Origin of the sequence: Sphingopyxis italica (genome assembly GCF_011926545.1) — a bacterium.
Lineage (GTDB): Bacteria > Pseudomonadota > Alphaproteobacteria > Sphingomonadales > Sphingomonadaceae > Sphingopyxis > Sphingopyxis italica.
The window spans coordinates 55662-138212 of record NZ_JAATIT010000005.1; the positions used below are offsets into that span (position 1 = coordinate 55662).

The 82551-nt window shown below is 64.3% G+C and carries 82 protein-coding genes, 1 tRNA gene and 1 other RNA gene; 41 read left to right on the plus strand and 43 right to left on the minus strand.

All coding sequences use genetic code 11. The features are described 5' to 3' along the window. Positions 1–9: 9 nt before the first annotated feature. Positions 10–1146: a GGDEF domain-containing protein gene (locus GGR90_RS17290; protein WP_167922655.1), complete on the minus strand. Its 1137-nt coding sequence runs from the start codon at positions 1144–1146 to the stop codon at positions 10–12. A 135-nt stretch (positions 1147–1281) separates the two neighbouring features. Beyond that, positions 1282–3417, minus strand: a complete 2136-nt coding sequence (locus tag GGR90_RS17295; RefSeq protein WP_209023856.1) for a S9 family peptidase — start codon at positions 3415–3417, stop codon at positions 1282–1284. 293 nt (positions 3418–3710) lie between these two features. Here GGR90_RS17295 and GGR90_RS17300 point away from each other — a divergent pair, with 293 nt between their 5' ends. Then, positions 3711–5903, plus strand: a complete 2193-nt coding sequence (locus GGR90_RS17300) for a TonB-dependent receptor (protein WP_167922656.1) — start codon at positions 3711–3713, stop codon at positions 5901–5903. Between the two features lie 88 nt (positions 5904–5991). On the opposite strand, the gene GGR90_RS17305 is transcribed toward GGR90_RS17300, so the two are convergent. The 3 genes from GGR90_RS17305 to GGR90_RS17315 are packed head-to-tail and all read right to left on the minus strand — an operon-like array spanning position 5992 to position 8500. Then, positions 5992–7005: an arginase family protein gene (locus tag GGR90_RS17305; protein WP_167922657.1), complete on the minus strand. Its 1014-nt coding sequence runs from the start codon at positions 7003–7005 to the stop codon at positions 5992–5994. Continuing rightward, positions 7002–7580 carry an FMN-binding negative transcriptional regulator gene (locus GGR90_RS17310; RefSeq protein ID WP_167922658.1) on the minus strand — a complete coding sequence of 193 codons (579 nt, stop codon included), beginning with the start codon at positions 7578–7580 and terminating at the stop codon, positions 7002–7004. The genes GGR90_RS17305 and GGR90_RS17310 overlap by 4 nt, the downstream gene beginning before the upstream one ends. After that, a complete protein-coding gene (locus tag GGR90_RS17315) occupies positions 7577–8500 on the minus strand; it encodes an alpha/beta hydrolase (protein ID WP_245198793.1) in 924 nt (307 codons plus the stop codon). Before GGR90_RS17315 ends, GGR90_RS17310 begins: the two co-directional genes overlap by 4 nt. A 209-nt stretch (positions 8501–8709) precedes the next feature. Here GGR90_RS17315 and GGR90_RS17320 point away from each other — a divergent pair, with 209 nt between their 5' ends. Beyond that, entirely contained in the window at positions 8710–9468 is a 759-nt protein-coding gene (locus GGR90_RS17320) for an AraC family transcriptional regulator (protein ID WP_167922660.1), read from the plus strand. Between the two features lie 19 nt (positions 9469–9487). Here the strand turns inward: GGR90_RS17320 and GGR90_RS17325 are convergent, their stop codons facing one another. After that, entirely contained in the window at positions 9488–9901 is a 414-nt protein-coding gene (locus GGR90_RS17325) for a DUF2147 domain-containing protein (protein WP_167922661.1), read from the minus strand. Further along, positions 9898–10755: a metal-dependent hydrolase gene (locus GGR90_RS17330; RefSeq protein ID WP_167922662.1), complete on the minus strand. Its 858-nt coding sequence runs from the start codon at positions 10753–10755 to the stop codon at positions 9898–9900. Before GGR90_RS17330 ends, GGR90_RS17325 begins: the two co-directional genes overlap by 4 nt. 160 nt (positions 10756–10915) lie before the next feature. Between GGR90_RS17330 and GGR90_RS17335 the strand changes: the two genes are divergently transcribed. Next, positions 10916–11542: a TetR/AcrR family transcriptional regulator gene (locus GGR90_RS17335; RefSeq protein WP_167922663.1), complete on the plus strand. Its 627-nt coding sequence runs from the start codon at positions 10916–10918 to the stop codon at positions 11540–11542. A gap of 6 nt (positions 11543–11548) precedes the next feature. Here GGR90_RS17335 and GGR90_RS17340 read toward each other — a convergent pair whose 3' ends face one another. Next, positions 11549–12544, minus strand: coding sequence for a FecR domain-containing protein (locus GGR90_RS17340; protein ID WP_167922664.1), 996 nt, complete (start codon positions 12542–12544; stop codon positions 11549–11551). Next, positions 12541–13053, minus strand: coding sequence for an RNA polymerase sigma factor (locus GGR90_RS17345; protein ID WP_167922665.1), 513 nt, complete (start codon positions 13051–13053; stop codon positions 12541–12543). The genes GGR90_RS17340 and GGR90_RS17345 overlap by 4 nt, the downstream gene beginning before the upstream one ends. Before the next feature lie 335 nt (positions 13054–13388). Between GGR90_RS17345 and GGR90_RS17350 the strand changes: the two genes are divergently transcribed. Beyond that, positions 13389–16613: a TonB-dependent receptor gene (locus GGR90_RS17350; RefSeq protein ID WP_167922666.1), complete on the plus strand. Its 3225-nt coding sequence runs from the start codon at positions 13389–13391 to the stop codon at positions 16611–16613. Between the two features lie 118 nt (positions 16614–16731). On the opposite strand, the gene GGR90_RS17355 is transcribed toward GGR90_RS17350, so the two are convergent. Then, positions 16732–17211 (minus strand): Lrp/AsnC family transcriptional regulator, encoded by a 480-nt coding sequence (locus GGR90_RS17355; RefSeq protein ID WP_167922667.1) that lies wholly within the window; start codon positions 17209–17211, stop codon positions 16732–16734. A gap of 188 nt (positions 17212–17399) precedes the next feature. Between GGR90_RS17355 and phhA the strand changes: the two genes are divergently transcribed. From phhA to GGR90_RS17400, 9 genes are all read left to right on the plus strand, one after another. Then, positions 17400–18272 carry a phenylalanine 4-monooxygenase gene (gene phhA / locus GGR90_RS17360; protein WP_167922668.1) on the plus strand — a complete coding sequence of 291 codons (873 nt, stop codon included), beginning with the start codon at positions 17400–17402 and terminating at the stop codon, positions 18270–18272. Then, on the plus strand, positions 18269–19189 hold the full coding sequence (locus GGR90_RS17365) for a tryptophan 2,3-dioxygenase (RefSeq protein WP_167922669.1): 921 nt from the start codon (positions 18269–18271) through the stop codon (positions 19187–19189). The genes phhA and GGR90_RS17365 overlap by 4 nt, the downstream gene beginning before the upstream one ends. Next, complete coding sequence (gene kynB / locus GGR90_RS17370) at positions 19186–19815, plus strand: arylformamidase (protein WP_167922670.1); 630 nt, start codon at positions 19186–19188, stop codon at positions 19813–19815. Before GGR90_RS17365 ends, kynB begins: the two co-directional genes overlap by 4 nt. After that, a complete protein-coding gene (kynU, locus tag GGR90_RS17375; RefSeq protein WP_167922671.1) occupies positions 19812–21053 on the plus strand; it encodes a kynureninase in 1242 nt (413 codons plus the stop codon). Before kynB ends, kynU begins: the two co-directional genes overlap by 4 nt. After that, positions 21050–22063 (plus strand): carbon-nitrogen hydrolase family protein, encoded by a 1014-nt coding sequence (locus GGR90_RS17380; protein WP_167922672.1) that lies wholly within the window; start codon positions 21050–21052, stop codon positions 22061–22063. The genes kynU and GGR90_RS17380 overlap by 4 nt, the downstream gene beginning before the upstream one ends. Beyond that, positions 22063–23202, plus strand: a complete 1140-nt coding sequence (locus tag GGR90_RS17385; RefSeq protein WP_167922673.1) for a cupin domain-containing protein — start codon at positions 22063–22065, stop codon at positions 23200–23202. Before GGR90_RS17380 ends, GGR90_RS17385 begins: the two co-directional genes overlap by 1 nt. Beyond that, on the plus strand, positions 23190–24098 hold the full coding sequence (locus GGR90_RS17390; protein WP_167922674.1) for a fumarylacetoacetate hydrolase family protein: 909 nt from the start codon (positions 23190–23192) through the stop codon (positions 24096–24098). The genes GGR90_RS17385 and GGR90_RS17390 overlap by 13 nt, the downstream gene beginning before the upstream one ends. 10 nt (positions 24099–24108) lie before the next feature. Then, positions 24109–24861 carry a maleate cis-trans isomerase family protein gene (locus GGR90_RS17395; RefSeq protein WP_280740933.1) on the plus strand — a complete coding sequence of 251 codons (753 nt, stop codon included), beginning with the start codon at positions 24109–24111 and terminating at the stop codon, positions 24859–24861. Between the two features lie 267 nt (positions 24862–25128). Beyond that, positions 25129–25752: a PilZ domain-containing protein gene (locus tag GGR90_RS17400; RefSeq protein WP_209023858.1), complete on the plus strand. Its 624-nt coding sequence runs from the start codon at positions 25129–25131 to the stop codon at positions 25750–25752. A 7-nt stretch (positions 25753–25759) separates the two neighbouring features. On the opposite strand, the gene aguB is transcribed toward GGR90_RS17400, so the two are convergent. The 3 genes from aguB to GGR90_RS17415 form a co-directional block, all read right to left on the minus strand. Next, positions 25760–26611 carry an N-carbamoylputrescine amidase gene (aguB, locus tag GGR90_RS17405; RefSeq protein ID WP_167922675.1) on the minus strand — a complete coding sequence of 284 codons (852 nt, stop codon included), beginning with the start codon at positions 26609–26611 and terminating at the stop codon, positions 25760–25762. A 55-nt stretch (positions 26612–26666) separates the two neighbouring features. After that, positions 26667–27650 carry an agmatine deiminase family protein gene (locus GGR90_RS17410; protein ID WP_167922676.1) on the minus strand — a complete coding sequence of 328 codons (984 nt, stop codon included), beginning with the start codon at positions 27648–27650 and terminating at the stop codon, positions 26667–26669. A gap of 104 nt (positions 27651–27754) precedes the next feature. Next, positions 27755–29440: a M28 family metallopeptidase gene (locus GGR90_RS17415; protein WP_209023859.1), complete on the minus strand. Its 1686-nt coding sequence runs from the start codon at positions 29438–29440 to the stop codon at positions 27755–27757. A gap of 186 nt (positions 29441–29626) precedes the next feature. Here GGR90_RS17415 and GGR90_RS17420 point away from each other — a divergent pair, with 186 nt between their 5' ends. Further along, positions 29627–31561 carry a S9 family peptidase gene (locus tag GGR90_RS17420; protein ID WP_245198796.1) on the plus strand — a complete coding sequence of 645 codons (1935 nt, stop codon included), beginning with the start codon at positions 29627–29629 and terminating at the stop codon, positions 31559–31561. 14 nt (positions 31562–31575) lie between these two features. Next, positions 31576–33477, plus strand: coding sequence for an alpha/beta hydrolase family protein (locus tag GGR90_RS17425; RefSeq protein WP_167922678.1), 1902 nt, complete (start codon positions 31576–31578; stop codon positions 33475–33477). Between the two features lie 63 nt (positions 33478–33540). Here the strand turns inward: GGR90_RS17425 and rpsD are convergent, their stop codons facing one another. Further along, entirely contained in the window at positions 33541–34152 is a 612-nt protein-coding gene (gene rpsD / locus GGR90_RS17430; protein ID WP_167922679.1) for a 30S ribosomal protein S4, read from the minus strand. Between the two features lie 201 nt (positions 34153–34353). Between rpsD and GGR90_RS17435 the strand changes: the two genes are divergently transcribed. Beyond that, on the plus strand, positions 34354–34683 hold the full coding sequence (locus GGR90_RS17435) for a chorismate mutase (RefSeq protein WP_167922680.1): 330 nt from the start codon (positions 34354–34356) through the stop codon (positions 34681–34683). A 35-nt stretch (positions 34684–34718) separates the two neighbouring features. Here GGR90_RS17435 and GGR90_RS17440 read toward each other — a convergent pair whose 3' ends face one another. The 6 genes from GGR90_RS17440 to rpiB all read right to left on the minus strand — a co-directional run bounded on the left by GGR90_RS17440 (position 34719) and on the right by rpiB (position 38295). Then, complete coding sequence (locus tag GGR90_RS17440; RefSeq protein WP_167922681.1) at positions 34719–35447, minus strand: RNA methyltransferase; 729 nt, start codon at positions 35445–35447, stop codon at positions 34719–34721. Further along, on the minus strand, positions 35444–35911 hold the full coding sequence (gene nrdR / locus GGR90_RS17445; protein WP_167922682.1) for a transcriptional regulator NrdR: 468 nt from the start codon (positions 35909–35911) through the stop codon (positions 35444–35446). The genes GGR90_RS17440 and nrdR overlap by 4 nt, the downstream gene beginning before the upstream one ends. A gap of 3 nt (positions 35912–35914) precedes the next feature. After that, positions 35915–36133: a hypothetical protein gene (locus GGR90_RS17450; protein WP_167922732.1), complete on the minus strand. Its 219-nt coding sequence runs from the start codon at positions 36131–36133 to the stop codon at positions 35915–35917. A 77-nt stretch (positions 36134–36210) separates the two neighbouring features. After that, the gene (locus GGR90_RS17455; RefSeq protein ID WP_167922683.1) at positions 36211–36537 is read right to left on the minus strand and encodes a zinc ribbon domain-containing protein; all 327 of its coding nucleotides are present in this window, start codon (positions 36535–36537) and stop codon (positions 36211–36213) included. 1 nt (position 36538) lies between these two features. Beyond that, positions 36539–37846 carry a serine hydroxymethyltransferase gene (gene glyA / locus GGR90_RS17460; protein ID WP_167922684.1) on the minus strand — a complete coding sequence of 436 codons (1308 nt, stop codon included), beginning with the start codon at positions 37844–37846 and terminating at the stop codon, positions 36539–36541. Beyond that, entirely contained in the window at positions 37843–38295 is a 453-nt protein-coding gene (rpiB, locus tag GGR90_RS17465) for a ribose 5-phosphate isomerase B (RefSeq protein WP_167922685.1), read from the minus strand. The genes glyA and rpiB overlap by 4 nt, the downstream gene beginning before the upstream one ends. Positions 38296–38407: 112 nt before the next feature. On the opposite strand from rpiB, the gene GGR90_RS17470 reads away from it, so the two are divergent. Further along, the gene (locus tag GGR90_RS17470; protein WP_167922686.1) at positions 38408–38572 is read left to right on the plus strand and encodes a hypothetical protein; all 165 of its coding nucleotides are present in this window, start codon (positions 38408–38410) and stop codon (positions 38570–38572) included. Positions 38573–38676: 104 nt separating this feature from the next. Here GGR90_RS17470 and GGR90_RS17475 read toward each other — a convergent pair whose 3' ends face one another. Beyond that, the gene (locus GGR90_RS17475; RefSeq protein WP_054588059.1) at positions 38677–39333 is read right to left on the minus strand and encodes an alpha/beta hydrolase; all 657 of its coding nucleotides are present in this window, start codon (positions 39331–39333) and stop codon (positions 38677–38679) included. Between the two features lie 138 nt (positions 39334–39471). Here GGR90_RS17475 and GGR90_RS17480 point away from each other — a divergent pair, with 138 nt between their 5' ends. The 11 genes from GGR90_RS17480 to GGR90_RS17530 all read left to right on the plus strand — a co-directional run bounded on the left by GGR90_RS17480 (position 39472) and on the right by GGR90_RS17530 (position 49030). Further along, entirely contained in the window at positions 39472–40563 is a 1092-nt protein-coding gene (locus GGR90_RS17480; RefSeq protein ID WP_167922687.1) for a cysteine desulfurase family protein, read from the plus strand. After that, positions 40560–40898, plus strand: coding sequence for a 2Fe-2S iron-sulfur cluster-binding protein (locus GGR90_RS17485; protein ID WP_167922733.1), 339 nt, complete (start codon positions 40560–40562; stop codon positions 40896–40898). The genes GGR90_RS17480 and GGR90_RS17485 overlap by 4 nt, the downstream gene beginning before the upstream one ends. 140 nt (positions 40899–41038) lie before the next feature. After that, positions 41039–41136: signal recognition particle sRNA small type (ffs, locus tag GGR90_RS17490), an RNA gene on the plus strand. A gap of 43 nt (positions 41137–41179) precedes the next feature. Next, positions 41180–42883, plus strand: coding sequence for a DNA polymerase III subunit gamma/tau (locus GGR90_RS17495; protein WP_167922688.1), 1704 nt, complete (start codon positions 41180–41182; stop codon positions 42881–42883). Next, the gene (locus tag GGR90_RS17500) at positions 42880–43215 is read left to right on the plus strand and encodes a YbaB/EbfC family nucleoid-associated protein (protein ID WP_167922689.1); all 336 of its coding nucleotides are present in this window, start codon (positions 42880–42882) and stop codon (positions 43213–43215) included. The genes GGR90_RS17495 and GGR90_RS17500 overlap by 4 nt, the downstream gene beginning before the upstream one ends. Before the next feature lie 136 nt (positions 43216–43351). Further along, complete coding sequence (gene lon / locus GGR90_RS17505) at positions 43352–45748, plus strand: endopeptidase La (protein WP_167922690.1); 2397 nt, start codon at positions 43352–43354, stop codon at positions 45746–45748. Positions 45749–45916: 168 nt separating this feature from the next. Further along, positions 45917–46189, plus strand: coding sequence for an HU family DNA-binding protein (locus GGR90_RS17510; RefSeq protein WP_037510426.1), 273 nt, complete (start codon positions 45917–45919; stop codon positions 46187–46189). A 171-nt stretch (positions 46190–46360) separates the two neighbouring features. Then, positions 46361–46435: transfer RNA gene (locus GGR90_RS17515), tRNA-Val, on the plus strand. Positions 46436–46525: 90 nt separating this feature from the next. Then, the gene (locus tag GGR90_RS17520) at positions 46526–46840 is read left to right on the plus strand and encodes a hypothetical protein (protein WP_167922691.1); all 315 of its coding nucleotides are present in this window, start codon (positions 46526–46528) and stop codon (positions 46838–46840) included. A gap of 117 nt (positions 46841–46957) precedes the next feature. Next, the gene (locus GGR90_RS17525; RefSeq protein ID WP_037557905.1) at positions 46958–47620 is read left to right on the plus strand and encodes a response regulator transcription factor; all 663 of its coding nucleotides are present in this window, start codon (positions 46958–46960) and stop codon (positions 47618–47620) included. A 105-nt stretch (positions 47621–47725) separates the two neighbouring features. After that, a complete protein-coding gene (locus tag GGR90_RS17530; protein WP_167922734.1) occupies positions 47726–49030 on the plus strand; it encodes an ATP-binding protein in 1305 nt (434 codons plus the stop codon). Between the two features lie 194 nt (positions 49031–49224). Here the strand turns inward: GGR90_RS17530 and GGR90_RS17535 are convergent, their stop codons facing one another. Both GGR90_RS17535 and GGR90_RS17540 read right to left on the minus strand, forming a co-directional pair. Beyond that, positions 49225–49920, minus strand: coding sequence for a glutathione S-transferase N-terminal domain-containing protein (locus tag GGR90_RS17535; RefSeq protein ID WP_167922692.1), 696 nt, complete (start codon positions 49918–49920; stop codon positions 49225–49227). Next, positions 49917–50204 carry a chorismate mutase gene (locus GGR90_RS17540; RefSeq protein WP_167922693.1) on the minus strand — a complete coding sequence of 96 codons (288 nt, stop codon included), beginning with the start codon at positions 50202–50204 and terminating at the stop codon, positions 49917–49919. Before GGR90_RS17540 ends, GGR90_RS17535 begins: the two co-directional genes overlap by 4 nt. Positions 50205–50312: 108 nt before the next feature. Between GGR90_RS17540 and GGR90_RS17545 the strand changes: the two genes are divergently transcribed. The 3 genes from GGR90_RS17545 (at position 50313) to GGR90_RS17555 (ending at position 54165) form a co-directional block, all read left to right on the plus strand. Continuing rightward, on the plus strand, positions 50313–51326 hold the full coding sequence (locus tag GGR90_RS17545) for a polyprenyl synthetase family protein (protein ID WP_167922694.1): 1014 nt from the start codon (positions 50313–50315) through the stop codon (positions 51324–51326). A gap of 25 nt (positions 51327–51351) precedes the next feature. Further along, positions 51352–53817 (plus strand): ATP-dependent helicase HrpB, encoded by a 2466-nt coding sequence (gene hrpB, locus GGR90_RS17550; RefSeq protein WP_167922695.1) that lies wholly within the window; start codon positions 51352–51354, stop codon positions 53815–53817. A 69-nt stretch (positions 53818–53886) separates the two neighbouring features. Then, positions 53887–54165: an ETC complex I subunit gene (locus tag GGR90_RS17555; protein ID WP_167922696.1), complete on the plus strand. Its 279-nt coding sequence runs from the start codon at positions 53887–53889 to the stop codon at positions 54163–54165. 83 nt (positions 54166–54248) lie between these two features. On the opposite strand, the gene GGR90_RS17560 is transcribed toward GGR90_RS17555, so the two are convergent. From GGR90_RS17560 to GGR90_RS17580, 5 genes are all read right to left on the minus strand, one after another. Next, positions 54249–54467 carry a DUF4170 domain-containing protein gene (locus GGR90_RS17560; protein ID WP_167922697.1) on the minus strand — a complete coding sequence of 73 codons (219 nt, stop codon included), beginning with the start codon at positions 54465–54467 and terminating at the stop codon, positions 54249–54251. A gap of 83 nt (positions 54468–54550) precedes the next feature. Beyond that, on the minus strand, positions 54551–54910 hold the full coding sequence (locus GGR90_RS17565) for a hypothetical protein (RefSeq protein ID WP_167922698.1): 360 nt from the start codon (positions 54908–54910) through the stop codon (positions 54551–54553). Further along, on the minus strand, positions 54894–55286 hold the full coding sequence (locus GGR90_RS17570) for a hypothetical protein (RefSeq protein WP_167922699.1): 393 nt from the start codon (positions 55284–55286) through the stop codon (positions 54894–54896). Before GGR90_RS17570 ends, GGR90_RS17565 begins: the two co-directional genes overlap by 17 nt. Beyond that, on the minus strand, positions 55270–55734 hold the full coding sequence (locus GGR90_RS17575) for a phage holin family protein (protein ID WP_167922700.1): 465 nt from the start codon (positions 55732–55734) through the stop codon (positions 55270–55272). Before GGR90_RS17575 ends, GGR90_RS17570 begins: the two co-directional genes overlap by 17 nt. 7 nt (positions 55735–55741) lie before the next feature. Next, positions 55742–56287, minus strand: a complete 546-nt coding sequence (locus GGR90_RS17580; protein WP_167922701.1) for a hypothetical protein — start codon at positions 56285–56287, stop codon at positions 55742–55744. Between the two features lie 204 nt (positions 56288–56491). Here GGR90_RS17580 and eno point away from each other — a divergent pair, with 204 nt between their 5' ends. The 7 genes from eno (at position 56492) to GGR90_RS17615 (ending at position 62527) form a co-directional block, all read left to right on the plus strand. After that, on the plus strand, positions 56492–57766 hold the full coding sequence (eno, locus tag GGR90_RS17585) for a phosphopyruvate hydratase (RefSeq protein WP_167922702.1): 1275 nt from the start codon (positions 56492–56494) through the stop codon (positions 57764–57766). 69 nt (positions 57767–57835) lie between these two features. Then, complete coding sequence (locus tag GGR90_RS17590; RefSeq protein ID WP_167922703.1) at positions 57836–58162, plus strand: FtsB family cell division protein; 327 nt, start codon at positions 57836–57838, stop codon at positions 58160–58162. Between the two features lie 141 nt (positions 58163–58303). After that, entirely contained in the window at positions 58304–59374 is a 1071-nt protein-coding gene (gene pdhA, locus GGR90_RS17595) for a pyruvate dehydrogenase (acetyl-transferring) E1 component subunit alpha (protein ID WP_167922704.1), read from the plus strand. Between the two features lies 1 nt (position 59375). After that, the gene (locus tag GGR90_RS17600; RefSeq protein ID WP_167922705.1) at positions 59376–60749 is read left to right on the plus strand and encodes a pyruvate dehydrogenase complex E1 component subunit beta; all 1374 of its coding nucleotides are present in this window, start codon (positions 59376–59378) and stop codon (positions 60747–60749) included. Positions 60750–60777: 28 nt separating this feature from the next. Beyond that, complete coding sequence (locus GGR90_RS17605) at positions 60778–61377, plus strand: hypothetical protein (protein WP_245198798.1); 600 nt, start codon at positions 60778–60780, stop codon at positions 61375–61377. A gap of 83 nt (positions 61378–61460) precedes the next feature. Beyond that, positions 61461–62180 (plus strand): serine O-acetyltransferase EpsC, encoded by a 720-nt coding sequence (epsC, locus tag GGR90_RS17610; RefSeq protein WP_167922706.1) that lies wholly within the window; start codon positions 61461–61463, stop codon positions 62178–62180. After that, positions 62180–62527 carry a DUF2794 domain-containing protein gene (locus GGR90_RS17615; RefSeq protein ID WP_167922707.1) on the plus strand — a complete coding sequence of 116 codons (348 nt, stop codon included), beginning with the start codon at positions 62180–62182 and terminating at the stop codon, positions 62525–62527. The genes epsC and GGR90_RS17615 overlap by 1 nt, the downstream gene beginning before the upstream one ends. Positions 62528–62725: 198 nt before the next feature. Here the strand turns inward: GGR90_RS17615 and GGR90_RS17620 are convergent, their stop codons facing one another. The 5 genes from GGR90_RS17620 to GGR90_RS17640 all read right to left on the minus strand — a co-directional run bounded on the left by GGR90_RS17620 (position 62726) and on the right by GGR90_RS17640 (position 68412). Beyond that, complete coding sequence (locus GGR90_RS17620) at positions 62726–64240, minus strand: SulP family inorganic anion transporter (RefSeq protein ID WP_167922708.1); 1515 nt, start codon at positions 64238–64240, stop codon at positions 62726–62728. 2 nt (positions 64241–64242) lie between these two features. After that, a complete protein-coding gene (locus GGR90_RS17625) occupies positions 64243–64935 on the minus strand; it encodes a carbonic anhydrase (RefSeq protein ID WP_167922709.1) in 693 nt (230 codons plus the stop codon). A gap of 82 nt (positions 64936–65017) precedes the next feature. Continuing rightward, complete coding sequence (locus tag GGR90_RS17630; protein ID WP_167922710.1) at positions 65018–66337, minus strand: ATP-binding protein; 1320 nt, start codon at positions 66335–66337, stop codon at positions 65018–65020. Next, positions 66334–67044 (minus strand): response regulator, encoded by a 711-nt coding sequence (locus GGR90_RS17635; protein WP_167922711.1) that lies wholly within the window; start codon positions 67042–67044, stop codon positions 66334–66336. Before GGR90_RS17635 ends, GGR90_RS17630 begins: the two co-directional genes overlap by 4 nt. Before the next feature lie 294 nt (positions 67045–67338). Beyond that, positions 67339–68412 carry a hypothetical protein gene (locus tag GGR90_RS17640; protein WP_167922712.1) on the minus strand — a complete coding sequence of 358 codons (1074 nt, stop codon included), beginning with the start codon at positions 68410–68412 and terminating at the stop codon, positions 67339–67341. Between the two features lie 502 nt (positions 68413–68914). Between GGR90_RS17640 and GGR90_RS17645 the strand changes: the two genes are divergently transcribed. After that, positions 68915–69811 (plus strand): mechanosensitive ion channel family protein, encoded by an 897-nt coding sequence (locus GGR90_RS17645; protein WP_167922713.1) that lies wholly within the window; start codon positions 68915–68917, stop codon positions 69809–69811. A gap of 51 nt (positions 69812–69862) precedes the next feature. Here GGR90_RS17645 and GGR90_RS17650 read toward each other — a convergent pair whose 3' ends face one another. After that, a complete protein-coding gene (locus tag GGR90_RS17650) occupies positions 69863–70765 on the minus strand; it encodes an SDR family oxidoreductase (protein WP_167922714.1) in 903 nt (300 codons plus the stop codon). A 202-nt stretch (positions 70766–70967) separates the two neighbouring features. On the opposite strand from GGR90_RS17650, the gene GGR90_RS17655 reads away from it, so the two are divergent. Beyond that, positions 70968–72302, plus strand: coding sequence for an OprO/OprP family phosphate-selective porin (locus GGR90_RS17655; RefSeq protein WP_167922715.1), 1335 nt, complete (start codon positions 70968–70970; stop codon positions 72300–72302). 185 nt (positions 72303–72487) lie between these two features. After that, positions 72488–73384 carry an IS1595 family transposase gene (locus GGR90_RS17660; RefSeq protein WP_167922716.1) on the plus strand — a complete coding sequence of 299 codons (897 nt, stop codon included), beginning with the start codon at positions 72488–72490 and terminating at the stop codon, positions 73382–73384. Positions 73385–73476: 92 nt separating this feature from the next. Here GGR90_RS17660 and GGR90_RS17665 read toward each other — a convergent pair whose 3' ends face one another. The 9 genes from GGR90_RS17665 to GGR90_RS17705 form a co-directional block, all read right to left on the minus strand. Further along, the gene (locus GGR90_RS17665; protein WP_167922717.1) at positions 73477–73962 is read right to left on the minus strand and encodes a hypothetical protein; all 486 of its coding nucleotides are present in this window, start codon (positions 73960–73962) and stop codon (positions 73477–73479) included. Continuing rightward, on the minus strand, positions 73950–74780 hold the full coding sequence (locus tag GGR90_RS17670; RefSeq protein WP_167922718.1) for a hypothetical protein: 831 nt from the start codon (positions 74778–74780) through the stop codon (positions 73950–73952). Before GGR90_RS17670 ends, GGR90_RS17665 begins: the two co-directional genes overlap by 13 nt. Before the next feature lie 142 nt (positions 74781–74922). Next, positions 74923–75621, minus strand: a complete 699-nt coding sequence (phoB, locus tag GGR90_RS17675; RefSeq protein ID WP_167922719.1) for a phosphate regulon transcriptional regulator PhoB — start codon at positions 75619–75621, stop codon at positions 74923–74925. Next, positions 75621–76340 (minus strand): phosphate signaling complex protein PhoU, encoded by a 720-nt coding sequence (phoU, locus tag GGR90_RS17680; protein WP_167922720.1) that lies wholly within the window; start codon positions 76338–76340, stop codon positions 75621–75623. The genes phoB and phoU overlap by 1 nt, the downstream gene beginning before the upstream one ends. 25 nt (positions 76341–76365) lie before the next feature. Continuing rightward, positions 76366–77148, minus strand: coding sequence for a phosphate ABC transporter ATP-binding protein PstB (pstB, locus tag GGR90_RS17685; RefSeq protein ID WP_245198800.1), 783 nt, complete (start codon positions 77146–77148; stop codon positions 76366–76368). A gap of 17 nt (positions 77149–77165) precedes the next feature. Further along, on the minus strand, positions 77166–78422 hold the full coding sequence (pstA, locus tag GGR90_RS17690) for a phosphate ABC transporter permease PstA (protein ID WP_167922721.1): 1257 nt from the start codon (positions 78420–78422) through the stop codon (positions 77166–77168). Beyond that, positions 78415–79791 (minus strand): phosphate ABC transporter permease subunit PstC, encoded by a 1377-nt coding sequence (pstC, locus tag GGR90_RS17695; RefSeq protein ID WP_167922737.1) that lies wholly within the window; start codon positions 79789–79791, stop codon positions 78415–78417. The genes pstA and pstC overlap by 8 nt, the downstream gene beginning before the upstream one ends. A gap of 174 nt (positions 79792–79965) precedes the next feature. After that, entirely contained in the window at positions 79966–81015 is a 1050-nt protein-coding gene (locus GGR90_RS17700) for a substrate-binding domain-containing protein (protein WP_167922722.1), read from the minus strand. 133 nt (positions 81016–81148) lie between these two features. Continuing rightward, the gene (locus tag GGR90_RS17705; protein ID WP_167922723.1) at positions 81149–82291 is read right to left on the minus strand and encodes a hypothetical protein; all 1143 of its coding nucleotides are present in this window, start codon (positions 82289–82291) and stop codon (positions 81149–81151) included. Between the last annotated feature and the right edge of the window lie 260 nt (positions 82292–82551).

Sequence of the window (82551 nt, forward strand, 5' to 3'; positions counted from 1 at the left end):
ATGGGTGTCTTAGGCCGGGTCGGCGATGCGGATGCAGTTCCGGCCCGCGGCCTTGGCCTTGTAGAGCGCCTCGTCTGCCGCCTTGAGCGCGGCGCGCGGGTCGCCATAACCAAAGACGTCGGCGACCCCGCCCGAGAAGGTGATCTGGCCGAAGGGCTCGTCGGTCTTGCGGTTGATCAGCCGCCGGTCGGCGAGCGCCTCGCGCGCATCGTCGAGCTTCGCGGCGGCTTCGGTCGGGGTCAGACCGCGGAACAGCATGACGAATTCCTCGCCGCCGTGGCGCGCGACATGGCAATGGTCGTTCGAAATCCGCGCCAGCGTGTCGGCGATCGCCTTGATCACACGGTCGCCCGCCTCGTGCCCGTGGAGGTCGTTGACCTTCTTGAACTCGTCGATGTCGCAGAAGGCGACGCTGAGCGGTTCGAGAGCGGCGCGCGCTTCCTTGTGATGCCGGTCGAGCAGAAGCTCGAAGGCGCGGCGATTGGGCAGGCCGGTCAGATAGTCGAGTTCGGCGTCGCGCTTGGCGCGTTCGAGGCTCCGGCGCAGTGCTTTCGCCTCGTCCTCGCTCTTGCGCATGTCGTCTTCGGCCTGGCGTGTGCGGTCGAGCATCACTTTGGCGAGGTCGGCGAGGCTGGAAACGATGCGGCCGGTCTTCTCGAGCTGTTCGAGATCGGTGACATGCTGTTCGAGCTCGATCCCATAGTCGCTCGTGACCGTCCGGGCCTCTTTGGTATTCGCCTGAAACGCTTCGATATTGGTTTCGAGCCGCGTCATCAGCCGGTCGAGTTCGACGCGGTCGGGCTGACTCGCTTCCTGGTCGTCGAGTTCGTTGAGCCATTTCTGGCTGATGCCTTCGGCGGTCTGCGCCTGCGCGAGGATCTGGCGCGCGAGCCGCGGATTGCGTCCCGAAAAGGCGCCGTGCGCGAGCAGGAGGTTCGTCGGCGACACGTCGAGATCATTGTCGACGAGGAAAGAGGTGATCGAGGCGGCGAGCTCGTAGCGCGCCTCGCGCGCCAGAAGGCGCGGGCCGCCGGGGCCGGGCGGCGCGGGACCTTCGTCGGGGGCTCTGCCGCGTGCGCGGCGACGCCCCAGCCAACCCAGGAGCCGCCCTACCGGCTCGTTCGATGCTGTCGCTTTGGTGGTCATGCGACATTTAACGAGCGCGCGCGGCCGGATTTAAGCATGGTTTGCACCGTTTCGGCGGGAATTGGCGGCGGCAAATCTTGCGGGAAGCGATAGACCCCCTAATCCATTCATCAAATCATGGAGTTAGCTTCCCGCCTATGCGACGCAGCGCATGGCGAAGGCCCAGAAGAGCGCCTTTTCCCTATATTCGCTCGCGAGGTCGGCACTGCCCTGATGGCCGCTGTCCATGTCGGTCATCAGCATCGCGGGATTGCCGCTCGTCGATCGCCGCCGCACTTCGGCAACGAGCTTCGCCGGCTCCCAATAGGCGACGCGGTCGTCCTTCAGCCCCGCGGTGCAGAGCAGCGGCGGATAGGGGGCCGCGCGGACATTCTCATAGGGCGAGATCGAGGCGATATAGTCATAGGCCTTCGGATCGGCGAGCGGATCGCCCCAATCGGGGCGGAACAGCGGGACGAGCGGGTGCGCAGCGTCGCTCATCGTGTTGAGCATGTCGACGAACGGCACTTTCGCGATGACGCCGCCCCACAGTGTGGGCGCGATATTCATGCTCGCGCCCACCAGCAGGCCGCCCGCGGAGAGGCCATAGGCGACGATTTTGCCTTTCGCCGTATAGCCTTCGCTCGCGAGATATTCGGCGCAGGCGATGAAATCGGTGAAGCTGTTGCGCTTGGTGAATTTGCGGCCGCCGAGGAACCATTGGCGCCCCTTCTCGGACCCGCCGCGGACATGCGCGATCGCATAGCGCCAGCCGCGATCGACGAGCGCGAGCGCGGGGATCGAGAACTCGGGATCGCTCGAGACGCCGTAGGAGCCATAGCCATATTGGAGGAGCGGCGCCTTGCCGTCCTGGAGCGCGCCGCGGCGCGAGAGCAGGGTGATCGGCACCATTTCGCCATCGGGCGCGGGGGCGAACAGGCGTTCGACCTGATAGTCGTCGGGGTCGAAGTTTTCGACCTTCTGTTGCCGGACGACCGTCTGTTCGCCGCTCGCGAGGTCGACGCGGATCCAGCGGCGCGGCGATTTGGGCGACTGGTGCGCGATCATCACCGATGCGGCGTCATAGCTTTGTTCGAGCGGGAGTTCGATCGCATAGGCGGGATCGTCGAACGCGATCGCCTGTTCCGATCCGTCGGCGCGGAGGATGACGAGGCGGTGCAGGCCCTCGGCGCGTTCGAGCCGCACGAGCGCGCGCTTGAACGGCAGGATCGACAGGATCGGCGTGCCGGCGCGGTGCGGGACGAGCGCCCCGAGCGTGCGGAAGTCCTTTGGGTCGAGGCGCAACAACTGCATGTCGAAGGCGTCGCCGAGGTCGGTCAGCGCGACGAGGCTGCCGTCCCATTCGTCGATCTCGTAGCGCACGCCGGCCTTGCGCGGCCAGACGGGGGCGGGAGCGGCGGCTTCGTCGCGCGCGGGCACGAGGCGAACCTCGGCGGTCTCGGGACCGGCGAGCGTCAGCGCGACGAAGCCGTCCGCCGCGGTTCGCTTGACCGACATGAAGATCGCCGGGTCCTTCTCCTCATAGACGAGGTCGGTGACCTTGCCGTCGAGTGAAGTGCGATAGAGCCGCGTCGGGCGATTGCGCGCGTCGCGCCAGATCCAGAACAGCCAGCGCGACGAGGGCGAGAAGACCAGCCCGCCATAACCATAGGCGTCCTTGTCGACGATCGTGCGGATCGCGCCGCTGGCGTTGTCGCGGATGCAGATGCGGTGGCGGTCGTTGCCGATCACATCCTCGGCCCAGGCGAACCAGCGGTGATCGGGGCTCGGCTGGTGGCCGGTGCTGCGGAAATAGGGCTGGCCTTCGGCGCGCACGCTTTCGTCGACGAGCAGTTCGGCTTTTCCGCCGCCCTGCTGGCGGGTGTAGCGCGCGTGCGTGGCGCCGGCTGGGATCGCCGACGAATAGGTCCAGCCGTCCTTTTCGAGCGCGGGCGCCGCGGCGGCATCCGAACCGCGCGCCAGCATCGCGCGCACCAGCTCAGCCTGCTCGTCCGCGGTCGGCTCCAGCATCGCATCGGCATAGGCGTTTTCGTCGGCGAGCATTTTCGCGACGGCGGGGGGCAGATTGGTGCGGTTGCGTTCGCCGCTTTCCGGGATGAATTTCATCCAGCTATAGGCGTCGTCGCGCGTGCGGCCGAGTTGTTCGATGACGTTCGAAATGCGCGGCGATTGCGGCGGCGGGACTGCGGGCCAGTGTCCGGCGGCGACCCGCTCAAGCGCCCATGCGGCGCGGTTGCCGAGCAGGAGTGCCGCCATCGCGGCGCTGCCCATAAAGGCTCTTCGGCCCCTGTTTTCGATGACTTTCATGCCGACCCTCTCCGACCGATGACGATGCCGCGTTCAGTCTATGGCAGAGCAAATGGCTTACTGCGCCGATCAGGCCGCCCAATCCATCGATCGGGCAATTTGACCGCAAGTCCCCACGAAACCACGCTTTCCTGCGCGCCGGCGCTGGCCCGATCCGGCTCGATAATGGCCCGACCATCGCCGTCACGCCAATTTCGCATGTTAGCTTGAGGATCGGAATTTCCTACCAATAGGCAATATCAAAAAGGGAGGCAGAAATGGGCTTTGCATCGATCAGGCGGATCGCCGCGTGCGGCATCTCGGTCCTGGCGCTGGGCTATGCGACGGGGGCGGCGGCACAGGAGGTCGACGATACCGAGATCGTCGTTACCGCCGCCAAGCGCGAACAGTCGGTGCGCGACGTCAGCGGATCGGTGAGCGCGGTCAGCGAAGCGACGCTCCAGAAACTCAACGCCCAGAGCCTCTCCGACTATATCACCCGCGTGCCCGGCGTCATATTCAACGACTATCAGCCCGGCGTGTCCGAAGTCGTGATCCGCGGGGTCGCGTCGTCGACCTATCACGAAGCCAATCAGGCGACGACGGGCTATTACCTCAACGAAGTGCCGCTGATCGAGCCCGGCTTCCCCCTCGTCATCCCTGACGTCGACAGCTTCGACGTGGCGCGTGTCGAGGTGCTGCGCGGACCGCAGGGGACGCTGTTCGGGTCGTCCTCGCTCGGCGGCGCGATCAACTATGTGGTGAACGAGGCCGACCCCTCGCGGTTCGACGTCGGGTTCGAGGGGAATCTGGCGACGACCAAGGGCGCGGGCGAAGCGAGCTATGCGGCCAAGGCGATGGTCAACCTGCCGATCGTCACCGACAAGCTGGCGGTCCGCCTCGTCGCGCTGCAGCGTTACGACGCGGGCTATCTCGACAACACGCTGCTCGGCGAAGACGGCAGCAACGACCTTCGGGTCAGGGGCCTGCGCGGCTCGATCGTCTTTACCCCGACCGAGACGACGCGCATCTCGGCGCTGAGCATGTATCAGGAATATGATCTCGACGATCAGACCTATGTGATTTTCGGCCCGCCCAAGACGTTCGAGCGCGCGACCAACGTCGCGGAATATCAAGACACGAGCTTTATGATGCACAGCCTCAGGATCGAGCAGGATCTGGGCTTTGCGACGCTGACCGCGGTCGGCAGCTATACCGAGAAGAAGGCCGATCTGGCGTTCGACAATTCGATCTTCAACGGCAACGACCCGCGCACCGACACGCCCGAACTCGCGAGCAGCGACGGCAAGTCGAAGACCGAATATGGCGAACTGCGCCTCGCGTCGCCCGACGGCGGGCGGTTTCGCTGGCTGCTCGGCGCCAATTACACGCGGCTGCGCTCGAACAACACCGACGGCACCTTTATCGAGGGCATCGCCGATTATATCGACGCGAACCCGGGTGAATTCGACGGCCAGCCGGGCAGCGAGCTTGCCCCCGGCGACCTCGCGACGCGGACGATCAGCAGCAACCGGGTCACCGAAAAGGCGATCTTCGGCGAAGCGTCGTTCGACATCGTCGATACGCTGACGCTGACCGTCGGCGGCCGCCTGTTCGAATATCGTTCGCGCCCGCGCCTGCAATATCTGCCGAACGCCAATCTGGTCGACCCGTTCGATTTCGCGCCGGCGGCGGACAAGGATTCGGATTTCATTCCGAAGGCCTCGCTGACGTACAAACCGTCGGACGATTTCATGGTCTATGCGCTTTATTCGGAGGGCTTCCGCATTGGCGGCGTCAACGTCTATTCGGCCGCGGTCCCCGGCCTGCCGCTGACCTTTGAAAGCGATACGACGAAAAACTTCGAGATCGGCACGCGCTTCGACCTGATCGACAAGACGCTGAGCGTCGATGTCACCGCCTATCATATCGACTGGGGCAATATTCAGGCGCGCCTGTTCACGCCGGTCGACTTCGACGCCTATACGATCAACGGCGGCGGCGCCGATATCGACGGGGTCGAGATCAGCCTGAACCTGCGTCCGACGCGCAACCTCAGCTTCTCGTCGAACATCGCCTATAATGATGCGCGGCTGTCGACCCTGCTCCCCGACAGCTTCGCGCCGGGCGGCGGCTATGCGAAGGGAACGCGTCTGCCGGGCGCGTCCGAATGGACGCTGTCGAACTCGCTCGACCTCAGCTTCGCCGATGCGCCGCTCAAGCCGCGCTTCGGCATCGCGCATCGCTATCTGTCGAGCGCGCCCGTCGATTTCGCGGGGACGCTGGAGAAGGGCGATTTCCACCTCGTCGACCTCAATGCGTCGATCACGGTGAACGAGCGGATCGAACTGGGTGTGTTCGCGAAGAATCTGTTCAACCAATATGGCATTTTGAACGCGCCCTTCGCCTTCGCGGGATCGGTCGCGCGGCCGCGAACCGTGGGTGCGACGGTGCGGTTCAGCCTGGACTGACGATGAAACGGCTGCCCCGCCGGAAGGGCGGGGCGGTCATTTTTTGGGAGCGACCGGTTCCGGCCGCTTCCTACCCCAAATACGAGCTTTACGCCTGAAACCCCGAAAGGAAAGCGGCGACGTTTTTCCCGAGGTCGCCGACGGCGTAGCCGCCCTCCATCACGATCAGCGTCGGGACGCCGAGCGACGCGATGCGCCCAGCCAGCTCGACATAATCGGCGCGTTCGAGCGCGAAGCTCGAAATCGGGTCGCTGCTGTGCGTGTCGGCGCCGAACGAGAGGATCAGGAACTTCGCGCCCCAATCCGAGATCGCGGCCAGCGCGGTGTCGAGCGCGGGCGCATAGCTTTGCCCGTCGGTGCCGCGGGGCAGAGGGAGGTTGAGCGTCGTGCCTTCGCCCGCGCCTTCGCCACGCTCGTCGGCATGGCCCCAATAGAAAGGGTAGTCGGTGCGCGGGTCGGCGTGGATCGAGGCGAAGAAGACATCCCGATCCTCGTAGAAGATGTCCTGCGTCCCGTTGCCGTGGTGATAATCGATGTCGAGGATCGCGACCGGGCCGAGGCCGCGGCTGTGCGCCTCGCGCGCGGCGATCGCGGCGTTGTTGAGGTAGCAATAGCCGCCCATATAATCGCGCCCGGCATGATGGCCGGGCGGACGGCAGAGCGCGAAAGCGTGGCGCGCGTCGCTGCCGGTCAACTCATCGAGCGCCGAGAGCGCGCATTGCGCCGACCAATAGGCCGATTCCCACGTCCCCGCCGCGATCGGCGTCCCCGCGTCATAGCTGTAAGCGCCGAGATCGGCGTCGATGCGCCCGAAGCCAAGCGGCCGGCGGCGCCTGATTGGAAAGGTGTAGCCGATCGCATCGCCGTTGCGGCCCGCGGCGATCCAGTCGCGATGCGCACGTTCGAGAAAGGCGATATAATAGGCATCGTGCACGGCGAGCAGCGGCGCCATGCCGAAGTCGCGGACGGGCTGCCAGTCGGTGAAAGCTTCGACGATCGAACGCGGGCGCTCGATATTTTCGGCATAGGGCACCCAGTCGCCATTGTGCAGTTCGCGCGATGGCGCGTGGGCGGTCTGGCGATCGTCGAAGAAAAGCTTCACCTCTTTGCCTGTCCTTCCATCCATGCCGCGAGCGTCCGGTCGCTGTGGCCCGCAACGATCTCGGCAAAGCCCGGCGCGCTTTCGTCCTGCCCGAGCTTGAAGCTGTGCTCGGCCGAGCGGACATGGGCTCGAAACGCGATGATCTGATCGAGCATCTTTTCATAGCGCGGGCCGAGGCTGGCTGTCGACCAGGCGCCGCCTTCCATCTTGGCGACGAGCCGTTCGATGGCGTCGCGCGTTTCGTCGCCAACGAACTCGATCTCGACCGTGAAGCGCAGCACCGCATAATTCCACGTCGGCGCCCAGTCGGCTTTCGACAGCAAGCTCGTCGGGACATAGGCTTCGGGGCCGGTGAAGAGGATCAGTCCGCGCGGATCGGCGCGGAAATCGCCCACCAGCGGATTGCGCAGCGCGCAATGGCCGAACAGCGAGGTCACCGCGCCGTCCGCGTCGGTTTCGGCAATCAGCGGGAGCGGGCTGGCGTGAAAATCGCGCGAGACGAGCCAGGCGAGCGGATAATCGGCGATGAGCCGACGGACGTCGGCGGCTTCGCGCGGATTATAAGGGCTGGTCATGCCTTCAGAATATCACGGATCCACGCCGCCTGCTCGTCGATCGCGCGGCTGGCGAGCGGCGCGATCGATACGGCTTCGAGAAAGCTGTGCGTCGCGCCCGCATAGGTCACGGCGCGGGCCGGGACGCCGGCTTCCTCCAGCTTGCGCGCGAAGGCGTCGTTGCAATCGGCGAGGATGTCGCATTCGGCGATCGCGAGGAAGGCGGGGGGCAGGCCGGCGAGGTCGGCGCGCAGCGGCGCGACGAGCGGATTGGCGAGCTGTTCGGGCCCGTCGACATAGGCGGCCCAGAAAGCATCCATCTCATCCGATTCAAGCGAATAGTCGCCGGCGCCGAAACGCGAATAGCTCGGCGTGCGTTCGGGGGCGAAGGCGCCATAGTTGAGCAGCATCGCGGTGGGCAGCGGGTGCCCGCGCTGGCGCTGAAGCAGGCAGGTCGCGACCGAGAGATTAGCGCCCGCGGAATCGCCGCCGATCAGCACGCGCTTCGCATCGAGGTTCAACGCGCCGGCCTCGGCCGCGATCCAGTCGAGCGCGGCGGCGCATTGCTCGAGCGCGACGGGGAATTTGCTTTCGGGCGACAGGCTGTAATCGATGCCGAGCACCGCGACGCCGGCGCGTCCGGCATATTCGCGCATCAGCCGGTCGTGCGTGTCGATGCTGAACAGCGTCCAGCCGCCGCCGTGAATATAGAGCATCACCGGCAATTTCGCGTCCGCGACCGGACGGTGGAGGCGCAGGCGAACGCCGTCCATGTCCATTTCGCGGGTCTCCGCCATTATCGGGCCACCCTCGCGCCACGGCCGGCGCACGCGCTCGGCGACCTCGCGGCGCACCGCCATGCTGGCTCCGGCGGGGGCGGCATGTTCGACATAGGCGGCGTTGACCGCATCGACGAAACGGCGGATATCGGGGTCGGCCATGTCGTCCTCTATGGCGTTCAAGCCGTTTGACATAGTTGGCATATCCTCTCGAAACGATCCTTCGACCGTCTGATAGCTTCTACACGGCCGCCGCTATCGCCCAAACGGGCCAATCACCGCACGGGACAGGCCAGTGGGCGCGGTGCGGCTGGTCAGCGGCGCGTGCGGCCTATATGGTGTATTTGTCCAAGACTCGCGAGGATCGGGCCATGAAGCATAGTGTCGATATTCTGATCAACGACCGTCCGGTGATGGCGCTGCAGGATGAATATTCCGCGGGCTTCATCGATCCGATGCACAGCCACGACCATATCCAGATCCTTTATGCCTCAGCGGGGGTGATGTCGGTGCGCACGCCCGAGACGAGCTTTGTCATCCCGCCGCAGCGCGCGGTGTGGTTGCCCGCGGGGACGCGGCACGAAGTCGCCTGCCGCGGCCCGGTATCGCTCCGCACGCTCTATCTGCCATGCGCGGGGCATGAGCATGAGCAGCAATGCCGCGTGTTCGAGGTGTCGAACCTCGTCAAATCGCTGATCCTCGAGGTCGTCGATTTTCCGGGGCTTTACGACGTCGACGGACGCGAGGGGCGGATCATCGCGCTGCTGCTCGACGAGATCGGGCGGATGCCCAACGCGCCCTATCAGGTGTCGATGCCCTCGAACCCGCGGCTGCTGCGCGTCTGCAACGCGATCATCGCCGATCCGTCGGACCCGCGCGACATCGACGACTGGGCGGCGCTCGCGGCGATGGGGCGGCGCACCTTCACGCGCAGTTTCAAGCAGGAAACGGGAATGGGGCTCGCCGTGTGGCGGCAGCAGGTGCGGTTGATGGAGGCGCTGTCTCTGCTCGCGGCGGGCGCCTCGATCACGCAGGTCACTTACGATGTCGGCTATGACAGCCCCAGCGGGTTCGCCGCGATGTTCCGCCGCGCCTTCGGCGTCCCGCCGAGCCAGTATCTGAAGCACTGACCCGGCGAGAGTTGTTGGGTCAGCCGGCGCGGGTCCAGATCTTGGTGCGGCAGAAAAAGGCGATGCAGCCCTTGAGTTCGAGCTTGCCGCCCGGCAGCAATTTTAGCCGGCCGTTTGCCGCGCCGTCGCCTGTTTCGGGGTCGTAGACGGGGCCGCCCTTCCATTCGGTCGGGCCGCCGGTGAAGCCGTTCAGGACGACGAGACCCTTGAGTTTGCGATGACGCAGTTCGGGTTCCGAATTGCGTACATCGCGCAGGTCGGGGTTGGCGCGCAGGCGTTTGGCATCGACGACCTTGCCGCACAGCGCCTCGCCGCAGCGGTAGATTTCGACGCGCCCGCCCTCGCTGCCCGTCGCCCAGACGCCGGTAATGTCCGCCGCCGCCGCGGGCGTCGCGAACGCCGCGGCGGCGAGAAGGATCAGCGTTCGCTTCATGCCGCCAGCCCCTTGACCTTGCCGGCTTCGAGCAGCCGCAGCGCCTCTTCGAGCAGCGGCCGGTCGTCGAGTTCCCACGGATGGAAGCCCGGCTTCATATAGGTGAAGACGCCGCGCAGCAGCGCGCGCATCAGCCCTTCGCGGCCATAGAGCCAGGCGAGCAGGCCTTTCCATGTCGCCCAATTGTTGCAGCCGTCCTGTGCGAGCAGGTCGGCGGCGTTGCGGAAGATGACATAGTGAAAGCGCATCGTCGTCACGCACATCACCGTGCTGCGCTTCAGCCAGCGGCGCAGCGGGGTCATCGTCCGTGCGGCGTGGAGATAGGTATCGAAGGCGACGGCCTTGTGCTCGATTTCCTCGATCGCGTGCCAGCGCCAGAGCTGCCGCGCTTCGTCGGCGGCGCCGCCGAGATGGGTGGGGTTCGCCAGCGCATCGTGCGCGAGCGTCGCGGTGAAATGTTCGAGCGCGCAGGTCGCGGCGAGCTGCTGGATCGGCGAGCGGCGCTTGACCCACGCGATCGTCCGGCGCGCGCGTTCCTCGGCCGATGCGATGTCGAAGCCCGCGTCCTCGGCCTGGCGATTGAACACGACATGTTCGCGGCTGTGCATCGATTCCTGATAGAGGAAATCGTCGATCTGGCCGCGCAGCGGCTGCGGCGTGCCCTCGCGATAATGGCGCACCGACGTCATAAAGAATTTCTCGCCGACCGGGAAGGTCGAGGAGAGCGCGTTGAAAAAGGCGGTGCGGCCGGGATCGCCGCTGTGCCACCAGCGCGGCGGCGGGTTCTCGCGGCCGAATTTGAGGTCGCGCTTTTCGATTCGAATGTCGTCGGGGGTGCGGAGGGAAGCGGACATCGTGCAACCTTTCTGCGATATAAGTTACATTAACATCAATGTATATATCACGCAACCGAAGGCACCGCAAGGTGGACGATGATGGTGACAATCAGCCACTTTCGAGTAAGGCTTTCGGGCGGAGGCTTTCGCGGGGCGCGGGGCCGCAAGGGAATGGTTCATGTACAAGCAAGCGCGGCCGCACCAGAAACGGCGCAAGCGTTCGGGCGCCGAGGTCCGCGAGGAAGGATTGGCGGCGGCGCGCGGCTTACTCCTCGATCGCGGGCCCGCGGCGGTGACGCTCGCCAATGTGGGGCAGGCGATCGGCATGTCGCACGCCAACGTACTGCACCATTTCGGATCGGCGGCGGGGCTGCAATCGGCGCTGATGGGGTCGATGGTGCGCGATCTGACCGACGCGCTCGGCAATGTCGTCGAGTTGATGAAGACCGACGCCGCGGCGCCGCGCGCGGTCGCCGACCGCGTGTTCGACGCGTTCGACAAGGGCGGCGCCGGACCGCTCGCGGCATGGATCATCCTGTCGGGCGATGTCGAGCAACTCGAACCCGTGCGCGCCGCGGTGCGCGCGCTGGTCGAGGCCATCGTCGGCCAGTCGACCGACGAAGCCGCACCCGACCGCGTGCGCGCGGCGGTGCTGATGATGGCGGTGACGGCGTTCGGCGATGCCGTCATCGGACCCCATGTGCGCGCGATGCTCGACCAGCCCGACGACGCGATGCGCGACCTGATCGCGCGCATCCTGCCGTTGTTCCTGATCCCGACCGGAATTCCGCCGGCCGCACCCTGACCGGCGCTACTCGCTTCCGGAGAGGAGAATCTCGTCTTCGGTCGCCGACACCCGGCGCGCGATGCCGTTCAATTCCATCGCCTTCACAAAGCCGTCGACGTCGCCCGCCTGGAATACGCCGACGACCTGTTTTTCGGGGATCTTGCCGTCCTTGAAGACGAGCTTTCGCGGCGAATAGCGGTTCATTTCGGCAACCGCTTCCGACAAAGGATCGCGCATGAAGATCAGGCGCCCTTCGGTCCAGCTCGTTTCCTTCGCGACGTCGACCCGGCTGAGCGACCAATTATGGTCGGCGCCGATGACGAGTTGGCCGCCGGGCGCCATATCGGTGCCGCTGCCCGAGCCGGAGCCGGTTTCCTCGACCCGCACTTTCCCCTCGACCAGCGTGACGACCATGTTGCCATGCTCGTAACTGACTTCAAAGGCGGTGCCGATCGCGCGCACGCTCTTGCCGCCGGCGTTGACGATGAACGGACGCGACGGATCGGGCGCGACGCGGAAAAAAGCGCGCCCGGCGACCAGATCGACCCGGCGTTCGCCCGGCGTTTCGCGCAGCCGCATTTCGGTTTCGGCATCGAGCGTCACGACCGAGCCTTCGGGAAGGGTGACGGTCGTCGTCTGGCCGACGCCGGTGCGGAAATGCTGGGCCGTCGTCGTGCCGAAGCCCGGGAAAACTCCCAGATAGGCGGACCATCCGAGCGTGAAGACCAGCAGCAGCGACGCCGCCAGCGCCAGATGCCGGCGCCAGCCCGATCGCCGGCTGCCGCGTTCGCCGGTCGAGTCGGCCGGAGGCAGCATCTCGGGCTCTTGCGGGATCGTGCCGGCGATCAGCCACGCCCGTTCGACGAGCCGATAGGCGTCGCGGTGCGTGTCGGACTGATCGAGCCACTCGAGGAAGCACAGTTCGTCGTCGACCGTCATGTCGCCCGACCGTTCGAGGTTGAACCATTGCACCGCCTCGGCGCGAAGCGCGGCGCGGGCGAAGGCGTCGTTGCCGCTCACAGCTCGGGCTCCATTTCTTCGACGATGCGCACGAGGGCGCGGTGCATCAGCTCCTTCACCGCCTCCCTGGAGATGCCCATCCGCTGGGCGATGGCCTGATAGGTCAGATTTTCGAACCTGTGATATTGAAAAGCCTCGCGTGCGCGCGGCGGAAGATTCTGGATCGCTTCGAGCACGCGGCGATATTCCTGTTGCCCGATCACGATGCGTTCGGGCGACCGTTGCTCGGAGATTTCGATGACGTCTTCGAACTCGTCGTGCAAAAGGCTCGCGCGCGCCTTTTGCCGGCGGTAGCGGCTGATCAGCGCGTTGCGCGCGGCGGCGAACAGATAGCGTTCGACATTGTCGATCGGCGTGCTGAGCTGCGCCGATTGCAGGCGCAGGAAAACCTCCTGCACCAGATCGTCGACATCGGCATCATCGGCACGGCGGCGGAAATAGCGGCGCAATCCCGGGCCATAGGCCGTCATCCATGCGGCCAGATCCCGATCCGGTTGCGGGACAGCCATCGTCAATAATAGCCCTGATAAAACAGGCATTGCGAGATGCTCCCAACCCTATGCGTCATCCCGGCATCATTCCCAAAACGGTCGTTGCGGCTCCATTATCGTGCTGGAGTTATCAGGGTAGACGCGGGAAATTCGCAAGAGGGGGGATGAAAAACGCTCCGGCCGACGAATTTTCCGAACGACGCGTTCACCGGCGTAGATATTAACATTGTTGAAAATATTATTCGATCGATCCCCCCATGTCCGAAAACGGGGCGTCTATTCGAATGGGCGCCGGATCGAGCGCCACAGCAGCGGGACATGAATCCCGCAGGACAGGGTGAGGGAGAGGGGACATGCGGGTTCGTGCATGCAATTTGCGCAAATTTCTGTTGAGTGGTGCGGCGATCGGCTGCCTGGCGTTTTCGGGCGATGCGGCGCTGGCGCGCGAACATGTCACAAGTTACAGCATAGCGCCGCAGTCGCTCGACCGGGCGCTGCGCGACTTCGGCGTGCAAAGTGGCGTGACGATCCTCGTCGATGCGGCGATCGTCAACGGCAAGCGCACCGCGGGCCACAGCAAACGGACGGACCCCGAAACGGCGCTGCGCGCGCTGCTGCTCGGGACCGGGCTCGGCTATCGCCGCGACGGCGACGTCTTTGTGGTGACGCGGGAGGGAAACGTAACCCCGCTCGCCGCCGGCGGTGAGATCGAGGATCCCGCGGAGATCGTCGTCACGGCCCAGAAGCGCGAGGAAAAGATCGGCGACGTGCCGATCGCGATCAGCGCCTTCACGCCGAAAGCGCTCGACGATCGCAAGGTCGAGAGCGGCGCCGAACTGGTCCGCGCGGTACCCAACGTCAATTTTTCAAAGGGCAATTTCAGCGGCTATGACTTCACGATCCGCGGCATCGGAACGAAGGCGATTTCGGCCTCGAGCGATCCCGCGGTCGCGGTCAGCTTCAACAACACGCCGCTGATCCGCAACCGCCTGTTCGAAGCCGAGTTTTTCGACCTCGAGCGCGTCGAGGTGCTGCGCGGCCCGCAAGGGACGCTCTATGGCCGGAACGCCACCGGCGGGGTGGTGAACGTCATCCCGGCGATGCCGAGCGACGAGTTCGAGGGGATGGCGAAGGGCGAGGTCGGCAATTTTTCGACGCGCCGGTTGAGCGGGATGATCAACGTTCCGCTGACCGATACGCTGGCGGTCCGCGCCGCGGGCGCGATGACCAAGCGCGACGGTTTCGATTTCAACACCTTCACCCAGCAGCGCGTCAACGATCGCGACCTGTGGTCGACGCGCGTGTCGGCGCAGTGGGAACCGACCGACAATCTGAAGGCCAGCTTCATCTGGCAGCATTTCGAGGAGGATGACCAGCGTTCGCGCACGGGCAAGCAATTGTGTACGCGCGACGAGGGGCCCGAGACCGTTGGGAACGCTGCAGTTGATCCTTATTTGCGTGCCAAGCTCAGCCAAGGGTGCCTGCCGGGATCGCTTTACAGCGACGCGGCTTTTGGCGCGCCCAATGCGGCGAGCTTTGCTTTCGTCAATGCTGCCGCCAATATCGGATTGAACCTCGTTCAGCTTCCCGACGGCAGCTTCGCGTCGCTTCGTGTGATTGACCCTGGCCGCGACCCCTACGCCGATGTCGTGCAGTCCCGGAACTTGCGCGAGATTTCCACGAGTTACGATCCGAGATTTCGTGCCAACAACGACGTGTTTCAGCTCAATCTCGAGGCGGGGGTCGGCGACCTGAAGCTGATCTCGCAGACCGCCTATTCCAGCGATCATTATTATTCGTCGCAAGATTATAATCGATTTCTGTCGGCTCCAATCTTTAACGATTCGACATTGACTTTCGGTGCGACCGTTCCCGGCCCGACGCCCGGCGGCATCTATACCGATCCGCAACTCGGCCCGTCGGACCGAATGCTGGCGGTCGATGTCAGCCAGTCGCGCAACTCGCAATGGACGCAGGAACTGCGGCTGCAATCGGACTTTTCGGGGCCGTTCAATTTCAGCGTCGGTGCCAATGCGCTGAATTTCAAGTCGCAGGACGATTATTACGTCTTTAGCAATATGTTCAGTTTGCTTGCCGAATATTTTTACAACCGCGAAGATGCGCCGGGCGAATTCGGAGCGGGGACACGCAATTGCGACCCGGGCAATGAGTTTCGCGAGTGCATTTATGTCGATCCGAACACCATCGACCAGATCAATGGCCAAGGGCATAATTATTTCCGCAGCAAGAATGTCGTACAAACCCGGTCATGGGCGCTGTTCGGAGAAGCCTACTGGAATGTGTCGGATGATGTGAAGATCACGGCCGGCGCGCGCTATACCAACGACAAAAAGACCTCGACACCGATTCCCAGCCAGCTTTTGCTCGGTGCGCAGAATTTCGGCACCGAGAGCGGCGCATCGAGCGGCGGGCGTGTCAGTATCGGCTATCCGGCGCTGCCGCCGATCGAGCAGCAATGGGACGCCTTCACCGGCCGGCTGGTGGTCGACTGGAAACCCGAAACCTCCTTCTCCGACAACACATTGGTCTATGCGTCCTTTTCGCATGGGTACAAGGGCGGCGGTTCGAACCCGCCGCGCGTCGATATCGATCCTAAGGTGATCCAGTATCAGCCGCTCGCCGCGACGTTCAAACCCGAATATGTCAATGCGTTCGAAATCGGCACGAAGAACAGCTTCGCGGGCGGCAGGATGACGCTCAACGCCACCGCCTTTTTCTATGACTATACCGATTATCAGGTGTCGCAGATCGTCGACCGCATTGCGCTCAACGAAAATTTCGATGCGCAAAGCTGGGGACTGGAGCTCGAAGCGGCGTGGCGGCCGTCGCGCAATTTCCGGATCGATTCCAACTTCGGCTATCTGCGCACGCGGATCGGCAAGGGCGCGCAATCGATCGACGTGATGAACCGGACGCAGGGGAATGAGGACTGGGTGGTTGTGCGCCCGCAACTCGGGGTGCCCTCCAACTGTATCGCGCCAAAGGACAAGGTCGAGGCGATCCTCAATTCGCCCTTCGCGGCCGGCGGTTTCAATGGGCTCGGCGATTTCATGCTGTCGGCCCTGTGTGCGGGCTCGTCGCGTTACGGCAGCTTCAATCCCAGTATCGAAACCAATCTGCGCTGGGACCAGTTTCTGGGCTTCACCTACGATCCGCTCACCGATGCGCCCAACGGCGGCCGCGGCTTCTATGCCGATCTGGAAGGGAATGAGCTGCCCAATTCGCCGCGCTTCACTTTCAACATCGGCGCGCAATATACCTTCTTCATCGACGACTGGAACCTGACCTTCCGCGGCGATTATTACCGCCAGGCGAAAAGCTATGCGCGCGTTTACAACACCGAATATGACCGGCTGCGCGCATGGGACAATGCCAATCTGGCGGTGACGCTGGAACGGCCGGAATCGCAGTTCGCGATGCAGCTTTATGTCAAGAACCTGTTCAACGACACGCCGATAACCAACACCTTCACGAACAGCGACGACACCGGGCTCAGCGCGAATATCTTCACGCTCGACCCGCGCATCATCGGTTTCAGTGTGACCAAGCGTTTCTGATCGGCACGACGCAAGGTCCTCCCTCGGGCGCGTTTTCGAACGCGCCCTTTTTTTCCAAAGCTGAGCCGCAGTCTCGACGCAGTTTGATAAGCCTTCCGGGCGCGCTGCTTTTGAGCGGTCAATTGGCGCGGTCGCGGCCCTCGGTCGTGCGCGCCCATTCGGCCAGATCGCCGTGGCGCTTGATCGTCTTGAGGCACACCACCGTCTTCAAACGCTGGACGCCGGGCAGCTTCGACAGATTGTGGCGGAGCAGTTCGTCGAGATGGTCGGCCGAGCGCGCGAAGATCTTGAGCAGATAGTCGCTTTCGCCCGCGGTCGTGTGGCATTCGACCACGGCGGGGTGCGCGAGGACCGCGGCTTCGAATTCGATATGCGCGTCGAAGCGGATCTGCACCTCGACGAAACTCTGCACCGCCAAGCCGATGGCGATCGGGTCGAGGCGCGCGGCATAACCATCGATCACGCCGCTTTCCTCGAGATTTTTCACGCGCGACCAGCAGGGCGATTTGGAGAGGCCGACCTGCTCGCCGAGATCGGCATAGGATTGGCGGCCGTCGCGTTCGAGCGCGGCGACGATCTTCCAGTCGAGCTTGTCCATGTGTTCCGTCCTTAAAGCGAGTTCCGGCGAGAATGGCGCTCACATACCGAATAGGGAAGAACAAATTCCTGCCAATTAGCCGATGTACCAAACGAATATCGATTTTCGCTGCGGCTTCGCCCCGAAATCCGCACAATGTTCGCGCCCGCGCGCGCTAGTCTGGCGGTCGAAGGTTTTGGAGAGGACCGATGGCCGCGACACATATTTTCGATGCACCGCCTGAAGGTGTCGCGGCCGATTGGACGATGCCGCAAAGCTGGGCCGCGTTCACGGCGGAGCAGCATGACACCTGGCGCAGCCTGTTCGACCGGCAGTCGGCGGCGCTTGATGGCTATGCGTGCCGCTCTTTCCTCGACGGCCTCGAAATCCTCCGCCAATTGAAGCGGGGAGTTCCCGATTTCGCCGAACTCAACGCGCTGTTGAAGCCCGCATCGGGGTGGGAAGTCGTCGCGGTGCCCGGCTGGATTCCGAACGGACCCTTTTTTGAGCATCTCGCGAACCGGCGGTTTCCCGCCGCCAATTTCGTTCGTCCGCCCGAGCAGGTCGCCTACAGCGAAGAGCCCGATATGTTTCACGACATATTCGGTCATGTGCCGATGCTGGCCGACCCCGCCTTTTCGGACTTTCTCGTCGCTTATGGTCAGGCGGGGCTTCGCGCCGAAAAGCTGGGTGCATCGGATTTCCTTGGGCGGCTGTGGCTTTATACCGTCGAGTTCGGGCTGGTCGTCGAGGAGGGTGAACTCCGGGCGTTCGGCGGCGGGCTGATGTCGAGCCTGGGCGAGGCCATGTCGGCGCTCGCCGCGCCCGAACCGCGGCGCATCTGGCTCGATATCGAACGCGTGATGCGCACGCGCTATAATTTCGACGAATTTCAGCAGACCTATTTCGTCATTGCGGGGTTCGAGGCGTTGCTGTGCGCGACCGAGGAAACCGACTTCGCGGCCATCTATCGCAAGATCGCGGGTGAACCGGCGATCGAACCGGGGGATGGCTGGGCCGGCGATCTGGCTTATGAAGGACGCCTGCCGGCCGGTCCGGCAAGCGGAGAGGCACGCCCATGATCAGGCAGACACGCGACGGCGGCACCGACATTTTCGAGACCGAGATCGACGGCGAGACGATCCAGTGGGACAATGGCCTGACCTATGCGCGGCACTTGCAGACCGCGCAACTGCTGTCGGCGCAGGTCCCGGTGTCGGACAAGCCCGACGAGATGCTGTTCATCATCATGCACCAGACGATGGAGCTTTGGCTGAAGCTGGTGTTGCACGAAGGACGGCTGGTTTACGACGCGATCAAGGCCGACCGGCTGGAGATCGCGGCCAAGGGGCTCGACCGGATCGCGACGATCCAGCGGCACATGATCCACAGCTGGGAGGTGCTCGCGACGCTGACTCCGCATGATTTCCTGACCTTTCGCGGTTTCCTGCGCCGCGCGTCGGGATTCCAGTCGCAGCAATATCGCGAGCTCGAATATCTGCTCGGCAACAAGCGCGGGGATATGATGATCGTCCACAAGGACGATGCCGAGGGAACAGCGCGGCTGCGCGCGGTGTTCGAGGCGCCGTCGCTCTACGACGAGCTGCTGCGGCTGCTCGCACGCCGCGGGTTCGATATTCCCGCCGACCATCTGGAGCGCGACTGGACCAAGCCCTATGAGGCATCCGAGGCGGTCGAGAAGGCGTGGCTCGCGATCTATACCGACCCCGATCGGCACTGGGACCTCTACACGCTCGCCGAGAAGATCACCGCGCTGGAATATTATTTCCAGGAATGGCGCTTCAAGCACATGAAGACGGTGGCGCGGGTGATCGGTCACAAGCCGGGGACGGGCGGCTCGTCGGGGGTCAATTATCTGGTCAAGGCGCTGAGCCTGAGCTTCTTTCCCGAACTCTGGTCGATGCGGACCGAGATGGTCGCGCCGCGCCAAGGTGGAGATTATGGGGGCGGAGACTATGCCGGGGGGACGCGGGCATGAGCCGGATCTGGGACATTTCGCAGCCGCTGCACGCCGCGGTACCGGTGTGGCCGGGCGAGCCGGTCTTCGCGCTCCACAGCCATGCGGTGATCGGCGACGGATGCCCGGTCAATGTCGGCGGTATGTTCACGCCGCTCCACGCCGGGACCCACGGCGATGCGCCGCTGCATTACGCCAATGACGGCGCCTCGTCGGCCGATTGCGAACTCGATGCCTATATCGGGCCGTGCGTGCTGCTCGATGTTCGCCATGCGCGCGGACGGGTCGAGATCAGCGACATCGACTGGGCGGCGGTCGAGGGCGCCGAGCGCGTCTTGCTGCGGACCTATGAGCAGTTCCCGCACGAGCAATGGGACTCGGATTTCACCGCAATCGCCAATGATGTGATCGCAAGGCTTGGGTCCATGGGGGTGCGGTTGATCGGCACCGATGCGGCCTCGCTCGATCCCGAACAGTCGAAGACGCTCGACGCACATCAGGCGGTGAAGGCGGCCGACATGCGCATCCTGGAAGGGCTGGTGCTCGATGACGTGCCGCCCGGCCGGTACGAACTTGTCGCGCTGCCGCTTCGTATCGTTGGCGCCGATGCCAGCCCGGTGCGCGCTATCTTGAGGGAAATCGCATGACCGACACGATGTTTGCCACCGATGTGTCGGCGCTCGACGCCGCCGATCCGTTGGCGCCCTTTCGCGAGCGTTTTCAACTGCGCGAAGGTCTGATCTACCTCGACGGCAATTCGCTGGGCGCGCTGCCGAAGGCGACGGGCGAGCGGCTGGCCGAGGTGATCGGCGGCGAATGGGGTGAGGGGCTGATCACCTCGTGGCTCGAAGCCTTATGGTCGACCGCGCCGCGGCGCATCGGCGACAAGATCGGCCGGCTGCTCGGCGCGAAGCCCGGCGAAATCGTCGCGACCGATTCGACTTCGGTTAATATTTTCAAGGCGTTGACCGCCGCTCTTTCGTTACGGGATGAGCGGACGGTGATCCTGTCGGAAGCGACCAATTTTCCCACCGACGTCTATATGATGCAGGGTGTCGAGGCGTTTTCGGGCGGACGCGTGAAGGCGGTGACCGTCGCGCCCGACGCGATCGTCGATGCGCTGACCGACGATGTCGCGGTGTTGCTGCTCACGCAGGTCCACTACAAGTCGGGCCGCGTTCGCGACATGGCGGCGATCACGCGCGCGGCGCACGAGGCCGGCGCGCTCGTCGTCTGGGATCTGAGCCACAGTGCAGGGGCGATCCCCGTCGATCTCAATGGCGCGAACGCCGATTTCGCGATCGGCTGCGGCTACAAGTTCCTCAACGGCGGCCCCGGCGCGCCCGCCTATCTGTTCGCGGCCGCGCGGCATCATGCCGCCACGCCGGTGCTCTCGGGCTGGTTCGGCCACGCGCGGCCCTTCGCTTTCGAGGAGGATTATGACCCCGCCGCCGGGATCGAACGCTTCCAGTGCGGAACCCCGCCGGTGCTCGGCCTCGCCGCGCTCGAAGTCGGCGTCGACCTGATGCTCGAAGCCGACATGGCCGAGGTGCGCCGCAAGTCGCTCGCACTCGGCGACCTGTTCATCGAACAGATGCAGCCTTTGTGCGACGCCTATGGCTTCGAGCTGGTCAGCGCGCAGGACCATGCGACGCGCGGCAGCCAGGTCGCCTATGCGCATCCGCAGGGTTACCAGATCGTGCAGGCGCTCAAGGAATATGACGTGATCGCTGATTTCCGCGCGCCCGACATTTTGCGCTTCGGGCTGACGCCGCTTTATCTCCGTTATCGAGACATGGTCGAAACGGCCCGCCGCCTCGAAAAGGTCTGCGCGACGCGCGCGTGGGACAAGCCGCAATATCACCAGCGGGCGGCGGTGACATGAGCGACGTGTCGACTCCCTTTCTGCCCAGATCGCGCGTTGCCGCTGTGCAGGCTTCGCCGGTCTTCCTCGATACCGCGCGCACGGTCGACAAGGCGTGCGCGCTGATCGCCGAGGCCGCGGGCAATGGCGCGCAGCTTGTCGCCTTCCCCGAGGTATTCGTGTCCGCCTATCCCTATTGGAACTGGCTGATGACGCCGATCGAGGGCGCCGAATGGCACGAGCGGCTGTATCGCGCGTCGCTCTCGATCGATGGCCCCGAGGTTGCCGCGCTCTGCGCCGCGGCGCGCGATCATGGCTGCACCGTCGTCATCGGGATCAACGAACGCGATCCGGTGAGCGTCGGGACACTCTACAACACCAACCTGATCATCGGCGCCGACGGCAGCCTGCTCGGGCGCCACCGCAAGCTGGTGCCGACCTGGGCCGAAAAGCTCACCTGGGCGGGCGGCGACGGCAATTCGATCCGCGTTTACGACACTCCCGTCGGGCCGCTCGGCACGCTGGCGTGCGGCGAGAATACCAACACGCTGGCGCGCTTCGCCTTGCTGTCGCAGGGCGAACTGGTTCATGTCGCCAATTATATCGCGCTGCCTGTCGCGCCGGCTTCGTACAATATGGCCGAGGCGATCAAGATCCGCGCCACCGCGCACAGCTTCGAGGGCAAGGTCTTCACGATCGTCGCCTGCTCGGCGGTGAGCCCCGAAATCATCGACACAATGTCCGAAGGCCGTCCGCAGAACCGCGAGCTGCTGTCGCGTCCGAACAGCGCCTTTTCGGGTGTGATCGATCCGCACGGCAATCTGGTCGGTGAGGCGCTGATCGACGACGAAGGCATCGTCTATGCCGATATCGACCTTGGCGACTGCATCCGTCCCAAGCTGATGCACGACATCATCGGCGGCTATAACCGCTTCGATATCTTCAACCTGACGGTCGACCGGACTCCCCGCGCGTCGGCCCTGTTCGTCGACGAGCCGCAGCGCGTCGATCCCGACGAGGAGACGCCATGATGGCAGAAGGCAGCACGATCATCGACCCGCGCGACGATGTGCTCGGGCGCGCGCGCGTCACCGACACACCCGAACTCGAATCCTTTTATCAAGAGCTTGCGGCGCGTAATGCAGGCGCTTTCTGGAAGCGCGCGAATGCGATCGAGCCGTGGGAGCCCGAAACGCGCTATCGCCCGACGCTCTGGCGCTACGCCGAGATGCGCGACATGTGCCTCCGCGCGCTCGATCTGGTGAAACCCGAGGAAGCCGGCCGCCGCGTCGTGACCCTGCTCAACGACAGCGACGCCGGGCGCGAAAACACCGCGGTCTGCGGCTGGCTGTTCAGCGGGATGCAGGCGATGCGCCCCGGCGAGATCACGCCCGCGCACCGCCACACCGCGTCGGCGCACCGTTTCATCATGGAGGGGAAGGGCGCCTATACCGTCGTCGACGGGCACCACATCACGCTCGGCGCCAACGATTATGTTCTGACCCCGGGGGGGTGCTGGCACGACCATGGCGTCGTGGCCGACGGCGAGGTCTCGATCTGGCAGGACGGGCTCGACATCCCGCTGATGAATAGCCTCGAGACCAATTTTTACGCGGTCTACGACCAGCCCGCGCAGACGGCGGCCTTTCCGGCCGACGATCTGCCGCTGAGCTATGGCGGCGCTGCGCTGCGGCCCGAGGGCGTCGCAGCGTGGGAGAAGCCTTACTCGCCGGTGATGGTCTATCGCTGGGAAGCGACGCGCGACGCGCTGTGGAGCCTCGCCAAAGTGTCGGAAGGCACGCCGTTCGACGGGCATATGGTGCGTTATTCCAACCCGCTGACCGGCGGCTGGGCGCTCCAGACGATGGGCGCGCATATGCAGATGTTGAAGCCCGGCTTCCGCGGCAAGGCGCACCGCCACACCGGCAACGTCGTCTATAATGTCGCGGCCGGCCGCGGCTATTCGATCATCGGCGGCGAACGCTTCGACTGGGGCACGCACGACATCTTCTGCGTGCCCGCGTGGGTGTGGCACGAGCATGTCAATCTCGACGCATCCGAGGAAGCCTTCCTCTTCTCGTTCAACGACTTCCCCGTGATGGAGGCGCTCGGCGTCCGGATCGAGGAAGCCCTCCAAGACAATGACGGACACCAAACATGCGCTTCGTGACATATTGCACGGTCGAGACCGAACCGCGGCTCGGCCTCCTCCACGACGGGCTCGTGATCGACATCGAATATTTCGGCGATGCGATCGGGCAGGATTTGCCTTCGACGATGCTCGACTTCATCGACCTCGGGCCGATCACGCTCCGCTTTCTGCAGGAAGCCATCGCGGCGGCGGCCACGGCCGATCTGGTCGGCACGTCGCTGCCCGCCGGCAATGTCACGCTGCTCGCGCCGATCCCGCGGCCGCGCAAGAATATCTTCGGAATTGGCCTTAACTATACCGAGCATGTCGCTGAATCGGCGCGCAGTCTCGACACGTCGAACGAATTGCCGCAACAGCCGGTGATCTTCTCGAAGCCGCCGACCGCCGTCGTCGCGTGGAACGACCCGATCCGCCATAATGCGAAGGTGACGCAGCAACTCGACTGGGAAACCGAACTGGCGGTGATCATCGGCAGCACCGCGCGCCACGTCGCCGAGGGCGACGCGCTCAATCATGTGTTCGGTTACACCGTCATCAACGACGTGTCGGCGCGCGACTGCCGACGCGCGGGGCAGTGGATCGTGTCGAAGGGGCAGGACAGCTTCGCGCCGATGGGACCGTGCATCGTCACGGCCGACGAAATCGGCGATCCGCACAACCTCAATATCCTGACGCATGTGAACGGGGTCGAGAAGCAGAACAGCAACACGCGCTTCATGTTGTTCAACGTGCCGCAACTGATCGCCGATATATCGAGCGTGATGACGCTCGAACCCGGCGATATCATCGCGACGGGCACGCCCGCAGGCGTCGGCGCGGGCCGCGATCCGCAGGAGTTCCTATGGCCCGGCGATGTCGTCGAATGCACCGTCGAAGGCATCGGCACGCTGCGCAACCCGATCGTCGCGGTCTGAGGCGCGCGACATGACACGTCCCATCCGCATCGGGCAGATCGTTCCGAGCTCGAACGTCACGATGGAAACCGAGATCCCGGCGCTGCTCCGCGCGCGCGAGGCGGTCGCGCCCGAACGCTTCACTTTCCACTCGTCGCGGATGCGGATGAAGAAGGTGACGAAAGAGGAACTCGCCGCGATGGACGCGGATTCCGACCGCTGCGCGCTCGAACTGTCCGACGCGGCGGTCGATGTGCTCGGCTATGCCTGCCTCGTCGCGATTATGAGCATGGGCGAGGGCTATCACCGAGCGTCCGAAGCACGGCTGCACCAGCGCACGGTCGAAAACGGCCATGCGGCGCCGGTCGTCACCAGCGCCGGTGCGTTGGTGGAAGGGCTGAAGACGCTGCAGGCGAAGCGCATCGCGCTCGTCGCGCCCTATATGAAGCCGCTGACCGAAATGGTCGTCGGTTATATTGCGAAGGAAGGCATCGAGGTCGCCGACTGGCTCGCGCTCGAAATCCCCGACAATCTGGAGGTCGCGGCGCAGGACCCGGCCAATCTGCTCGATCATTACAAGCGGCTTGATCTCACTGATATCGACGCGCTCGTGCTGTCCGCGTGCGTGCAGATGCCGTCGCTTCCCTCGGTGCAGCGGATCGAGGACGCGATCGGTTTGCCGGTCGTTTCGGCGGCGATCTGCACCGCGCACCAGATGCTCGCGCGTCTCGGGTTGCCGACCGAGGTTCCGGGCGCCGGGGCTCTGCTGTCGGGCCGCTATTGAAAAGGCGCTGGCCGACTTTTCGCGAGGCTTCGCTGCCCGCTTAATCGCCGTGGCTGCCTACCGTAAATTATGTAAAATACGAAGTATTTGCTGGCGGCGGGCGACCGGTTTGCGCGCCTGCTGTTGATCGACGGGGCTGATTATGATCCGCAACATGATTGAATTTTCATATAAATCCGAGTAAGAGATTGCGTGATTTTGCGCATTTTGCAGTAATTGGCGGGGGCTTGGGCTTCGATCCGGCGCTGCTTCGATAAGGTGGATAAGATGAGTCAACGTCGCTTCTCGGATCCGGTAGAGGAGCAGGACATTGCCGCCAGCACCGATCGCCGCGAAGGCGATCGCTATCGCACGGTCTGGCGGATCGCCAAGGTGATACGCAACGGCGACGCGGGCCTGTGGCGGGTCCGCAATATTTCCGATCGCGGGATGATGCTCGCGGCTGACGTTCCAATCGCCGTTGGTGAAAAGCTGGAAGTCGCGCTTTCGGATACGGTCGTGATCCGCGGCGAGGTCGTCTGGTCCGACGCGGGGCGATGCGGGGTGTCCTTCGATCAGGAAGTCGACGTCGCTCATGTGCTCAAGCAATTGGCGGCCGAGCAACGCGCCACCGGCTATCGCCAGCCGCGCCTGTCGTTGCAAACGAAGGCCGAGGCGGTGACCGACGAGGGCGCGGCGACGCCCATCGAACTGGTCGACCTGTCGCAGAATGGCGCCGGCTTCGTCCATGACGGCCATTTCGAGGTCGGCAGGGAGTTCGACCTCATACTCGCGGGTGGGGTCAAGCGCCGCGCCATCGTGCGCTGGTCGCGCGGCGGGCGCGGCGGGCTGTGGCTGACCCAGCCGCTTGACCGCGCCGACCTGGAAAGCATCCGCCGCTTCGAAAGTTAGCGCGCGATCAGATGTCCTCGACGAGCCGCCCATAGAGCTGCGGCCGGCGGTCGCGGAAGAAGCCCATGCCGGCGCGATGCTTCGCCGCGCGGTCGAGGTCGATCGTTTCGACGAGCACGCCCGTTTCGGCCGCGCCGAACGCCTGCGTCATGTCGCCCCATTCGTCGGTGATGAAGCTGTGGCCATAGAAATTGGCGTCGCCCTCGGGCCCGATGCGGTTCGCGGCGATCACCGGCATGCAGTTCGACACGCTATGCCCCTGCATCGCGCGGCGCCACATACGGCTGGTGTCGAGATCGACGTCATAGGGTTCGCTGCCGATCGCGGTCGGATAGAAGAGCAGTTCGGCGCCCATCAACGCCATCGTGCGCGCGCATTCGGGATACCATTGGTCCCAGCACACGCCGACGCCGATCCGCGTGCCGAACACGTCCCAGACCTTGAAGCCGGTGTTGCCGGGGCGGAAATAATATTTTTCCTCATAGCCGGGACCGTCGGGAATATGGCTCTTGCGATAGGTCCCCATGATTTCGCCGTCGGGGCCGATCATCGCGAGGGTGTTGTAATAATGCGGCCCGTCCTTTTCGAAATAGCTCGTCGGGATCGCGACCTTCAGCTTGGCGGCGAGCGCCTGCATGGCGATGACGCTCGGATGTTCGGCGGTCGGGCGGGCGGCGGCGAAAAGTTCCTCATCCTCGACCTGGCAAAAATAGGGGCCTTCGAACAGTTCGGGCGGCAGGATGATTTGCGCACCCTTCGCGGCCGCTTCCTCGACGAGCGCGGAGACGGCTTCGACATTCGGTTCGACGGGGCCGGGCAGGGGAAGCTGCAGCGCGGCGACGGTGATGGTGCGGGTCATGGCCTATCCGGTGTGCGGGAGTCGGGACGGAATATAGGGGGCTGCGCGCCCGATGCTAGCTCGGAACCTGCTGGCTCGAGCAATGGAAGCTGCCGCCGCCAACGATGATCCCGCGCGCGGGCACACCGACCGCGCGGCGGTCGGGGAAGAGCGCGGCGAGCGTATCGATCGCGGCCTGATCGTTCGCGACCCCGTAAGTCGGCACGACGACGGTCGTGTTCCCGATATAGAAGTTCATATAGCTTGCCGCCGCGATCTCGCCGCGGATTTCGACGCGGCCGGGCGAGGGGAGATCGACGATCTCGACCCCGCCGAAGGCTGCGGTGCGCGCGCGCGCGTCGGCGTAGATATGCGCGTTGGGATCGTCGTCGCCCGCCGCGACCGGCAGCGCGAGCCGCCCCTCGCCGACGAAGCGCGCCAGATTGTCGACATGGCCGTCGGTATGGTCGCCGACCAGCCCTTTGCCGAGCCACAGCAGCCGCTCGATGCCGAGCGACTGGTGCAGCCGTACCGCGATATCCTCGCGCGTCAGCGTCGGGTTGCGGTTGAGGTTGAGCAGGCATTCCTCTGTCGTGACGCAAAGCCCCGTGCCGTCGACGTCGATGCCGCCGCCTTCGAGCACCCAGTCCTGATCGTCGACCGGAAACCCGCTCGTCCGTGCCAGCGCCGCGCCGACTTCCTGATCGCCCGGCATGACGAATTTCTCGCCCCACCAGTTGAACCGGAAATTGCGGGCTCGGCGCGCCGCGCCCGTTCCGGCGATGATCGGCCCGGTATCGCGCAGCCAGATATCGCCCAGCGGTTGGATCAATATGCGCACGCCGGGATCGACGAGCGCGGCGGCGATGTCCGCCTGCCGCGTATCGTTGACCACCAGCCGCGCCTCTTCGCCGCGGCCGCCGTCGTGGACGGCATTGGCAAAGGCGGCGACGTCGCGCCGCCCTTCATCGATCGCGCCCGCCCACTCCTCGGCGAGGTGCGGGAAGCCGATCCAGACGGCGTCGTGCGGCGCCCATTCGGCGGGCATGCGGAAGGTCATCGACGCTCGTCCTCTCTCGTCATTGCGAGGAGCGAAGCGACGCGGCAATCCAGGGCGTGCATAAACCGCTCTGGATTGCTCGCTTCGCTCGCAATGACGAAACCCTACTTTGCCGTGGCGCGCGACTTGTCGCGGGCGGCGCGGAATTCGTCGCCCTCGACCCAGTTCGGCCATGCGTCGGTCATCGCCAGCATGCGGCCGGCGGCATAATAGAGGCGCAGGTCCGACATCATGCCGTCCCAGTTGGTGATCGCCTCATATTCGTCGCCCGGGGCGTGATAGCGGTTCTTTTCATAATCTTCGGCCGCCTTCTTGCCGGCCTCGACCCCGCCTTCGACGAGTTCGTCGCCGCTGCCGAAGTTGAACATCGGCACACCGAGCTTGGCGAAGCTGAAATGATCCGACCGGTAATAGAAGCCCTTTTCGGGGGTCGGTTCGGCCTTGACCGTGCGGCCCTCCATCTTGGCGAGCTTTTCGACATAGGCGTCGAGTTCGGACTTGCCGCCACCGACGACGACGATGTCCTTCGCCGGGCCGATCGCGTTGAGTGCGTCCATATTCACCCCGCCGACGGTCTGCGCGAGCGGGAAGATCGGGTTTTCGGCATAATATTTCGAACCGAGCAGCCCCGATTCCTCGGCGGTGACGGCGAGAAACACGATGCTGCGGTCGGGGGCGCCGGCCTTGTTGAAGGCCTGCGCGAGCGTCACGAGGCCGGCGATGCCGCTCGCATTGTCGACCGCGCCGTTGCAGATGTCGTCGCCATCGACCGGCGTGCAGCGGCCGAGATGATCCCAGTGGCCGGTGTAGAGGACATATTCTTGCGCGCGCTTGGCGCCCGGCAGGACGCCGATGACGTTGCGCGACATCTTCTTCGAAATCTCGTTATCGAAGCTGAAGCTTGCCTTCACGCCGGTCAGCGCGACGGGCTTGAACCCCTTCTTCTTGGCGGCTTCGCGCAGCGCGTCGAAATCCTGCCCGGCGCTCGCGAACAATTCCTTCGCCTTGGGAAGCTGGATCCAACCGTTGGCGACGGTCTGGTCGGCGCCGCCATTCTTGCTGTCGGCCAGATATTGCGTGCCGGTGTTGCTCGATTCGACGACGTTCCAGCCATAGGCGGCGGGTTCGGTGTCGTGGACGATCAGCACGGCGGCGGCGCCCTGCCGCGCGGCTTCCTCATATTTGTACGACCAGCGGCCATAATAGGTCATCGCGCGGCCGTTGAATTCGCCCTTGGCTTCCTTGGTCTGCCAGTCGGGGTCGTTGACGAGGACGACGACGGTCTTCCCCTTCACGTCGAGCCCGGCATAGTCGTTCCAGCCCTTTTCGGGGGCGTTGATGCCATAGCCGACGAAGACAACGTCGCTGTCCTTGACCGCGGTCTTCGGCTGCACGCGATAGCTGAACGCGACATAGTCCTTGGCATATTGCGCCGTGACCGGAGTCTTGCCGCCGGTGAAGCTCAGCGGGGTCGCGTTCTTCGCGGTGATCTCGACCAGCGGCACGTCCTGCGTCCACTTGCCGTTGTTGCCGGGCGTCAGCCCCGCTTCCTCATATTTCTTGATGATATAGGCGACGGTCTTTTCCTCGCCCTCCGTGCCGGGCGCGCGGCCCTCATAGGCGTCCGACGACAGTTCTTTCGTCACTTCCTGAAGCGTCGCGAGCGACAGTTCGGGGATTTCGACATCGGGAATGGCGACGGCGGAGGTCGCCGCCTTGTCGGAGGCGTTGCACGCGGCAACGGTCAGAAGGACCGCGAAGGCCGCGGTTGATCGGGGGAAGCGAAGCATGGAAATGTCCTTGGAAAGTTTCGTTTGCGACGATCGGGCTTGTGCCAGCGCGACGCGGCCGGCGCAACACCTCTTGCCGAACTTGCGCGGCATTCGTTCCTTGCAAAAACAATGCGCACCGCTCTAGCAGTCGAAGACTATGGGGTTTTGAATGGGGGATTTTCGATGCGGATTGGTTGGATTGGTTTGTCGCTTCTGTTTTTGGTGGCGGGAACGGCGCAGGCGCAGGAGGGTGATGCCGCGCGCCGGTTCGGTACGCTGCCGGGCGTGACCCAGGTCAGCCTGTCGCCCGACGGACAGCGCATCGCCTTTGTGGCGCCGAACAAGGGACAGGCGAACGATCTCTACGTCGTCGAGATCGCCGACGGCGCCGCGCCGCGGCGTATCTTGCGCGCGAGCGGCGATCCCGAAACCTTGCTGTGGTGCCGATGGTCCAGCGATGCGCGGATTCTCTGCCAGGTCGGTGGGCGCGAGGACTATGGCGGACAGATTTATGGTTTCACGACGCTGGTCGCCGTCGATGCCGCCGGCGGTAATACCAAGGTGCTCAGCACGCGGCGTGGACAGCATGCACGCGGCTATGACTTTCGCGGTGGCCGGGTCATCGACTGGCAGCCGGGAGAGGGTGGCAGCGTGCTGATGATGCGAAGCCATGTTCCCGAAAGCAATATCGGCTCGCTGATCACCAAGAATGACGAAGGCATGGGCGTCGATCTGGTCGACGTTACCAGCGGATCGATCACGGTCGTCGAAAAGCCGCGGCGCGACGCGGTCGAATACATCACAGACGGCAATGGGACGGTACGTGTGATGGGGACCCACAGCGCGGCGGGGCAGACGGGTTATCTGAGTGGGATGAAGCGCTATTTCTTCAGGCCCGCCGGCGGCGGCGACTGGGAGCCGCTGTCGACGGTCAACCTGCGTGCAAATGAAGGCTTCGATCCCGTCGCCGTCGATGCCGCGACCAACCGCGCGATCGGCTTTGCAAAGATGGACGGCCGCACCGCGGTCGTCGCGGTGAAGCTCGACGGGACGGGCAAGGGCGAAACCCTGTATCGCCATCCCGAAGTCGATGTCGACGGGCTGGTGCGCGTCGGCCGCGACCAGCGTGTCGTGGGCGCGACCTATGCTACCGACCGCCGCCAGATGGTAACGACCGACACCAAGGTCGCGGCGATGGCGAACTCGCTGTCGCGCGCGCTCGGTGGACGCCAAGTCTATTTCATCGATGCGTCGGCCGATGAATTGCAGTGGCTGCTGTGGGCCGGGTCGGACGTCGATCCGGGGCGCTATTATCGCTATACGCCGGCGGCAAAACAGCTTCGCCCGCTCCTTGAGGACCGGCCTCTGCTGTCGGCATTGACGCTCTCGCCGGTCGAGGCGATCCGCTATCCCGCTGCCGACGGCACGATGATCCCCGGTTATCTGACGCTCCCGCCGGGCCGCAGCGATGCCAAGGGCCTGCCGGCGATCGTGATGCCGCATGGCGGGCCGTCTTCGCGCGACGAATGGGGGTTCGACTGGCTCGCGCAATATTTCGCCCAAGCGGGTTTTGCGGTCGTGCAGCCCAATTATCGCGGCTCGTCGGGCTATGGCGACAAATGGTATCAGGACAATGGTTTCCAGTCGTGGCGCACCGCGATTGGCGATGTGACCGATGCCGGTCGCTGGCTGGTGAAAGAAGGAGCCGACCCCGCCAGGCTGTCGATCGTCGGCTGGTCCTATGGCGGCTATGCGGCGCTGCAATCGGGGGTTCTGGCGCCGGACCTGTTCAAAAAGATCGTCGCGATCGCGCCGGTGACCGACCTCGCGGAGCTGAAGGAGGAGGTCGAGCGCTACACCACGGGGGCGATCATGCGTGACTTCATCGGGTCGGGGCCGCATATTCGCGAGGGTTCGCCCGCGCAGAATGCTGCGAGTATCAAAGCGCCCGTGCTGATGTTTCACGGGACGCTCGATCAGAATGTCGATATCGAACAGTCGCGGATTATGAAGCGCGCGCTGGATTCGGCCGGAAAGCGGGTCGAGTTGATCGAATATCCGGGGCTGGCGCACGATTTGGGCGACAGCGATGCGCGCACCGCGATGCTGGCGCGCATTGCCGGGTTCCTGCCGCGCTGACGGGACGGAGGAAAATGCCGACGTCGATGCCGGTTCGCGGCCTGTGGACGATGGTCCTGTTTATGCTGGCTAGCCCGGTTCAGGCGCAGGAGCAGGACGCGGCCGCACGTTTCGGAGCCGTGGGCGCCATCGACAGCATCAGCCTGTCGCCCGACGGCGGCCAGATCGCGTTCATCTCCCCATCGACGCGCGGCGGCAACGATCTGTTCGTGGTCGGCACGAACGATGGCGCATCGCCACGGCGCATATTGCGAGCCAATGGCGCGCCGGAGTTTCTGTTCTGGTGCGACTGGGAAAGCCCCGCGCGCATCCTGTGCGGAACCGGCGGCCGGCAGACCGCGGGCCGGGACATCGTCCATTTCAGCCGGATGGTCGCGCTCGATTCCGATGGCGAAAATCGCATCTTCATCCGCGGCGAGAATCGCTATGTCCGATTTGGCAGCCAGCTGATCAACTGGTTGCCGGGCCAGGACAATCGCATCATGCTGATCAGCCCCGCGGGGGCGGTGAACAGCATTTCCACCTTCAACGACGACGAACGGCTGATCGAAGGGGCACGGACCTATGCGGTCGGCTATCTGACCGACGACGCCGGCCGGCTGCGCGTGCTGGTCAGCAACGCGCCCAGCGGAACCGGGATGGTCGACGAGACCTTCCGCTATTTCGCGCGGCCCGAGACCGGCGGTGCATGGCAGCCGCTGTCCGCCCATGACATCGCGACCGGCGAGGGATTCCGTCCGGTGTCGATCGAGGAGGGGACGAACCATGCCTTCGGTTTCGGCAAGGTCGATGGCCGGACGGCGATCCAGCGAATCGCGCTGGAGGGCGCGGCGAAGATCGAAACCATTTTCGCGCATCCCGAAGTCGATGTGTCGGATATTTTGCGGATCGGTCAGGGCGGCCGCGTGGTCGGCGCGGTCTATTCGACCGAAAAGCCGCACGCCGTTTATTTCGACCCGGGGATCAAGGCGCTGGCGGCGCAGCTCGAAACGGCGCTCGAGGGCCGCATGGTCCGCATCATCGACGCGACCGTCGATGAAAGCCGCTTTCTGCTATGGGCCGGGTCGGACACCGATGCGGGTCGATATTATCTGTTCGACGCGACCGCGAAGCGTCTGCGCCCGCTGTTGGTGGATCGACCGATGCTGGAGGGTGTCGCGCTGTCCGAAGTGCGGCCGATCAGCTATGCGGCGGCCGACGGCACGCGCATTCCCGCCTATCTGACCCTGCCGCCCGGCAAGACTGGCGTCGCCGGGCTGCCGGCGATCGTCATGCCCCATGGCGGCCCGTCGGCGCGCGACGAGTGGGGGTTCGACTGGATGGCGCAATATTTCGCGCAACGCGGTTTCGCAGTGTTGCAGCCCAATTTTCGCGGTTCGGCTGGCTATGGCGACGATTGGTATCAGCGCAATGGTTTTCAATCGTGGCGGACCGCGGTGGGAGACGTCGCCGACGCCGGGCGCTGGCTGGTCGCAGAGGGCGCGCCGGCCGGCCGGCTGTCGATCGTCGGTTGGTCCTATGGCGGCTATGCGGCGCTGCAATCGGGCGTCATCGCGCCGGATCTGTTCCAAAAGATCGTCGCCATCGCGCCGGTGACCGACCTGTCGCAGCTTCGCCGCGAAGAAAGCCGCTATACCTCGGGGCGGATCAAGCGCGATTTCATCGGCACGGGTCCGCATCTGCGCGAGGGATCGCCGGCCGAAAATGCGGGCCGGATCCACGCGCCGGTCTTGCTGTTCCATGGCACGCTCGACCAGAATGTCGAGATCGCGCAATCGAAAACCATGGTCCGCGCGCTCAAGGACGCAGGACGGCCGGTCGAACTGGTCGAATATCCCGGACTCGCCCACAGCCTCGGAACCGCGGCGGCGCGCACCGACATGCTGCGCCGCATCGACGCGTTTCTGGCCAAATAGGGTGGACAGCAAATGGGCGGCCCGTTGCGGAGCCGCCCACTTGATTCCAGCGATGCCGTCCGATCAGCGCGAATAGAATTCGACGACCAGGTTCGGTTCCATCTTCACCGGATAGGGCACTTCGTCGAGCGACGGAACGCGGACGAAGGTCGACTTGGTGCCGTCGATGGCGAGATATTCGGGCAGGTCGCGCTCGGGCAGGCTCTGCGCTTCGGCGACCAGCGCCATTTCCTGCGCCTTCTTGCCAAGAGTGACTTCATCGCCCGGCTTCACGAGGCGGCTCGCGATGTTGCACTTCACGCCGTTGACATAGACGTGGCCGTGGCTGACGAGTTGGCGCGCCGAGAAGATCGTCGGGGTGAACTTCGAGCGGTAGACGACGGCGTCGAGGCGGCGCTCGAGCAGGCCGATCAGGTTCTGACCGGTGTCGCCCTTCATGCGCGACGCTTCGAAATAATTCTTCTTGAACTGCTTCTCGGTGATGTCGCCGTAATAGCCCTTCAGCTTCTGCTTCGCGCGGAGCTGGATGCCGAAGTCCGACATCTTGCCCTTGCGGCGCTGACCGTGCTGGCCGGGGCCATATTCGCGGCGGTTGACCGGGCTCTTCGGGCGACCCCAGATGTTTTCGCCCATCCGGCGGTCGAGTTTATACTTGGCGCTCTGGCGCTTCGACATATGTCGTCTCCAATTTGCTGTGTGCCGAAGGATTTCGGCTCGTTCCCGGGTCGCACCATATGGAAGTCTCCATATGCGACCACCGCTTCACCGGGGTGCGGGGTCCATTGCGAAGGCGCGCGGTTAGACGGGGAGGGCGGCAAAGTCAAGCATCAAGCCGCGCGCTCGACAGCGGCGAAAAAGCCGTTAAAGGCAGCGCGCATGACGTCCGCCAAACTTCCCGAACCCAAACGTCCCGAACAGTGCGAAACCATGACCGAAGTCCGCGTCGGGGTCGATCAGGTCGACCGCGAACTCGTCGCGCTGCTCGTCCGCCGCTTCGGCTATATGGATGCCGCCGCCCGGATCAAGACCGACCGCGACACCGTTCGCGACGAGGCGCGCAAGGCCGAGGTGCTGGGCAATGTCGCGCGCGAGGCCGAAGCCGCCGGGCTGGAGCCCGAGCGGCTGCGTGCGGTGTGGAACGAGCTTGTCGAGCAGTCGATCGCCTATGAGGCGGTCCAGTGGGACCGGCTGCGCGCCGATCGCTGATCTGGCCGTGGTGCGTAGCCGTCTGGCTGCCGGTCTCACTGCCTTTTCTTGACGCGGCCCAGCGCCGTGACAATTCCGTGCATCATACGGATGTCATTATAAGACCAGCCCGTCTTGGTCAGCGCGGTGCGCAAGGTCCGCAGCGTCATTTCGCGTCGTTCGGGCGGAAAGAAATAGCCGCTCTTGTCGAGGTCGCGGACCAGATGCTGGACGAATTCCTCGAGCTCGCCGTGCGGCGCCGGGGGATCGAGCGGCACGTCGGGCGGGCTCGCGAGTGCGACGCCTTTCGACCATTCATAGGCGAGCAGGATGACCGCTTGCGCGAGGTTCAGCGAGGCGAATTCGGGATTGATCGGTACGGTGACGATCTTGTGCGCGAGGGCGACGTCGTCGGTTTCGAGCCCTGAGCGTTCGGCGCCGAAGACATAGGCCGAGCGGCCTGCGCTGGCGTGGACTTCGCGCGCTGCCGCCTCGGGGGTCAGCACCGGCTTGGTGACGCCGCGCTTGCGCACGGTGGTCGCATAGACGGTCGTGCAATCGGCGACGGCATCGGCGAGCGTATCGAACACCTGCGCTTCGGCCAGCACATTATCGGCGCCCGACGCCGCGGGTCCGGCATCGGGGTTGGGCCAGCCATCGCGGGGGCTCACGAGGCGCAGTTCGGTCAGCCCGAAATTGAGCATCGCGCGCGCCGCCTTGCCGATATTTTCGCCAAGCTGCGGACGGACGAGGACGATGACGGGGGGCGGGGCGGCCGCGGTCATTTGATCGGCCGCGCCGCCTCGGTGATCGTCGAGGCGAATTCCTCGAAATCCTTGGCTTCGGTGAAATCGCGATAGACGCTGGCAAAGCGGATATAGGCAACATTGTCGAAGCCCTTGAGTGCTTCCATCACCATCGCGCCGATTTGCTGCGCCTGCACTTCGCTTTCGCCCGAGGTTTCGAGCTGGCGCTGGATTCCCGACACCAGCCGTTCGATGCGCGCGCCGTCGATCGGCCGCTTGCGGCACGCGATCTGGACGCTGCGCATCAATTTCTCGCGGTCGAAGGGCTCGCGCGTCCCGCCGGCCTTGAGCACCGCGACTTCGCGCAGCTGGATGCGCTCGAAAGTGGTGAAGCGCGCGCCGCAATCCTCGCACTGGCGGCGGCGACGGATCGCCGCGCCGTCCTCGGTCGGACGGCTATCCTTCACCTGACTGTCTTCATGTCCGCAATAGGGGCAGCGCATCGGTCAGCGTTTCACCCGCGTGTGGAGCGCCACCGCGGCGCCGGCCAGCAGGCCGACGGGCCACGATACGACGGGCAGCACGGCGCCGATGACGGCACCGACGGCGCCGCCGGTCAACACCGGGCGCGTCGAGGGATGGCCCATGCCTTGCTTGCCCATCGCCTTGACCTCTTCGATCGAGAGTTCGACCAGCGTCGGTTCCTCGGGGTGCTGCCGCGCCATAGCTATTACTCCAGCTTCTATCATTCTTCCGATTCCTTTTTTTCGGGACCGGTGATTTCTTCCAAATCGCTGGCTGTTCAGCGGGTCAACCGTTTGTACAATACATAACCGCCGCCTAAAACAGCGCCCATAGATATCGTAACGAACGGAATGGCTGGAGCAATGACAGCTCCTAGGGCCGCGCCCGCGACAACTTTTTGTACATCCTTATTTTTAATGGTGTCCAACGCCAGCACTTTCGCTTCAACCGCCGTTCCCTGCGCGAAAGTCGAAACGGCGCTTTTTACTGTTTCTGGTTCGACCACGTTGACGCTTTGCCCGCACTCGCTGCAGAATTTCGCATCCGCGAACAATGGATTCCCGCATCCAGTGCAGCCGTTCGTTGCGATTTCGACTTCGCTCAATTTACGCTCCGTAAATGGGGAAGCGTTCGCACAAAGCGCGGACGCGGCCCCGGACATTCGCCTCGACGTCGGCGTCGCCATGTTCGCCCTTGTCGCGCAAGGCTTCGAGCACGTCGGCGACCATATCGCCGATTTCCTCGAACTCGGCGATGCCGAAGCCGCGCGTCGTGCCCGCGGGCGACCCGACGCGAATACCGCTGGTCTTGACCGGCGGCAGCGGGTCGAAGGGGACGCCATTCTTGTTGCAGGTGATCGCGCTGCGCTCGAGCGCCTCGTCGGCGTCGCGGCCGGTGATGCCGAGCGGACGCAGGTCGATGAGCGCGAGGTGCGTGTCGGTGCCGCCCGCGACGACGTCGGCGCCGCGCGCCTTCAGCCGGTTCGCGAGCGCCTGCGCATTGGCGATCGTCGCCTTGGCATAATCCTTGAAATCGGGGCGCAGCGCCTCGCCGAACGCCACGGCCTTCGCCGCGATGACGTGCATCAGCGGGCCGCCCTGCAGCCCGGGGAAGACCGCCGAATTGATCCGCTTCGCGATCGCTTCGTCATTGGTCAGGATCATGCCGCCGCGCGGGCCGCGCAGCGTCTTGTGCGTCGTCGTGGTGACGACATGCGCATGCTCCATCGGCGAGGGATGCGCGCCGCCGGCGACGAGGCCGGCGAAATGCGCCATATCGACCATCAGCAGCGCGCCGACATCGTCGGCGATGGCGCGGAAGCGCGCGAAGTCGAGCGTGCGCGGATAGGCCGATCCGCCCGCGATGATCAGCGAGGGGCGATGCTCCTTCGCCAGCGCCTCGACCTGGTCGAAATCGACGAGATGGTCGTCGGGGCGCACGCCATATTGCACGGCATTATACCATTTGCCCGACATCGCGGGCGGGGCGCCGTGGGTCAGGTGACCGCCGGCGTCGAGGCTCATGCCCATGATCGTCGCGCCGGGCTTGGTCAGCGCGAGCATCACGGCGCCGTTCGCCTGCGCGCCCGAGTGCGGCTGGACATTGACGAAGCCCGCGGCGAACAGCTGCTTCGCGCGGTCGATCGCGAGGGTTTCGACCTCGTCCGACGGCGCACAGCCCTGATAGTAACGGCGGCCGGGATAGCCCTCGGCATATTTGTTGGTGAAGACCGATCCCTGCGCTTCGAGCACCGCTTTCGAAACGATATTCTCCGACGCGATCAGCTCGATCTGATATTGCTCGCGTTCGAGCTCATGCTTCATCGCCGCCGCAACCGCGGGGTCGACCATGCCGACGCCGTCGGTGAAATAGCCGGCCGATTTGATGGGCTTGTCGAGGGTTTCTGTGGTCATCGGCTGGTCTCCAGTTGCGGCGGATTCGAAAGCTTGTCGACGCGGCGCGCGTGGCGGTCGCCGGCGAATTCGGTGGTCAGGAAAGCGTCGAGGCACGCTTTCGCCATGTCGATGCCGGTCAGGCGCGCGCCCATCGCGATCACGTTCGCGTCATTATGCTCGCGCGACAGCTTTGCCGACAGTGGTTCGCCGACCAGCGCGCAGCGCGCGGCGGGGTTGCGGTTGACCGAAATAGAAATGCCGATGCCTGATCCGCAGAGCGCAACGCCGCGTGTCGCGCGGCCGTCGGCGATGGCTTGGCCAAGGGCGTAGCCGAAATCGGGATAATCGACGCTGTCGGGGCCGTTGGTGCCGAGATCCTCGACTTCGTGGCCGGCTTCGCGAAGCCAGTCGGCAAGCGCGGCCTTGAGCTCGTAAGCGGCGTGGTCGGAGGCGATGGCAATGCGCATGATGCGGCTCCCGCGGGGGTCAAGGGAATCGATGAGCGCCCTTTAGGCGAAGCCGCGCGGATTGGCCATAAGCGAGGTGGCAAATTTGTGACGGCGTCGATAAAGCCGCCCCATGTCCGACACGATCATGTCCATCCTGATGCTGACCGGCGTGCTGCTCACCGGCGGCGCGATCTTCGTCTTTCGCAAGGGCGACCGCCGCCGCGCGCTGCTGATGCTGATTGCCGCGCTGGTGATGTTCGCCAATGTCGCGGTGTGGCTGGTGCCGGTGAAATAGCCTTATCGTCATTGCGAGCGAAGCGAAGCAATCCAGAGCGGTTTTACGCCGCCCCTGGATTGCCGCGTCGCCTTCGGCTCCTCGCAATGACGAGGCTGCCAAACTCAGCGGATCGGCGAATCGGGGGCGAGCCGCATATCCAGATAATTGTCGAGCGACTTCATCAACTGGTCGAGCTCATGTTCGAAGAAGTGATTGGCGCGCGGAATCTCGTCGTGATGGATCGTGATGCCCTTTTGCGTGCGCAGCTTGTCAACCAGCTTCTGCACCGCGCCCGGCGGCACGATCTCGTCCTGCCCGCCCGCGACGATGATGCCCGACGAGGGACAGGGCGCGAGGAAGCTGAAGTCGTACATGTTCGCCGGCGGCGCGACCGACAGGAAGCCGCGGATTTCGGGGCGGCGCATCAACAGCTGCATGCCGATCCACGCGCCGAAGCTGAAGCCGGCGATCCACGTCGTCTGCGCCTCGGGATGGATCGACTGCACCCAGTCGAGCGCCGAGGCGGCGTCACTCAGTTCGCCGATGCCATTGTCGAAGGTGCCCTGGCTGCGGCCCACGCCGCGAAAGTTGAAGCGCAGCACGGCAAAACCGCGCGCGACGAAGCTCTTGTACATCGCCTGCGTGATGCGGTCGTTCATCGTGCCGCCGCCCTGCGGATGCGGATGCAGGATCAGCGCGACCGGTGCGCGCGGGCGCGGCGGGGGCGAGAAGCGGCCTTCGATGCGGCCCTCGGGACCGGGGAAAATGACGTCGGGCATGGGCGCACCTTTATGTTTTGAGGCTTGCCACCGATTCGCCGAAGGGCGGGGTGGCGGAGCGAAGTTGGCGCCTATATAGAAAAAGGGTCGCAACTTGCAACTTTTGCGAATCGCTCGCAATAAGGACTTTCTCCCGGGATGATTTACCTCGATTACCAAGCCACGACGCCGCTCGCTCCCGAGGCGCGCGAGGCGGTGCTGCGCTGGCTTGAAGGGGCCGGGGAGGGCGACGGTTTCGCCAACCCGTCGAGTACGCACAAGGGCGGCCGCGCCGCCGCCGCGGCGGTCGAGGTCGCGCGCGACCAGGTCGCGGCGCTGCTACCAAAGGGCGGGCGCACCTTCTTCACCTCGGGCGCGACCGAAGCGCTCAACTGGGCGCTGCTGCGCGGCGCGGAGATCATGCCGGGCGGCGTCGCGGGGCTCAGCATCGAACATGCCGCGTCGCTGCAATGCCTCGAACGACTGAATGCGAATATCCTTCCGGTCGATGGCGCGGGGCTGGCGCTGCCGCCCGACGAGGCGTTGATCCCCGAGGGCGGCATCGTCGCGACGATGCTGGTCAACAACGAGGTCGGCACGATCCAGCCGATCGCCGAATTCGCCGCCGCCGCGCACGCGAAGAACAGCCTGCTGCTCTGCGACGCGGTGCAGGGCTATGGCCGCGTCACAATCCCCGACGGCCCCGACCTGATCGCGATTTCGGCGCACAAGATCCACGGGCCGAAGGGTATCGGCGCGCTGTGGATCAAGGACGGCGTCGATCTGCCGCCGCTGATGTTCGGCGGGGCGCAGGAACATGGGATGCGCTCCGGCACTGTCTCGCCCGCCCTGTGCGCCGGCTTCGGCGCCGCCGCCGCGCTCGCCGCCGAGCGTTTCGATGCCGATGCCGAGCATGTCGAGCGGCTCTGGCCGCTCGCGCGCGACATGCTCCCCGAATGGACGATCAACGGCGATGCGAACCGCCGCTACCATGGCAACCTCAACGTCCGGCGCGAGGGCGTGAACGGCCTCCGCCTGATGTCCGATGCACGCAACGTCGCCTTCTCGCTCGGCAGCGCATGCGGCAGCGGGTCGGGCAAGGTCAGCCATGTGCTGCGCGCGATGGGCGTCAGCGAGGCCGATGCGCGCGCCTCGATCCGGCTCGGCTGGGGGCGCTACACGACCGAGGCCGAGTTGCGCGAGGGCTTGACCGCCATCAAGGATGCCGCGCGCCTGCAGGGGGTGAACTGATGCGCGTCACTTTCATCCACGCCGACGGCAAAGGGCGAACCGAGGCCGAAGCCGAGCCCGGTTCGATCCTGCTCGACGTGGCGCAGGCGCACCTGATGCCGCTCGAAGGCACGTGCGAGGGGCAGATGGCCTGCTCGACCTGCCACGTCATCATCGCGAAGGAGGATTTCGACCGCCTGCCACCGGCGAGCGAGATGGAAGAGGATATGCTCGACCTCGCCGCCGGGGTGCGGCGAACGAGCCGGCTTTCGTGCCAGATCGTGCTGACCGCCGAATTGGACGGCCTGACGGTGCACATACCCGCCGAAAGCCGCAACATGCAGGGGCCGCGTTAGCCCATTTCCGTCATCCCGGCGAAGGCCGGGATCTCGCCGTTTCGTCAGGGCGCAAGGTCGAGATCCCGGCCGTCGCCGGGATGACGATATGGATGGTAAGGCCAGAGCTTGCATTTCGCCTCGTCCGCGGCCATATGCGCCGCGGAAGTCGGGCGGACGTGGTCTTCGCCAACCCGGTCAGGTCCGGAAGGAAGCAGCCGCAACGAATTCGCCGCGGGTCGTTCCGGCTTCCACCCATTTCCCCCTTCGACAAGACCGCGGCGCGCCCCTAAGACGGGGCCATGGACGATTCCGCCGACGACGAAACCCCGCTGCTGGGAATGGACCTGCCCGAGACGGCGCCGCAGGCGTCTTCAGGCCCGTACCGCGTTCTTGCCCGCAAATATCGTCCGCAGACCTTCGCCGAGCTGATCGGGCAGGATGCGATGGTGCGCACGCTCGGCAATGCGATCGCGCGCGACCGGCTGGCGCATGCCTTTCTGATGACGGGGGTGCGCGGGGTCGGCAAGACGTCGACCGCGCGCCTGATCGCCAAGGCGCTGAACTGCATCGGCCCCGACGGGCAGGGCGGGCCGACGATCGATCCGTGCGGGGTGTGCGAACCGTGCCGCGCGATCACCGAAGGGCGGCATATCGACGTCATTGAAATGGACGCCGCGTCGAACACCGGCGTCGACGATGTGCGCGAGATTATCGAGGCGGTGCGCTACGCCGCGGTGTCGGCGCGTTACAAGATCTACATCATCGACGAAGTGCACATGTTATCGCGTAACGCCTTCAATGCGCTTCTGAAAACGCTGGAAGAGCCGCCGCCGCACGTCAAATTCCTGTTCGCAACGACCGAAGTCAACAAGGTGCCGGTGACGGTGCTGTCGCGCTGCCAGCGCTTCGACTTGCGCCGGATCACCCCCGACATGCTGTTCGCGCATTTCAGCGCGATCCTGCAAAAGGAAGGCGTGGAGGCCGAGGCACCCGCGATCTGGCTGATCGCCAATGCCGCCGAGGGGTCGGTGCGCGACGGGCTGTCGATCCTCGATCAGGCGATCGCCCACGCCGACCTTGATGGCGGCGGCAAGATCGGCGCGGATCAGGTGCGCGTCATGCTCGGCCTGTCCGACCGTTCGGCGATCGGCCAATTGATGGCGACGATATTGGACGGCGACGCGGGCGGGGCGATCGATCTCGCCCGCGCGCAATATGCGCTCGGCATCGAGCCCGTCGCGATGGTGCGCGGGCTGATGGACCTGACCCACGCGATCACGCTGGCGAAAGTGTCGCGCCACGATGACCCCGCGCTCGCCGCGGCCGACCGCGAACGCATCGGCGACTGGGCGCAGAAGCTCGGTTTCGCGCCGCTCAATCGGCTGTGGCAGTTGCTGCTCAAGGGGCATGACGAGGTGCTTCGCGCGAACAATCCGCTCGAGCATCTCGAGATGCTGCTGCTGCGCGTGATTTACGCCGCCTCGATGCCCGATCCGGGCGAACTCGCGAAGCTGCTCGAAAAGGGCGGTGTCCCGGCGACGCCGATGGTGGCGCCCGCCGCACCGGCGGCACAGGGCGATACCGTCGCCGCGCTTCCCGTCGATGCGCCCGCAGCCGAAACCCCGGCGTCCGCGCTGACCATCGCGCAGATCCATCAGCTTCTCGAAAGCGCGGGTAATCATCAGCTTGCGTTGCAAGTCTATGATCATCTCCAGCTTCTCCAGCTCGAACCCGGCCTGATCGTCCATGCGGCGGCGCCCGCGCTCGACGGCGATTTCGCGCGGCGGGTGGGTGAGGCGCTGCTCAAGGAGACGGGAAGCCGCTGGCAGGTTCGCGTGGGCGAAGGCGATGCGCGCCCGAGCCTGGGGCAGATGAAGGCTGCGAAGCTCGCCGACAATGGCGCGCGGATTCGCGAACTGCCCGTCGTGAAGGCCGCCTTGGCCGCTTTTCCCGACGCGAGACTTGTCGAGGACGACGACAATCGCCATAGGTCGAACCCATGAAATCGATCGAAGAAATGATGAAGGCGGCGCAGGAAGCCGCCGCCACCGTGCAGGCGCAGATGCAGGAGGCGCAAGCGAAGCTCGACAGCGTCGAGGTCGAAGGTGTCTCGGGTGGCGGGCTCGTGAGGATTTTGGCGAGCGCCAAGGGCCGGATCAAGTCGATCAGCATCGACGACAGCCTGATCGTTCCGTCTGACAAGCAGATGCTCGAAGACCTGCTCGCCGCCGCGTTCAACGACGCGCGCGAAAAGGCCGATGCGGCGAGCAACGAGGAAATGGGCAAGATGACGAGCGGTCTGCCGCTCCCCCCGGGCTTCAAACTGCCTTTTTGAGCCGGCTCCAACCCCGGTTAAGATCGCGCTGTTCAGCGCAGCGACATTGAATGCGTGCGAAGTTACGCCATATTAGCGACGAACCACCTATAAGAAGGGCGGTGCGCCCGGTCGCGGGGCCCGTCCAGGAGCCGTAATGACGCAATCCTATCCTCTTCTTCCGCTGCGTGACATCGTCGTTTTTCCGCACATGATCGTGCCCTTGTTCGTCGGCCGCGACCGCTCGGTCGCCGCGCTCGAAGCCGCGATGGAAAGCGACAAGGAGATATTCCTCGTCGCGCAACTCGATCCGGGCGAGGACGATCCGCAGCGCGACGATCTCTACGACGTCGGCGTGATCGCCACCGTGCTCCAGCTTCTGAAGCTGCCCGACGGCACCGTCCGCGTGCTCGTCGAAGGCAAGGAGCGTGCGAAGCTGCTAGCGCTCACGACCGAAGACAAGGCCGTGATGGCCAGCGTCAAGTCGATCGGCGATACCATCGACGACAGCGTCGATACCGCCGCGCTGATGCGCTCGGTCGTCGATCAGTTCGAAAATTACGCCAAGCTCAACAAGAAGATGCCCGCCGAAACCGCGGTGCAGCTGTCGCAGATCGAGGACGCCTCGCGCCTCGCCGATTCGGTTGCGGGCAATCTCAACATCAAGGTTTCCGACAAGCAGGCGCTGCTCGTCGAGGATGCGCCGTCGAAGCGGCTCGAAATGGTCTTCGCCTTCATGGAAGGCGAGCTTGGCGTGCTGCAGGTCGAAAAGAAGATCCGCGGCCGCGTGAAGCGCCAGATGGAAAAGAGCCAGCGCGAATATTATCTCAACGAACAGTTGAAGGCGATCCAGCGCGAGCTGGGCAATGACAATGGCGAGGGCGGCGACGACCTGGCCGAGCTGCAGCTCAAGATCGACAGCCTCAAAATGTCGAAGGAAGCCAAGGCGAAGGCGCAGGCGGAACTCAAGAAGCTGCGCGCGATGGCGCCGATGTCGGCCGAGGCGACCGTCGTCCGCAACTATCTCGACACGCTGATCGGCCTGCCTTGGGGCAAGAAGTCGAAGCTCAAGAAAGATATCGCCAAGGCGCAAGCCGTCCTCGACGACGACCATTATGCGCTCGAAAAGGTCAAGGACCGGATCGTCGAATATCTTGCGGTGCAGGCGCGCACCAACAAGCTGAAGGGGCCGATCCTGTGCCTCGTCGGCCCTCCGGGCGTCGGGAAGACCTCGCTCGGCCGTTCGATCGCGAAGGCGACGGGGCGCGAATTCGTGCGCCAGTCGCTGGGCGGCGTACGCGACGAAGCCGAAATCCGCGGTCACCGCCGTACTTACATCGGCTCGCTGCCGGGCAAGATCGTGACGAACCTGAAAAAGGCCGGCGCGATGAACCCGCTGTTCCTGCTGGACGAGATCGACAAGCTCGGCCAGGATTTCCGCGGCGATCCGGCGTCGGCGCTGCTCGAAGTGCTCGATCCCGAACAGAATGCGAAGTTCCAGGACCATTATCTGGAAATCGACGTTGACCTTAGCGACATCATGTTCGTCACCACCGCGAACTCGCTCAACCTGCCGCAGGCGCTGCTCGACCGCATGGAGATCATCCGGCTCGAAGGCTATACCGAGGACGAGAAGGTCGAGATCGCCAAGCTCCACCTGATCGCGAAGCAGGTCGAGGCGCACGGGCTGAAAACCGGCGAATTCGAGCTGACCGAAGAGGGGCTGCGCGACCTTATCCGCTATTACACCCGCGAAGCCGGCGTCCGTACGCTCGAGCGCGAGATTGCGCGTCTGGCGCGCAAGGCGCTGCGCCGCATTCTTGAGGGCAAGGCGGAAAGCGTCACGGTGACGCCCGACAATCTTTCCGAATTCGCGGGCGTGCGCAAATTCCGCCACGGGATGGGCGACCTGGAGGACCAGGTCGGCGCCGTCACCGGGCTGGCATGGACCGAGGTCGGCGGCGAATTGCTGACGATCGAAGCGGTGACGGCATCGGGCAAGGGCCAGGTTCGCACCACCGGCAAGCTCGGCGAAGTGATGACCGAATCGGTGCAGGCGGCGCTGTCCTTCGTAAAGGCGCGCGCGCCGGCTTACGGCATCAAGCCCAGCCTGTTCGCGCGCAAGGACATCCATATCCACTTGCCCGAGGGCGCGGTGCCGAAGGACGGCCCGTCGGCCGGCGTCGGCATGGTCACCGCGATGATCTCGACGCTGACCGGGATCGCGGTGCGCCGCGATGTCGCGATGACTGGCGAAGTCACGCTGCGTGGCCGCGTCCTCGCGATCGGGGGCTTGAAGGAAAAGCTGCTCGCGGCGCTTCGCGGCGGCATCAAGACAGTGCTGATTCCCGAGGAGAATGAAAAAGACCTCGTTGAAATCCCAGCGAATATCACGAGCGAGCTCAAGATCATCCCGGTCAGCCACGTCGATCAGGTGCTGGCGGAGGCGCTGGTGTCGCCGGTGGTTCCGATCGAGTGGACCGAGGCCGACGAGCTTGCCGCGTCGCCGCCGGTTCCGCCCGGAAGCGACCCCGAAACGACGATTCGGCACTGACGCGTCGCCGCTTGACGGCGTTTCACCCCAAATTCGTCGCAAAATCGACGTTTTGGAACGTTTTTCGCCCTTTTTTGCTTTGACAAGACGGGGGCAAACATCGTTAGTGACGCGCCATGGCTTCGGGCCATGAGAATCATTCAACCATAATGCAGGGGTTCCTTAGGCATGAACAAACAAGACCTGATCGCCGCCGTCGCCGATTCGAGCGGCCTGACCAAGGGTGATGCCAGCAAGGCCGTGGAAGCCGTCTTCGACGCGATCACCGGCTCGCTGAAGAAGGGCGGCGAAGTCCGTCTCGTCGGCTTCGGCACCTTCGCGGTCAGCAAGCGCAAGGCATCGACCGGTCGCAACCCGCGCACCGGCGAAACGATGACCATCGCGGCGTCGAACCAGCCGAAGTTCAAGGCCGGCAAGGCCCTCAAGGATGCCGTCAACTAAGCCCGGCCGCGCCTTTTGGTAAAAACATCTCGGGCCGTGGCGCAAGCTGCGGCCCGATTTGCATTGCCAGCGAAGTTTGGCGTGAAATCGGGCAAATGGGCGTTGCATTCACCGCGCCAGCGGCTATGGACGTTCGGCTTTCGGACGCCGGGCTTTGGCCCGTACCGGAACGGGCGCGTAGCTCAGCGGTAGAGCACACCCTTCACACGGGTGGGGTCACAGGTTCAATCCCTGTCGCGCCCACCATGACCCCCCGTTGGGCCATGGTGGAACCCAAACCGCGGCTGACCCGCCCATTCATCGCCTATTCAATGCTTTCGCGTTAGAGAAACGGCCATGACCCGCATTTTGACCCTTTCGCTGATCTCCGCGCTGCTCCTGTCGGCAGGGGCGCCCGCGGTCGCGCGCGGCGACCGCAATCGCGACCAGGACAATCTGCGCGAAGCGGCGGCGCAGGGACAGGTGGTCCCGCTGGGCAAGCTGGTCGCCGACATCCGCTCGCGCGCGCCTTATAACGACATGACCTATCTCGGCGGGCCGCAGTTCGATGCAGGACGGATGCTCTACAAGCTTAAATTCATGGACGGCAGCCAGGTCGTCGTCGTCTATGTCGATGCCCGCACGGGCCGGATCGTCGGCCGCAAACCCTGATAATTCCAAAGGCCGCCCGTTTCGTCGCAACGAGATTTTGCGATGGACGTTCGGACTTGATACACAGTCGAAACATGCGGCCGCCCTTGTTCGGTTTCGCAAAGGAAAGGCGCCTGAATGCGGATTTTGATTGTCGAGGACGAACCCACGCTGGGCCCGCAGCTCAAAGCGACGCTGGAGGGGGCGGGCTATGCCGTCGATCTCGCGACCGACGGCGAGGACGGGCATTTCCTGGGCTCGACCGAAACCTATGACGCGGCGATCCTCGATCTCGGTCTCCCCGAAATCGACGGGCTGACCGTGCTCGACCGCTGGCGGCGCGAAAAGCGCAATTTTCCGGTGCTCGTCCTGACCGCGCGCGACAGCTGGTCGGACAAGGTCGCGGGGCTCGATGCCGGCGCCGACGATTATCTGGCAAAGCCCTTCCAGACCGAGGAACTGATCGCTCGGCTGCGCGCGCTGATCCGCCGCGCCTCGGGCAATGCGTCGAGCGAGCTGATCGCGGGCGACGTCCGCCTCGATACGCGCTCGGGCCGCGTCACGCTCGCCGGCGAGCCCGTGAAGCTGACCGCGCAGGAATATAAGTTGCTGTCCTATCTGCTCCATCACAAGGGCAAGGTCGTGTCGCGCACCGAGCTGATCGAGCATATCTACGATCAGGATTTCGACCGCGATTCGAACACGATCGAGGTGTTCGTCACGCGCATCCGCAAGAAGCTCGGTGCCGACATTATCACGACGATCCGCGGGCTCGGCTACCAACTCGACGATCCGCAATAAGCGATGTCGAAGGCTGACGTCGCCCCGGCGGTCGAATCCGATCCCGATGCGGCAATCAAGCCCATAGCCTTGTCGGGCCGCATGACCGGTTCGCTGGCGCGGCGCATGATCGCGATTGCGGCCTTGTGGATTTCGGTGTTGCTGATCGGTGGCGGCTTCGCGCTCGACCAGGTGCTGAAGACCGCGATCACGCGCAATTTCGATTCGGGCCTCGAATATGTGCTGATCGCAATGATCCGCTCGTCGGAAATCGGCCCCGATGGCGAGGTGCGGCTGATCGAGCCGCTCGGCGACCAGCGTTTCCTCGAACCCTATAGCGGCCTCTATTGGCAGATCAGCGGGGGCGGGCAGGAGCCGTACCGCTCGCGCTCGCTGTGGGAGCGCAGCTTGACGGCGCCGACACCGCATGTCGACAACCAGATCCACACCTATGACAGCATCCAGTTCCCCGACGAGGAATTGCGCGTGCTCGAACGCAACGTCATCCTGCCGGGCAGCGCGACCAATTGGCGATACCAGATCGCGCAATCGCGCGAGGCGCTCGACGCACAGGTCAGCGCGGTGCGGCAGACGCTGATCCCCAGCCTTGCGCTGCTCGGGCTCGGCCTCATCATCCTCGCGGCGCTCCAGACCTTTTACGGCCTGTGGCCACTGCGCCATATCCGGCGCGCGATCGCGGCGATGCGCGGCGGGCAGAGCCGCCGCGTCAGTGCGCCGCTGCCGCTCGAGGTGCAGCCGATGGTCGACGAGCTCAACGCGCTGCTCGCGCATAATGAGAAACAGGCCGAGGAAGCGCGGCTTCACGCCGGCAACCTCGCCCATGCGCTGAAAACGCCGCTCACCGTGCTCGTCAACAGCGCGACCAGCTCGGAAACCGAGCTGGCCGAAACGGTGCGGCGCGAGGCGGCGACGATGCAGCGGCAGGTCGATCATCATCTCGCCCGCGCCCGCGCGGTCGGGCGCCGCGGCGCCGCGCAGGCGCGCGCGACCGTGTGGGACAGCGTCGGCAGCGTGTCGCGCGCGGTCGCTGCGCTTTACCCCGAGGTGCGGCTCGATGCGGCGGGCGACAAGAGCGTCATCGTGCGCGTCGAGCGGCAGGATCTCGACGAACTCATCGGCAATCTGCTCGAAAACGCCGCGAAATATGGCGGCGGGAGCGTCTTCGTGACGGTCGGTCGCGAAGGCGATATGGCCGAGATATTGATCGAGGACGACGGCGCCGGCATCTTGCCGGCCGACCGCGACCGCGTGGTCGATCGCGGCGTGCGGCTCGACAGCGGCAAGCCGGGGACCGGCCTCGGTTTGGCGATCGTGCGCGACGTCGCGGAGATTTACGGCGGGGATATCACGCTGGAAGAGAGCGAGGATCTGGGTGGGCTGCTCGTGCGGCTGCGCCTGCCGGCGGGATAGCATCCGCTTTGGGGTGGGGAGCTGCCATAGCCCTCTCCCCTTCAGGGGAGAGGGTTGGGAGAGGGGGTCGAAGCGGCTCATGCCCCTCTCAACTTCGGCTAGCCGGTAAAACCGGCAAGCCTTCGTATCTCTCCCCTGAAGGGGAGAGAGCAATTACGCTTCGGCCGCAATCGGTCGAAAACCGCCGCTTCCTTTTAAGTCGCCGTCACCTCCAGCCCGCGCTGCACACCCGGACGTGCCAGTCCCGCATCCAGCCAGCGTTGGACGTGCGCGAACCGCTCGAACCCGACGATCTCGGCGGCGTCGTAAAATCCGGTCAAATTGCGCACCCAGCCGAGCAGCGAGATGTCGGCGATGCTGTAATCATCGCCCATCACCCAGTGGCGGTTTGCCAGCCGCCCGTCGAGCACGCCGAGCAGCCGCGCGGATTCGGCCGCGTAGCGATCGCGCGGGCGCTTGTCCTCATATTCGCGGCCGGCGAATTTGTGGAAGAAGCCGAGCTGGCCGAACATCGGCCCGACGCCGCCCATCTGCCACATCACCCACTGGATCGTCTCGTAACGCGCGGCCGGATCGGCCGATAGAAACTGCCCGCTCTTGTCGGCGAGATAGATAAGGATCGCGCCCGATTCGAACAGCGCGAGCGGTTTGCCGCCCGGTCCCGCGGGGTCGTAGATCGCCGGGATCTTGCCATTGGGATTGAGCGCGAGGAAGGCCGGGTCATGGCTCTCGTTCGCCATAATATCGATACGGTGCGGCTCATAGGGAAGGCCGGTTTCCTCGAGCATGATCCCGGCCTTCACGCCGTTCGGAGTCGGCGCGGAAAAAAGCTGGATGCGGCCCGGATGCTCGGCGGGCCAGCGCGCGAAGATGGGATGGTCCGGGGTCATGCGCCTTGCTCCCGCTTCGCCTGCTGGTGGTGGCGGATCACTTCGTCGATGATGAAACGCAGGAATTTTTCGGTGAAATCGGGGTCTAGATCAGCGTCGCGCGCCAGCGCGCGCAGCCGCTCGATCTGGCGCTCCTCGCGGCCGGGGTCGGCGGGGGGCAGGCCTTCGCGCGCCTTGAGTTCGCCGACCGCTTTGGTCACTTTGAACCGTTCGGCGAGCATATAGACGAGCGCCGCGTCGATATTGTCGATGCTCTGGCGGTAACGGCTCAGCTGGTCGTCCATGGGTAGGCGGCTCCTCTTATGTCCGGCACGCTTGGCACCGGCGGGGGGCGGCTGGCAAGCCGAAAGTCGTTGCAAAATCGCGACCGCGCGGCCAAGGGTCGCCGCGTTATGACTGCCGAAATCCATCAGCTGCATGGGCAGAGTCCGCCTTCGCTCGATCCCATGATGGCGCTCGTCGCCGCGGATATGAACGAGGTAAATTCGGTCATTCTCGACCGGATGCAGTCCGAAGTGCCCCTGATTCCCGAGCTTGCGGGGCATCTGATCGCGGGCGGTGGCAAGCGGATGCGGCCGATGCTGACATTGGCGTGCGGCAAGCTGCTCGACTATCCGGGTCACCGTCACTGCAAATTGGCGGCGGCGGTCGAATTCATCCACACCGCGACCTTGCTCCACGACGATGTCGTCGACAAGTCGGACCTGCGCCGCGGCCGCAAGACCGCGAACATGATCTGGGGCAACAGCGCCTCGGTGCTCGTCGGCGATTTCCTGTTCAGCCGCGCCTTCGAGGTGATGGTCGAGGACGGTTCGCTGAAAGTGCTCAAGATTCTGTCGCGCGCCTCGGCGGTGATCGCGGAGGGCGAGGTCAACCAGCTCTCGGCGCAGCGGCGGATCGAGACGAGCGAGGACCAGTATCTCGCGATCATCAACGCCAAGACCGCCGAGTTGTTCGCCGCGGCGTGCAAGATCGCCGCGGTGGTCGCCGAGCGCGATGAGGCGACCGAAGCCTCGCTCGACGCCTATGGCCGCAACCTCGGCATCGCCTTCCAACTCGTCGACGACGCGATCGACTATGTCTCGGACGCGGAAACGATGGGCAAGGGCGTCGGCGACGATTTCCGCGACGGAAAGGTCACCTTGCCCGTCATCCTCGCTTATGCGCGCGGGTCGGCAGAGGAGCGCGAATTCTGGAAGCAGGCGATCACCGGCCACCGCACATCGGACGAGGATCTCGCCTACGCTACCTCGCTGCTTCACAAGCACGAGACGATCGCCGATACGCTGGCGCGCGCGCGCCACTACGGCCAGCGCGCGGTCGACGCGATCGGCGGCTTCCGCGCCAGCCAGGCCAAGTCGGCGCTGACCGAAGCGGTCGCCTTCGCGGTTTCGCGCGCTTATTGAGCGTTCGGGGACAGGAGCGATCCGATTGACCCAGCCGCTCCCCATCGACGCCGTGCTGCCCGACATCATGGCGGCGCTGCTGCTGAAGCCCAATGCCGTCGTCGTTGCGCCGCCGGGGGCGGGCAAGACCACGCGCGTCGCGCCCGCGCTGCTCGATCAACCGTGGTGCAGGGGCAAGGTGTGGTTGCTTTCGCCGCGCCGGCTCGCCGCGCGCGGCGCGGCCGAGCGGATCGCCGAGGAAATGGGCGAGGCGGTCGGCGGGCGCGTCGGCTATGCGACGCGGCTCGATAGCAAACAGTCGGCAGCGACGCGGCTGCTCGTGATGACGCCGGGCCTGTTCCGCAACCGCATCCTCGCCGATCCCGAACTCGCGGGTGTGTCGGCGGTGCTGTTCGACGAAGTCCACGAGCGCAGCCTCGACGGCGATTTCGCGCTCGCGCTCGCGCTCGACGCGCAGCAGGGGCTACGCGACGACCTCCGCCTCGTCGCGATGTCGGCGACGCTCGACGGCGCGCGCTTCGGTGCGCTGCTGGGCGACGCGCCGGTGGTAAAGAGTGAGGGCAAGATCTGGCCGCTCGAGCTGCGTCATATCGGCCGCCGCGCCGAGGACCGGCTCGAGGCGTCGGTGCTGGGGGCGGTTCGGCAAGCCATTGGCGACGAAGTCGAGGGCGACATGCTCGCCTTCCTGCCCGGCGCCGCCGACATCGAACGCGCCGCGGCGGCGGTCGAAGAGGCGCGCCTGCCGCTCGCCGTCCACCGCCTGCACGGCCAGATCGACCCGGCGCTCCAGCGCAAGGCGCTCGTCCGCGACGCCGACGGGCGGCGCAAGCTGATCCTCGCGACGAGCATCGCCGAAACCAGTCTGACGATCGACGGGGTCCGCATCGTGATCGACGCCGGCCTGTCGCGGCGCCCGCGCTTCGACAAGGCGGCGGGGATCGCGCGGCTCGTCACCGAACGCGCGAGCCAGGCGTCGGCGACACAGCGCGCGGGCCGTGCGGCAAGGCAGGGGCCGGGCTTTGCTTACCGATTATGGGAGGCCGCGGCGACCGCGGGCATGCCGCCCTTCGACCCGCCCGAGATTCACGAGAACGACCTGATGCCCGTCGTGCTCGATTGCGCGAGCTGGGGCATCGTCGATCCGCGCCAATTGGGCTGGCTCGATCCGCCGTCGCCAGCGGCGATTTCGGAAGCGAAGACGCGATTACAGGCGATCGGCGCGCTGACCGACGATGGCCGCATCACGCCGCACGGCAAGGCGCTCGCCGCCATCCCGCTGCCGGTGCCGCTCGCGCATATGCTGCTCGATGCGGCGCGGGCGGGAGAAGCTGAAATGGCGGGGCGCCTTGCGGTGCTGCTCACCGAGCCCGGGCTCGGCGGGCGCGGGGTTGATGTCGAGGCGCGGCTCGGGCGCTGGCGCGGGCAACGTAATGAACGCAGCGAAGGCGCATGGCGCCTCGCGCGCCGGCTCGCAACCATCGGCGAGAAGCTGGCGGCGGAGACCGATGACACTCAGCCGCGCTCGATCGGCGGCTGGATCGCGACCGCCTGGCCCGATCGGGTCGCAAGGCAACGCGCGGGCCAGCGCGGCGAATATCTGAGCGTCGGCGGCCGCGCCTATCGCATCGATCCGGTCGACCCGCTCGCCGGCAGCGAATGGCTCGCGATCGCCGACGCGCAGGGTCATGCGGCGGGCGTACGCATCCTCGCCGCCGCGCCGATCGACCAGGCCGAGGTCGAGGCGCTGTTCGTGGATTCTGTGGTGGCGCATTCGGCAAGCAGCTACGATGCCGCGAACGACCGCGTCGACCATCGCCGCGAACGGCGGCTCGGCGCGATCGCGCTGACGAGCGGGCAGGCGGCGCGCAGCGAAAATGCCGGGGACGATGTCGCGGTGCGCATGGCCGCGGTGCGCGGCAAGGGGCTGGGGCTGATCGGCTGGGGACCGGGCTCGCAGGCGCTGCGGCAGCGCGCCTCCTACGCCGGGATCGATGCGCTTTCGACGGGCGCGCTCGCCGACAGCCTCGAACTCTGGCTCGAGCCGTTGCTCGCGGGCTGCCGCGGCCTCCGCGACATTGGCGACCGAAAGCTGACCGATGCGCTGATGGCGACGCTTGACTGGCCGGCGCGTCAATTGCTCGAGAAACATGCGCCAGCGGATTATACGACGCCCGTCGGCAGCCGGCATCCGATCGACTATGGCGCTGACGGTGGGCCGACGGTCAGTCTGCGCGTGCAGGAGCTGTTCGGCCTCGCGCGCCATCCGACGATCGGCGATCCGCCGGTGCCGCTGATACTCGCGCTGACCTCGCCGGCGCACCGGCCGATCCAGACGACGCGCGACCTCGTCTCCTTCTGGAACGGAAGCTGGCACGATGTCGCGCGCGAGATGCGCGGGCGCTACCCCAAGCATAGCTGGCCCGACGATCCGGCAAACGCGCGCCCGACGCTGATGACGAAAGCGGCGCAGGCGCGGCGCGATGCGCAATAGGCCTCTTTTCGTGCGCGCCGCTTGGCGCTAAGGCGGCGCCACAGGCCCCGGTTACACAGGACGACCCCGATGAAAGCGCGTATTTTCCAGAAGCCCAAGAATGCGATGCAGTCGGGACGCGCGGGGACCGGGCGCTGGATGCTCGAATTCGCGCCTGCCGAAGCGCGCAAGGCCGATCCGCTGATGGGCTGGGCGGGCAGCGGCGACACGCAGCGCCAGCTGCGCCTCGGCTTCGCGAGCCGCGAAGAGGCGGTCGCCTATGCCGAGAAGAACGGGATCGAGGTCGAGGTCACGCCGACCCCCGAGCGGCGTTTGAAGATTCAGGCCTACGCCGACAATTTCCGGTAATCACGTCATCCCAACGAAAGCTGGGATCGCAGGCGATGTGCCTCGACGATAGCGGCCCCAGCTTTCGCTGGGGCGAGGATCTTTCAGGCCTCCGCGTCGGGCTGCAGCAATTTGTGCAGGTGGACGACGACATATTTCATTTCGGCGTCGTCGACGGTGCGCTGCGCGGCGCTGCGCCATGCCTTTTCGGCCGATTTATAATCGGGATAGAGGCCGACAACGTCGAGGTTGGCGAGGTCGACGAAGTCGAGGCCCTGCGGATCGCTGACGCGTCCACCGAACACGAGATGCAATTTGCTCATGGCTAGCTTTCCTTGCGGGTTAGCGCGGGGGAGGGGAGAAGCCGCGGCCCCTACCAGTGCTTCGCCCTAACGGCAAGTGCGGCTCATTCCTCGTCTTTGCGGACACCCTTGGGCAGCAGCGAGCCGAGCAGCGCGCCGATCGCGACGGCCCCCGCGACCAACGTCAGCGGCTGCTTCTCGGCGGCTTTCTTGAGCTTGCCGTTCGCACGCTTCGCCTGCACCTTGCCCTTTTCATACGCCTCGCCCGCGGCTTCGCGGGCGACGCCGGCCTGCTCGCTCGCCTTGGCGGCGAAATCCTCGGTCGCGGCGCGGGCGCGGCCGTAACCGTCCTGAATACGCGCCTTTGCCGCCTCGGCGGTCAGGCGCGCGTTTTCGGCGGTTTTCTCCGCAAGTTCACTCGCTTTGGCACGCGTTTCGCGGGCGGTTTCACCGAACGGCTTCATGATTATCTTCCTCCAGAGTGTCAATTTCATCCTCGTCGGCCGCTTCGTCGGGGCTACGAAAATGATCGGCGACCTCGGCCGCCAAATCCTGAATCTTGCGCGTCAGTTTGGGCGCATGCTCCTTGATCGGTTCGCGCAGCAGCCATAGGGCGCCCGCCGCCGCGGCGATCGCGATCGGCCAGCGATTGTCACGAAATTGCTGCTGCACCAAATGCGCGGTGTCGTCGACCTTCTCGCCGATCCGGTATTTGCCGCGATCGACGAGCGCCGACGGCTTGAACGCCGCCTTGGCGACGTCGAGCCGCCGGTGGAGTTCGCCGCGCTGGAGCATCGAGCGGCGCGCCGCCGCGATCAGGCGATTACGCATCCGCGGCATCATCGATCCCTTCTCTGGTCAGGTCGCTGCGGAGCGCGGTGCGAATGTCGCCATAGCTGCGCTGCGCGCGCCAGCCGGCGAAGCCCGCCACGACGAGTAGCACCGCCACGACGATCAGGGTCGCGACGAACGGTCCGACATGCGGCGCGAGCGCCAGGATCGCGCCAAAGGCCAGCGCGAGCATCGCGATACCCAGCGCCGAGGCCGCGACCGTGCCCCACGCCGCGGTCCAGGTCGCGCCGTGCAGCGCGAGTTCGCTACGCGCTTCGAGCAGCGCAAGTTCCGCCTTGGCCGTCGCCGACAGATTGTCGACGACGTCGCCGACGATCTGTTCGAGCGGAACGGGGGGCGGGGTTAGCGGACGCCCGTCGGGCGCATAGCCGTGGCTTACTCCGTCAAAGCTGCGCGCGTCGGGCGCCGGCGGGCCATTTGGTTCTGCAGAGGCCAAGGTCCGGTCAATCGTTGGAGCTGCCCTTGAGCATCCGTGCCAGCACGAAGCCGATCACCGTGGCGGCACCCACCGCAATGGCGGGGTTCTTCTTGACCATGTCGCGGGTCGAAGCGGCGAGCTCGTCGAGATCCTTCTTGTCGAGCGTCGTCGCGAGGCCGGCGACGGTTGATGCGGCCGAGCGGGCGTAATCGCCATATTGCTTGCCGAACTTGCTGTCGACGGTGCCAGCGCTGTCCTCGAGAAGCTTGGCGAGGCTGCCGACCGCTTCGGCGGCCTTGTCCTTGCCCTTGGTCGCGGCGTCACGCGCCTTGGTCGAGGCCTGATTCTTCAGCGTCGTTGCGTCCTGTTTCAGCGAAGCGGCCTTTTTCGAAGCTTCGGATTTGATCGTGTCGCGGGTCGCGGCGATCTGGTCGCGGATCGGATGATCCTTGGCCGCCTTCGCTGCCACGGGCTTGCGCGCGGGCGCGGTCTTGGTCGCGGCGGCCTTCGCGGGCGCCTTGGGACGGGGAGCGGCGACTTTCTTCGTCGCGGGAGTAGCGGCTTTGGCCATCGGCGTTGTCCTCTTCTTCTTTTATCGGGCGCCGCCTTGGCGAACGTCCCCTTTGGTCCTGCCTTGATATATAGCAAGGCGCAGCCAATGGTTCCATAGCCGCGCAAAATTCCTATGCAGCAGTTGCACTAGGGGAAAGGCGTCGATAACAGGCGGGCGCCTTTCTCTCCCCGCTCCGTTCGGGGCGCCAGCAGGATATATGCCATGACCGCCATCATCGACATCCACGGCCGCGAAATCCTCGACAGCCGCGGCAACCCGACCGTCGAAGTCGATGTGCTGCTGGAGGACGGCAGCTTCGGCCGCGCCGCGGTGCCCTCGGGCGCCTCGACCGGCGCGCACGAGGCGGTCGAACTGCGCGACGGCGACAAGTCGCGTTATCTCGGCAAGGGCGTGACCAAGGCGGTCGCGGCGGTCAACGGCGACATCGCCGAGGCGCTGATCGGCCTCGACGCCGAGGACCAGCGTGAACTCGACATGGCGATGATCGATCTCGACGGCACGCCGAACAAGAGCCGGCTCGGCGCCAACGCGATCCTCGGCGTCAGCCTCGCCGCCGCAAAGGCCGCAGCCGATGCGCGCGGTTTGCCGCTCTATCGCTATGTCGGCGGCGTTTCCGCCCGCACCTTGCCGGTGCCGATGATGAACATCATCAACGGCGGCGAACATGCCGACAATCCGATCGACGTGCAGGAATTCATGATCATGCCCGTCGGCGCCGGCAGCATCGCCGAAGCGGTGCGCTGGGGCAGCGAGATTTTCCACACGCTGAAGAAGGGCCTGTCGGCGAAGGGTCTCGCGACCGCGGTCGGCGACGAGGGCGGCTTCGCGCCGAACCTCGCCTCGACGCGCGCCGCGCTCGACTTCATCGCCGCGTCGGTCGACCAGGCGGGCTTCAAGCTCGGCAGCGATGTCGTGCTCGCGCTCGATTGCGCCGCGACCGAATTCTTCAAGAACGGCAAGTACGAAATCAGCGGCGAGGGGCTTTCATTGAGCCCCGAACAGATGGCTGAATATCTCGCCGCGCTCGTCAAGGATTACCCGATCAAGTCGATCGAGGATGGGATGAGCGAAGATGATTTCACCGGCTGGAAGGCGCTCACCGACCTCGTCGGCGACAAGTGCCAGCTCGTCGGCGACGACCTGTTCGTCACCAACCCGCTGCGTCTGGAGCAGGGGATCAAAGACGGCCTCGCCAACTCGCTGCTCGTCAAGGTCAATCAGATCGGCACGCTGTCCGAAACATTGGACGCCGTCGATATGGCGCACCGCGCGCGCTACACCGCGGTGATGTCGCACCGTTCGGGCGAAACCGAGGATGCGACGATCGCCGACCTCGCGGTCGCGACCAACTGCGGCCAGATCAAGACGGGCAGCCTCGCGCGCTCGGACCGGCTCGCGAAATACAACCAGCTGATCCGTATCGAAGAAGAGCTGGGCGATATGGCGCGTTATCCGGGCGCAGCGATTTTCGGCTGATCGCAAAGCTGCGGAAAACCCGCGCTTGACGCCTTGACGCCACGAATCAACTCTGATTCAAGGGCCGGAATGACGCAGCGCCACAAATTCCGCAAATCGATGCACCGGGCCGCCGGTCCCGCGATCGCGGTGATCGTGGTGCTGGCGATGATCGGCTACATCATTTTCGGTCCCACCGGGCTTTACGCCTGGGGCGATTATGGTCAGTCGGTCGAGAAGAAGCGCGTCATATTGAGCGAGCTGACCAAGAAGCAGAACGAGCTTCAGAACCGCGTCAACCTGCTCGACCGCGGCCGTGTCGATCCCGATCTCGCCGAGGAATATGTACGCGAGAAGCTGGGCGCCTATCACCCCGACGAATATATCATTCCAATGGAGCCCGACGCGAAGCCCTGAGGCGCTTTTTCGGCGGCTTTGCCATGTTTCTGCTGCATACGTAGGTTGAGGCCGCCCCCTGCCATGGTGGGCGTTGCCAAGTGCTGCGCGGCTCTCCTATAGGGAGCCTTGCCGTAACGGCTAAATGCAAAGGAACCCGTCTTGGCCAAAGCACCTGCGCGCACCTCCCCCGCGCCGAAAAAGACTGCATCCACCCCGGCCCCCGCGACCAATCGCGAGATGCCGCGCGATCCCGTCCCCTATGACGCGTCGCCCGAGGAGCTGGAGAAATTCTACCGCGAAATGCTGCTCATCCGCCGTTTCGAGGAAAAGGCGGGACAGCTTTACGGCCTCGGCCTGATCGGCGGTTTCTGTCACCTCTATATCGGTCAGGAAGCCGTGGCGGTCGGGCTGCAATCGGCGCTCGACGGCGACAAGGACAGCGTGATCACCGGATACCGCGACCATGGCCACATGCTCGCTTATGGCATCGATCCCAAGGTCATCATGGCCGAACTGACGGGACGCCAGGCCGGCATCTCGAAGGGCAAGGGCGGCTCGATGCACATGTTCAGCGTCGAGCATAAATTCTATGGCGGCCACGGTATCGTCGGCGCGCAGGTGTCGCTCGGCACCGGGCTCGCCTTCGCGCACAAATATCGCGGCGACGGCGGCGTGGCGATGGCCTATTTCGGCGACGGGGCATCGAACCAGGGCCAGGTCTACGAAAGCTTCAACATGGCCGAGCTGTGGAAGCTGCCGATCATTTTCGTGATCGAAAATAATCAATATGCGATGGGCACCTCGGTGAACCGCTCGTCGGCCGAGGACCAGCTCTATCGCCGCGGCGAAAGCTTCCGCATCCCCGGCATGCAGGTCGACGGCATGGATGTGCTCGCGGTGCGCGGCGCCGCCGAAGTCGCGCTCGACTGGGTGCGTGCGGGCAAGGGGCCGGTGTTGATGGAGCTCAAGACCTATCGCTACCGCGGCCACTCGATGTCCGACCCCGCCAAATATCGCAGCCGCGAGGAAGTGCAGGCGGTGCGCGACAAGAGCGATTCGATCGAACATCTGAAAAAGCTGATGACCGACGCCGGCATCAGCGAAGACAAGTTCAAGGCGATCGACAAGGAAATCCGCGCCATCGTGGCCGAGTCCGCCGACTTTGCGGAAAGCGCGCCCGAACCCGAACTTCATGAACTTTATACCGACGTGCTGGTGGAGCAATATTGAGATGGCCATCGAACTGAAGATGCCGGCACTGTCGCCGACGATGGAAGAAGGCACGCTCGCCAAGTGGCTCGTCAAGGAAGGTGACACGGTCAAATCGGGGGACATTCTCGCCGAGATCGAAACCGACAAGGCGACGATGGAATTCGAAGCGATCGACGAGGGCACGATCGGCCAGATCCTGGTCGCCGAGGGCACCGACAATGTGAAGGTCGGCACCGTGATCGCGACGATCACGGGTGAGGGCGAGGAAGCGGCTGCTCCGGCGGCGGCGCCCGCACCCGCCGCTTCACCTGAGCCGAAGGCCGAAGCACCGGCGCCCGTCGCCGCCCCGGCTGCCGCCCCCGCCGCCGCCGAGCGCGCATCGGACCCCGCGATCCCGGAAGGCACCGCGATGGTGAAACTCACCGTCCGCGAAGCCTTGCGCGATGCGATGGCCGAGGAAATGCGCAAAGACGACCGCGTCTTCGTGATGGGCGAGGAAGTCGCCGAATATCAGGGCGCGTACAAGGTCACGCAGGGTCTGCTTCAGGAATTCGGCGCGCAGCGCGTCGTCGATACGCCGATCACCGAATATGGCTTCGCCGGTTTGGGCGCGGGCGCGGCGATGGGCGGTTTGAAGCCGATCATCGAGTTCATGACCTTCAACTTCGCGATGCAGGCGATCGATCACATCATCAACTCGGCCGCGAAGACCAACTATATGTCGGGCGGCCAGATGCGCTGCCCGATCGTGTTCCGCGGCCCGAACGGCGCCGCGGCGCGGGTCGGCGCGCAGCACAGCCAGAATTTTGCGCCCTGGTACGCCAGCGTCCCCGGCCTGATCGTGATCGCGCCCTATGACGCCGCCGATGCCAAGGGACTGATGAAGGCCGCGATCCGCACCGAAGACCCTGTCGTCTTCCTCGAAAACGAGCTGCTCTACGGCCGCAGCTTCGACGTTCCCGACGTCGATGATTTCGTGCTGCCGATCGGCAAGGCGCGGATCATGCGTCAGGGTAGCGATGTGACGATCGTCAGCTATTCGATCGGCGTCGGGCTCGCGCTCGAAGCCGCCGACCAGCTGGCGGGCGAAGGTATCGACGCCGAGGTCATCGATCTCCGCACGATCCGCCCGCTCGACACCGCGACGGTGCTCGCGAGCCTCAAGAAGACGAACCATCTCGTCATTGTCGAGGAAGGCTGGCCGGTCTGCTCGATCGCCAGCGAACTCGCGATGGTCGCGATGGAGCATGGCTTCGACGATCTCGATGCGCCCGTCATGCGCGTGTGCAACGAGGATGTGCCGCTGCCCTATGCGCATAATCTCGAAAAGGCCGCGCTGATCGATACGCCGCGCGTCGTTGCGGCCGTGAAAGCGGTCCGCAATCGCGCCTGACGACCCGGAGACGGCTTTCTATCCCGACATGCGCGATCCGCGCGTCATGGTCGCGGTGCCGCAGGCGCGGCGCGCGGCCATGGCGGGGTTGTGGGAACTCGCGGCGCGGCTGACCAAGCTGCTCATCGACGCGCGCGAGCCGTTGATCGGGCAAATCAAGCTCGCCTGGTGGCGGGACATGGCGGCGATGATCGCGGCCGACCCGGAGGCGCTACCCAAGGGCGAGCCGCTGCTCGCCGAACTTCAGGGCACGTGGGCGGGGCAGGGCGGGCTCGACGCGCTCGTCGATGCGGCGGAAGCGATGCTGCTGGCCGAGAGCGACGCTGAACGGCGCGCGGCGTCCGAAAGCTTTGGCGCGCAACTTTTTGCGCTGTCGGGCGGGGCGGGGGCGGGCGGCAAACGCTGGGGTCTTCTTTGGGGCGCCGGGGTCGTCGAAGCCGAACCCGAAGCGCGGGCGTTACTGGGCGATGCCAAGGAGTTCGGCGCGCCGGAGCGCCGCGATTTTGCCGGCGACCGCGCACTCCTGATGCTCGATCGCTGGGCCGGTGCGATCGCGCGCTGCGACGGTGCGCGAGATCTTCGCGGCGAAGGCCTGCTCCTCCTGCGCATCGGGCTTTTCGGCCGCTGACGAGGAAAAACGCACCGGGGCTGGAAATGGCGCTCCCGAGCCTCTATCTTGACCGCAACAAACGGGGTCGCAGGGGACATTATATGTTCAACGGGCTGGTCGCCTATCTCGATTCGATCAAGGCGCGCGACCCAGCGCCGCGGTCGCGCTGGGAAATATTGCTCTATCCGGGGCTGCTCGCGGTCGGCATGCACCGCGTGGCGCACTGGCTGTTCGAGGCGCGGCTGTTCTTCCTCGCGCGCTTCATCAATCATCTCTCGCGCTTCCTGACCGCGATCGACATTCACCCGGGTGCGAGGATCGGCGCGCATCTGTTCATCGATCACGGCTTTGGCGTGGTGATCGGCGAGACCGCCGAGATCGGCGATAATGTTTCCATCTATCAGGGCGTGACGCTCGGCGGCACCGACCCCGCGAACGGCATCGGCGGCAAGCGCCATCCGACGCTCGCCAACGACGTGATCGTCGGATCGGGCGCGCAGATCCTCGGCCCGGTGATCGTCAACGCGCGCGCGCGCGTCGGCGCGAACGCCGTGGTGACGAAGGACGTGCCCGAGGGTGCGGTGATGGTCGGCATCCCGGCGCGCTCGACGCTGCTCGATGCGACCGAATATGCCCGTGAATTCGTGCCCTATGGCACGCCGTGCAGCGAGACCTTCGATCCCGCGACGCAAAAGGTCGAATTGCTGCAATGCCAGCTCGATTTGATGCAGAAACAGCTGAAGGCTTTGCTCGACGAACGTGAGCTTGGCGTCGTGGATGACGAGGCGCCCCGGCGCAAAGGGAGCCGGACCCGCGCCTGATGGGGACGGTGACGCCCCTGCCGTTCGGAAATAGAGCGGTTCCGCAGCAGACCGGTTTCGAGCGCCCTGAACTCATGCGTATCCTCGACCTTTACGGCCGGATGGTTGCGGCGGGGCATTGGCGCGATTATGCGATGGACTTCCACCGCGACGCCGCCATTTTTTCGGCCTTTCGCCGTGCCGCCGAGCGCCCCGAATATCGCATAGAAAAACGCCCAGCCTTGCGGAGCCGTCAAGGCATGTGGGCGCTTGTGTCCGAAGCCGGGGCGGTCCTGAAACGCGGGGACGAGCTTTCGAATGTGCTCGCTCCCGTCGAACGCAAGCTGATGAAGCTCGTCGGCGACTGACGGCGCCCCCACGCCGTCATCCCGGCGAAGGCTGGGATCTCGCCGGTGCGTTAAAGCGATAGGGTGAGATCCCGGCCTTCGCCGGGATGACGATTCAATTGGGAAGGCTGCTGTCGCAGCGCCGCCCCAACGGCGAGTGTGGATCAGGCCTCTCTCTGGTCGCCTGACCCACACCCGTTCCTCCCGTAAGGGAGCTTGCTAGGCTGCCGCGAGGCGCCGCAGCCTTTTGTCGTCGCCCAGCAGCACCGTCGGGCTGCCATGCTTCTTGCGGCGTTCGACCCAGTCGCGCAGCAATTCCGCGCAGCTGTGATCGAGCCCCGACAGCCGGCCGCAGTCGATCGTGACCGCCCTGTCGCGCGGGATCGCGCCCAGCGTGTCTTCCAGCTTGGGAAGCTGGACGAAGGTCGCCGCGCCCGACAGGCTGACGCGCGTGCCATCTTCATTGTCCGAATGATCCACCTTGAGCCGCAGGCGGCGGACATGGGGGATGAGTTCGACGAGCGAGAAGAGAATGCCGACGATCACGCCGGTGAGCAGGTCGACCGCGACCACGAGCACGAGCGTCGTCGCCCAGATGACCACCGGCAGCACGCCGTGATGCTTGAGCAACTCGCGCGCATGGTCGAGCTTGACCAGCCGCCAGCCGGTCACGACGAGCACCGCGCCGAGCGTCGCCATCGGCATCGCGCGCATCACCGACGGAAGCAGCGCGACGAAGGCGAGGATCCACACGCCGTGCAGGATCGTCGATCGGCGCGACACGGCGCCCGCCTGGACGTTGGCCGAGCTGCGGACGATGACGCCCGTCATCGGCAGCGCGCCGACGCCGCCGCACAGCATGTTGCCGACGCCCTGCGCGCGCAGTTCCTTGTTGAAATCGCTGCGCGGACCATCGTGCATCTTGTCGACCGCCGCCGCCGACAGCAATGTCTCGGCGCTGGCGATGAAGGCGACCGCGACGGCGGCGGCAATGATTTCCGGGGTCAGCCAGCTGGCGAAGGCGGTCGGCGGGGTGATCGCGGCGAGGATCGAGTCGGGCACTTCGACGCGCGCCACGTTCATATCCAGAACGAGTGCGGTCACCGTTCCGGCCACGACGCCGAGCAGCGCGCCGGGGACGAGGCGCATCGACGCCGGACGCCATTTTTCCCACGCGAGCATGATGCCGATCGTGATGCCGGCGATCACCAGCGCCAGTTCGGCGCCGCCGGGGCTGGCGGCGTCGAGCCCGAGCAGGCGCCCCGGCATCGCGGCGATATTTTCAAGGCCGCTTGCCAAGGGTTTGGCGTCGAACAGGACGTGGAACTGGCCGATGACGATCAGCACGCCGATGCCGGCGAGCATGCCGTGGACGACCGCGGGCGAAATCGCACGGAACCAGCCGCCGAGTTTCGCCACGCCCGCGATCAGCTGGACGGCGCCCGCGATGAGCAGGATGGGGCCAAGCGCCCCGGCGCCCTGCGTGCGGACGAGTTCGAAAACGATCACCGCGAGGCCGGCGGCGGGGCCGCTGACCTGGAGCGGCGATCCGGCGATCATGCCGACGACGAGCCCGCCGATGATGCCTGTCATCAGGCCCTTTTCGGGCGGGAGTCCGGAGGCGACGGCGATGCCCATGCACAGCGGCATCGCGACGAGAAACACGACGATCGACGCCGCGAAATCGCGCGAAAAGCCGCTGGCCGAGCTGGCGGGGAGAGCCTGGCTCGCCATGTTCAGGCCGCCTGCGCCGGGCGCTGGTGCATCGCGAGGCGCTGCGCGGCGGCGAGCGCGACGGGCAGGGGCTCGTTGGCGCGGATCGGAACGAACTGCCCGCTGGCGCCGTCGAGACCCATCACCTCGCCGAGGTGAATGTCGACGAACCAGCCGTGCAGCGAAATCTCGCCGCGCGCGATACCCGCCGCGACCGACGGATGGGTGCGCAGATGCGCGAGCTGAACGACGATATTCTCGAGGCTGGCAGCGCGGACGAGGCCGGCATCGTCAAGGTCGGTATAACCCGAACGCACGACATGTTCGGCGGCGTGGCTGTGGCGCAGCCATGCGGCAACGTTCGGCATGCCTTCCATCATGTGCGGGTTCATCAGCGCCTTCATCGCGCCGCAGTCCGAATGGCCGCAGACGATGATGTCGCGCACACCCAGCGCCGCGACGGCATATTCGACCGTCGACGACACGCCACCATTTTGCGTCGCAAAGGGCGGGACGATGTTGCCGGCGTTGCGGCAGACGAACATGTCGCCGGGTTCCGCCTGCATGACATGTTCGGGCGCCACGCGGCTGTCCGCGCAGGAGATCATCAGCGCCTTCGGGCTCTGGCCGTCGGCGACAAGCTTTGCGAACAGGTCGGTGCGGCTGGGGAAGACGCGCTTTTCGAAATCGAACACGCGTCCGATGAGGTCGTTCATGAAACCACTCCTTGCTGGTTGGTTTCACGCACATGGCGATCGAACTTTGCTGCGGTGCAGCGTTAATGTAACGAAATGTTTCTCAGCCGACAGGAAGGCGCAGGCGTGCGGCCAAACCGCCGAGGTGGCTCCGGTCCAGTTCGAGCGAGCCGCCGTGCATCCGGGCGATGCGGTCGACGATCGACAGGCCGAGCCCGAACCCGCCGGTGTCGCGCGTCCGCGCGCTGTCGAGCCGCGCGAAGGGCTGGATGGCTTCCTCGCGCAGATGTTCGGGGATGCCGGGGCCGTCGTCGGCGACCTCTATTTCAATGTTTCGCTCGCCGCTGCGCAGCCGCACCTCGATCTCGCTCCCGAAGCGCAGCGCATTGCCGACGAGGTTGAGGAGCGCGCGCTTCATCGCGATGCCATGGACGGGCAGCACCAGATGGTCGGGCCCGGCATAGCGGACGTGATGCCCCCGGTCGGTCGCCTCGTCGGCGGCCGTCGCGCACATCACCGCGATGTCGGTCGGCGCCACGGGTTCGGTCGGATCGTCGATATCGCCCGAGAGGTACGCGAGCAGCGAGTCGATCATGCGCTCCATCTCGCCGATGTCCTGCTCCATCGCGAACCCGACGGAGGGATCGGCGACGCTGTCGGCGCGCAGTCGCAGCCGCGCGAGCGGCGTACGGAAATCATGCCCGACCGCCGCGAGCGCCTGGGTGCGGTCGGCGATCATCGCGGTGATGCGGTGCTGCATATCGTTGAAAGCGTCGATGACCTTTCGAACCTCCGCCGGGCCGCGCAGCGGGACGTCGACGAAATCGCGCTTGCCGAGCGTTTCGGCCGCGCGCGTCAGGTCGCGCATCGGGCGGAGCGTGTGGCGGATGAGCAGGCTGGCGAGCAGCACGAGCGCGATCGCCGGAACCAGCGTCTGCAAGGTCCGGAACAGCGTCAGGTCGAGCTTGCGGACATGATCGCGCGCGCTGAAGCTGACCCAGCTCCCGTCGTTCAGCCGGATCGCGCCCGATATGGTGCTGTGCAGCCCCGGCGACTGAAGATAGAGGCGCAGGTCGCGATCCTGGATCTCGGGCTCCCAGTCGAGGATCTGCTTGGTGATCTGGTTGAGCTTTGGCGACACCGGCGGCGGATTGACCAGCCGTTCCTGCCATACGAGATGATAGCGCGTCGTCGTGAGTTCCGACGCCACCGTGTCGCGCTGCGACCGCGGCGCTTCCTCGATCAGCTTGCCCGACAGGACGAGGTGCTCGGCAAGCCGCCGCGCCTTGTCGCCGTTGATCGAAAACTGGCTCGCGCGCTCATAGAGGAAGATGCTCGCGGCGCTTTCGAGCAGCACCGCGGCGAACAGGATTGCGACGATCTGTCCGAACAGGCCGAACCCGCGCTTTTCAAACAGGCTCAAAGCCGCTCCACGGGGACGTTGAGCATATAGCCGATGCCGCGAACGGTGACGATCGGCGCCGGCTTGCCGGGGTTCGACAATTTGCGTCGCAGGCGGCTGATCAGCACATCGATACTGCGATCCGAACTGTCGCCAAGCCGGGTGCGCGACAATTCGATCAGCCGCTCGCGCGCGATGACGCGCTGGGCATTGTCGCAGAGGCTGACGAGCAGGTCGAATTCGGCGCCGGTCAGCTCCACCGCGGCGCCATCGGGCGAGGTGAGCTGGCGTCGGGGCAGGTCGGCGGTCCAGTCGTCGAAGCGGATCAGGCCGCGTTCGCGGTCCGCCACCGGACGCTCGATCGCGTGGCGGCGCAGCACGGCGCGCACGCGCGCGACGAGCTCGCGGACGCCGAACGGTTTCGCGAGATAATCGTCGGCGCCCAGCTCGAGGCCGACGATCCGGTCGGTCTCGGTCCCTTTCGCGGACAGGAAGATGATCGGAACGTCGCTCGTCCGCCGGACTTCGCGGCAGATGTCGATCCCCGACGTGCCGGGCAGCATGATGTCGAGCAGCAACAGGTCTGCGGGCGCCGCCCTCAGCGCGTCCCACATCTGCGGCGCGGTGCCCGCGGTGCGGACGATATAGCCATGTTCCTGAAGCGCGCGCGCGGTCAGCGTTCGGATCGGAGGATCATCCTCGACCATCAATATGTTCGGCGGTGTCATCGCTTCACCTGGGAGAGGGGCACATTTCCTGACCCGGACCCGCCCGTCCGCGCCGTGTTGCTGGCTGCACGAACGCCTCGCCGTTGCGGCATAGACGAAAGCACGGTCCACAGGATGCTTGGCCCCGCGGATCCGCGCTTCTCATACCGTGCCTCACCGTTCAGGCAAGGGGGCGAATCATTTCCGGGTGTCCGGCGGACCGGGACGGTGGCGACGAAAAAGGGGCCCCGGCCGTTTGGCCGGGGCCCTAGAAAACCGGCTCGCAAGGTGGAAGCCGGTGCGTCAGTAGGCCTGTTATGCTTGCGCCGCGCCGCCGGCGGTGCGGACGGTCGCGGGCAGCTGGTTCGCCAGATCGTCGGGCAGGACGCCGACGACGACCGCACGCGCATTCTGCCAGAAGGCCGAGAGCAGCAGCAGCGCCGATCCGATGACGAAGGCGGTCAGCGCGACGTTGAGCTCGACCGCGCCAAAGGTGCGGAACAGCTGCGTCATCGCGAAGAGCACATAGGCGAGCGCCGAGACGAGCAGCGCGCGGCGGTCGATCGCGAGCGCGATCAGCCCGAACAGGATATACACGCCGATCACGAGCACCGCGGCGCCGCTGCCGATATTGCCGCCATCGGTGACGCCGAGCAGGTGGAAGATCGGATGCGCGATCATCGGCGCGGCGAGCAGGTGGAGCCAGAAGGCGACATCGCTGCGCCGCGTCTGACGCACCCGGTCGCTGCGGTCCCACCACATGGCGAGCGTGAAGACGCCGAGCCCGGCGATGAGCACGAGCACCATCGGCAGCGTGCCGTCGGGACTGGGCATTCCGGTGATCGCGAGCACGAGCGCCACCGCGGTCGCCGCGAGCGCGGCGGTGCCGGCGGCGACGGTGATCGGCACCATGAAGCGTTTCCAGTGCGCCCAAGTGGCCGCGGCGGTGATCAGCGCCATCGCGCCCACCAAGACCGCGCCGACGGTTTCGCTGGGGCTATGCCCGAAAATATCCTCGCCATGTTTGACGATAAAACCGACCATCGTCGCGAAGACGCCGCCCGAAAAGGCGAGCACGAGCACGATGCTCGGCAGCGCCATGCGGCGTTTGCGGGTGAAATATTCGGCAAGGAACCACGCCGAGGCGGCAACGAAGGCGCCGCCGAGCGCGGTATGGATCGATGCGCCGATCCAGCCGACCGCAACGAGCAGGATGACCGCCGCGATGCTGACGAAAATATCGTTGAAGCCGGTGATGAGGCGGAATGATTCCTCGTCCGCTCCGGGGGCGGCGCGCACCGATGCGATATGCGACCGGAAAGCCGTTGCGGCCTCCGGCGTCAATACCTTTGCATCGACCGCGGCTTGCAGGTCGCTTTCACTATACATCGGGGTCGTCCTTTTTGTCCGATCCCCTTGCCCCGCAGCTCTTATCGCACGGGCGTGTTAGTGAGTCAATACAGCGTGGCGCGGGCGGAGGCCGTCACTTGCGTCCGCACCTGCGGTTGACGGCCCATGCCAAATTTGATCCAATGGTCCATCCCACGAGAAGACGCGATATCGAAATGGCCTGAGCGATGCGCCAGGCCGACGGCGGCAACACGCCCGCCGGACGATTAGAAAACTCGGGGGCGAAATTGCCGCAAACCACCCAAGCAAGGAGTCGCAAGGTTTGGATTTTTTAAGAACTACGGTCACCGAATTTTACAATCACTGGCAAAACCTGGCTTACCTCATCTTCATCCTGCTCGGTGCGCTGATCGCGACGCTGGTCATCCACCTTGTCCTGCGCAAACATTATAATCGCCCGCGCGATAGTGAGCACGCATGGCGCGACGCCATCCTCGGGGCGCTGAATGCGCCGCTTCAATGTATCGTGTGGGTTATCGGTTTGAGCATCGCCGCGAGCGTGCTGACCACCGACGGACGGATGCCGCTTCTCGCCGAGATGTTTCCGCCGGTGCGCGATGTGGCGACCGTCGGCATAGCGGCCTGGTTCCTGATCCGACTGGCGCGGCAGGTCAGGGAGAATCTGCACGGCCGCGCGAAGGCGCAAGGATCGGATTTTGACGAAACTGCGGCCGATGCCATCGGCAAGTCCGTCACCGCCGCGATCGTCGTGATCGCCGCGCTGGTGATGATGCAGACGCTCGGCTTTTCGATCACAAGCCTGCTCGCTTTCGGCGGTGTCGCCGGCATCGCGCTGGGCTTCGCGGCGCAGGGGCTGGTCGCGAACCTGCTGGGCGGCGCCACGATTTACGCCAGCCGTCCATTCAAGGTCGGCGATCATATCGTATTCCCCGGAACGCCCTCGACGGGCGGATATATCGGTTGGCAGGCGGGCGAGGTCCAGCATATCGGCTGGCGGGCGACCCGGATTCTCGATTGGAACGGCAAGCCCTTCTTCGTCCCCAACGCCAAGTTCAACACCGAGACGATCGTCAATCATTCGCGCATGTCGTTCCGCCAGGTTTCGGAATATGTGTATGTGCGCCTGGAAGATATAGACAAGGTTTCCGCCATTGTTGCGGACGTCAACGATATGCTGGAAGAACATCCTGAAATGGGAGACTATCTGATTTTCAGGTTCGACAGTTACGGCGAATATTCTTTGAAGCTGTATTTATATGCTTACACGTCGGGCGCGATTACCGCTTACACGGATTATATGCGCGTCAAGCAAGACCTGCTGTTGAAGATCGCGGGCATCATAAGCCAGCATGGCGCGAAGCTGGCCGTGCCGGTTGCGGCCGTGCATCTGGCCGACGGCGCGGTTGCGCGGCATTGATGTCGCCATGGGTATCGCCGGTTTCGTCGGCGATACCCATGGATCGATGGCTCAGCCCAGCGCCTGCAACGCCTTCATCACCGCCATCGACTGTTCGCTGCCCGACTGCGGGACGGTCTCGCCATTACGGTCGATGATCTTTTCCCACGCCGCGGCGACGCCTTCGGGCGTGCGTTCGTCTTCGGGAAGCGCGACGCCGGGGGTCATGGTGACATAGGCGGCGTGGAACGCGCCCGCGCCCGCACCGACGATCATGTTGGTCGGCGCATCCTCGCTGACCAGATAGAGCGCGGCGGGGACGACATTCTCGGGCGTGAATTTTTCGAACAATTCGGCGGGGAAGATATCCTCGGTCATCCGCGTGCCCGCGACCGGCGCGATCGTGTTGCAGCGGATGTTATATTTCGCGCCTTCGAGGTGGAGCGTCTTGGTCAGCCCCGCGAGGCCCAGCTTCGCCGCGCCATAATTGGCCTGCCCGAAATTGCCGTAGAGGCCGGTCGAGGAGGCGGTCATCAGGATGCGGCCATAGGCCTGTTCGCGCATCGTTTCCCAGCATGCCTTGGTGACATTGGCGCTGCCGCTGACATGCACTTTCAGCACCAGGTCGAAATCGGCGGGTTCCATCTTGGCGAAGCTCTTGTCGCGCAGGATGCCGGCATTGTTGATCAGGACATGGACGCCGCCCCATTCCTCTTTGGCCTTGGCGACCATCTCGACCATCTGCTCATATTCGGTGACGCTGCCGCCGTTGGACATGGCGGTGCCGCCGGCGGCGCGGATTTCCTCGACGACCTGCAGCGCGGCATCCGAATGGCCGGTGCCGTCGCGCGATCCGCCGAGGTCGTTGACGACCACTTTCGCGCCGCGCCGTGCGAGTTCGAGCGCATAGGCACGGCCCAGACCGCCGCCGGCGCCGGTGACAATGGCAACGCGGCCGTCAAATTTGATCGTCATGGTGGTCTCCCGGAAAAAGTTGAACAGTTGCCAATAAAAACGCGACCGTCCTTAGCCGTTCGTCCGGGGCAGGCAAGGGGGGATGGTTGCGCCGGAAAAAGGGCGATTGTCGCCAAAGCGTCATTTCGATGACGCATTTCTGAAACAATCCAGCAATATTGCGCCATCGAACAGTCACCTTTTCGCAATGGAGCTTTCGTTCATGCGCCACGCCCTGGTCGCCGCCTTGTTGGCGACGTCGATGTTCAGTCTGCCGACAACGGCTCATGCGCAGGCGATGAGCGCCGAGGAAGCGACCGCGCTGCGCGCCGAGCTGACGGCGCTGCGGGCCAAGGTGGAAACGCTCGAAGCGCGTCTCGATCAGGCGTCGCCCCCGCCGGTTCCTGTGCCCACGCCGGCTCCAGCCCCATCGTCGACAACCGAAGTGAAGTGGAAGGGCGCGCCCGTAATCAGCACAGAAAGCGGCTGGAGCTTCAAGCCGCGCGGGCGGATATTGATCGATGCGGGTTACGTCGGCGCGCCGTCCGCGGTATCCAACCCCGCGCTGGGCTTTACGAACGAACTGCGCCGCGCGCGGCTGGGCGTCGAGGGCACGATCCCCGGCGGCTTCGAATATAAGCTCGAGGCCGATTTCGCGTCCGGCGACGTCGAGGTGACCGATGCGCTGCTGGCCTATGAGCATGGGCCGCTGAAACTGACGGTCGGGCAGCATAATAATTTTCAGGGGCTCGAGGAATTGTCGAGCAGCAACGACACCAGCTTTATCGAGCGCGCGGCCTTTACCGACGCGTTCGGCTTCACCCGGCGCGTCGGCGTGTCGGTGGAATATGCCAAGGACGCGCTGCTGCTGCAGGGCGGGGTGTTCACCGACAATTTCGAGGCGCTGGACAGCGGCAATGACGGGATCAGCACCGACGGCCGTATCGTCTTCGCGCCGAAGCTGGGCAAGACGCAATTGCATCTCGGCGCGTCGGCGCATTGGCGGCGCATCGGCGACAGCGTCGAATCCATTCGCTATCGCCAGCGCCCGCTGATCCACAATGCCGACGTCCGCTTCATCTCGACGCCCGAAATGGATGCCGATTCCGAGAGCGGCTTTGGTCTCGAAGCGGCGGTCGTTCGCGGCCGTTGGCACGCCGCTGCCGAGACCTATTGGCAAAAGGTCACGCGGATCGGGTTTGCCGACCCCGAATTTTTCGGCGGCGCGGTCGAGGCCGGTCTGTATCTGACCGACGATACGCGGTCCTATCGCGGCGGCATGTTCCGCGGGATCAAGGTGAAGAAGCCGGTGGGAAGCGGCGGGATCGGCGCCTGGCAGGTCAATCTGCGTTACGACCATCTCGACCTCAACGACGACGGCATCGTCGGCGGCAAGCAGGACGGCTATATGGCGTCGCTGATCTGGAATCCGATCGATTATGTCCGCTTCATGGTCAACTATGCGCGGTTGCAATATCGCGACGCGGTCATCCCGGTTGGCGCCGACCGCAGCTATGGCGTCGACAGTTTCGGAGTGCGTGCGCAACTGGTGTTCTGATCGGGATGGCAGGTTTGGGGTGGGGAGCGGTCGTATATTTTTCGTCATGCTGAACTTGTTTCAGCATCCATGGCCTGACCTCCAATCCCGCGCAGCGTCGAAGGAAACGGCCGGGCCATGGACCCTGAAACAAGTTGGCATCTATCCCCTTTACATACGTAACGGAATGACGTATATACTGGGGCATGAGCAAGAAGCCCCTAACAACCACCCAGTTTTTCCGTCTCTTTCCGGACGATGAAACCTGTCTGACGCACCTGTTCAACGTCCGCTTTGGGCAGGGTTTCGAGTGCCCGTCATGCGAGCGCCCTTCGAACTGGTATCGCATCAAAGCCGAGCGCGCGTATTCGTGCCAGTGGTGCGGCCATCACCTTCACCCGACTGTCGGCACCCCGTTCGAACAGACCCGCACCCCGTTGCAGCTTTGGTTCTATGCGATCCACCTGTTCACGACGACGCGGCACGGTGTCAGCGCGAAGGAATTGGAACGCCAGCTAGGTGTCACCTACAAAACGGCATGGCGCATGGCGACGCTCATTCGTCAGCACATGGCAGACGTTGATGGTAGCGGCCCAGTTGGCGGCGAAGGTGTGATTGTCGAGATCGACGAAACGCTGGTTGGCGGATCGGTTTCGGGCAAGGGCAGCGGCTACAAGGGCAACAAGACGGTTGTTGTCGGGATGCTCGAACGCGGCGGCGACGTGGTTACGCAGGTCGTTTCGAGCCGCCACCGCAAGCCTATGGAAGCCCTCATTCAGGCGAACGTGACGATCGGCACGACCATCGCGACCGACGAGTTTGGTAGCTATCGCTTCCTCAATCAGCTTGGCTACGACCACATGACGGTCCAGCACAACAAAGGCCAATACGCCGCTTCAAACGGCGCCAGCGTCAATGCAATCGAGGGTTTCTGGCGCCACCTGAAATGCTCGATCAGCGGCACCCACGTTAGCGTCAGCCCGAAATATCTTGGCCGCTATGCCAAGGAATTCGAATTCCGCTTCAATCGTCGCAATGATCCGGCGTCGATGCTTCCGGAGCTTCTTTCGACTTTCCGGCCATTGACTGCAAAGTCGCGATAAGCGCGGCTTCGTCGCCGGGGGGATCGGCTTCATGGTCGGCGGCGAACTGATCAACGCTACCGTCCTCTCTCGCCTTGCGAAGCGAGTAGGGCTTATGCGTCGGGCTTGTGTTCATCGGAAGTGCTATCCTGCCGCACCAAATCAAAAACCGTCGAATAAATATCGTGCAGAACCGCCATATTGAAAGCCAGAATTATCAGAGCAAAACCGTTCATCAGCGACACGATGTAGACGTCGGTCGGGAAGCCCCCTTTTATCAGCAGAACAACGACACACGCAACAAATGCCCAAAAAAGCGACCATGCGTTAGAGTCCAACTCCTGACGCGCCGGAGCGGCGGCCAATTCACCGTCGGCGTGACTCTTGAAGCGCCGCACGATCCGCGAGAGCGTAAGATGTATGTTTCCGATCGATGCTAGAGTTATGGTCAGAATGACGATCAGGAGCGCCAGCATCTCATGTGAAACAAACGCGTGCAAAAACTCGTTTGCCGCGAGCACGTGAGGATGCACCACGGTCAGGGCAATGACCAAGGTTGCTAGGCCTATGAGGCCGCACCATCGGATTACGTAGGCCATAGTCTGTCTATTACCCGCCGAATGAACGACGGTTGCGAGGGTGTTGGCAAGTCGTCATCGTCTACCTCTTCTCGGGTCCGGTCATCATTAGAATCATAGACCTTTTTCTTTCCTGCGAACGCCTTTGCCTCGCCGCCGCCTTCCATCGCAATTTCCGCACTCGCTCCGGCGAGCTCCGATTCCGGTTCCATCTGACCAGGAGGCGCCCGGTAAGTGTGAGTGATGGTATCGGGATGCACCTGCTCATTCGCTAGGCGGGTAAAAATACCAACCGTATCGCGCAGGTTAAGGGCGTTAGGCGGAATGAACGTAAACTCTAGCTTTGTTAGAACGTCCTTATTCGCTCGAACGGCTTCCCAATAAAAACCATCAGTGTCCATGTATTTTACATGAGGAGTCCACTCACTCAAAGATGATTTTTTCGATATATGTTTAAGAAATGATTCAAGAATTGATTTAGGCGAGCCAACATCACTTTTAATTTGCATCCAGCATACTTGACTATCGGCAGCCACGTTCATCACGAATAGGGAAATCTCCCAGTTTTCGATCAGAATTTCGGTAAACGCAGTTTCGGGTCCGCTGTGACCCTTCTGAACGATTTCGCGCCCGAAAAATCCTGCAACGAACCCGCTGGGTGCCGCGATCGGCCAGAATGTCAGCTTTGCTTTTCCGCGAGCTGGCAGGAAGTCTCGGCGTTCACGAAAGGCATCTTCGAAGAATTCCCTTCGCGATCTCGCTGGCGCTTCTTGTTCGCCATATAGCGGCGTCTTATCCACCAGCGCCAACGACACGCGCATCTTCTCGAATACTGCCATCACTTTCCCCCTCGCGGGGTAGACTACGCATAACCACCGGCATTCGTCAATTCACGTATGCGAAGGGGATAGGCGCCAAACAAGTTCAGGGTGACGAGATATAAAATGTCGTGTTCCGGCCGAAACCGGTCGCGGCGAATATTTAAATACTCTTCCCCGCATCCAGCGCATAGCCTGCGGAGCGCACGGTGCGAATGATGTCGCTCGTGCCCGGCAGGTTGATCGCTTTGCGCAGGCGCCGGATATGGACGTCGACGGTGCGCAGTTCGATATCGCTGTCCTGGCCCCAAACGCTGTCGAGCAGCTGTCCGCGCGAAAACACCCGGCCCGGATGCTCCATGAAATGGCGGAGCAGGCGGAACTCGGTCGGCCCCATCGCGACGATCTGACCCGCACGCACGACCTTGTGCGCGACCGAATCGAGCTCGATATCGGCATAGTTCAGCATCTCGCCCGCGAGTGCGGGACGCAGGCGGCGGAGCACCGCCTGGACGCGCGCGACCAGCTCGCGCGGGCTGAACGGCTTGGTGACATAATCGTCGGCGCCGGTCTCGAGCCCGCGGATGCGGTCCTCTTCCTCGCCGCGCGCGGTGAGCATGATGATCGGCACGTTCGCTGATTTCGGGTTGCGGCGGAGGCGCCGGCAGACCTCGATGCCGGGCAGGCTCTCGATCATCCAGTCGAGCAGGACGATGTCGGGGACGCGTTCCTCGACGAGGATCAGCGCCTGTTCGCCGTCGGGGGTCTGCCGAACCGAGAAGCCTTCGCGGGCGAAATGCCAGACGATGAGTTCGGCGATCGCCTCGTCATCCTCGATCAGCAGCAGGTCGGGCTGCGGCATCAACCTTGCTCCTGCTCCGCGGCGCCATCTTCGGGCTGTTCGCCGCGCTCGCGTTCCTCCATCCGCTCGCCGGTCACGACATAATGGACCATCTCGGCGATATTGGTCGCATGGTCGCCCATCCGTTCGAGATTCTTGGCGACGAACAGCAGGTGCGCGCTTTCCGAGATATATTTCGGATTTTCCATCATGAAGGTGACGAGGGTGCGGAAGATGCTGTTGTAGAAATCGTCGACACTCTTGTCGCGCACCGTCACCCGCACCGCGAGTTCGGCGTCGCGTGCGGCGAAGCTGTCGAGCGCATCATGGATCAGTTCGGCGACGATCGACGACATCGACGTGAGCAGCGGGATCGCCTCGATCGACCGCGTCTGGTCCATCAGCGCGACGCGCTTGGCGATGTTCTTCGCATAATCGCCGATGCGTTCGACGACCGAGACGATCTTGAGCGCCGCGATCATCTCGCGCAAATCGTCGGCCATCGGCGCCCTCAGCGCGATCGTCTGCACCGCGAGCTGCTCGACCTCGGCCTCCAGCGCGTCGATCTTCTTGTCGTCGCGCACGACTTGCGCCGCGAGGTCGAGGTCGCCCTTGCTGAGCGCGGTCATCGCCTGGAGCAGCGCCTGTTCGGCGCGGCCGCCCATCTCGCTGATCAGCCCGCGCAGGCGGTTGAGGTCCTCGTCGAAGGCTTTGACCGTATGATCGTTCGTTAATGCCATCGTTTTCGTCCTGTTGCGCTACGGATCAACCGTAGCGGCCGGTGATATAATCCTTGGTGCGTTCCTGCCGCGGGTTGGTGAAGATGTCGGTGGTCTTGCCATATTCGACCAACGTCCCGAGGTGGAAAAAGGCGGTGCGCTGCGACACGCGGGCCGCCTGTTGCATATTGTGCGTGACGATCACGATCGCATATTTGCCGCGCAGTTCGTGGATCAGTTCCTCGATCTTCGCGGTCGCGATCGGATCGAGCGCCGAACAGGGCTCGTCCATCAATATGACTTCGGGGTCGACCGCGATCGCGCGCGCGATGCACAGGCGCTGCTGCTGGCCGCCCGACAAAGCGGTGCCGCTTTCCTGGAGGCGATCCTTGACCTCGTCCCACAGGCCGGCGCGCACGAGCGCGCGTTCGACGATGACGTCGAGGTCGGCCTTGTTCGGCGCGAGGCCGTGGATGCGCGGGCCATAACCGACATTGTCATAGATCGACTTGGGGAAGGGGTTCGGTTTCTGGAACACCATGCCGACGCGCGCGCGCAGCTGCACGACATCCATCGACGGCGCATAGATATCCTCGCCGTCGAGTTCGATCCGGCCCGTCACCTTGGCGCTGGCAACGGTGTCGTTCATGCGGTTCAGCGAGCGCAGGAAGGTCGACTTGCCGCAACCCGACGGGCCGATGAACGCGGTGACGAGGTCGGTGCCGACGTCGATCGACACGTCGTTGATCGCCTGTTTCTCGCCATAGAAGACGTTGACGCCGTGCGCCTTCATCTTCGGGTCGGTAATGGTCAGGTCTTCTTGGGTCATGTTCATGCCTGTCAGCTTCACCAGCGTTTTTCGAATTTGTTGCGAAGGTAGATCGCAAAGGCGTTCATCGACAGCAGTACGATAAGCAGCACGATGATCGCGGCGGAGGTTTTCTCGACAAAGCCCCGGTCGACCTCGTCCGACCACAGGAAAATCTGCATCGGCAGCACGGTCGAAGGCGAGCAGACGCCGCCCGGAACGTCGCCGATGAAGGCGCGCATTCCGATCAAGAGCAGCGGTGCGGTCTCACCCAACGCGCGTGCCATGCCGATGATCGTGCCGGTCAATATGCCGGGCAGCGCGAGCGGCAGGACGTGGTGGAACACCACCTGCACCGGGCTCGCGCCCACACCCAGCGCGGCGTCGCGGATCGACGGCGGCACCGACTTGATCGCGTTGCGGCTGGCGATCACGATCACGGGCATCGTCATCAGCGCGAGCGTCAAGCCGCCGACGAGCGGGCTCGCCTGACACAGCCCGAACCAGTTGATGAACACCGCGAGCGCGAGCAGGCCAAAGATGATCGAGGGCACCGCGGCGAGATTGTTGATCGACACTTCGATCAGGTCGGTCCAGCGGTTCTTCGGCGCATATTCTTCCAGATACAGCGCCGCGAGCACCCCGGTCGGAAAGGCGATGAGGAAGGCGATGAAGATCGTCAGCACCGATCCCTTCAATGCGCCCCAGATACCCGCGACCGCGGGGTCGGTCGCGTCGGCGTTCTTGAAGAAGGGCCAGTGGATGCCGGTCGACAGCTTGCCGTTCTTCTCCAGCGCAGCGACCCGGGCGCCGAGCGCGCCGCGCGAGCCTTCCTTGGCCATGATGTCGACTTCGGACGCGGCGGGCAGGTCGAACACCGTCTTGGCGTCGAGCAATTCGGGGTCGTCCTTGATCGCGCTGCGAACCTCTTTCCACGCATTTTCGCTGATCAGCGCCGACCCGCCGTCGCCCAGCGCCTCGTCGGCGGCAAAGGCGACGATGTCGGACAGGCCGGCATTCGCGATCACCTGATCGGCGTCGGCATCGCCGAGGCGCGAGGTGTCGATCGTCAGCGGCGTGGCCTTGAAATCGATCGGCACTGCGACGCTGGTATAGGTAAAGCCGCGCGCGCCGTTGCCGACCATCACGAAGAGCAGGAAGGCGAGAAAAGCGCCCGACAGCAGCACCGCGCCCAGCCCGAACAGCCTGAACCGGCGCTCGGCGGCGTAGCGGCCCGCGATGCGCTTTTGCATCACGGCGCCTTTCCAGTCGGTGGGGGCGGTCTCTCTATTCATAAGCTTCGCGATACTTTTTGACGATGCGCAGCGCGGCGATGTTGAGGAGCAAGGTCACGATAAACAGGACGAGCCCCAGCGCGAAGGCCGCCAGCGTCTTGGCGCTGTCGAACTCCTGATCGCCGGTGAGCAATTTCACGATCTGCGCGGTCACCGTGGTGACGCTGGCGAAGGGGTTGGCGGTCATGTTCGCCGACAGGCCCGCCGCCATCACGACGATCATCGTCTCGCCGATCGCGCGGCTGACCGCGAGCAATATGCCGCCCATCACGCCCGGAAGCGCGGCGGGGATCAGCACCTGACGGATCGTCTCGTTCGGCGTCGCGCCGAGCGCGAGCGATCCGTCGCGCATCGCCTGCGGCACGGCGTTGATGCTGTCGTCGGCCATTGAGGAGACGAACGGGATGATCATCACCCCCATCACGATCCCCGCGGCGAGCGCGCTTTCGGTGCTGGCGTTAGGAATGCCGAGCATTACCGCGAATTCGCGCAGCGCCGGCGCCACCGTCAGCGCGGCGAAATAGCCATAGACGACCGTCGGCACGCCCGCGAGAATCTCGAGGCAAGGCTTCACCCATTTGCGCACCGCCGGCGCGGCATATTGGGTGAGATAGACCGCGGTCATCATGCCGATCGGGATCGCGACGATCATCGCGATGACCGCGCCGATCAGCACCGTGCCCCAGAACAAAGGAATGCCGCCGAAGGTGTCGGGCTGCGGCGCCCCGCTGGTGGGCGCCCAGTGGGTGCCGAACAGCAGCTCGGCGGGCGAGACGAGGCGGAAGAAGCGGATCGATTCGAACAATAGCGACAGCACGATGCCGAAGGTCGTCAGGATCGCGACAAGCGACGCGAGCAGCAACAGCATCATCACGATCTTCTCGACGCGGCTCCGCGCACGGAAATCGGGGCGGATGCGCGTGAAGGCGTAAAGCCCGCCCGCGAGCGCCAACGCGAGCATCGCCGCGATGCCGATCCACGCATATTGGTGGCTCGCGTCGGCATAGGGCTTCACCAGCGGCGCCGCGGCGGGCAGCCGAACGTCGGCCTGTCGCCCCTGCGCGACATTGCGCGCGTCGGACAGGATCGCGCCGCGCTCGAACCCGAATTCGGGCAGGTTCTCCGCCGCCTCGGTCGTCAGCACCTGATTGGTGATCAGCGCGGGCGAGACCGACGCCCAGACCGCGAGGAACAGCGCGGCGGGGGCGAACAGCCACAGCGCGACATACCAGCCATGATATTGCGGCCGCGAATGCAACTTCGCCCCCGCGCGGCCGGCGAGCAGGTTCGACCGCGCGCGGCCGGCGAGCCAGCCGATCAGCGCGAGGCCTGCGATCAAAAGCAAAAGGGCGGCGGCGTTGAAGGTCACATCGTCCTCATGGACTGGGTTCACATTTCCGTTCGCATCGAGCGAAGTCGAGATGCCTCTCGACCATGCGCTGACCCGATGGGTGTCTCGACTTTGCTCGACACGAACGGGGAAGGGGAAAGCAAAAACGGCGGCCGGACGAACGAACCCGCCCCGCCACCAGCGGGAGGGTAATTACTTCAGCTCGCTGCCATCCAGCGCCGTCATATTCTTGCCGTTCGCCGCCGCGGTCGCTGCAATGTCCTTCGGCGAGACGATCAGCCCCTTGGCGTTCAGATAACCGCCATCGGCCGCACCTTTCAGGAACTCGGCGACATATTCGGCCAGCCCCGGAACGACGCCGACATGCGCTTTCTTCACATAGATATACAGCGGGCGCGATCCGGGATAGCTGCCGTCGGCGATCGCCGCATAGGTCGGCGCGACGCCCTGGATCGGCACCGCCTTGATCTTGTCCTTGTTCGCGTCGAGATAGGAAAAGCCGAAGATGCCGAGGCTGGTCGGATTCTTGTCGAGCTTCGAGATGATGAGGTTATCATTCTCGCCCTGCTCGACATAATAGGGCGAACCGCGCAGCGTCGTGCACACCGCCTCATGCTTGTCCTTGTCGCTGTCCTTCAGTGCCTTCATTTGCGGGTTGGCGTCGCAGCCGGTGCCGAGGATCAGCTCCTTGAACGCATCATAAGTGCCGCTCGTCGACGGCGGGCCGAAGACCGAGATCGCGACCGCGGGAAGCGCGGGGTTCACGTCCTGCCACGTCTTCGCGGTATTGGGCTTGCCATAGGGGTTCGCCGCGAGCGCCTTATAGACGTCCTCTTCGGTCAGCTCGAAGCCCGGACCGCGCGAAGCCTCACCCAGCGCGATGCCGTCGATGCCGATCTGGACTTCGACGATGTCCTTCACCCCGTTCGCGACGCAGGTGTCGAATTCCTTCTTCTTGATCCGGCGCGATGCGTTGGCGATGTCGGGCGTGTCGCCGCCGACGCCGGCGCAGAAACGTTCGAAGCCGCCGCCGGTGCCCGTGCTGTCGATCTTCGGCGTCTTGTTGCCTGTCGCCTCGGCGAACTTCTCGCCGACCGTGGTGGCAAAGGGGTAGACGGTCGAAGACCCGACCGCGCTGATATAAGCGCGCGCCCCGCCGCCCGAAGACGCCTGATCCTGACACGCGGACAGCGCCAGCGCGACTGTGGCGGCGCCGGCGATCAGGGCGAATTTCTGCAGCATGGGACAATCCTGTGGTGGGGGTCGTTACCGAACCAAGCCACCACCCCCGCGGCGACTCGCTGAGGGCCATTTGGGGTTTTTGTGTGACGTGTTTGTGACAGGGAGCGTCATGGAAGTGTCATGCGCACACGCCTCACAATTCCCGTACTTCCCTAATTACAGAAGACTTGTTTGTAACGGGTGCCTCCATGATTGCACGGGCTTCAACGATCTTCTCGCGTTGAGCCTGCCATAAGGTCGGGCCATTTTTGGTCGATGGACGTAAAAGTCCGTTCCTTTGCAAAATGGATAAAATATCAGCAACATACGCTTTGGCTCGAACATCGAGCCCTCTGTACAATGCTGCTTCCTGTCGAGCCCCGCCAGCTTGAAAGAATGTCTTTTTTAAGATCGTCATTAATACTCTAACACTCATCGGTAAATCTGAATCTAGTATCTCTGCATTCGTGTTCCCAATTCCAGAAAACCTTTCAATTTGACACCCATCGTCAAATTTTCCTTTTGGGAGATCTTCGAGACCTTTTACTCCAGATAATGTTCCGATTGCACATCGTTCGAAATTCGGAAGATTTCTTGATATAATTGACCCCTCTCCAGCCAAAATATCAACACTTTCAATAAGACATTCTGAAAATGTGACACGAGAAAAATCAGAAGAATCTAATAGCTCAATGACTTTAAAATAGCCATCTACTATTCTTATTTGATTTCCTTCGTATGATGCAGAGTTTATCTGTAGACTTTTAAGTATATCTAAGGATAGATAACTAAATCTACGATCAGAAGAAATTTGTAGAGCGTGAGATGACTGCTTACTAGACAAATTCTTTGTTTTATTCGCAATCAACTGAGAGCCAATGTCGCCAAGTTCCACGCTTGCTTCGGAAAAATCTACCGTGTCGTCATGCGGCGCTGCGATGAATCTTAGAACGTCTCCGGCGCGACATGCGTCGGTTAGATCGTCGTCGATAAACTCCCGAGAGTTCTCACTGCCGGGAACAGATGCGAGCCCGGGCAGGCGCAATAGCAATACCTGAGTTCTCTCGTTCGGACTTTGACCAAATGCGTCGCGGAACGCCGAAGCTATTGCATCTGAGTCTAAGGGGCCTCGGCCGTTTTCTTTGGACCGAGCGACTGTTGCCAAGCGCTCAAGCATCGTCCTGAGCGTTTCGGGCTCTACCGCCACATCGGCGACCTGTTTTACCTCTCGGGCGCAAATCCTTGAAATCAGGTAATCCCAGCCAATTGCGGGGCTATCTTCATTGGAATCGATCATTTCGTCTAGGATGCCACTCGCCGCCAAATAACCTATAAGCAAAGGTCTCCTCGGAAGCCATATAGGTAGAGAGTGAGTAATATTCCGTTTTGACAAATACTCGACGATTTGCGCATCCGAAAATTCCCCAATATCAAAAATATCAGATGAAATGGGGAGGCCGATTGACGTGACCCCCTGATTTTCCTCCAACTGTGATTAGAGTCCGGCCTTGAAGGAAGGACGGACAGATGAAGCGGACGAGGTTTTCAGAAGAGCAG

Coding starts and splice junctions, on each gene's coding strand:
- GGR90_RS17290 (WP_167922655.1), bottom strand. CDS start 1,146: ATGACCACCAAAGCGACAGCATCGAACGAGCCGGTAGGGCGGCTCCTG.
- GGR90_RS17295 (WP_209023856.1), bottom strand. CDS start 3,417: ATGGGCAGCGCCGCGATGGCGGCACTCCTGCTCGGCAACCGCGCCGCA.
- GGR90_RS17300 (WP_167922656.1), top strand. CDS start 3,711: ATGGGCTTTGCATCGATCAGGCGGATCGCCGCGTGCGGCATCTCGGTC.
- GGR90_RS17310 (WP_167922658.1), bottom strand. CDS start 7,580: ATGACCAGCCCTTATAATCCGCGCGAAGCCGCCGACGTCCGTCGGCTC.
- GGR90_RS17315 (WP_245198793.1), bottom strand. CDS start 8,500: ATGGCCGACCCCGATATCCGCCGTTTCGTCGATGCGGTCAACGCCGCC.
- GGR90_RS17320 (WP_167922660.1), top strand. CDS start 8,710: ATGAAGCATAGTGTCGATATTCTGATCAACGACCGTCCGGTGATGGCG.
- GGR90_RS17325 (WP_167922661.1), bottom strand. CDS start 9,901: ATGAAGCGAACGCTGATCCTTCTCGCCGCCGCGGCGTTCGCGACGCCC.
- GGR90_RS17330 (WP_167922662.1), bottom strand. CDS start 10,755: ATGTCCGCTTCCCTCCGCACCCCCGACGACATTCGAATCGAAAAGCGC.
- GGR90_RS17335 (WP_167922663.1), top strand. CDS start 10,916: ATGTACAAGCAAGCGCGGCCGCACCAGAAACGGCGCAAGCGTTCGGGC.
- GGR90_RS17345 (WP_167922665.1), bottom strand. CDS start 13,053: ATGGCTGTCCCGCAACCGGATCGGGATCTGGCCGCATGGATGACGGCC.
- GGR90_RS17350 (WP_167922666.1), top strand. CDS start 13,389: ATGCGGGTTCGTGCATGCAATTTGCGCAAATTTCTGTTGAGTGGTGCG.
- GGR90_RS17355 (WP_167922667.1), bottom strand. CDS start 17,211: ATGGACAAGCTCGACTGGAAGATCGTCGCCGCGCTCGAACGCGACGGC.
- phhA (WP_167922668.1), top strand. CDS start 17,400: ATGGCCGCGACACATATTTTCGATGCACCGCCTGAAGGTGTCGCGGCC.
- GGR90_RS17365 (WP_167922669.1), top strand. CDS start 18,269: ATGATCAGGCAGACACGCGACGGCGGCACCGACATTTTCGAGACCGAG.
- kynB (WP_167922670.1), top strand. CDS start 19,186: ATGAGCCGGATCTGGGACATTTCGCAGCCGCTGCACGCCGCGGTACCG.
- kynU (WP_167922671.1), top strand. CDS start 19,812: ATGACCGACACGATGTTTGCCACCGATGTGTCGGCGCTCGACGCCGCC.
- GGR90_RS17380 (WP_167922672.1), top strand. CDS start 21,050: ATGAGCGACGTGTCGACTCCCTTTCTGCCCAGATCGCGCGTTGCCGCT.
- GGR90_RS17385 (WP_167922673.1), top strand. CDS start 22,063: ATGGCAGAAGGCAGCACGATCATCGACCCGCGCGACGATGTGCTCGGG.
- GGR90_RS17390 (WP_167922674.1), top strand. CDS start 23,190: ATGCGCTTCGTGACATATTGCACGGTCGAGACCGAACCGCGGCTCGGC.
- GGR90_RS17395 (WP_280740933.1), top strand. CDS start 24,109: ATGACACGTCCCATCCGCATCGGGCAGATCGTTCCGAGCTCGAACGTC.
- GGR90_RS17400 (WP_209023858.1), top strand. CDS start 25,129: ATGAGTCAACGTCGCTTCTCGGATCCGGTAGAGGAGCAGGACATTGCC.
- aguB (WP_167922675.1), bottom strand. CDS start 26,611: ATGACCCGCACCATCACCGTCGCCGCGCTGCAGCTTCCCCTGCCCGGC.
- GGR90_RS17410 (WP_167922676.1), bottom strand. CDS start 27,650: ATGACCTTCCGCATGCCCGCCGAATGGGCGCCGCACGACGCCGTCTGG.
- GGR90_RS17415 (WP_209023859.1), bottom strand. CDS start 29,440: ATGCTTCGCTTCCCCCGATCAACCGCGGCCTTCGCGGTCCTTCTGACC.
- GGR90_RS17425 (WP_167922678.1), top strand. CDS start 31,576: ATGCCGACGTCGATGCCGGTTCGCGGCCTGTGGACGATGGTCCTGTTT.
- rpsD (WP_167922679.1), bottom strand. CDS start 34,152: ATGTCGAAGCGCCAGAGCGCCAAGTATAAACTCGACCGCCGGATGGGC.
- GGR90_RS17435 (WP_167922680.1), top strand. CDS start 34,354: ATGACGTCCGCCAAACTTCCCGAACCCAAACGTCCCGAACAGTGCGAA.
- GGR90_RS17440 (WP_167922681.1), bottom strand. CDS start 35,447: ATGACCGCGGCCGCCCCGCCCCCCGTCATCGTCCTCGTCCGTCCGCAG.
- nrdR (WP_167922682.1), bottom strand. CDS start 35,911: ATGCGCTGCCCCTATTGCGGACATGAAGACAGTCAGGTGAAGGATAGC.
- GGR90_RS17450 (WP_167922732.1), bottom strand. CDS start 36,133: ATGGCGCGGCAGCACCCCGAGGAACCGACGCTGGTCGAACTCTCGATC.
- glyA (WP_167922684.1), bottom strand. CDS start 37,846: ATGACCACAGAAACCCTCGACAAGCCCATCAAATCGGCCGGCTATTTC.
- rpiB (WP_167922685.1), bottom strand. CDS start 38,295: ATGCGCATTGCCATCGCCTCCGACCACGCCGCTTACGAGCTCAAGGCC.
- GGR90_RS17470 (WP_167922686.1), top strand. CDS start 38,408: ATGTCCGACACGATCATGTCCATCCTGATGCTGACCGGCGTGCTGCTC.
- GGR90_RS17475 (WP_054588059.1), bottom strand. CDS start 39,333: ATGCCCGACGTCATTTTCCCCGGTCCCGAGGGCCGCATCGAAGGCCGC.
- GGR90_RS17480 (WP_167922687.1), top strand. CDS start 39,472: ATGATTTACCTCGATTACCAAGCCACGACGCCGCTCGCTCCCGAGGCG.
- GGR90_RS17495 (WP_167922688.1), top strand. CDS start 41,180: ATGGACGATTCCGCCGACGACGAAACCCCGCTGCTGGGAATGGACCTG.
- GGR90_RS17500 (WP_167922689.1), top strand. CDS start 42,880: ATGAAATCGATCGAAGAAATGATGAAGGCGGCGCAGGAAGCCGCCGCC.
- lon (WP_167922690.1), top strand. CDS start 43,352: ATGACGCAATCCTATCCTCTTCTTCCGCTGCGTGACATCGTCGTTTTT.
- GGR90_RS17510 (WP_037510426.1), top strand. CDS start 45,917: ATGAACAAACAAGACCTGATCGCCGCCGTCGCCGATTCGAGCGGCCTG.
- GGR90_RS17520 (WP_167922691.1), top strand. CDS start 46,526: ATGACCCGCATTTTGACCCTTTCGCTGATCTCCGCGCTGCTCCTGTCG.
- GGR90_RS17525 (WP_037557905.1), top strand. CDS start 46,958: ATGCGGATTTTGATTGTCGAGGACGAACCCACGCTGGGCCCGCAGCTC.
- GGR90_RS17530 (WP_167922734.1), top strand. CDS start 47,726: ATGATCGCGATTGCGGCCTTGTGGATTTCGGTGTTGCTGATCGGTGGC.
- GGR90_RS17535 (WP_167922692.1), bottom strand. CDS start 49,920: ATGACCCCGGACCATCCCATCTTCGCGCGCTGGCCCGCCGAGCATCCG.
- GGR90_RS17540 (WP_167922693.1), bottom strand. CDS start 50,204: ATGGACGACCAGCTGAGCCGTTACCGCCAGAGCATCGACAATATCGAC.
- GGR90_RS17545 (WP_167922694.1), top strand. CDS start 50,313: ATGACTGCCGAAATCCATCAGCTGCATGGGCAGAGTCCGCCTTCGCTC.
- GGR90_RS17555 (WP_167922696.1), top strand. CDS start 53,887: ATGAAAGCGCGTATTTTCCAGAAGCCCAAGAATGCGATGCAGTCGGGA.
- GGR90_RS17560 (WP_167922697.1), bottom strand. CDS start 54,467: ATGAGCAAATTGCATCTCGTGTTCGGTGGACGCGTCAGCGATCCGCAG.
- GGR90_RS17565 (WP_167922698.1), bottom strand. CDS start 54,910: ATGAAGCCGTTCGGTGAAACCGCCCGCGAAACGCGTGCCAAAGCGAGT.
- GGR90_RS17570 (WP_167922699.1), bottom strand. CDS start 55,286: ATGCCGCGGATGCGTAATCGCCTGATCGCGGCGGCGCGCCGCTCGATG.
- GGR90_RS17580 (WP_167922701.1), bottom strand. CDS start 56,287: ATGGCCAAAGCCGCTACTCCCGCGACGAAGAAAGTCGCCGCTCCCCGT.
- eno (WP_167922702.1), top strand. CDS start 56,492: ATGACCGCCATCATCGACATCCACGGCCGCGAAATCCTCGACAGCCGC.
- GGR90_RS17590 (WP_167922703.1), top strand. CDS start 57,836: ATGACGCAGCGCCACAAATTCCGCAAATCGATGCACCGGGCCGCCGGT.
- GGR90_RS17600 (WP_167922705.1), top strand. CDS start 59,376: ATGGCCATCGAACTGAAGATGCCGGCACTGTCGCCGACGATGGAAGAA.
- GGR90_RS17605 (WP_245198798.1), top strand. CDS start 60,778: ATGCGCGATCCGCGCGTCATGGTCGCGGTGCCGCAGGCGCGGCGCGCG.
- epsC (WP_167922706.1), top strand. CDS start 61,461: ATGTTCAACGGGCTGGTCGCCTATCTCGATTCGATCAAGGCGCGCGAC.
- GGR90_RS17615 (WP_167922707.1), top strand. CDS start 62,180: ATGGGGACGGTGACGCCCCTGCCGTTCGGAAATAGAGCGGTTCCGCAG.
- GGR90_RS17620 (WP_167922708.1), bottom strand. CDS start 64,240: ATGGCGAGCCAGGCTCTCCCCGCCAGCTCGGCCAGCGGCTTTTCGCGC.
- GGR90_RS17625 (WP_167922709.1), bottom strand. CDS start 64,935: ATGAACGACCTCATCGGACGCGTGTTCGATTTCGAAAAGCGCGTCTTC.
- GGR90_RS17635 (WP_167922711.1), bottom strand. CDS start 67,044: ATGACACCGCCGAACATATTGATGGTCGAGGATGATCCTCCGATCCGA.
- GGR90_RS17640 (WP_167922712.1), bottom strand. CDS start 68,412: ATGTATAGTGAAAGCGACCTGCAAGCCGCGGTCGATGCAAAGGTATTG.
- GGR90_RS17650 (WP_167922714.1), bottom strand. CDS start 70,765: ATGACGATCAAATTTGACGGCCGCGTTGCCATTGTCACCGGCGCCGGC.
- GGR90_RS17655 (WP_167922715.1), top strand. CDS start 70,968: ATGCGCCACGCCCTGGTCGCCGCCTTGTTGGCGACGTCGATGTTCAGT.
- GGR90_RS17660 (WP_167922716.1), top strand. CDS start 72,488: ATGAGCAAGAAGCCCCTAACAACCACCCAGTTTTTCCGTCTCTTTCCG.
- GGR90_RS17665 (WP_167922717.1), bottom strand. CDS start 73,962: ATGGCCTACGTAATCCGATGGTGCGGCCTCATAGGCCTAGCAACCTTG.
- GGR90_RS17670 (WP_167922718.1), bottom strand. CDS start 74,780: ATGGCAGTATTCGAGAAGATGCGCGTGTCGTTGGCGCTGGTGGATAAG.
- phoB (WP_167922719.1), bottom strand. CDS start 75,621: ATGCCGCAGCCCGACCTGCTGCTGATCGAGGATGACGAGGCGATCGCC.
- phoU (WP_167922720.1), bottom strand. CDS start 76,340: ATGGCATTAACGAACGATCATACGGTCAAAGCCTTCGACGAGGACCTC.
- pstB (WP_245198800.1), bottom strand. CDS start 77,148: ATGACCCAAGAAGACCTGACCATTACCGACCCGAAGATGAAGGCGCAC.
- pstA (WP_167922721.1), bottom strand. CDS start 78,422: ATGAATAGAGAGACCGCCCCCACCGACTGGAAAGGCGCCGTGATGCAA.
- GGR90_RS17700 (WP_167922722.1), bottom strand. CDS start 81,015: ATGCTGCAGAAATTCGCCCTGATCGCCGGCGCCGCCACAGTCGCGCTG.
- GGR90_RS17705 (WP_167922723.1), bottom strand. CDS start 82,291: ATGATCGATTCCAATGAAGATAGCCCCGCAATTGGCTGGGATTACCTG.